Here is a 103,470-nt window from a genome sequence, read left to right as displayed (position 1 = left end):
CGCGGCGGGATCGGACCGAAGAGGCCGCACGCCCGGCGCGCCGGGGCGGGCGGCCGCCCGGCGGCCCGCGCAGCGGGGCGCCCTTGAAGACGTAGAGAAAGTTTTCATCCAGCGGGCGGCGTGGTTGGTGTCCTGCGGTTCTGAATTCGTGCTGGCTGGCCTGTTGCTGGGGTTGGTGGTGGTAGAACGCTCGGTTATGGGTGAGGAGCGGTTGCGGGAGATCGGCCGGGAGTTGCGGCGGCTTCGGATGGCTGCGGGGCTGTCGGGTGTTGGGTTGGCTGCGCGGGCTGGTGTGCCTCAGCCGACGGTGTCTCGTGTGGAGCTTGGGCGGCGGGTTTCTGGGCCTGAGGTGGTGTTGCGGTTGTTTGGGGCGTTGGATTTGGAGGCTGTGGAGGTTGAGCGGCTGGCCGGGGTGGTCCGCGATGCGTATGCGGCGACGGTGCCTCGGCGGGTGGATGCTGGAGTGTCTTACCGGGAGGGGCGGGCGGTCGAGCTTGCCCGGGATGCGGTGGTGGTGCGGGCGTTCGGAGCGTTGGTCATGCCGGTGCCGTTGCGGACGGCGGAGTATGTGGCCGAGTCCGGGGTTTCTTCCGGGGGCGAGGCGGCGGACTGGGCGGCGGTGCTGGGTGGCGAGGGTCGGCGGTTCACCTTCGTGCTGGCTGAGGGGGTGTTGCGGACGTGGCCGGGGTCGGGGGCGTGTATGGCCGGCCAGCTTGCGCATGTGCTGGCGGTGGCGGAGCGGCCGAACGTACGGCTGGGGGTTGTGCCGGGCTCGGCGAGCAGGTGGCCGCGGGTGCCGTTGCACGGGTTCGTGGTGTACGGCGATGCGGCGGTGACGGTCGAGACGTTCACGCGGGAATTGACCTTGACTGATGCCGCTGAGGTCCGTAGGTACGCAGAGCTATTTGACCAGTATGAGCGGACTGCGGTGTTCGGGGCTGATGCACGCGGGTTTGTCGAGCGGGCGGCTCGCGAGGTCCGAGAGATCATCGATTCTTAGTCACTCCGCGGATTGAATAGACCATGCTGTCTGGCGTACGCTGCGTGTTCCGCATGGCGTATAGCCCCCTAGACGCATGGGCGGTGGTCGATGTGAGGCGCCTGTCTCGCCTGTTCGAGGGCCGACCGGAATCAATCAGCGAGGCTCGGGCATTCGCCTGGGCGTTCATGGTCGGCCGGGTCCCTGAGGAGCTGGCCGATCAGGCCGCACTGGTGGTGAGCGAGCTGTGCACCAACGCTGTGGAGCACACGGCCAGTGGGGAGGTGGGCGGCAAGTTCGTCTTGGAGCTGGAGGTGTTCCCCGAACACGTGCGAGTGAGCGTCGTCGACATGGGCGCGCCATCTGAGCCGCGGATGTCCTGCGAGGGAGCCGATCTGGAGGCGGTGAACGGTCGCGGGCTGTTCATCGTCGACGCTGTCTCAAAGGCATGGGGCTCGCAGGTGCTGAGGGTCGGGCGTCGGGTGTGGGCGGACGTCGTCGGGGTGGAGGTTTGAGCGGGCCGCCGATTCCGCGTCGTCGGCGGCGCCTGCGTACTGTGAGCTCCTCGACCGGGCGTGAGCTTTCTGTCACGGTGTCTAGGGTCCTAGACTCGCTGGGAGGCACCGGAGGAGACGTCATGCCAGGCGAGTTGGAGCGGATCGCCCAGATCAAGGACCCTTTTGAACTGCTGCGGGTCGCGACACAACGTCTGGCGGAGGCTCAGCAGGAGGTCACCGAGCTTGCTCGGCTGCGTCGGCGGCTGATTCAGGATCTGCATGCGCAGGGCATGTCGTACGCGCAGATCGCACAGGCCGCCGGGCTGAGCCGGGGGCGTATCCATCAGATCCGGCACACGGGGCCGGCGCCTGAGGGCGCGTTCCTCGGTTCGGGCGAGGTCATCGTTGTCACGCCGCTGCGTCCGGACCCGGCGAGTGATCGGACGTATGTCGCGCTGGACGACCTGACGACGGGTAAGCGACTGGAGGAGCTTGCCCGGACGTTCGATCTGTCGGTCAGTTACGACCATGTGACGCTTGACGGTGAGATCGATCTGAACCGGCCGGGAATGCTGGTGATCTGCGGTCCTCGGATGTCGCCTGCGATGCGGGACGCCTACGGCAAGGACCCTGTGATCGCCTGGGATCGCGACGAGCGGGGTTGGCTGCTGCGCGATACCCGCAGCGGGGCCGAGTACCGGTCGGGTCAGGAGGAGGATCCGCAGCGTCCCTACGACGTGGGGTATCTGGGACGTCTGCCCCGGCCGGATGGCAAGGGTCACTTTCTTGCGATCGCGGGCATCCACCCTGAGGGCTCCTTGGGCGTGGTCCATCTGCTGACGACCGATATCGGCAGTCTGTGGGGACAGGTGGGGGCCGACCGCTTCTCGGTCGTGATCGGTACCGAGTACGACCCGGACACCCATGAGCCCTTGCGAACGGAGTTGCTGACGCCGATCTACCGGCATGACGAGGACAGCTAATAGGAGGCCGTATGCGTGTGCTGCTCGCCAGCGAGCCAGGAAACCCGGAGCGGGACAACGAAGACTTCGCGGCGGCGGCACCGGGCCTCCTGGTCGTCGTGGACGGTGCGGGCGCTCCGGCCGGGATCGCCTCGGGGTGTTCGCACTCGGTGTCGTGGTACGCGCACAACCTCGGCGGCCTGCTGGTGGGCACGGCCGTAGATCCGAGCGTCACCCTGGCTGAGGCGTTGGCGGTGAGCATCGAACGCGTCAACGCGCTGCACGGGGACGCATGCGACCTTCGGCATCCCGGCTCTCCCTCGGCGACGGTCGCTCTCGCTCGGGTGCACGCAGACCGCCTTGAGTATCTGGTGCTGTCAGACTCGGTCCTCGTCCTCGACCAGGCCGCCGGAGAGCCGACCGTTGTTACGGACGATCGGTTGGCCGAGGTGTACCGCAAAGTGAACGACCCGGGCGAGCGGCCGCCGCTGGGGACGCGGGAACACGCGGCCGACCTGTGCAACCGAGTGGAGCGGCTGGCCGCATACCGCAACCAACCCGGCGGCTTCTGGGTCGCCAGCACCAAGCCTGAGGCGGCCGACGAAGCGCTCGTGGGCGCGGTGCCGCTGGATGACCTGGACGCGGTCGCCGTGCTCAGTGACGGCGCGTCTCGCCTCGTTGACCGATTCGGCCTGATGAGCTGGCGTGACCTGCTGGCCGTTCTCCGCAAGGAGGGGCCGACCGACTTGATCGCACGGACCCGTGAGGCGGAAGCCTCGGACCCAAACGGCGCACGCTGGCCGCGAGGTAAGGCGTCCGACGACGCCAGCGCCGTCTACTGGGCGCTTCGGGGATAGCCCGTCATTTTGTAGACCCCCCTAGACAGTCGGGGCAGTGGAGGTTACCTTTGACCGTACACCCCCCTAGACAGTCGATCCGCAAGGCGATCGACGGCACTGTCTAGGGGGATCGACAGGCGGAGGTCTTCATGCGGTACATCCCGGTGGACGTGTCGGCGCTGACGTTCGTGTGCGTGTCGGCGCCGCGTCCGAAGCTGGTCAGTCGGGAGACGGGGGAGGTGAAGGTGGACCGTGACGGCAACACCGTGTTCACGGTGGGGTTGTCGGCGGCCGGCGAGTCGGGGCGGGTGGAGCTGTTGAACGTGGCGGTGTCGGGGGACCCGGGGGTCACGGTGGGGCAGGTGGTCCGGCCGGTCGGGCTGGTCGCCTTCCCGTGGGAGCGGCAGGCCGGCGGGCGGCTGCGGTGGGGCATCGCCTACCGGGCCGCGCAGATCGTCCCCGTGGCTCCGGCCGTCGTCCCTGTGCCCGGTGAGGCGGGCGACGCCCCGGCCGCGGTGGCCTGAGGCAGGCGGCGATGAGCGACACGCTGACCCTGGCGCTCGGGGCCCTGGCCGCTGGTGCGGTCGGGCTGTGGGCGTGGCGGCGGTGGTATCCCGTCTCGTTCTGGTACGGGGTCGGTTTCCCGGCCCGTGCGGCGCTGGTGTACCTGACGTGGCGTCATGTGGCGGCGGGGTGCGGGCTGACGCGGCATCGCAGGCGGTGGCGGTGGACGCTGGACGCCGTGCCCGTCGTCGGCTCGGCCGCCCGTGGTGCCGCAACGGTGGTGGAGCACAAGCGGCGCGTGCGGCGGGTGGATGTGGAGCGGGCGCCCCGGCTGGGTGTGTTGCGGCCGACGGCGTTGGGGTGGCGGTTGCGGGTCCGTCTGCACGATGGGCAGGTTCCGGCGGACTACGAGCGCGCGGCCGAGGGGATCGCGCACGCCTGGCGGGTGCACTCGGTGCGGGTGGTGGACGTGCGGCCGGGGGTGGTGACGCTGTGGGCCACCATGCGCGACCCGCTCACCGACGTGACGGTCGCCTGCGAGACGGGCGAGTTGCTGACGGTGCGGCCGGGGAAGCTGGACAACGGCGCCGACTGGGTGATCGACCTGCGTGTCGTGCCGCATTGGCTGATCGCGGGGGCGACGCAGTCGGGCAAGAGCAACTTGGCGAACGCCGTCATCAAGGGCCTGGCGCCGCAACCGGTCGCGCTGGTCGGGTTCGATCTCAAGGGCGGGGTGGAGTTCACCCCATACGCGCCGCGCCTGTCGGCGCTGGCCACCACCCGTGCCGAATGCGTCGCGCTGCTGGGGGACCTGGTGGCCGAACTGGAGGCACGGATGGCGGTGTGCCGCGAGCACGGGGCGCGGAACGTGTGGACGCTTCCTGAGTGTCTGCGGCCGGTGCCGGTGGTGCTGTTGGTGGATGAGGTGGCCGAACTGTTCCTCATGGCCGACAAGAGCGAGAAAGACCAGGTCGCCAAAACCGCAACCGCCCTGCTGCGGGTGGCGCAGCTCGGCCGGGCCTTCGGCGTCCATCTGATCGTGTGCGGGCAGCGCATCGGCTCCGATCTGGGGCCTGGTGTGACGGCGTTGCGGGCGCAGCTGTCCGGGCGGGTGTGCCATCGGGTCAACGATCCGGAAACGGCGTCCATGACGCTGGGCGACCTGGACCCGGCCGCCCTGGACGCGGCCCGAGCCATCCCCGCCGAGACTCCCGGTGTGTGCGTGCTGGCCGGTCAGGACGGCTCCTGGCACCGTGCCCGGTCGGTGTTCGTGAGCGAGGCAGAGGCCGAACAGGCGGCCCGTGATCACGCTTATCTGACTCCGGTGTGGAGCGAGGTGACCGGCTCGACGGTCGCTGTCCTCCGACCGGACATGCCGGACGCGGCCTAATAGCCCCCTGTCCTTTCTCTCCCTCCCTTTGTGGCTCGGCGTGAGCCCTGATCGCGCCGTGTCCCTACCCGATCCATGCCCGAAACCCTGGAGGCTGCCCGATGACCACTCGCCTGGTCGTCCTTCGTCCCCGCCCGGCCGTCCGGTCCGTCCCGTTCTCCCGGCCGTCCTCGTCCCGCCCGTCCTCGTCCCGCTCGTCCTCGTCCGGGTCGTCCTCGTCCGGGTCGTCCTCGTCCGGGTCGTCCGTGCCGTCGTCCGGGTCGTCGTGGGTGCCGGTGGTGGTGGAGTGGGACGCCGTCCGGGGTCTGCACGTCGCCCGGTGTGCTCGGTGCGCCGACTGCTTCACCTCCTCCCGCGTCGACCAGGTGGAGGACTGGGCCGCGTCGCATCGGTGTGACGCGGAGTTGGCGGCGCTGCTGGCCGAGATCTCCGGGTGGGCGGCGTGAGTCGGCTGCTGGGCGTGGTGGCGGATTCGGGGCCGGTGGTGGTGCTCGCCGGGATAGCGGCGGCCGGGTCGTTCACCCACATCCGCGACACGGCCGTTGAGCACGGGCAAGGCGGGTGGATGGCCTGGGCGGTCGCGGTGTGCATCGATCTGACCTGCGTCATGGCCGCGAGGGAACGTCAGCGGGACAAGCGCACCGGCCGCCGCACGGGGCGTCTGTCGTGGCCGACGCTGGTGCTGGTCGGCGGGATCCTGCTGTCGCTGGCGGCGAATTTGGCGCAGGCCGAACCGTCCGCCTGGGGCTGGATCACGGCGGCCACTCCGGCCGGGGCCTTCCTGGTGGCGGTGTCCATGCTCGAACGCCGCGCCACCGTGGCCGGCGAGCGGGCCCGGTCAGCGGTCCCGGCCGTCCTGACCGCCCCGCCGTCCTTCGGCAACCCGCCCTCGTCCTCGTCCGGCCCGTCCTCGTCCAACGCGTCTTCGTCCGGCGCGTCTTCGTCCGGCGCGTCGTCGGAACCGTCCGCGCCGTCGTCCTCGGCGTCGCCGGTGTCGTCGTCCTCATCCCCGTCCTCGTCCTCGGACTCGACGGGGGACGAACCGGCTCGTTCCGGGCTGGCGCTCGTCGACGCGCCTCGTCCCCATGGCGGCGACCAGGACGGCGACCGGGACGACCGGGACGGCGACGACAGCGGTGGGCAGACGGCGCTTCCGGTGCCCTCCAACGGCCGGCGTGGCCGGTCGTCGTTCCCGGCGGGGCCGCTGTTGGAGTTCGCCCGGCAGGTGGCGGCCGAACACCAGGCCACGCACGGACGCCCGATCACCCGTGACGCGCTGCGCGCCCGGCTGGGCGTGTCCAACCAACTCGCCTCGGACCTACTCCGCCAAATCCGCAACCAGCCCCAGAACGCCGCGTGACACCGACGGAGGACGTCACCATGACCAACCCAACCAACCCCACCAACCCGACCGATCCGACCAATCCGACCGGCCGGGCGGCGTCGCCGTCGGCGCGGGGAAAGATCATCGATGGCCTGCGCGCGCTGGCCGATCTGCTGGAGGCCGATCCGGCCCTGCCGGTGGGCGACGTCGACATGACGGTCTTCCCGCCGTCCGGCACGAGCGACGCGGCGGCGGCCGCCATGGTGGACCGCATCGCCGAACGCCTCGGCGTCACCGTGAGCGACGACCGACCGTGGGGCGGGCACTACGACGCCTGCAAGAGCTTCGGCGACGGGTGGGTCACCTACAGCATCGTGCACATCCCCACCCGAGCGGCGGCCGAACACCGGGCCCGCGCCAGCTACCACGACAACATCATCGTCACCCACCAGGACACCCCGACCGACCACGACAACCAGCGGACGGCCCTGGCGCCGCCGGTGCACCGGTGGCGGTGCTGCCACTGCGGCGGAACCGGTGTCACCTCCGACGGCGACACCTGCCCCCGCTGCGACGGCTTCGGCCACAGCTGACAGGAGACGACCCGTCGTGTTCCTTCGCCGCTGCGCCTTCATCGCCTGCTGGCTGGTGCTGGTGCTGTTCGTCGTGCGCCACCCCGGCCAAGCCGCCGATGCGACCGGCGCCCTCGCTCACGCCCTGGCCGTGCTCGCCGACGCGGTCGCCCTGATCACCACCGCCCTCTAACCCCCGGCCGCCCCCTCGGGCGTGACCGCACCCCCGCCAAGCACACGCTGCCACGCCCGGGGGCCCCGCCCCCGACCGCAAGCGGGAAGGAGACGCGCTCCATCGTGCCCGACACTCCCGGTTCCGCGTGGCTGACTCCGCTCGCCATCCGCGACATGGCCGCCAAGCTCGACCGGCCCGACTTCCACCGGTGGGCCGCCCGCGCCCGAGCAACCGGCGGATGCGCACAACCGATCCACCTACGGGGGTCGGTCGAGTACCGCGACGGCCTGACCGGTGAACTGCTGCATCGCTACAGCACCGCCCGTGAGCCGGGCGGGGTACTGCGGGTGGCCTGCAAGACCCGCCGGGCCTCGCGCTGCCCGGCCTGCGCCGAAACCTACCGCGCCGACACCTACCAACTCGTGCGCGCGGGCCTGGCCGGTGGCAAGGGCGTGCCTGAGACGGTGGCGCAGCATCCGGCGGCGTTCGTGACGCTCACCGCGCCCTCGTTCGGTCCCGTGCACGCGCGGCGGGAGGCACGCGGCGGGGCGGTGTCGCCGTGCCACCCTCGACGCGACGCGGGGCAATGCCCGCACGGGCGGGCGCTGTCGTGCACCGTCCGGCATGCGTCCGATGACCCGCGTCTCGGTGAGCCGCTGTGTCCTGAGTGTTACGACTACTCCGGTTCGGTGCTGTTCAACGCGCTGGCGCCGGAACTGTGGCGGCGGTTCACCATGGCGCTGCGCCGCAGGATCGCCAAAGCCGCAGGCCTGACCCTGCGTGAACTGGCTGAAACGCTCACCGTTTCCTTCGCCAAGGTCGCCGAGTACCAGCGGCGCGGCGTGGTGCACTTCCACGCCGTCATCCGCCTGGACGGTGCGCAGGGGCCGGCGACGCCTCCCCCTGGCTGGGCGTCCTATGACCTGCTCGCCGACGCCGTCCACCAGGCCGCGCATGCCGTCACCGTCACCACTCCGGCCGCTCCCGGTGTGCCGTCCCGGTCGCTGACCTGGGGCGCGCAACTGGACGTCCGCCCGATCACCACAACCGGGGACCTGACGGACACGGCCGTGGCGGGCTACATCGCCAAGTACGCCACCAAAGCCGCCGAATGCACCGGCACCCTCGACCGCCGCATACGCGCCATCGATGACTTGGACGCGCTCCCGGTCTCCGCGCACGCCCGGCGGCTCATCGCCGCATGCCTGGACCTGGGGCGCATGGCGGAGATGGCCGAACTCCGCCTCGCCGAGTGGGCGCACATGCTCGGCTTCCGGGGCCACTTCTCCACCAAATCGCGGCGCTACTCGACCACCCTCGGCGCGCTGCGGCAAGCGCGCATCGACCACAACCGGCACGAACGCGACATCACCACCGGGCGTCTGCCGCTGACCGACGACGACCAGGTGCTCGTCGTCTCCCACTGGCGCTACCTCGGTCAGGGCCTCACACCCGGCGAGGCACTGCTGACCGCTGCCCTGACCGGCACACCTCTACCCCCGCTCAATCCGTTGGCCGCGACGCAAGAGGAGGGCTGATTGTCCGAACTTGTCCTGACCGTTGACGAGGCGGCCGAACGGCTCCGGGTGAGCCGCTGGACGCTCTACAACCTCATCCGCTCCAACCAGCTCCGCACCGTCAAGATCGGCCGCCGTCGCCTCGTCCCGGTCGACGCGCTGACCGAATGCCTGGACCGCCTCACGGAGGTTGCTGCCTGATGAGTACCAAGATCGCGCTTGCCGTGTCGGAGGATCCGGAAGACCGGAAGCGGCGCAGGACACGTAAGCGTGCCAACGGTGAAGGCACGATCGTGCAGCGGAAAGACGGGCGGTACGAGGCGAAAGTCTTCGTCCCCACCACTGCAGGGACGATCAAGCGTGTCAGCGTGTACGGCAGGACGCGCGAGGAATGCCACGCCAAGTACGTCAAGCTCAAGGCGCAGGCGGACGAGGGTACCCCCGTTGCTTCGGAGAGTTGGACCGTTGAACAGTTCCTCGCCTACTGGCTAGAGCAGGTGGTGAAGGTGGAACGGCGCCCCAAGACATACCAGGGGTACGAGGGGATCGTTCGCCGCTACCTCATCCCTGAACTGGGCAAGAAGCGGCTCGGTAAGCTCACGGCTCGTGACGTACGACTCGCGCTGACCCGTATCCGGGAGGCGTGCCAGTGTTGCCGGAACGGTTGGGACAACGCCCGTGAGGTGCCGCGCTGCTGCTCCCTTAAGGGCGGCGAGTGCTGCAACTCCCGGCTGTCGCCTCGCATGGTGCAGTTCATCCACGCCGTCCTTCGGAACGCTCTACAGGCGGCCGTGCGTGAGGAGATCATCCCGCGCAACGTCGCCAAGCTCGTCACGATCACAGCGCCGAAGTACAGAGTGAACCGGGGGCTCACGGTCGACCAGGCGCGCGACGTGCTCAAGGCTGCCAGGGGTGAACGGCTCTACGCGCTGTACGTCCTGGCGCTCTGCCTCGGCCTGCGGCGCGGTGAGCTGCTGGGGCTCCGCTGGGAGGATGTCAAGCTCGTCGCATGCCGGGCCTGCGGCGGTGAGGGCGGCACCCTGGACGGCGACCCGTGCGAGCGGTGCTCAGAAAGCGGGATCGAAAGCGCGACCATGGAAGTGGTCCAGACGCTGCAACGGGTCGGGGGAGAGCTGCGGTTCGTCCCGCCCAAGACCGACGACTCCGAGCGGACGATCCCGCTTCCGGAGTTGTGCATCACGGCTCTGTGTGAGCACAAGGTCCGCCAGGAAGCGGAACGGGCTGAGGCGTGGCCGCACTGGCAGGATCACGGGCTCGTCTTCCCGTCCCGCATCGGTACGCCCATGGAGCCGGACAACCTTCGCCGGAGTTGGGGGCGCATCCGTGAGGCTGCCGGCCTCGGCTCGGTGCGGTTTCACGACATGCGGCACACGTGTGTGTCGCTGCTGCTGGACCTGGGCGTCCCGCCGCATGTGGTGCGTGAGATCGTCGGGCACAGTGACATCGAGGTCACGATGACGATCTACGCTCACGCTGCCCTCGACGAGAAGCGGAACGCGCTACGGAGGTTGGGGGATGCCCTGAGCTAGGGGGCGTTGTCGTCAGCGTTGTCGTCAAAACGCCCGGCTGCGATCATGCGGCCGGGCGTTTGTGCTGGTCATACGGTGTGGGCAGGGGCGGGGTCGAACCGCCGACCTTCCGCTTTTCAGGCGGACGCTCGTACCGACTGAGCTACCTGCCCATGACGCACCGGAGACGGCGGTACGCCTGGCGGTCCTGACGGGATTTGAACCCGCGGCCTCCACCTTGACAGGGTGGCGAGCACTCCTAACTGCTCCACAGGACCTTGCACTCCTGAGCGTAACCGCCCTGGAGGTGTTCCCTGACCGGACCTCGCCGGTGTTCGGCAACGACCGAGAGCATACGCGATGCCCGAGGTGAGCGCCAACTCGTTATCGCGGTCGCCGACCGCCGGGATCAGGTGCGAGTCGAGGGGGGTTGAGGGCGAGACGGCGCTGGCTTCGGGCGAGGTGTGCCGCGTAAAGTGTCGGTGCCGTTGCGTAGGGTGACACTCGATGTCGTTGCGTGATGTTCGCGCTGGACAGGGGGCTATTACAGGTTTGTGCGGTGAGTACCTAGTATGACCCCGGTCACCCACAAGGGGACTGCAGATGCCGTCGTCCCACCGGGCGGCGGAGGAGAGAAAGGCCCAGAGGCGCATGGCTGTAAACACTGCCGACCGCCCCCCTGAGGAGGCGCAACCGGCCGGGGAGGGCTACCACCGGGCGCTCGGCACCCGGCAGATCCAGATGCTGGCGATCGGCGGCACCATCGGCACCGGCCTCTTCCTCGGTGCGGGGACCAACATCGCCAAGGCCGGCCCCAGTCTGATCCTCACCTATGCGGTCGCGGGGCTGGCGCTGTTCTTCGTGATGCGGGCGCTCGGCGAGCTGTTGACCTACCGGCGCGCCCCGGGCGGGTTCGCCGACTACGCCCGGGAGTTCCTCGGGCCGTTCTGGGGCTACGCGACGGCCTGGACGTACTGGATCATCTGGGTGACCACCGGGATGGCCGAGCTGACCGCCGCGGGCCAATACGTGCAGTACTGGTGGCCCGGCTTCGACCAGTGGAAGACCGCCCTGATCGCGCTGGTCGTGCTGTTCGTGGTCAACCTGATCTCGGTGCGGCTGTTCGGCGAGCTGGAGTTCTGGTTCGCCATGATCAAGGTCGCCGCGATCGTGATGATGATCCTGGTCGGGCTGGCGGTGCTGGTCTTCGGGTTCAGCGATGCCGGACGCACCGCCTCGGTCACGAACCTGTGGTCGCACGGCGGGATCTTCCCCAACGGGTTCGGCCACACCATGATGACGCTGCAGATGGTCATGTTCGCCTACCTGGGCGTCGAGCTGGTCGGCGTGACCGCCGGCGAGGCCAAGGACCCCGAGAAGAACATCCCCCGCGCGATCAACGCGCTGCCGATCCGGTTCGCGCTGTTCTACCTGGGGTCCCTGCTGGTGATCCTTTCGGTGGTGAGCTGGACGGAGTTCGAGGAGGGCACGAGCCCCTTCGTGCTGGCCTTCACGAAGATCGGCATCCCGGCCGCGGCGGGCATCGTCAACTTCGTGGTCCTGACCGCCGCGCTGTCGTCCTGCAACGCGGGCGGCCTGTACTCCACCTCGCGGATGCTGCGGACGGCCGGGGCCAACGGCGACGGCCCGCGGATCCTGGCGCGGCTCAGCGGCCGTGGCGTGCCCGTGCTGACCGTGGTGATCTCGGCGGTGGTCATGGGCATCGGCGTGGTGGTGAACGCGGTCGTCCCGGAGAAGGCGTTCGAGTACATCACCTCGGTGTCCACCGGCGGCGCCATCATGGTGTGGACGGTCATCGTCGTCGCCCATATGCGTTACCGCCGCGCGGTCGCCGAGGGCCGGCTGCCCGCCGCCCCGTACCGCATGCCGGGCGCGCCGTTCACGAGCGTGCTGGTGCTGGCGTTCTTCGCGTTCGTCACCGTGCTGATCGCCTGGGAGGCCGACACCCGGGTCGCGCTGTATGTGATGGCGGGCTGGCTGGTGCTCGTCGTCGCGGGATGGCCGTTCGTCCGGCGCGGCTCCCAGCAGGCCCGGATGGCGGCCGTCTCGGCGTCCGCCCCTGGCACGCCCCAGAACACCGGCTGAGCGAGGGGCGCCGCCGTGGGGACACACCGGCCTTACGGCGGCGCCCAGCGTTCGTCCTCGCGGTGGGGAGTTTTCCGCCGCGTCGGCTTCGCGGCCCTTAGGGTGAACGTGTCGCAGGGCGACGGCCGTCATGAACCTCGGGAGACCGGGGAGGGCAGAGGTGACCGGCAGGGCGGTGGTACGCGGGCTCGGAGCCCGCCTTGACCTCCCCGGCATCCCCCGGACCATGCTCGAGCTGCGCGTCCGCTGGGTGCTGCTGGTCGTGGTGAGCCTGGCCAACCTGGGCGGCGCCGCGGTGGTCCTGCTGTTCGCCATCTTCGTGGTGCCCGACCCGCCGCTCGCCGACCCGCAGTACGCGCGCCTGGTCAACACCGTCGCGTTCTTCAGCTATCCGGTGGTGGCCGCGCCCGTGACGCTGCTGGTGGGATTGCGGCTGTGGCGCCCGGTCGTCCGGCTCGTCCGCGACAAGGGCGTCCCCGACGCGGTGCAGCGCCGCGCCGTGCTGCTCGGGCCGCTGCGGCTGACCCTGCTGGTGGGGGTGATGTGGGGCGGCGGCGCCGCGGGTTGGTTCCTGCTCGACCTGATCCTTTTCACCGGCCGGCTGGCCGTCAAGGTGGGGCTGACCTGCCTGCTCGGCGCGATGACGACCTGCACCATCGTCTATCTGCTGTCGGAGCGGCTGCTGCGGCCCGCGGCCGCGCTGGTGCTGGCCAGCGAACCGCCGCGCGGCCTGCGGCTGCCGGGCGTCACCACGCGCGTCATGCTCGCCTGGGCGCTCGGCACCGCCGTCCCGATTTTCGGCCTGGTCTGCGTGGCGATCGCGGCGCTGGTCGCGCCGGGTATCGGCACCGCGCAGCTCGCCGTCACCGTGCTGGGCCTCGGCGGGGCCGCCCTGGTGGTCGGAATGCAGGTCACCTACATCGCGACCCGTGCCGTCGCCGACCCCATCGCGTCGGTGCGGGAGGGCATGGCCCGCGTCGAACGCGGCGACCTCGGCGCGCGGGTCGAGGTGTACGACGCCAGCGAGGTCGGCCAGCTGCAGGCCGGGTTCAACCACATGGTCGCCGGCCTGCGCGAACACCAGCGGCTGCGCGATCTGTTCGGACGGCACGTCGGGGAGGAGGTCGCCGTCCTGGCGTTGGAGAGCGGCGACATCAGGCTGGGCGGGGAGACCCGGGAGGTCGCCGTGCTGTTCGTCGACCTGGCCGGTTCCACCCGCCTTGCCGACAGCCGCTCGCCCGACCAGGTCGTGGCGCTGCTCAACGCGTTCTTCGGCGTGGTGGTGAACGTGGTCGGCCGCCATGGCGGCTGGATCAACAAGTTCGAGGGCGACGCCGCGCTGGCCATCTTCGGCGCGCCCACCCGTCTCCCGGACGCCGCGGGCGCCGCGCTGGGAGCCGCCCGGGAACTGGCCGTCCGGCTGCGCGCGGAGGTCCCGCAGCTGGACGCGGGCGTCGGCGTGTCGGCGGGCCCGGTCGTCGCCGGCTACATCGGCGCCGAGCAGCGCTTCGAGTACACGGTGATCGGCGACCCGGTGAACGAGGCCGCGCGCCTCAGCGACCTCGCCAAGACCTTCCCCGGCCGGGTCCTGGCCTCCGGCGCCCTGCTGCGGGCGGCCCGTCCCGCCGAGGCCGAGGAGTGGGAGCTCGGCGCCTCGGTCATCCTGCGCGGCCGCAGCAGGCCGACCAGGCTCGCGATGCCGCACCCGCCCTTCGTACCCGCCGCCCGGCGTCGCCTTCTGCCGCGTCCTCGTGTCGTCCGCCGCCGTCGGCCTCCTGCGGGCGACACGCCGCCGTGGCCCGGCATCGTTCGGCAGGTGAAGCCGTCCCGCACGAGGATTCCCGGCCGCAAACCTTTCCGGCGATCCGAAGCCGCAGGCGAAGCACCTCGAGACGACCAGACCACCCCTGTGCACCCCATGGCGGGCAACCTCGCAACGCCCCCGCCCAGCGCCGACCCAACACCCTCACCCGACGCAGGGTCGATGCCTCCGTCCGACGCCGAGGCCATGGTGGACGACGACTGAAACGACCGCACGGCCTGGGCGCGGCGGCGCCCCGGCGGCGGCGCGTGCACCGGACGCGACGGCGGTGGCGGACATGGTGACGCGACGCGAGGTGTCGCCGACCAGCGGCCCGGGGGCAACAGCCGCTTCTTCCGTCGGCACCGCGACCGACATCAACGCTCGTTCGCATCGGATGTCGAGCTGCTTGTCGACGCGCCGGATCGCGCATGGCGTCGGTGGCTGGTCCTGATGGGTTTGCTTGTTGCTGCCGGTCGTGCTGCTTGCGCCGGGGCCTTGCATGACGTCGGGGAGTGCGGCATTGCAGGTTACGGTCGGCGGCTTGGTGTTCTGGTCGACGTGGTGCGGAGCATGGTGGTGCCCAAGGCCGCACAAGGTGGGGAGGGCAGGTGCTGGCGACGCTAACGCGACAGCATGGTCGGTGCCGGGCGGTGAGCGGCGGTGAGTGGGGCCCGCGATGGCGGGACGGGTTGCGAATCTTTCTGTTATTTGAGGCCGAGTTGTGCGGCAGACGGCGTGCGGCCGATGGCGTATCCGGATCGATGGCCGCGGACGCGCGTCAAGGGCATGATGCGTCGCCTTGGAGTCGTGGCGAGACGGCGGACGAACGGATTAAGGCGGACCGATAGTGCGGGGGCGGCGTGTCTCGTCTACCCGGATTACACGAGCTGCTATCGAGCTGTTACTTGAGCGTCACCGGACGGCTCAAGGGTTGGACCGACATCGCCTACCTGCAAGGGGTGCCAATGTTCCGACGGCTCGGTCTCACCCTCGCCGCCGCTGTGGCCGCCACGCTGGTCACCGGTACCGCGACGGACGCGGCCGCATCGACGTCGACTCCCGGCAAGGTCACGGTCGTCGCGCACCGTGGTGCCTCCGCGTATGCGCCGGAGAACACCATCGCCGCGTTCAAACTGGCCCGCAAGCAGCGCGCCGACATGTTCGAACTGGACGTGCAGGAGACCAAGGACCACAAGCTGGTCGTCATCCACGACACCACGCTGGCCCGGACCACCAACGTGGAGGAGGTCTACCCCGACCGGGCGCCGTGGCGGGTCGCCGACTTCACCCTCGCGGAGATCCGCAAGCTGGACGCCGGATCCTGGTTCAGCGCCGAGTACACCGGCGAGCGGATTCCGACGCTGGGCGAGTCGCTGCGGGCCATGCGGCACAGCGGCATCGGGCTGCTGCTGGAGGTGAAGTCGCCGGAGCTGTACCCCGGCATCGAGAAGCGGATCGCCGACGAACTCAAGCGCAACCCGTCATGGCTGCTGCCCGACCCGCGTGAGCGCCGACTGGTCGTGCAGTCGTTCAACTGGGAGTCGATGGAGCGCTTCAGCGAAATCATGCCGCGGGTGCCGATCGGCCTGCTCGGCACGCCCGCCGTCGAGCAGCTCCCGGTCCTGGCCGCATACGCCGACCAGATCAACCCGCAGTACACCGCTCTGACCTCGGCATACGTCAAGCGGGTGCACGCGCTGGGCATGGAGGTCTTCACCTGGACGGTGGACGACCCGGCCGCCATGCGCAACGTCATCAAGCTCGGTGTGAACGGCATCATCACCGACAAGCCGGACGTGCTGCGTCAGGTCGTGACCGGCGGTGCGCGGGAGCGGGCCGCCGCCTGACCTTCGCGTTTGGTACACGGCTCGCACGCCGTACGCGCCGCCGACCTCCCCAGCGGAGTCGGCGGCGCGCCCTTTTTCCGGCCCCGCACGCCGCCGGTTTGCACAGCTGTACGGACACCGGCCCCGCGCACCGGTTCGCGTCTGGCCAACGCCCCGATGCCCACCCAGTGCGCCCCGGTGTGTGAAGCCGGTGGGCCGCGCGCCCATCCGGACACTGGGCTGTGCACCGGGTGGACGTGGGGGCATTCACACGGCTGCGTACCGGCCCCCACACCGGTCCGAACACTTGGTCTAGGCGCCACGCCGCACGGTGGCCCACGCCGCACGGTGGCCCACGCCCCGACCCGTGCAGCGGGCGTGCCGGGGGTTGGGAGGGTGCTGTGCCCTCCGGGGGGCTGGGTATGGGTTAGCAGGCGGGGTAGCTTCGGGGTCATGGGCAGGGTGCACGACATGGGCGGGCAAGAGGGGTTCGGGCCCGTGCCGGTCGTCGTGGGGGACGAGCCGCCGTTCCACGCCGACTGGGAGGCCCGCGTGTACGCGCTCAACACGACGCTGGTGAACAACGGGGCGTACCACCTGGACGAGTTCCGCGACGCCATCGAAAGGCTGCCGCCGGAGGTCTATCTGCGCAGCTCGTACTACGAGCGCTGGCTGTTGGCCATAGAGAACCTCCTGGAGGAGAAGCGGCTTGGCTGACGACGCGAGCACGCCGGCGTACGGGCCAGGAGACCGGGTGCGGGTCCGCGCCGTCGACCCTCCGCACCACACCCGTGTGCCGCGCTACGTGCGGGGCCAGGTGGGTGAGGTCGTCGAGGCGCACGGCGCGTGGCCGCTGCCGGACGACCGTGTACGCGGTATCGACCCGCCGCGCGTGGAAACCGTCTACAACGTGCGTTTCGCCGCCCGCGACCTGTGGGGGACGGGCGGGCACACCGTCGCCGTCGACCTGTGGGAGTCCTACCTTGAGCCATGTTGACTTGCCGGTGGCCGCGCGCGTCCGCCGTCTGGAGGAGCGGGCGATCGCGGCCGGGCTCACCAGTGACCGGGAACTTGATGAGACGCTCAGCCGGTTCATGCGGGACGCGGCGCCCACGAACGGCGCCAGGCTGGTCGCACGAGCCTGGACCGACCCCGCCTTCCGCGAGCGCCTGCTGGAAGACGGCAACGCCGCGGCCGCGGAGGTGAGGCTCGGTTCGTCCGGTTCGGTGCCGATGGATTACCGGCTGAAGGTGGTGGAGAACACCGCGCGCGTCCACAACGTGATCGTGTGCACGTTGTGCTCGTGCTATCCGGTGTCGCTGCTGGGGCCGTCCCCGTCCTGGTACAAAAGCCACGCCTACCGCGCCCGGGTGGTGCGGGAGCCGCGCGAGGTGCTCGCCGAGTTCGGCCTACACCTGCCGGACGAGGTCGAGATCGCGGTGTGGGATTCCAGCTCGGAGGTGCGCTACATGGTGCTGCCGCGCCGTCCCGACGGCACCGAGGGGCTGACGGAGGAAGCTTTGGCGGCCCTGGTCACGCGGGAGGGGCTCATCGGCACGGCCGCCGTGTGACATGCGGCCCGGGGCGAAGGCCCGGGAGACGAGGGAAGGGCGCGGGGGCCGGGTGCGGGGTGGACCCGGCGGCGCTCGTGAGCGGTGAGAGGCGGCGGTCAGGCCGCGGGCGGGATGGTGGCGCTGGACAGGTGCATCCAGCCCGTCAGTTCCGCGTCCTTGACCTTGCAGGTGACGCGCTGGTAGCTGGCCGGGTTCACCGGGCCCGGCGCATGCGCGATGACGAACTCGTAGACGTAGGCCGAGGCGATGAAGCCGACGTCGGCCTGGGTGCGGTCTAGCCATTCCCGCAGGACGGGCGCGTCCAGCAGCCGCGCCGTCTGGATGATCGCCAGGCCGGAGACGCCCTGGTCGTCCGGGACGACGGGGCCGACGTGCAGCGCGACCCGCAGCTGGAAGCGGGTGGCCTCGCCGGCGGTGCGGTTGTGGCGGCGCAGCCCGGCGGTGAGCCGCGCGAGCATCGGGTCGACGACCCGGCGGGTGGGGATCTCGGCGGGGACGATCACCAGGGCGCCGTCGCCGCGGTCCTCACGGTGGCACGGCTCCCAGGGCACGTCGGAGTGCTCCAGTGCGCCGCGCAGCAGGTCGTACATGACGCGGCGCACGACGAGCCGGTCCTCGTCGGTGCGGTGCGCTCCGCTGAACCCCACGATGTCGGTGAACAGGATCGTGCAGTTCTGCCCGGCGCGGATGTCGGCCACCGGCGCGGTGACCGGTGCGGACGCACCGGCGTCGCGGGGCACCGCCGCCGGCCACGGGGAGTCGGTCACGTGGGCGGCCGGGGCGGTCTGCTCGGCGAGCCGGTCGTACATCTGCTCCTCGATGACGCGGAGGATGCGCGGGTGCTCGGCCAGTATGGCGGCGAACGCGCCGGTGGACACGCGCAGCGCGTGGACGGTGTCCAGCGCGACCACGGTGGCCGAACGCCGCCGCACCTGCATGGCGGCGCGTTCCCCGATCAGGTCGCCGGGGCCGCGGACGGCGATGATCCGCTCCCAGCCCTTGCGCCGGACGCAGATCTTCACCCAGCCGGATCGGATGATCAGCACATGGTCGGCGGCGTCGCCCTCGCGCCACAGCACGTGACCGACCGGCAACCCCACCGGTTCGCCGTCCCTGGCGAACGCCTCGCGCTCGGCGTGGGTGAGGGAGCCCCAGAATCCGCGGCCGGAGGTGGGCAGGTCGTAGGGCGTCTGCAGGTCCGCCGCCGGCGCGGTCGGCTGGACGCGGGCGGCGGGCCGGCGGTGCGTCCTGTCCAGGGAGCGCAGGGACGGACGGGTGACCATCGCGTCCGGGTCGTGCCGGTGGGGGTGGGAGGTCATCATCGCACCCTCCCGGACCGGCCGCGAGCGCTCTGTGCAGCGCGTGGACGGCCGAATGAGAGGGCGCTGGACGGGGCGGGCGTACGGTGAGGGGTGCGTGGCGGCGTCGTCCGGGAGCTCGACGGCCCGGTCGGGGCCGCGGGACGGCGCACAGAGATGACGTCGGCTTTTCGACGCGTATTCTGCTGTGTACGCATGGTCGAGAATCCCAAGTCTCGAAGGCGGCTTGCGCGGGCGCCCGGATCCGGTCGCGTGGCCTGGGCATACCGGGCGATGGCGCGGTGGGCGGTGCGCAAGTCGCGGTCACCTATAGCCTCTGCCGCTTGATCGCGGTTAGACTGGGTGAGTCCGCTGGAGGTGTTTTGCCTGGTCAAACGGCCGAACTGCGGCGATGACGCAGGGCGGTCACGGCCGGCGAACTCATCTGACGGTTCCGAAGGGTCGCCCTCCGCTTTCCTTCGATTCGCTTGGCTGGCTACCGGTGTGATCGAGGGAGAGCGCAGGGTGGCCCTTGGCTTTTCCAGGTGAACGCTTGGAATGTCGATGCCTGCGGGACCTCCTTCGGGTGGACGGCCCGGCGCGGGCGCCCCGGGCGTGGCGGGGCCGGTGCGGGCCGGCCGAACGGGGCCGACCTCGAATCCTGACCCTGCGTCAAGATCGTTTCTTTACCCTAACATGTCGCGCCGCTGTATGTCAGCGCGTATCCTGTTAATCTGCTACCTAGCACCGTACAACATGGTCTAGTGCCGTGCAGCAGTACGCAAGCTGAATTTCGCGTTACCGGCCACGTGACGGAGGGGTGTTGGGGTACAACGGAACGGCGGCGTCGGGGGCAGCTGTCGAGTTGCAGGTGACCGGCGCGCCAGGTGCCCGACTGCCAGGTGGCACATCGGCATGTGATATCGACCACACTGCGACTACTTAGAGTGAGCGTTTGCAATGGCTAGTGATCAGGGCCCGGTTGTACAGAGCGCGCTGCTGCGTAGTGAGCTCGTCAGGCTCCGAAAAGAGAAGGGAATGACGCAGGAGCAGGTGGCACGGGCTCTGGAATGGTCTCCGTCCAAGGTCATCAGGATCGAGGGCGGGAAGAACGCCATCACCCGGACCGACCTGCAGGCCCTGCTGATGGTCTACGACGTCACGTCCGAGAGCCGGCAGGAGAAGCTGCAGGCCCTGGCCCGCGGCGCCCGCGAACCCGCCTGGTGGAACGCCTACAAGAACGAGCTGGACGACACCTTCCTCAACTTCGTCGGCTACGCCGCGGGGGCGTCCTTCATCCGCAGCTTCCACGGCACGGTGGTGCCCGGCCTGCTGCAGACCCGCGAATACGCCGAGGTGCTCGCCACCGGCATGGTCAACCCCACGAGCCGGGCGCTCGCCGTCAAGCTGCGGATGCAGCGCCAGGAGGAACTGGCCCGGCGCGAGAACCCGCCCCGGCAGTACTACATCGTCGACGAGGCCGTGATCCGCCGGCATTTCGGCGTCGAGAGCGACCCGATGATCATGCCGAACCAGCTGCGGCACATCGCCGACTCCGTCGAGCGCAGCGACCTGCTGACCGTCCGCGTGATCCCCTTCTCGCGCGGTGCCCACCTGGGCATCTACGGGCCGTTCACGCTCCTGGAGTTCGAAGGCGGCCTCGGCGACGTGCTGTATCTGGAGGGCCGGCCGGGCACCAGCGTGATGATCACCGGCGACGAGCCGCGCATCGCCGAGTACCGCGACAACTTCGAGGTGCTGCTGGAGGAGGCGCTGCCGGCGAGCGAGTCCATCGAGCTGATCCGGCAGGCCGCCGAGGACCTCATGAGCTGACCAAGGATGCCGCTTCGGCACCCCCGACCTCGACGAACACGGAGGTGACCGCCGTACCGACACCCCAAGGCCGAGTGGGCGTCATAGCGACATCACGTGATCTTGTGATCCCGGTGTAGGCGGGATAACTGAAACCGTTTACACTCATGTCCGGGAAATTTTCCACAAGGTCGTGGTTTGTCATGCCCTGCTAGGGGCCGGTGGGTGCTCTTGTCCGGATGACTCGTGCGACAGGCCCCGCCGGCGACTTTCACAGAGGGGTGCTGGATGGCCGACCGTCCGTCGACGAGGAGCCGGCTTGCCTGGCGCAAGAGCGGCGCGAGCCGGGAGGGGGACGAGTGCGTCGAGGTGGCGGCGCACGAAGGTCGCGTGTACGTCAGGGATTCGCGTGACGGTTCCGGCGGCATGCTCGTCCTGGAACCGGCGCAGTGGCGTGCCCTCCTCCGCAACATCAAGAACGGCGCCGCCGAACCGCGATGAGCGGCTCGCCCCGGCCCGCTGCATGGTCACGTCCGGGACGGCGCTACGCCCTTCCGGACGTGCTCCGGTCCATGCCGACATGACCACCACACGATTAAGCGCTCACAGCCCTGACGTGGCTGTTTCACAACAGTTCGCCGTCGGATTTCAGCGCCTCGGCCGCCCCTGCCTGCACGGCGATGACCTGCGGAGTCGTGCCGGGTGCGGCGGCGGCCCGGCGTTCTTTGCAGGATGAGCGACGAAGTCGCCGCGTGTGCGCGAGGCGTGGCGGAATGTGTTTTCCGCGACGGGTCCGCGGATTGCCGCGCCGTCCTTTCTAGGGTGGCGCGACATCGCGGAACCGGCGGCGCTTCTACGTAACGTGTTCTTTCCTTCGCGATGGGTTGATTTTTGGTGCGCAGACGCAACCGGCCGGCGGGAACAGGCGCGTTCTGGCCATTCCGCGACTGCTCCGTCCATTAGGATTCTCGCGGCATTGTGCCTGGGCGGGGCGCGGGGACGGTGTTCCCCGGGTGCGGGACGGCGCTCGGTGGCCTTCTTGGTACGACCGGAAGGGACGCCATGGCAGAACGCAGGGCAGGATCGGCGGGGCGCCGCAAAGGGGGAACGCGGCGGCGGCCCAAGGCGGGGTTGCTGGCGAGCGTGCGCGGCTACCGCCCGTCCTGGGTCGCGTGGGCGGCCGGCGGGGTAGGGCTGGTCACCTTCGTCGTCACGATCCTGGTGATGAACATGCTCTTCGGCGGCGACGACGAACGCGTTCCGCAGGCCGCTGCGGAATGCGAGCCGACCGCGTGCGCCGACGAGCCGCCGACCGTCCCGCAGGCGAGCGAAGGGCCGACGGGGCGCGATGACGAGAGCGAGCCGAGCCCGACGCCGTCGCCCTCCGCGTCCGCGTCACCGTCGGCGTCCCCGTCCCGGTCCTCGGTCTCGGCCTCGCCCGCCTCCGCCTCCGCCGCGCCGCGGGCGACGCGGAGCCGGACCGCCTCGCCGTCCCCGTCCCAGCCGTCCCGGACGAACGGGCGCGTCACGATCAGGTACTCGACCGTCAACGACTGGCGGGGCACCTTCCACGGCGCCTACGTCGTCACCAACGGCAGCGGTTCCGACCTGCCGTCGTGGCGGCTGACGTTCAGCTATCCGCCCAGGAAGCTGACGGCGCTGTGGCCGCAGGCGTGGCACCGCCACGGGAGCACGATCATGGTGAGCGGCGGGGTGCTGCCCCGGGGCGGCAGCACGACGATCTACTTCCAGGGCAACGGCGAGCCGCTGGCCCCGTACTCCTGCACCTTCAACGGAGCCGCCTGCACACCGGGCTGAGAATTCCCCGTGTTTGGGATGCGCCCTGCGGGTATTTAAAGCGCCTTCCGGAAAAGGCGGTCGAGCCGAGGGGACGCCCATGGTTCGCATGAGGATGGAAGCCGACGAGACCCAGCTCCGCGAGCAGACCCGCGAGGCGGTGTTCTGCGCCGGGAACATCACCGTCGGCGCCTCGACCGAGCCTTACCGAGCCTCGTCCGGACGCCGTCGCCACGACCGAGGGTGAGCAGGGTGGCCCGCACCTACCAGGATTATCCGCGTTACGAGCCGTCAGGCCCCGACGAGGAGCGGGACCTGCTGGGACAGTACCTGTCGCAGATCGGCGCGACGGAGCTGCTGACCGCCGAGCAGGAGGTTGAGCTGTCCAAGCGGATCGAGGCCGGGCTGTACGCCCGCCACCTGCTCGACGCGGGGCGCGCGCCGCGCACGGTCGACGCCACGCGCGGGGAGCTGGAGGCGCTCGCCCGGGACGGCCGACTGGCCAAAGACCACATGATCAGGGCCAATCTGCGGCTCGTGGTGTCGGCCGCCAAGAAGTACGCCGGCCGCGGGCTGCCGATGCTCGACGTGATCCAAGAGGGCAACCTCGGGCTGATCCACGCCGTCGAGAAGTTCGACTACGCCAAGGGATACAAGTTCTCCACCTACTCGATGTGGTGGATCCGGCAGGCCATTGGCCGCGGGCTGGCCGACAAGGCCCGCACCGTCCGCCTTCCCGCCCACGTCCTGGAGGAGCTGACCCGGCTGGCGCGCATCGAGCGCCACCTGGAGACGGCGGGCCGTGAACCGACCGCCGAGGCGGTGGCCGCCGCCGCAGGCCAGCCCGTCGACCGGGTCGTCGACCTGCGTCAGGCCGCGCGCGAGACCCTCAGCCTCGACACCATGGTCGGCGAGGACGGCGAGACCCGCGTCGGCGACCTGATCCCCGACGCGACCACCGTTCCGGCGTCGGAGATGCTGGAGTTCGAGAACCTCGCGCAGGAGCTGCGCGCCCTGGTGGGCGAGCTGCCGCCGCGCGAGGCCCTGATCCTGACCCTGCGGTACGGGCTGCAGGACGGCCGTCCGCACACCCTTCAGGACATCGCCGACCGGATCGGCCTCACCCGCGAACGCGTCCGCCAGCTGGAGAAGGGGGCGCTGGCGCGCCTGCGCGATCCGTCCCGGTGCGATCCTCTGCTGGCCTGGGTGAGCTGACTCCCGGACGCACCCGGTGCCGTGCGCCGGGAATGCCAAGCGGAGGATCGCCGAGAACCTCCCTGGGTAATGCGATCATCGCGTACAGTAATCAAGTGGTCTCGTCGGGGTGCCGTGTCTCCCGTCGTTCGGTAAGCGGACATCCGATCGGCGGATTCCTATCCCGCGGGGCTTGCCCACCGCATCGCGTCCGGAAGGCCGGCGGTCTTTCCGTCGACCCCCAGGTCGTCGGCGCATGGCCGGTGCGGTGGGCGTTCGTCCTGTTCTCGGCTATGCCGCGGCGTCGGCGCGCCGCCACAGGTCCCGCAGCGCGTCGTTGACGAGCGTCGGCTGCTCGGTGTGCGGATAGAACCCGGGGACGCGCAGGCGTTCGGCCCCGATCCGGTCGGCGATGAAGTCGGCGGCGGCCAGCAGCGGCTCGCCCGCGTACCGGCGATAGGCCTCGGGGGCGCCCTCCCGCGTGCCCGTGATGATCAGAGTGGGCCACGGGGCGTCCGCCAGCGGCTGGAGGGGCACCTCGGCGTCCCAGCAGGGGCGTTTCGCGCATCGCCGCCTTCACGGCCCGCAGCCGCTCGGGGGTCGGCTCGGGCATGGGCAGGCCGAGCCCCTCGGTGGACATGCGCAGATACTCTTCCGGCGACAGGTCCGGGGGGAGTTCCGCGGTGGCCTGGCGGCTGCGGTGTAGCGCCTCCGCCACGACCGGATGGTCGGCCGCCGGGCGCAGGGCCCCGGGCTGGATGAGCGTCAGCGAGCGCACCAGGTCCGGACGGCGGGCCGCGGCGAGCATCACGGCCACCCCGCCGTAGGAGTGCCCCACCAGGTGCGCGCCGCCGGGGACGCCCGTCAGCAGGCCGACGATGTCGTCGGCGTCCACCTCGTAGTCCGTGCGGTCGATGTCCGGGCTGGCGCCGTGCCCGCGCCGGTCGACCATCAGCAGCCGGTAGGCGTCCGCCAGCGGCCGCTGCGCCCCGAACCCGTACCGGTCGTCGGTGCCCCACGTCATCACGCCGTGCGCGAAGATGGCCGCCGCGCGCGCCGAACCGTCGCTGTCGTCCCACACGGTCACATGGATGTCCGTCATCACACCCCTCTCCGTTGAACGGTGTCCGATGCAATTACAACAAACGTTCGATATGAGGCTGGGGCTGTGCGGTGGCCGGGGCTGTGCGGTGGCTGGGGCTGTGTGGTGCCCCGGGCTGTGCAACAGCCCGGGCCGCGCGGTGGCGCGATCTCGTCGAGGCTGACAGGTACGCCGAGCCCGGTGCGCGGGCGGGAGAGCGACTAGCGGGAGCGCGTGGGGACGAGGAGGTCGAGGTCGGCGCGGGTGACGTGGGCGCGTTCGGCCAGTTGGTCGCGGTCGATGCCCGCCTCGCCGGTCAGTTCCACGGCGCGGGTGAGCATGGTGGGGCCTTCCAGTGGGTGGGCGGGGCCGGGTTCCCGGCGGCGCCAGCCCCGTCGGCTCATGGCGCTCATCGCGTTGCGGTACGCGGTCTCGGTCATGATGCCCAGCGTGCGGGCGCGGAACAGCAGGGCGGCCATGCTGACGCCCCAGACGGCCCTGAGGTCGGCCAGGCGGTCCCAGTCGGCGGTGCGCGGAAGCTGGTCGGCGATGTCCTCTTCGGGCATGAGGAACTCGGCGGCGAAGCGGTGCGCCTGGTCCTCGATGACCTTGCTGCCGGGTTCGGCGTCGGCGTGCATGACCAGATGGCCGAGTTCGTGGGCGCCGTCGAAGCGGTTGCGCCAGTAGTCGCCCTTGGCCGGGTTGAACAGCACCATCGGACGCGGGTGGGCGCCGATGCTGAACGCGTCGACCCGCTCGGTGGACGGCGGCAGGATCAGCACGATCACGCCGTGCCGCTCCAGCAGCCGGACGACGTGCGGGACGGGGCCGGGCACGTCCAGCAGCGCCTTGCGGGCCAGGCGCGCCGCCTCCACCGGGCCGGGGCCGGCGATCTCGTCCGGCGGCACCGGGTACTCGGGCAGGTCGGCGGGCGGAAACTCCACCAGTTCCTCGAGGGCGGCGACGATGTCGGCGGCGATCCGCCCGAAGGCCAGGGCCTGGTCGCGCTCGATCTGCGTGGCCGAGCGCAGGGACCGGAAGTGGGCGTGCGCGGTGTCGAGCGTGACGGGGCTGCGTCCGGCGTGGAAGAACTCCACCGGCACGCCGAGCGCGATCGCCAGCCGCGACAGCGTGCCCTCGGACGGCGTGTGCACGCCGCCCTCGTAGCGGCCGATGGCGGCCGGGGTGGTGCCGACTGCCTGGGCGAGCTGGTTCTTGCGCAGCCCGCGCAGCCGGCGCGCCAGGGTCAGCCGTTCGCAGTCGAACAGCCGCCGCGCCTCGGCGAGCCGCCTGGCCGTGCGGTCATCGGTGGTGAGGTCGTTCACTAGGCCGTTTCGGTGCTCGTCCGTCTCCTCGCAGTGCCGTGCCGCCGCCGCTTCGGTTCGCGCAGGCGCACGGGGGCGTCCGCCTCGTCGTCGGTCCACAGCGGCAGGGTGGGCTCGACGAGCTTACGCCGAGGATCGGGGCCGAGGGTGTCGTCGTTGAGCGGCCGCAGCCAGTGCCAGGCCGGGCCGCCGTCGGCGTTCAGCCGGGGACGCCCCAGGTACAGCTCCATCTCCAGCGGCTCCTCGGTGGCGCTGTGCGCGAGGACGAGCGTCACCACCTCGGGCGTGTCGCGTACGGGGGTTATGCCCAGATCGAGAGCGAGCTGCGGGTCGTCGGGGAAGTCCTGCCGCGCCACGGCCTGCTTGGTGGGGCTGTCGCGGTCCCAGCGGATGGCCCGTACGGCGCCGAACTCGTGCCGTTTGAGCAGCACGCGGTACCGCCCGTACCGCCACCCGGGCGAGTTGTTGAGGTTGTCGCGCACCACCGCCGGACGGTCGCCTTCCGGGCGGCGGCCGATGCGGAACACCCGGTCGAGCCAGCTCTCCAACACGTCGAAGGACGCGTAGCCGAACGAGCGCTCCTTGAACCCCGCCGAACGGCTCAGCGAGCCGAAGACGGCCAGCGTCGCCTCCCGGTGCGCCTCACGCGCCGCATGCAGGAAGCCCGCCGCGTGCAGCTCGTCCCACGCCTGCTGTTCCTCGCCCATGCCGCGACTATAGACACGCCCACCGACGGTTTTACTCGGCCGCGGCGCGCGGGTCAGGCCGCGAGGAAGTCGGCGATGGCGGTGCCGAGGTCGCGCTTGGTGACAGCGCTCATGTGGTCGCCGGGAATCTCGGCGTACTCGCCGTACAGGAGGGAGTCGGCGAGGGCCTCGGCGGAGCCGTTGTCGTCGTCCTTGGCGCCCGCCAGCACGAGCATCGGGACGGTGATGCGGGCCAGCTCCTCGGGGGAGGTGTCGACGAAGGAGTCCAGGAGGCGCAGCAGCGCCTCGGGGTCGCCGCCGACCGTCTTAAGGAACGCCTCGGCCTTCCACGCGGCCGAGCCGCGTTCGTGCTTGCCCAGATTGGTCAGGACGTGCCGGAAGTGGGCGCTGCGTCCGCCGGCGTTGACGATGCCGTTCAGGCCCATCCCCGCGACGATCGCGCGGCGGGGGGTCGCGCCGCGCGCCAGCATGCGCACGACGGTGCGCGCGCCCAGCGAGTAGCCGCCGAGGTCGTAGTCGGTGAGGCCGAGGGCGTCCAGCAGCGCGAACCCGTCGTCGGCCAGCACGTCGGGCGGGTAGGCGGAGGGGTCGTGCGGCTTGCCGCTGTCGCCGTGCGCGCGCAGGTCCGGCATGATCACGCGGTGGCCGCGCGATGCCAGCTCGGCGGCGTGGCCGTAGCGGATCCAGTTGACCGTGGCGGTGGAGAAGTAGCCGTGGATCAGCACCAGCGGCCGCCCCTCGCCCACCTCGCGGTACACCAGGTCGACGCCGTCGCGGCCCTGGAAGTGACGGACGGGAAGATCAGTCATGCGCGGCTTCCTTGTCGGATCGACCCACGGTGCGACCCCATGGTTCGCATGGTGCCGACCCGCCAGCATAGATGCCTCTGCACCGCCGGTACGTTGGCGGGGTGGCGCGGGGACTCGGCGGTGCACCCCGGCCGGCAGCAGGGCCTCGGCGCGTCCTCCGCTGTACCTCGACGTGGACGGTGTGCTCAACCCCGAGAACCCGTGCGAGGCCCACAGGTTCGCCGAACACGCCGTTGGGAGACTGACGGTCCGGGTGTCGGAGCAGCACGCCGCATGGCTCGCCCGGCTCGGCGAGACCTACGACCTGGTGTGGGCGACGACATGGGAAGGTCACCCCAACGAGTACATCGCGCCGTTGCTGGGACCCCGAGCTACCGTACGTGGACTTCCCCAGCTACCGGGCCCGGCCGGACGATCCCAGGTGCCCGCCGCTGCTGATCCCCCGCATGCGCAAGTGGGCGCCGATCCTGCGGCATGCGGACGGACGCAGGTTCGCCTGGGTCGATGACGTCATGCCCATGCGGGTCAGGAGGCAGGCGCTCCTCCACAGGGGCATGTTGCTGGTGAAGGTGCGACCGGGGGACGGCCTGCGGTGGCGCCATGTGCGCAGACTCCTGCACTGAGGGCCGACCGGTCGTGAGGCCGACCCGGTCCGCCCGGGCCTACTCGTCGTGCGGGGACGGCGCGGCGGCCTGGAGTTCGGCGGCGGTCGGCGGGTCGGCGCCGACACGCGTGCAGGTGATGGCGGCGGCCGTGACGCAGCGGGTGAGCACGTCCGTCAGTTCCTCGGCCGATGGCGGCACGAGCCGGTCGCCGGTCGCGGCGCCGGAGGCCAGAGCGTCCAGCAGGGCGGCCTGGAAGGCGTCGCCGGCGCCGACGGTGTCCCTGACCTCGACGGACGGCGCCGGGACGCGCACCTGCGCGTCGGCCGTGAGCGCGAACGCGCCGTCCGCGCCGAGCGTGACGACGACCAGCCGGGCGCCGCGGGCCAGCAGGTCGCGGGCGGCCTGCTCGGCGGGTGTGCCCGGGTAAAGCCAGGCCAGGTCCTCGGCGCTGGCCTTGACGACGTCGGCGGCCTCGGCGAACCGGTCGCAGACGGCGCGGTAGGCGGCGCGGTCGCGCTGGACGGCGGGCCGCACGTTGAGGTCGACGGCGACCGCCGTGCCCGGCCGCTCGCGCACCCGGCGGCAGGCGTCCAGCACCTTGGCCGCGCCGGGCTCGACCACCAGCGCCAGCGAGCCGGTGTGCAGGACGGCGGTGTCGGCGGGCACGCCCAGCTCCTGCGGATCCCAGGCGGCCAGGAACTCGTAGCTCGCCGAGCCGTCCTCGCCGAGGTAGGCGAGGGCCACCGTGCTGCGCTCGGCGGTGCTCGGCGCGCGCCGCACCTCGACGCCGATGCCGTCCAGATGGGCGCCGATCAGCGCGCCGGGCGGGTCGTCGCCCCAGGTCGTCACGAGGGTGACGGGCCGTTCGAGGCGGTGCAGCCCGACCGCGACGTTCGCCGGGCTGCCGCCGGGCACCGGCAGCACCTGCGCGGCGCCCGCCTTCCAGAGCAGGTCGACGAGCACCTCGCCGACCACGGTCACGCGTCTGCGCATGGTCGTCCTCCGTTCGATTGCGGCCGCCAGTCGGCAGGCTAGTCCGTCCCGCATCCTCTCGCCATCCGAGAAGGTTGACATCAACTAATCGACTGCACATAGTTGTAAGCAACTATTCGCGCAAAGGGGGATGCGACATGACGACGGTGCGGACCGCGCTGGTCATCGGAGGCGGCATCGCCGGTCCGGCGGCGGCGATGGCGCTGCGGCGGGCCGGAATCGAGGCGGTCGTGTACGAGGCGTACGCCGAGTCGGCGGCAGACGGGGTGGGCGCCATGCTCGGCATCGCCCCGAACGGCATCGAGGCGCTGCGCATCATCGGCGCCGACGAGGCGGTGCGCGCCGTGGGCCAGCCCACCCGCAACATGCTCATGATGGACGGCCGGGGCAGGCGGCTCGGCGCGTTCAACGCCCCGCAGGGCCTGCCGCCGGGCGTCGCGCTGTGGCGCGCCGACCTGCATCGCGCCCTGCGTGACACCGCCCTCGCCCAGGGCATCGCGTTCCGGTACGGCAAGCGCCTGGTCGGTGTCGAGGAGAGGCCCGACGGCATCACCGCGCGGTTCGGCGACGGCACGACCGCCACCGCGGACGTGTTGATCGGTGCCGACGGCATCCGCTCGACCGTCCGCGCCCTCATCGACCCGGACAACCCCGGGCCCGAGCACGTCCCGCTGCTGAACTTCGGCGCCGTGGCCGGCGCGACCGTCCCCGGCGACACGGAGAACATGTACTTCGTGTTCGGCAGGCGCGCCTTCCTCGGCTACTGGCCGCAGCTCGACGGCACCAGCGCCTGGTTCGTCAACCTCCCCCATCGGGAGCGGGTGACGACCGCCGAGGCCCGGCGCACGCCTTCGGAGGAGTGGCTGCGCCGACTGCGCGAGGCCGTCGGCGACGAGACGCCCGGCCGCGCCCTCCTCGCCCGCACCGACCCGAAGGATCTGATCGTGCTCGGCACCATGGGCATCATGCCGAGCGTGCCGCGCTGGTACCGGGGCCGGATGGTGCTGGTGGGCGACTCGGTCCACGCGCCGTCCCCCAGCTCGGGGCAGGGCGCGTCACTGGCCGTGGAGAGCGCCGTCCAGCTCGCCCGCTGCCTGCGCGACCTGCCGGACGTGCCGTCGGCGTTCGCCGCCTACGAGCGGCTGCGCCGTCCCCGGGTGGAGAAGATCGCCGCCCGCGCCGCCAAGACCAACGGCACCAAGGCGCTCGGCCCGGTCGGCGCCGCGTTCATGCGGCTGTTCATGCCGATCGCGACCCGCACGTTCCTCAGCGGCGAGAAGACGCTCGGCCCCGAGCAGCGCTACCGCATCGACTGGGACGCCCCCGCCTCCGCGTTGGTGAACTCCGCCTGAATTTTGATCAAGCCACTCCGCGCTGGGATGTTCGCCGCGTATCGTCCTATTTGATCGACTTTCGTAGGGGATGGGCTGTTCGGTGGGCCCGCCCCGGGAAGCGAGGAAAAATGAAGACGGTGCTCCGGGGCCCGGCCCTCCCCTCGGCGGCGATCCTGTTCGCGGGGACGGCCCTCGTCGGCGTGACGGCCGCTCCGGCGCGGGCGGTGGACGACCCGGCGAAGTCCGCCACCCCCGTCCATACCGCCACGGTGCTGTTCAAGGGCGGCCACAAGGAGTCGCTGAACGGGATCACCTACCACTCCTTCCGGATCCCGTCGATCGTGCGCACCAAGGCCGGCACGCTGCTGGCGTTCGCCGAGGGGCGCGCGTCCAGCAACAAGGACTGGGGCAACATCAACCTCGTCTACAAGCGCAGCACCGACAACGGCGCGACATGGTCGGGCCTGAAGGAGGTCGTCGGCGCGGGGCAGGGCACCTGGGGCAACCCCACCCCGGTCATCGACATGCAGACCGGCACCATCTGGATGTTCATGTCGTGGAACCCCGCGGGCTACAGCCAGCGGGGCGGCTACGACCCCGACACCGGCACCACCACCACGCCCATCACCAAGTGGGGCGACCGCCGCACCTACCTGATGCGCAGCACCGACGACGGCCTGACGTTCAAGGGGCTGGACGGCACCTCCACCCCCACCGATATGACCGAGGCGCTCACCCCCAAGAAGAAGGCCAACGGCGCCGAATGGGCGTGGGACGCGATGGGGCCCGGCAACGGCATCTACACCCGCGAGGGCCACCTGGTCGTCCCCGCCCAACACCGCAACATCATCAGCCTCGACCACGGCCAGACCTGGCAGGTGCAGAAACTCGGCGAACAGACAGGCGAGGCCACCATCACCCAGCTCACCGACGGCACCCTCTACCGCAACGACCGCCCCACCACGTCATCGTGGGAGACCGCCAAACGTCGCTGGGTCTCACGCGGTAGCGCCACCGGTACGTTCTCCGCCTTCGCCCCCGACACGACCCTGCTCGACCCCCAGTGCGAGGCGTCGGTGCTGCAGTACAACAACGACGCTCCGGCCCGCACCATCTTCCTCAACCCGGCCAGCACCGTGCAGCGCGCGAACAAGATGCGCGTGCGCATCAGCTATGACGGCGCCCGCACCTGGCCCGTCAGCCGCCCCCTCAGCGACGGCCCGCTGCCCGCGGGGGCCGGCACGGAGGGCGGCTACTCCAGCATGGCCAAGACCTCCGACTACCGCATCGCCGCCCTGGTCGAGAGCAACCTCGACACCTCCAACAACGGCACGTCCTACCGCTCGATCATCTTCCGCAAGTTCAACCTCTCCTGGATCCTCAACGGCTGACACGCCCGCCGACGTCGAAGCGTGGGAACGAGACCGGAAACCTCCCCGGTCTCGTGGTCCCGGCATGACGCCCTGCGGACGCAACTGGTCCGCGACGCGGACGGCGAACCCCGCTACGAGGTTGCGCGGTCGGGCCGGTGAGGATCGCGCCCTGGGGTCAGAGGCGGCCGTTGCGGCGCAGGACATCCAGGGCGCGAACGGTGGCGTGGCCCCGCCAGTCCAGGGCGCCCGCGGGCGAGATCTTGGCGTAGTCGACGGTCCAGCCGCCGTCCTCCTGCTGGAGCGAGGCGAGCCGGTCCAGGTCGGCCGCGATGACGTCCGGGGCGAACAGCGCGCGTGCCGGACGGTCGGGCAGCGGCGCGAAATCCAGCGGGTGCAGGGTCTCCTCCTCGGTTCCGCCTTCCACGCGCATCCGCCCGTCCGCGGGGATGTACCGCCGCACACGCTCGAGGAGTTCGGCGGCCTGCTGCGGGTGCGTGTCGTGCGCCGCGTCCAGGAAGCGGACGACGAACGCCAGCACGTACGCGTGGGGCGTCTCCTCAAGGGACCCGACCGCGTCCAGACAGTAGCGGGTGGCGCGCTCCAGCCACGGGTGCCCGGCCACGGCCGGATCGTGGGCGGCGACGCGGTGGGCGGCGGCCGCGGTCACCGACGTGATCTGCAACGAGGACACCGTGGGGTCGCCGCCCGCCCACCACGGCGCAGTACCGGCGGTGGTGGACAGCGGCAGGACGAACGGCAGGCCCCCGTCCGGCAGCGTGACCGCCTGCAGCCAGTCGCACAACGCCCCCGCCTGAGGGGCCGTGGCCGGGGCGATGTCCTCGAACACCTCGAAGGCATGCAGTGCCGCCCCGGGCTGACTCTCGGGCGCGCGCAGGTCCGGCTCCAGGCCCCACCCGTAGCCGCCGTCGGCGTTGCGATACCCGTCGAGGGCGGCGAGCACGGGCGCCGGATCGCCGTTTCCGGACGTCAGCAACTCGAAACGGCGGCGGTCCAGGACACGCGCATGCGTGGCCATGAACTCGCCGGCTGCGGAAACATCGATGGTCATGCCCACAGCATGCGCTGGCACAGCCCCAGGGGTCTTGTAGGAAACGGTCACCGCCGATTCAGCCCACGCCGGCCGGTCAAGGCTTGCGGGCGACGCCGCCGAACGAGTCGATCGGCTGGAGCTCCTCGATGTCGGGGAACTCGGGACGCCACAACGGCGTGGACACGACACCCGGCTCCACCAGCTCCAGGCCCTCGAACAGTGACTCGATGAACTCGGGAGTCCGCGCGTGGTACGGCACCGTCCCGGCCTCGGCGCACAGCCGCAGCGCCTCGCCGCGGGCGGTGGCCTCGGCGGGCGTCCACTCGTTGACGCCCAGCACGTTGGTGCCGTCGTTGACGGCCACGTAGCTGCCGGACGGCAACGCGTCGACCAGGCGCCGCACGACGCCCCGGGGATCGTCCTCGTCGGACACGTTGCCGACGATGCCGAGCAGCAGCAACCCGATCGGCCGGGTGAAGTCCAGCACCGCCCCCGCCTGCTCGATGATCGCCTCGGGTTCCCGTATGTCGGCCTCCAGGTAGGCGCACTCGCCCTCCGGAACGCTCTTCAGCAGCGCCCGGGCGTGCGCCACGACGAGCGGGTCGTTGTCGACGTACACGACCCGGCTCTCGGGGGCGTCCCGCTGAGCCACCTCGTGGGTGTTGTCGACCGCCGGAAGCCCGGTGCCGATGTCGAGGAACTGCCGGATGCCCTGGCCGGTCATGAAGTGCACCACCCGGACCAGGAAGGCGCGCGACTGCCGGGCGACGTCGGCGATCTCCGGATACACCTCCATGATCCTCTTGCCGACCTCGCGGTCGATCGGGTAGTTGTCCTTCCCGCCGAGCCAGTAGTTCCACAGCCGGGCCTGGTGGGGCCGCGTGCTGTCGATGGGCGCGGCGGACCTGGGCGACGACGTGCTGCTGTCGGTCATGACGACCTTCCGGACTCTGTGACAACCCTCGACGGCCACCGTAATTCGGAGCCAAAGGGACAGAGAAGGGCAAGTCAGGAATCGTCCGCCGTCGGTCGCGCCACCTGCCGAGGCTGCCCGCCGTGGTCACAGCCGCGGACCAGCGCAGAATCCACAGCCCTTTTCTTGCCGGAGATGCAGACGAGGCCACGGCGGTCCACGACGACGTCCTCGATCCGCACGACCAGGTCGCCCTCCGGCATGGGACCGTATCTGCGCGTCGGCTCCGGCGGGATGAAGTAGCCGACCTCACGCGGCAGCCGCACGTCCGACACGTCGTACACGCGCGGCCCCGCGTTGAAGTGCGCGATGTAGAACAGGTTCCCCTGCCGCTGCACGTCGGGATGGTGCCGGTGGTGGTTGATGTTGTGCGGACCGCTCCAGCCGCCCCGGGAGGCGAAGTCGTCGTAGGGAGCGTCGACCCGCGGCACCGGCGAAGGGAACGTCGACAGCAGCCACGGCTCGGCCGGGTCGGGATGGACGCGTGCGGGGCGGGCCCCCTGCTGTACGACACGTCCTCGGAGTCGGCAAACGCGATCCCGCGCCCCGGCAACGGAAGGACGCCGTGCACACCGAACCGCGAATGGAACGGCGGACTGAAACCGCGAGAATCCGCTTTGCACAGGGCAGCCCGACGACGTCACCGACTCCGGCGACCCGATCTTGGAGGTCGACCACATCGACGACCGCGCTGGTTGGGGTCGTGATCACTCGAGCAGATGGTCGCCCTCTGCCCCGACCGCCACGCCACCAAGACAAGAGGCCGCCTCCGCGACCTTCTCCGCGCCGAAGCCAATGCTCGACATAAGGTGTGGACGTCCCCTATGAGAGATCTGGAAAAGTCTCCTTGGTGATCTGTAGCAGCTCTGCGGCCGCCGCGTGATCTAGCTGTAGCGTTTGGCTTGTTTTCTTTTCTGATTGACGGGAGTCTGACCCATAGGTGCTGAGCTGCAGAAGGTCGCCAGTGGAGGTTGATACCTTCTGGTAGCCACACTCAACTTCAGTGGGATGGGGTCTTGATGAGTTAGAGGTGCGAAAAAATTCTCTGATACGTGCCATAGCTAATATTATGCCAGTCCCGTTCCCCAGTGTCGAGAATCTCGTGCGGACGATGTCGGTCCGACCGTGTGATCACTGAGACTGTTCTGCGGAGGTGAACTTCCCCGTGCTTAGGCAGTCTCGGGGTAAGTGCGCACTGCCGTACTTCGGCCGGACATTCACCCAGTGGTTCGGGCTCGCGTTCCAACAGTGCGGACTCGACGCTACGCCCCAAGTTGTTGAGGTCCAAAAGATTGTGTCAGGATGCCTGGCCTCCAACAAATCCACCACGCGCGCGTGCTGGGCGAGCACCTCATCGGCGGCAGGCTGGTCGAAGATCGTGGCACCAGCGTCGCCACCCACGGCTGAGCCGACTTGGGGACCTTGGTCACATGGTTGCGCAGATAGTGGGTGCGGCACCGCTGCCAGGCCGCCCCCCAGCAGCCCCCGGCAGCGTCGCCCTCACCGCCTCCACCAGCCCGGCGTGGGCGTCGGAGATCACCAGCTGGACGCCGGCCAGGCCGCGGCGACATCGACGCTTCTAGCGGGCGCGACATCCGCCCAGGTGACTGGTATCAGCTTCCAAGCCCGCGAGCGACACAGCCGACCTATCGGAAGAAAATGTCCCAACTCTAACATAGTATCGCCCGTACGAGACTGTCGGCGATCACCCGTGAGGCCGTCCTGGACGCCATCGCCGAATGTGACCGCCTGGGTTGGGAGCGTTTTCTTGAGCGGTACGGCTATGAGCCCGCCCGTAGCTACTGGCTGCACCACAACGGCACGTACTACGACTCCAAGGCCATCGTCGAGGTGGCGTACCGCCACGTCTCCGGTGAGCCTCTTGCGGCCGCTGACTCCTCCGGCGGCCAGCAAACGGTCGGCCGCCTCCTCGCCAAGCTCGGATTCGAAGTCACTGTGGCAAACCCTCGACACCCCACCAACGACTACTCACAGCTGTGAAAAGACTACGCGTCGCTGGCACTCCGGACGGCCCCGCCCGACACCAGCCACTTACCCTTCTCTGGGCCTTGGGGCGCGCCGCTCACCGCCGCCCCCGCTTGGTGGCCTGGGAGGACAGTCACACAGAACTGCGTGGCCTGCTCCGTGAATACGGTCGGCCTAGCTCAAGACCAAGACCGGATTTTCCTTGGCTGGCTTTGGCGCGCACTGACCTTTGGGAGCTCCACGGCCACACCGGCGAGATCCCACCTGCGAGCGGTGAGCCGATCAAGTGGATGGAAGCACACAATCCCCACGGCGGCCTCACCACCTGGGCCTACGAACTGGCCGCCAGCTCCGAGACGGCTCGCGCCGCCGTCATCGACGAAATCGGCAACCGCTTCTTCGATGGCACCTGCCCCGAGTCGCTGCTCAAGGACGTAGGTCTTCTGCCATCCCGCTCTGCCTGTCCACCAGTACAGCCACCGAGCCTCGCCGAGGAGTATCTACGCCTCTGCCGCAAGGTCGAAGCCGCCGAAGCCCACGGCGACCACGACCGCACGACAACCGACATCCGCACCCAACCCGTCCGATCCGACGACTCGAGAAGGGCAGTTCTCCTCCGCAGCAACGGTCGCTGTGAGAACCCCCTCTGCGCAGGCCAACCCGACGACGTCACCGACTCCGGCGCCCCGATCCTAGAGGTGGACCACGTCGACGACCGCGCCGCCTGGGGCCGCGACCACCCCGAGCAGATGATCGCCCTCTGCCCCAACTGCCACGCCACCAAGACCAGGGGCCGCACCCGCGAAACCCTCCGCAACCTCCTCCGCCACGAAGCCCAGTCCCGCCACCGCACTTGGATTGCGCAGGTTGCCAGTACCTGACCAGCCCTTCTGCCCTGCCAACGTGCTGCGACACGTCCTCGGCAGCGCTCTATGCGCCCCGGTCTGGCCGGGCGGGAGGGCATGAGGCTTCTGTGCTCGATGTCCATTATGGTCTAAAGTTCGGGACATGGGTGATGTGCAGATTGTGCTCGGAAAAGTCCAGACTCGGGCAGAAATCGTCGAGCAGTTGGGAGGGAGTCCTCAGGGAGGGATTTGTCCGTCGGGCAAGACGCTGAACGTGTTGATTTACACGGATCCTGACGTCGGGGAGGCGCGGGGGTACCACGACGGGTGGCTAGCGGAGGAAGACGAGTACGGACCGGTGTTTGAGTACACCGGCCACGGCCAGGGCGATCAAACCTTCGAAGGGCCGCTTGGTAGAGGCAACCTGGCGATCCTGCAGCACGTTGACAAGGGGCGAGCGCTGCGGTTGTTCAAGGCAGTCGGCAAGGTTCCCGGCACCGAAACCAAACTTCAGCGTTACCTTGGACGCTTTGAACTAGACAGCATCCAGCCGTATGTGGTGCGTGCAGCACCCAACGATAAGGGCGAAATGCGGCGGGTAATTGTGTTCCGCTTGCGGCCCGTTGGGGAGGAATTCGAACGGCGGGATGAGGACGCGATCCCACCGGCGGCGGAAACCGAGGCGATCGCTGTTGCGGCTGATGTGACCACCAGCGCGATCGTTGAGCCGGAGAGAAACAAGAAGACCAAAAGCTCTCGGTCCGCGGCCCCCAAAACGGTGGCAGAGCGACGAGAAGCCGAACTGGCGGACAGGTTCCAGGCGTTCATGGGCGCCAAAGGGCGCAAGCTGAAGCGCTTCCAAATTAAAGTGCAAGGCCTGACAGGTACCCTGCTGACCGATCTGTATGACGAGCAGGCGCACGTGCTTTATGAACTGAAGGGCGCCAGCACGCGCGAGGCAGTGCGAATGGCGATTGGCCAGTTGCTGGACTACAGGAGGCATGTTAAGCCCGCTGCGCCCCAACTAGCGGTGCTTTTGCCGGAGGAACCCCATGCCGACTTGCGCGCTCTGCTGGAGTCGCTAGGGATTGCTCTCGCCTACTGGGATGGCAAAACCTTTGTCGGCGTTCCCGGCCTCGATGCTTCCGCCTGATCACGTACAGGCCGTGGCGTGTCGTACGGGGTGGTGCAGGACGGACTTGGGTGGGTGGCTCCAGTTGCAGGAGGAGCGGTGCATGCGGGATGTGTAGTAAGGAGGTACCTCTAACGTCCTGGTAGTCAGGGGATGGCTCGGGCGAAACCGTGAGTTGGAAGCAACAGGTAGCGGCCGAGGTGCTGCGGGGCAGTGGTGGGCTGAGGGCTGCGCTGCCGGAAACCCCTTGGGCGGCTGGTGGACTGCCATCCGGCTGATATCGCGACCGGGGCGCCCCGCAGGTTTGAACTGGAAGAGGCGGTGTAACCGCGTGGGCGTGTTGTGGCTACATCTCGGGTGGTAGGGGCGCAGGGGAAGGTTGCGGTCTCTATGGGGTGAGCCGAAGGGGCCCGGTCGGGTGAGAGCGCGACCGGGCACCCCTCGGTAGTGGGCTGGTTGTGCGGTGCTGTCGGCGGGAGGCGTGGACGGTCGGTGAGGTCAGTGCGGGTCTGAGTCCGCGGCGTGTTGTTCGTGGTGGTGCAGGACGGACTCGGTGACCGACTCCAGGTCGAAGAACGGGGGGCGGGCGCGGTCGGCGTTGCCTGGCTTGAAGGCGAAGGCGCGGGGCTCTATCCACACGTTGAGGTCCGGTGGGACGCGGAGCAGGTAGACGCCGTTGAGGCCGCCGCGCAGTTCGATGGGGACGCCGCGAACCGTGAGCATGTCGGCCAGTCGGCGGGCCGCCTGGGCTGGTGTGACGTCGGCGGCGTAGGGCCTGAGCCAGTTGCGCGGGAGAGGGAGCGCGCAGCGGACGGCCTTGCCAGGTGTCGGGGATGCGGCGAGGCGTGCACGGGTGAGGTGCACGTCCCAGCCCGCCGTCACCGCGGAGACGATCGTGAGGCCATTTCCGTGTTCCTCGAAGGCGTCGCCGTCTCTGCGGCCGTTCTTCCACTGCCGACAGGTGTCGAAGACGGATACGACCAGTTGCGGCTTCGGGCACAGGCGTGCGTACGTCCACAACTCCACGGTCCTGGGCGACTGACGTGGCCCATCGCAGGTGGCGTGGACGAAGGCGTTGGTGGCCAGTTCGCTGACGGCGAGAGCCGCGGCGTCGATCAGGCCGCCGTGCAGGCCGGACGAGACGAGCGTGGAGGTGAGTAGTGACCTCGCCATCCCCGCACAACTCGCTTCGACGGGCAACTGCCAGGCGTACGCGCCCCCATCCTGAAGTTGGTAGAGGCGATGGGTCATCGCAGGCGCCCCTTCCTTGTGGACGCGACGGCGGAGCCCGCCGACTTTGGCCTGGGAGCGCTGTGCGGTGACAGCAGGCAACGCAGGAAGGCGCCGAGCGTCTTGCGGCGGCGTGGCTTCTCGTGGCGTCCGCAGGTCGGCGCCATTGGGTTCCTGTGCCTGTGTGGCTGGGAGGGAGCGCTTCGATACTGGACTCGGGGCGCGGACCTGGGGATCCGCCGTTGAGGGAACGGCATCCGGGCGGCCTGGCGAGTTGTGGCTTCGAGTCGGCGGCTCAGCTGGGCGGGGTCTGTCGCGCTGATCAGGTGGTGCCGTCCGCCTCGATCCAGCGTCAGTGCCCAGTACTCACCCGTGAAGTCGCCGTACCAGATGGGGACTGCCGGGAAGCGTGCCTGGAGCTGGGCCACTTCATGGTCGGGGTCCAGGCCGGTCACGGCCCATGGCGACGCAGTCGTTACGACATCCATGAGACGCCTCGCCGCGCGTTCGCCGAGTGCTGCCGGAATCGGCAGATGGCCACGGGGTTCGGCCTGGACTTCGTAGGATTGCTCATTGATTGAACCTCCACAGTTCGATCAAGGCCCCGGCCGGTGATGCCGCACCGCGTCCGGGGCCGCCTCATACCGGCGGTGCCCCTCGCCGACGTGCTCGAGCACGATCAGTCGGCGATCCATGTCGGTGTCAGTGTGTGATCATCCGAATCCTCTCCGTGTTCGTACTCATCATGGCGTGCGTTGGCTCACCCGTCCATGAACTTGTTCATTTTCCTCTGACGTTCTTCCGGGGATCGCTGTAGTTGATCACTTGGCATGGGACACTCGGCGCCATGGCCACCGAACAGAGTCCGACAGTGCGGCATCGCCGCCTTGCTCGACAGTTGCGCCAGTGTCGCGAGCGTTCTGGTCTCAGCATGGAGAGCGCTGCCGCGGCGCTCGGTTGGAGTCGTCCCAAATTGGTCCGTTTTGAGACCGCTAAGACCCGCCCGAAGCTCAGCGATGTCGCTGCGATGCTTGAGCTTTACGGATGCGATGAAGCGATCAAGCTCGCCCTCATGCAACTGGCCAGGGACATCAGGAAGCGCGGCTGGTGGTCTGCGTTCGGCGATGTACTCGCTGGCTCATTCGCGGAGCTTGAGGACGACGCCGTCCAAATCCGTGCTTGGGAGGTCCAGTTCGTGCCGGGGCTGCTTCAGACGAGCGACTACGCGTTGGCGGTCATTCGGGCGGGGAACCCAGATGAGCCTGAAGAAGTCAACCTTCGCCGCCTACAGGCGCGTATGGCGCGACGAGCGATCCTGGAACGGCAGAGTGCTCCGGCGCTGGTTTGCGTCCTGGATGAGGCAGTGCTCAGGCGTCCGGTCGGCGGTCCCGAGGTGATGGCGCGGCAACTTGACGCGTTGGTGGACGTCGGCAAGAAGCCCAACGTCAGCATCCGGGTCATGCCGACGGGGATTGGTGAGCATGCTGGGATGGACGGGCCCTTCGTCATCCTTGGCTTTGACAGCCCTCTTGATCCTGACGTCGTCTACCTCGAGGGTATGGGCGGAGAGATCTACCTGGAGGATGTAGAGCAGGTCAGTCGCTGTAGTGTGAGGTTTGACCGCATATGCGATCAGGCGCTCTCTGAGCAAGAATCGGCAGCACTGATCAAAGACATCGCCAAGGAGTACCGCAAATCCCATGGGTCCTCAGCTTCACCCATCGCATCTCCACTGGCGTAAGGCCAGCCCTAGCAGCGCCTCAGGCAGCAACTGTGTCGAGGTCGCCGACATGCGGGGCTTGATCGCGATCCGTGACTCCAAGGATCCGGACGGTCCGCATCTTGTCCTTACGCAGAGTGCCCTGCAGGGTCTGATACGCCAAGCCCGCAGCGGTGAACTCGACTTGTGACGGGGACTCAGAATGACGACACCTACGGTCTCCACGGCGCGGCGTAAGAGCACGCGCAGTCGGCAGCAAGGAGCCTGCGTGGAAGTCGCGTGGCGCAAAAGCGTGCGTAGTAACGCTGGGCAGGGCTGCGTTGAGGTGGCGCGGCTTCCCGATGCGATCGGTGTACGAGACTCCAAGGACCCGAACGGCCCCAGGCTCTTCGTCAACTTGATGGCCTGGCAGGAGCTGCTTCGCCGGATGCGTTGCGGCGAGCTTGATCTTTGACGAGGGATACGCCGCACCTGACGCCTCCTGTGCAAGGCCGTCGTTCGGGCGCCGAGGGTGGTCGTCTATGCGACTCGATCCCTCCTGAGCAGAGCCGCGGGGGCGCCCGGCGGGCGGCGGGCCCGGTACGGACGGTGGCGGTGCCCGGCGACCGCAACGATCTTGTGCTGCTGGACGGTTCCGAGCTCGTCGCCGCCGTCGTCGAGCTCGCCGAGAACGCAAGCTGACGGCCAGGACCGTGCGGACGCGGCGAGCGATGACACACGCCGACTGGAGGGCCGAGGGCGGATTTCGATGCGCATTTGCGGAGTACATGGCGGCGGAGACGGGGCTTTACGGCGGTGCAGCCCATGCCCTTGGTGTTTCCGGCAGAGGAAGGAATGGCGGCGTGGTGACTGTTGAGGATGGGCGGCGAGTGGCTTCGGCGCTGCTCGGACTACCGAGCACCTGATACGGAATCGGGTGAGTTCAGGGTGGGGCGGATCGTGTATGTCGCGCTCTCGCGGGACGAGACCGTTATGGGGTTCGCGTTTCCTTGGAGCGGGCGGCGCTCGCGGCGTCCGACCCGGAGAAGTTGCCTGAGCCTTCGGACGAGCGTTTCGACTGGGAGCGGGCGCGGCTCGCCGAATTGGACACCGGAGAACGCGCGAAGATCGTCACGGAGGCGTGGCGGATGGTCGTGCCGAAGCGGGTGGCCGCCGCGCACTTGGGAGAGTGACGCCGCGCACGCGGCGGGTCCTCCAACGAGCAGGAGGCGGGGGAGTTTCGGTAAGCGATTGGTAAGGGCCGGTTGGCAGGATGAGGGGTGTCGGAGGTGGTCGAGTGCTACGGGGACGTACTCGATCACCTGGGGAACGTAACGAGTGTGCGCGGGCCAGGCCCGGGGCGGGGGCGGACGGTGGACGCCGAAGCGGGGCGGCGTTCATCGTTCGTTGAGCAGGGCGGCTGTTTCTTTGGCCGCCGCTGTGTCCCCAAGGCGTTCGTAGACGCTGAGGGCCTCGCTCCAGGCCTTCCGGGCCGCCTCCTCGTCGCCGTTCTCGCGGTGGGCCTGCCCTAGGAGGCGAAGCGTGGACGCCAGGAAGGAGTGCCAGCCGCGGGCGCGCCAGAGGCGCACGGACTCCTCCAGGTTGGTGACGGCGTCGGCGTACCGGCCTGCGGCGAGGTCCAGTTGGCCCAGGACGGTCATGGCGTCGGCGAGATGATGCTCCAGGTTGTGGCGGCGGCTGAGGTAGACGACCGAGTTGGCGGTCGGGAGGGCGCGCTCGTCGCCGAGGGCGGTGTACAGCTTGGCGAGGTAGAGCAGCGAGAACGCCTCGGCGTAGTGGTCCTTGAGCTGGTGGGTGATGCGCAGGGACCCGACGAGGAGGGCGTGGCCGCTCTCGATGCGGCCCGTCAGGCAGTAGGCGGCGCCGAGGAACTGCATGGCCGTCGCTTCCAGACGCGGGTTGCCGTGGAGGCGGGCGAGTTCCAGGCAGCGTTCGAGATGTTCGGCGGCCTGTTCGGGGCGGGCCTCCCCGTAGGCGACGCCCATGACGTGGTGGGCGCGGGCCTCCCCGCCGAGGTGGTCGGTCTCCTGGGCCAGGCGGAGGGCGCGGCGGGCCGTTTCGAGGGCCAGTTCGGAGTCGCCGCGGGCGGTCAGGCCCCAGCATTGGGCCACCAGGGCGTCGGCCATTCCGCGTCGTTCGCCCACCTCGGCGAACAGGCGGTACAGGCGGGTGGACTCGTCGTAGGAGGTGCCCATGGCGTCGCCGGGACGGTCCATGGACAGCCACGTCGTCATGTCGTTGAGGCCGCGGAGCAGGACGGCCTCGCCGAGGCGGTTGCCCTTGGCTGCGCACAGCGCCATGGCCTTCTCGTGCAGGGGTATCCAGTCCTGCGCCAGGCTCCGGACGTCGAGGTACTTCTCCATCGACGCGGCCAGGTCGAAGGCGTAGTCGTCCAGGCCGAGGGCGCAGGCGTGTTCGACGGCTGCGGCCATCGCGGCGCGTTCGGCGTCGAACCAGGCCATGGGGTCGGCGAGCAGCCGGTCGGTCACGTCGGCCGGGAGTTCGTGGCGGGGTGCGTCGCCGTGGATGGGGGCGTAGCAGGGGCCGGGGACGCGTTCCGCGGCGCGTTCGGCCAGGGCCAGCCAGGCGCCGAGCGCGCGTTGCACGGCCGCCAGCCGGGCGTCCTCGCTCTCCTCCTCGATGGCGCGTTCGCGGGCGTAGATGCGGACGAGGTCGTGGTAGCGGAGCCGGGTCCAACCGTTGGCGTCGGTGCCGGACACGACGAGCAGCTGGGCGTCGACCAAGGTCTCCAGGTGCGTCTGGGCGTCCCGGTAGGAGCCGCCGAGCAGCGCCGCCGCGACCCATTCGGCGAAGTCGGGGGCCTCGAGCAGGCCGAGCAGGCGGAACAGGCGGCGCGTCTCGTCGGGCAGCCGCAGGTAGCTGAGCCGGAAGGAGGCGCGGACCGCCAGGTCGCCCGCGGTCAGCTCGTCGAGGCGGTGGCGGGCGTCGCCGAGGCGGTCGGCCAGCCAGGCCAGCGTGCGGTGCCGCCGGCGGGCCAGGCGCGTCCCGGCGATGCGGACGGCCAGCGGCATGTGCGCGCACAGGCGGACGACGTCGGCGGCGGCCCGCGGTTCGGCGGCGACCCGCTCGGGTCCGATGATGCGGGCCAGCAGCGCGACGGCCTGCCGCTGGTCGAAGACGTCCAGGTCGATCCGGTCCGCGCCCTCCAGGCCGGCGAGCGGGACGCGGCTGGTGACCACGACCGCGCAGCCGGGGGCGCCGGGCAGCAGCGGGCGCACCTCGCCCTCGTCGGTCGCGTCGTCCAGCAGGATCAGCACCCGGCGGCCGTTGAGGACCGTCCGCAGCAGCGCGGACCGGTCGTCCAGGGACGCCGGGACGTCCTGCCCGCTGACGCCGAACGCCCGCAGAAAGCCGCCGAGGACCTCCGCCGGGTCGACCGGGGCGCCGTCCGGGCGGCGCAGCCTGGCGTACAGCTGTCCGTCGGGGAACCGCGCGGCCAGTCGGTGTGCGACGTGCAGGGCCAGCGTGGTCTTGCCGACTCCGCCCAGTCCGGTGATCACCGTGACCGGCGAGTACTCCCGGGCGGTCAGCAGGTCGGTCAGCGTCCGCACCTGGTCGTCGCGGCCGGTGAAGTCGGGGACGGGCGGCGGAAGTTGCGCCGGCACGGGCGGCGGGGCGCGGGAGACGCCGAGGGCCTCGGGGGTGCGGCCGTCCTGGGCGAGTGCGGCCAGGTAGGCGGCCTGCATGCGTTCTCCCGGGTCCACGCCCAGCTCTTCGGCGACGCTCTCCCGGTACGTCTGGTAGCGGCGGAGCGCCTCGGCGGTGCGCCCGTCGGCCGCCAGCAGTTCGACCATGCCCGCTTCGAGCCGTTCGTCCAGCGGGTGCGCCTCGGCGAGGGCGGCGAGGCGGTCGAGCGCGGCGCCGGCGCGGCCCGCCGCCGCGGCCGCCGTGGCCAGGTCCGCGGCCGCCGTGGTGACCTCCTCCACCACCGACCGCAGCAGCGGGTCATGCGCGTCCAGCGTCGGCAGGTCGGCCAGCAGCGGCCCGCGCCACAGGGCGAGCGCCGCCTCCAGCAGCTCGGAGCGTTCCCGGGCGTCGTCGGCGTCCTTGGCCTGGGCTGTCAGGGCGCGGAATCCGCCGAGGTCGACGGCCTGGCCGAAGCGTCCGTCGGGGAACGTGAGGCGGTAGCCGGAGCCGTAGTGGTCGAGGCTCCAGGACGGGGCGGGCGTCGGGTCGATCCGGCGCAGCCACTGCCGCAGCCGGGAGACCGCCACCTGGACCGAGCCCGGGTTCACCTCGTCGGGACGCTCCCGCCAGACCAGTTCGACGAGCCGGTCGGCGGGCACGGCGCGGCCGGCGGCGACCAGCAGGACGCCGAGCAGGCCCCGCAGGATGGGTGAGCGGGGCGGCCGCACCGGGGCGCCGTCCGCCTCGATGAGCAGCGGACCGAGCACGCCGAACCGCAGCCTGGCACTGTTCACCCGCCGCCTCCGTCGTTGAGCCGGCCCGGACCGTTCGGCCGGTGAGCGACCACGGCACTCCTCGCCTATACCGCTACCAGGTATAACATGACTCGGATTCCACTCACGAGTCAGGAGCGGGACGGACGCATGCGCGGCGCGGTCGGCTCAACCTCGGCGGAGGACGATTTCCCAGCTACGGTGCAGGAACACGCGCTCGTGGGCGCGCCGCCGATCCGGCGGGTGCGGGGCGCGATCTATCTCTGTTACGCGGGCGAGGCGCTGGCGTTCTCCGCCGTGATGGCGCGGATCCCGCACATCCAGCGTTCGCACGGGTTGAGCGACCAGGCCATCAACGTGCTGGTGGCGCTGGTGCCGGTGCTGGCGGTCGCCGGGGGGCTGTTCGCGGCCAGGCTGAACGGGCGGGCGGGCTCCGGCCTGGTGCTGCGGTGCGCCCAGCCGGTCTTCTTCGCCGCGGTCGTCCTGCTGGGCGCGGTCCCCGGGACGGGTGCGCTGGTCGCCTCCGTCGCGCTGTACGGCGTGGCGATGGGGGTCGTGGAGGCGGCGATGAACGCCCAGGCCGTGGCGATCGAACGGCACGCCGGACGGTCGCTGGTCAACGGGTTCTTCGCGGTGTGGAGCGGTGCGAGCATCGCCGGCTCCCTGTGGATCTCCTTCGCCAACGGCGCCGGGCTGTCGCTGCCGGTCGGCTTCGCGGTGCCGGCGGCGATCGGCCTGCTGATCGCGGTGGCGACCGTCCGGCTGCCGCTGCGCAAGGACGCCGAGCGCTCGATCGCGCAAGCGGCCGAGCAGCGCGCGGCGCGGCGCCTCCTTGAGGCGGGCGAGCGCGGCGGCGTGCCCGCGGTCGGCGTGCCGTGGCGGCCGCTGCTCGTCCTCGGCGCGGCGCTGGCATGCGCGTACGTCGCCGAGGGGGCGATCTCGGGATTCGCCGTCAAGTACGTGCGCGACGAACTGGGCGGCGCGGACACCGTCGCCCCCCTGGCCATCACCGCGTTCGCGGCCGCGACCGTCACGGGACGGGCGGTCGCCGACCTGGTGGTGCGCCGCCGGGGCCCGGCCTGGCTCATCCGTGGCGGCGCCTTGCTGGCCGCGGTCGGCCTGGCCGCCGCCGTCCTCGCACCGGCCCCATGGGTCGCCATCGCAGGGTTCGCGGGCGCCGGACTCGGGCTGTGCTCGGTCGCTCCCGGCGCGTACGCCGCCGCGGCCCGCCACGACCCGATCGGGCAGGGCGTCGCGGTCGCGCGGGTCGGCGTCTTCAACTACCTCGGTGCCGTGGCTGGGACGGGGTTGGTCGCCGTGCTGGCTCCGGTGTCCGGGTACTGGGCGTGTTATCTGGTGGCGGCTGTTCTCGTCCTGGTGATCATTCCTTTGGCGGGGCGCTTCGCCCCGCGTCCGTCCTGACCCCGCCCGCGTGGGACGTGCCGGAGCGTTAGATTCGCGTCGCCTTCCGTGAAAGGGGCACGTCATCCGGCCCCTCCGGGGATGATGGCGGCGGGAGGTTCGGATGCCCACGGACTATCGCGCCCCGAACATCAACGCCCGGCGTCTCGGGCTGTACCTGCGGCGGACCAGGGAACTGCTCCAACTGTCGTATGACGAGGCCGCGGCGTGCGCCGGATGCCACTCCGACTGGCTCGTCCGTGTGGAGACCGGGTTCTGCGAACCGTCGCCCCGCGAGGTGGAGCTGCTGTTGGAGCGCTACGGGGTCCGGGAGGCCGAGGTCGCCGACCTGATGATCGACCTGGCGTCGCGGCCGCGGGGACCCGGGTGGCTGGCGGCGCATCTGGACGGGATGAAGGCGGAGGAACGCGACGCGCTCATCTCCGAGTCCGAGGCGTCGGTCATCCGCACCTACGGCGTCCAGCAGGTCCCCGAACTGGCGCAGGCGGAGCCGTACGCCCGGTTCATGGCGTCGGTGTCGTTGCGCGAGCCCGACCCGGACGTGCACTGGGACATGCTGCGCAACCGGCAGACCTACCGGCCGGGCGGACGGCGCCGCTTCCTCGACGTGATCGTGGACGAGATGGCGCTGACACCGCGGCTCGCCGACGACGTGATGATCCCGCAGTTGCGCCACCTGCTGGAACTCGGCACCGACCCGGATGTCAGCGTCCGGGTCGTCCCGTCCGCGGCGCCGTTCTACGAGGACCGGGCCCACCCGTTCGACGTGCTGGAGTTCCCCGGTGTCAGCGACCGGATCAGCCTGTGCCACTCCATGCTCGGCATCGGTTTCGCCTACGCCGATCTCACCGACGTATGGACCTGCATCGAGCAGAACTCGGCCCTCTGCCCGGAGGAGAGCCGCGAGTTCATCAAGAACTTGCTCGCCGCCCGGACCGTGCACTGACACCGGACCGCACGGCGAGCGCGGTGCCCCGATCGGGGCGGGGAGCGCACGGCTGGTGGAGCCGCACGTTCAGGTGTCGGCGGGCCGGCGCTGGTGTCTGCCGGGGGACGTCGGCCGTGTCGCCTGGCGCATGCTCCGGGTGGACCGGGTGTGGGCGAGCCTCGCGCGGGCGGTCCACCGCCCCGGTGGTCGATCCGCGCCGCGGCGGCGTCGAGGCGCCAGTCTGAGGAGCCGCTGCGGCGCGGATCGGGCATGGTGCGGCCGCTGAGACAGGGCGGCCGGAATCGCCCCCGGTGCCGGCCGCTGCGCGCCGGGGGCGGTGCTGCGTTACGTGGGCGGGGTGGCGTTCGAGCACGACCCGGTCGGCGGCACCGGCCGGATCGTCTGCGGGACCAGACGGTGACCTCGACGCCGCGGATCAGGGGCGGTCGGCATGGCGATCCGGCTGGAGCTGTGCTACCGAGGGCTGCGCGCCCCGGCCCGCCCCGCCGCGCGGCCCCCGGACCGCAGACCCGGGCCTGGCCCGGCAGGGAGCCAGGCCCGGGGGCACGCGGCCTACCTGGCGGTGGCGCCGGTGGGGAGCGGCGGCTCGGCCTCCAGCGCTTCCGCCTCCTCGTCGGTGAACAGGCGGGAGCGGATGAGGAAGCGGACCCCCTCCGGAGCCTCTAGCGAGAACCCGCTGCCCCGGCCGGGCACGACGTCCACGGTCAGGTGGGTGTGCTTCCAGTACTCGTACTGGGCGGCGCTCATCCAGAAGGGCGTGCCGTCGCCGACGTACCCCAGGAGGACGTCGGAGGCGCCGACCATGAACTCGTCCCGCGGATAGCACATCGGGGAGCTGCCGTCGCAGCAGCCGCCCGACTGGTGGAACATCACCGGGCCGTGCCGGGCGACGAGACCGGCGAGCACCCGCGCGGCGGCCTCGGTGAGCCGGACCCGCTCCACCATCAGAAGAAGCCCAGGCGCTTCGGCGAGTAGCTGACCAGCAGGTTCTTGGTCTGCTGGTAGTGGTCGAGCATGGCCCGGTGGTTCTCGCGTCCGATGCCGGACTGCTTGTAGCCGCCGAACGCCGCGTGGGCCGGGTAGGCGTGGTAGCAGTTGGTCCACACGCGGCCGGCCTTGATGGCGCGGCCCATCCGGTAGGCGGTGGAGCCGTCGCGGGTCCAGACGCCGGCGCCGAGCCCGTACAGCGTCTCGTTGGCGATCTTCAGGGCCTCGTCCACGGAGTCGAAGGTGGTCACCGACACCACCGGACCGAAGATCTCCTCCTGGAAGATCCGCATGTCGTTGGTGCCCTTGAAGACGGTCGGCTCGATGTAGTAGCCGCCCTCCAGGCCCGGAACGGTGCGGGGGCCGCCGCCGGTCAGCACCTCGGCGCCCTCCTTCCGGCCGATGTCGATGTAGGAAAGGATCTTCTCGTACTGGTCGTTGGACGCCTGCGCGCCGATCATGGTCTCCGGGTCCAGCGGGTTCCCGGTCTTGATGGCCTCGGTGCGGGCCAGCGCGCGGGACATGAACTCGTCGTAGATGGACGAGGCGATCAGCGCCCGGGACGGGCAGGTGCACACCTCGCCCTGGTTGAGCGCGAACATCACGAAGCCCTCGACGGCCTTGTCGAGGAACTCGTCGTCGGCGGCCAGCACATCGGGCAGGAAGATGTTGGGGCTCTTGCCGCCCAGCTCCAGCGTCACCGGGATGATGTTCTGCGACGCGTACTGCATGATCAGCCGGCCGGTGGTGGTCTCCCCGGTGAAGGCGACCTTGGCGATGCGGGGGCTGGAGGCCAGCGGCTTGCCCGCCTCGACGCCGAACCCGTTCACCACGTTGACCACGCCGGGCGGCAGCAGGTCGGCGATCAGCTCGATGAGCAGCATGATGCTGGCGGGCGTCTGCTCGGCCGGCTTGATCACCACGCAGTTCCCGGCGGCCAGCGCGGGGGCCAGCTTCCAGGTGGCCATCAGCAGCGGGAAGTTCCACGGGATGATCTGGCCGACGACGCCGAGCGGCTCGTGGAAGTGGTAGGCGACGGTGTCCTCGTCGATCTGGCTGATGCCGCCCTCCTGGGCGCGGATCACCCCGGCGAAGTAGCGGAAGTGGTCCACCGCCAGCGGCAGGTCGGCGGCCAAAGTCTCCCGGACGGGCTTGCCGTTCTCCCAGGTCTCCGCGACGGCCAGCTTCTCCAGGTTCTCCTCGATGCGGTCGGCGATCCGGTTCAGGATCAGCGACCGCTCGGCCACCGACGTCGCGCCCCACTTGTCGGCGGCGGCGTGCGCGGCGTCCAGCGCCTTGTCGATGTCGGCCGCCTGGGACCGCGCGACCCGCGTGAACACCTGCCCGTCCACGGGCGACGGGTTGTCGAAGTACTCGCCTTCGACGGGCGGTACCCACTCGCCGCCGATGAAGTTGTCGTAGTGGTCGGCGAACGAGACGACGCTGCCCTCGGCGCCCGGCTTGGCGTAGACCATGGAATGTCCTCCTCGCACACGGCATGAACCGATGTGATGCAGGACACGATGCGACGCGAAGGTTGTCGGAAGGTTGCCGCGGCCCCCCGGGGCGGGCGTCAGTCGCTGAGGGCGGCGTTGATGCGGGCTGCGGTGATGCCGCGGCGGCCGTCGGACGGGTCCAGCAGCATGTGCGCGTGCTGGTGCACCTCCAGGTCGTAGCGGTGGCGTTCGCCGTAGAGGAGGGCGTGCTCGGGGACGGGCGAGGCCAGCACCGCCTTGCGGACCGCCACTTCCAGGTAGTCGCGCCAGCGCACGATGCCCGGCGCCTCGGACTCCGGCAGCAGCGGGCCGGTGTAACGCTGGACGGCGGCGGCGGTGTCGCCGGAGGCCAACGCGTCCAGCACGGCGGACGCGTCGCAGGCGATCGGCTCGGTCAGCACGTAGTGGCGCTGGGCGACGGCACCGCCGAGCGCGGCCCGCAGGTGCGACACCTGCGCCTTCAAAGACGTCATGGCGACCGGGCGGTCCCCGTACAGGGCCTCGCGCAGCCGTTCGGGGGTGAAGCCGTCCGGCTCCAGCGCCAGCAGGGTGAGGATCTCCAACTGCCGGGGGCGCAGGGAAAGGGGGACGCCGTCCCGCAGCGCCCGGGCGCCGTCGCCCAGGCAGTCCAGCCTGACGCGCGGCGCGGTGACGGGCGGCAGCGCGGCGGCGGGCAGGCGGGCCAGCCGGTCCTCGATGGCGGCGGCGAGGGTGCGGACGGTCGGCATGACCATCGGATGCGAACGGTCCCAGGTGCTGGACAGGTCGAGGACGCCCAGCAGCCGCCCGCCGGGGGCGCGCAGCGGCGCGGCGTAGCACACCCAGCCGTGCAGCGCCTCGACCAGGTGCTCGGCGGAGAAGACGGTGGCGGGGCGGCGCTCGCGCAGGGCGAGCGCGGGGGCGTTGGTTCCCATCGCCGACTCGTCCCAGCGGCCGCCGGGGGCGAAGTTGACGCGTTCGGCACGGTGCCGCATGACGCGTCCGCCGTAGGTCCACAGAATGGTGCCGTCGGCGTCGGTGACGGCGGCGACGAACCCCGCCTCGTCGGCGATCGACCGCAGCTCGCCGGCGATCTCGGCGACCGGCCCGGCCAGCGGCGACGTGCGCCAGCGGTCCGCCACGTCCGGGACGGCCGGTGCGCTGTCGCGGTGCGGGTCCACCGCGGCGCGCGAACGGTGCCACGACGCCGCGATCTCCTCGCGCAGGGCGGGGTCATGGGAGGAGGCGTTCGGCGCGCGCTGGGCCACCAGCCGTGACCACTCCCGGACGAGCCGCGTCCGCCGGTCCCGCAGAGCACCGTGTGCCGCCATCTGGAATCCTCCTGGCCGGACAAGCCCGACAGGCCCGATTGTTACACCGTGTGGTCCGCCCAGTCCATGACCGTCACGGCGGTGCGGTGCGGGCGAGAAGCGCGCGGATCCCGGGCGTGGTGGACTCCCGGACGAACCGGCACGCCGCCGGGTCCTGCCGGAGAGTCATCCGCACCCCGCCCGCCAGCCGGTACGGGCGGGACTCCACGAACGCGCCGAGCGAACGCCGCAGCCGCGACACCTCCGCCCTAACGGTGACGACGTGCTCGGCGTCGCCGAACAGCGCCCGGCTCAACGCCGGCGCCGACAGCCCGTCCGGCCCGGCGGCGTGCAACAGCAGCAGGATCTCGGCGTGCCGGGTGGTCAGCGCGCACCGCCAGCGCGCGTCACCCGACCGCACCTCCAGGACGGGCGCCTCCGCCAGGTCGAGTACGAGCGTCATGGGCCTGACCGGAGACGTGGGACGGATCAGCCAGCCGTCCGGCAGCCGCTCCGGCAGGCACAGCCCCAACCCCGGGACGGCCAGCGCCCGGCCCTCCGCCGGCGCGGCGACGCGTTCGGTGGCGGCCACCCCCGAGCTGTGCGCGACCCACCCGTCGTCGTCCACCAGCAGCAGCGGACCGCCGGACGTGCCCACCAGCGGCGCCGCCGACCGCCGCAGCCGCTCCAGCCGCCGCAGGTGACGCTGCCACAGCCGCGATTCGGCCAGCCGCGTCCCGGTCTCCACCAGCGCGCCGATGGCCGGATGCAACGTCAGCGCGGGGCCGCTCACGTCCACGACGCCCAGCAGTTCCCCGGTGCGCGGATCGTGTACGGGCGACGCGGTGCAGAACCACGGATGCTGCGCCTGCTCGAAATGCTCGGCCGAGAACAGCTCCACCGGCGCCGCCTCGGCGAGCGCGGTGCCGATCGCGTTGGTGCCGACCTTGGCCTCGGTCCACGTCGCGCCCTCGCAGAAGCCCAGGTCGTCGGCGCGGCGGCGGATCGCCGGGGCGCCCTGCCGCCACAGGATCACCCCGTCGGCGTCGGTGACCACCAGCAGGAACTGCGCCGAATCGGCCAGCGAACCGATCAGCTGCCCCAGCTCGTCGATCACCGCGCCGAGCGGCGAGTCGAGCCGCCGCCGGGCGACCTCGTCGGCGCCGAGCGGATCGCGGCCGTTGTCGCCGTCCGGGGCGAGGCCGAGCCGCATCACCCGCGACCACGACCGCGCGACCAGCGCCCGCGGCCGCAGCGGCGCCGCCGCCCGCTCACCGCCGATCACGGCGTGGTGGACGCGGACCAGCTCCCGCGCGTAGTCGGGCAGGCTGGTTCCCGGACGGACCGCCGCATGCACGCGCACGACCTCACCTCCCCAGGCCGGCGACGTCCCGCGATGCCCACGAAGCATAGATCCGTGTTGTGATCCCCGCCACAGGCCGTGCAATCCGATGCAACCCTTGCCGCCCGCCGCCGCCCCCGAATGTGATCGGCGTTACACCGTCGATCCGGAGAGGCACCCGGCCCCACCCCCGGAGAAGACCCGGAGAACCTTCGGAGAAGGGAAGGCGCATATGAGCGACGCCACGGCCGCCGCCGAGTTGCGGACGCGCGTGCAGTCCTGGCTGGCCGACTTCGAGTCCGCCCTCGCCGCCCGCGACCCGGCCCGGGCCGCCGCGATGTTCGCGCCCGAGAGCTACTGGCGCGATCTGGTGGCCTTCACCTGGAACATCAAGACCGTGGAGGGCCGCGACGGCGTCGCCGACATGCTCGCCGCCTGCCTCGACGGCACCGACCCGTCCGGCTTCCGGCTCACCGAGGACCCGGTGGAGACCGACGGCGTCGTGGAGGCGTGGCTGGCGTTCGAGACCGCCACCGGACGCGGCATCGGCCACCTGCGGCTGACCGGCGAGGGCGCCTGGACACTGCTCACCAGCCTGCGCGAACTCAAAGGCCACGAGGAGCCCATGCGGGAGCGGCGGCCCAAGGGCGTCCGGCACGGAGTGGTCAAGGGACGCAGGTCATGGCGCGAGGAACGGGAGTTGGAGGCGGCGCGGCTCGGCGTGGAGGAGCAGCCGTACGTCGCGGTCATCGGAGGCGGGCAGGGCGGCATCGCGCTCGGCGCGCGGCTGCGGCAACTCGGCGTGCCCGCGCTCGTCCTGGAACGCAACGACCGTCCCGGCGACTCCTGGCGCAAGCGGTACAAGAGCCTGTGCCTGCACGACCCGGTCTGGTACGACCACCTGCCCTACCTGCCGTTCCCCGACAACTGGCCGGTGTTCGCGCCCAAAGACAAGATCGCCGACTGGCTGGAGATGTACGTACGGGTCATGGAGGTGCCGTACTGGACCCGGGCGAACGTCACCTCCGCGTCCTGGGACGGCGACGCCAAGCGGTGGACCGTGCACGTCGACCGCGACGGCGAACCGGTCGTCCTCACGCCGCGGCACCTGGTGTTCGCCACCGGCATGTCCGGCAAGCCCAACATCCCGTCGTTCCCGGGCATGGACGTGTTCGAGGGGGAGCAGCACCACTCGTCCCGGCACCCCGGACCGGACGCCTACGCGGGCAAACGCGCCGTGGTGATCGGCTCCAACAACTCGGCCCACGACATCTGCGCGGCACTGTGGGAGCACGGCGCCGACGTCACCATGGTGCAGCGCTCCTCGACCCACGTCGTCAAGTCCGACTCGCTCATGGAGATCGGCCTGGGCGCCCTGTACTCGGAGGAGGCCGTCCGCAACGGCATCACCACCGACAAGGCCGACATGATCTTCGCGTCCATGCCCTACCGGATCATGCACCGGTGGCAGATCCCGCTCTACGAGAAGATCAAGGAACGCGACGCCGACTTCTACGCGCGCCTGGAGAAGGCCGGCTTCGCCCTCGACTTCGGCGACGACGGCTCCGGCCTGTTCATGAAGTACCTGCGCCGCGGCTCCGGCTACTACATCGACGTCGGCGCGTGCGACCTGGTCATCAACGGCGACATCAAGCTCGCCCGCGGCCAGGTCTCCCACCTGACGCGCGACGCCGTCGTCCTGGAGGACGGCACCGAACTGCCCGCCGACCTGGTCGTCTACGCCACCGGCTACGGCTCCATGAACGGCTGGGTCGCCGACCTCGTCGGGCAGGAGATGGCCGACAAGGTCGGCAAATGCTGGGGCCTCGGCTCGGACACCACCAAGGACCCGGGACCGTGGGAGGGGGAGCAGCGCAACATGTGGAAGCCCACCCAGCAGGAGGGCCTGTGGTTCCACGGCGGCAACCTGCACCAGTCCCGGCACTACTCCCTGTACCTGGCGCTGCAGCTCAAGGCCAGGTACGAGGGCATCCCCACCCCGGTGTACAGCCTGCAGGAGGTCCACCACCTGTCCTGACCCTGTGAAGGGGTGGGGTTCACCGCAAGACGAACCCCACCCCTTACGGGCCCCGTTCAGCTGAGAACGGCGCCGTCACTCATCACCGGCGGCGGGAATGGGGGCTTCACCAACCGCCGCGAGCAACTGAATGGGAAACTCCGGATCGGCCTGGCCGACGGCGAGCGCAAGCCACCGTCCCGCATCCGGCCGCTGCCAGACGAGCATCTTGCCGCTGAGCCCGCAGAGCGTCTGGATCGGCTCCGGCGCCGGGCTCTCGGCCCACAGATAAGGCTCCAGATCGATCGACTCCGGCTCGCCCCACCGCGCCGTCAACGCGGCCACCAACTCCCGGAGAGCAGCGTCAATCTCCTCCTCGGCCGCCTCGACGATCTCCTCGCTGCGGTCGTCCCAAAAGTCCCGACTGGCCAGCAGCACCCGAAGCCCATAACGCGCCCCGCCGGAGGCATCACCCTCCTCCGAAAACGGAAGAGCGACCATCTCCTCAACGATCGCGACCCGATCAGCCGTAGTCATCCCCCGAGCCTAGCGACCCGCTAAAGCCCCCAAGAAAACAGCACCGGACGCCAACAGACAGAGCAGAAGCCCCCAGGTGGCCAGCCACCGCCGCCAAGGAGCAACCAGAACAAGAACCCCCCAGGCCCCCGCAGCCGTCCCGCCCCCGCTACAAGGTCTCCTGCCACCCTTGCAAATCTGGTGGAACCGAACCGTCCGGCCGCCTCACCGTAGGCAGCCAGCCGCAGGTGCCTCTGACCTGGGCATCTCCGGCCTCCAACTTTTCCGGGGCGGTCCAGTGTCGCAACCTGCTGGAGTGAGCCGTCAGCGGCTCATGGTGGAGGTCATTCACCCACCTGGAGGTATCGCGACCGGGTGCGCGGCCAGTTTCGCGTGACCAATTACTTTCCGGTCATCCGCCCATTTGGCGTTAGTTGTGACGTGTCATGCCTTTTGATTCTCGGCGGGCAGCTCAGGGCAGAGGTGGCGGTGGGGTCAGGTGAAGCTGCTGAGGCGGTAGAGGTGGCTTACCAGCGGATTGCAATCTCTTGAGTACCAAGTGTGATCAAGGGTGGAGGTGGGCAGCACGGCTGTCGGTGGTGATCGATTGTCCGCGGCGGGAGGACGGCGCATGGGTGACGGGCGGAGGCGGTCCGAGCGGGCGGTGGCCGTGGTGGGGGTCGGGTGCCGGCTGCCGGGCGGCATCACCGACCTGGACGGGCTGTGGGCGGCCCTGGAGCGGGAGGCGGACCTGGTGGGGGAGCTGCCGCCGGACCGCTTCCAGGCCGAACGGTTCGTCGACGAGAGCAGGCCGCGGACCGACCGCAGCTACACCCGGGCGGGCGGCTTCCTCGAAGACATCGGCGGTTTCGACGCCGCCTACTTCGGCATCTCCGCGAAGGAGGCGGCGGCGATGGACCCGCAGCAGCGGTTGCTGCTGGAGATGGCGGTGGAGGCGCTGGACGACGCGGGCATCGATCCCCAGCGGCTGGCCGGGACGGACACGGGGGTGTTCGTCGGCGTCTCCGATCCCGCGTACGGCGTACTGCAGGCGCTGGAGCCGCGCGGCATGGGGCCGTACTCGGTCAGCGGAGGCGCGCTGTCCATCGCGGCGAACCGGCTGTCGCACGTCTTCGACCTGCGCGGCCCCAGCATGAGCGTGGACACGGCGTGCTCCTCGTCGCTGGTGGCGGTCGAGCGGGCCTGGCGGGCGCTTCTGGACGGCACCGGCCGGGTGATGTTGGCCGGCGGCGTGAACGTGTTGCTGAGCCCGGGGGGCTATGTGGGGTACAGCCAGGCGTCGATGCTGTCGCCGACCGGGCGCTGCCGGGCCTTCTCCGCCGACGGCGACGGGTATGTGCGGGCCGAGGGCGGCGGGGTGGTTGTGCTCAAGCGGCTGGCCGACGCCCTGGCCGACGGGGACCGGATCCACGCGATGATCGTCGGGGCGGGCACCAACTGCGACGGCCGCACCGCGGGGCTGACGACGCCCAGCGCGCAAGCCCAGGAAGAATTGCTGCGGCGGGTGTACGACGAGGCCGGCGTCGATCCCGATGACGTGGTGTACGTGGAGGCGCACGGCACGGGCACCCCCGTCGGCGACCCGGTCGAATGCCGGGCGATCGGTCGGGCGCTGGGGCGGCGGCGCACGGGCGAGCCGTTGCCGATCGGGTCGGTGAAGTCCAACCTGGGGCACCTGGAGCCCGCGTCGGGCATGGCAGGCCTGTGCAAGGCGCTGCTGGTTCTGCGGCACCGGGCGGTCCCGGCCTCGCTGCACGCCGAGCGCCCCAATCCCGACATCGACTTCGACGGCCTGAACCTGCAGGTCGCCTCGCGGGCGATACGGCTGCCCATGGTGGACGAACGTTCGGTGGTCGGCGTCAACTCGTTCGGGTTCGGCGGCGCCAACGCGCACGTGGTGCTCGCGCCTCCGCCCGCCCCGGACGAGCGTCCGCAGCAGCCTGCCCAACCCCCGCGGGACGTCCCGTTCGTGGTGTCCGCCCGCACCCGTGAGGCGTTGCGTAAGGCGCTCGACCGGGCCGCCGCCCATCTGGACACGGTTGACGAACGCGACTTCTACGACGTCGCCTACACCGCGACCCGCCGCCGCGGCCTGCACCGCCATCGCGCCGTCGTGCTCGCCTCCTCACCCGCGACGGCGGCCGGCGGGCTGCGCGCCCTGGCCGAGCCGCAGGGCGATCCCGGCGCAGTCCCCGCGGCCGTGGGGACGGCGGTGGAGACGGGGCGTATGGCGTTCGTGTTCACCGGCAACGGGTCGCAGTGGGCGGGGATGGGCGCCGACCTGCTGGACGACGAGGTGTTCAGGGCGGCGATCCAAGTGGTGGATGTCGAGCTGACCCCGCTGCTGGGCTGGTCCGTGCTGGAGGAGATGCAACGGCCGCCGGAGCAGTGGCGGTTGCCGCAGACGGAGGTCGCCCAGCCGCTGCTGTTCGCCGTGCAGGTCGGGGTGGTGAAGATGCTGCAGGCGGCGGGTGTCCGTCCGGGCGTGGTGCTCGGGCACAGCGTGGGAGAGGTCGCCGCCGCCTACACCGCGGGCGCCCTGACGCTGGGGCAGGCGGCGCAGGTGGTCGCCGCGCGGGGGCGGGCGCAGTCGGCGACGCGGGGCATGGGGCGGTTGGCGTCGGTCGGGCTGCCGGAGCAGCGGATCCGGGCGATGCTGCCGCTGTTCCCCGGGGTGGAGGTCGCGGCGGTCAACACCGACGGACACGTCACGGTGGCGGGCACGTCCGACGCCCTCCGCCGCCTGGGGGAGCACCTGGGCGAGCAGGACGTCTTCTTCTGGGAACTGGACCTCGACTACCCGTTCCACAGCTCCGCGATGGAGAAGATCCGGGAGCCGTTGCGCGAGGGGCTGGACGGCATCGCACCCGGTCATGCGCGCATCCCGATGGTGTCCACCGTGACGGGTGAGCCGCTGGACGGCCCGCAACTGGACGTGGAGTACTGGTGGCGCAACGTCCGGCACCCGGTCCGGTTCGCCGCCGCCGTCCAACGGGTGCTGGACGACGGGTTCGACGTGCTGGTGGAAGTGGGGCCGCACCCCGTGCTCTGCACTTACCTGCACCGACTCGCAGACGCGGCGCCGCGGGCACGCGCGGCCGTGGTGGGCACACTGCGGCGGCACGAGCCGGGGCCGGCCCGGCTGCGCCACGTCACGGCGGAACTGGTCGCGGCGGGGGCGCACCTGGAGTGGGACCGCCATTTCCCCGTGCGCGGCACGGTGCGCGACCTGCCCGCCTACCCCTGGCAGCGGGAACGCCACTGGATCGGGCGGCCGCAGACGTGGGAACGCCGGATCGGCGACGGGATCGTCCGGCACCCGCTGCTCGGCGAACGGCAACCGGTGCTGGAACCCACCTGGCACGGGTGGGTCGAGACGTCGGTCATGCCGTGGGTGCCCGACCACCGCCTCGGCGGGACGGTCGTCATGCCCGCCGCCGCGTACGTGGAGATGGCGATCGCCGCCGGACGGTCGGTGATGCCGCAGGCGGCCGAGGCGGTGGAGGTCGACCGAATCGACATCGGCCGGTCCATGGCGGTGCCGATGGCGGCCGACGCCGAACCGCCGTGCCTCCAGACGTCGCTGTCCACGGACACCGGCGTGCTCACCGTGGCCGGCGCCGACCGGCAGGGGGCGCAACCCCGCGAGACCTTCCGCGCCCGCGTGCGGCACCTGCTGCGGCCCGCGCCGCCGCGGTTGGACGTCGCCGCGATCCGCGAACGCACGGGCGTCCGCGTCGACGTGGCCGACTACTACGCGAAGGCCGCCGAAGGGCATATGGAGTGGGGCCCCCACTTCCAGGTCCTGACAGAGCTGTGGAGCGGGGACGGCGGCGAGATCCTGGGCGCCTACTCCTGCCCGGCGCAGCGGGACGACACCTACCAGGTGCACCCGGTGCTGTTCGACAGCGCGTTGCAAGCCGGAGGATGGTGGCTGGTGGAGGGCATGCGCGCGGGGACGGCCTACCTGCCCGCGGCCATGGGCGCGGTGCGCGTGTGGGGGAGGCCCGCGCCCGAGGGCCTGGTATACGTGCGCGAGCGGTCCAAGGGTGCCGACGAGGTGTGCTGGGACTTCACCATCACCGACACCGAAGGCAACGTCGCCGTGGAGGTCGAACGCTGCCGATTGCGCCGCGTGCCCGTCTCCCAGGACTCCGCGGTGGCGCGCTACCGGCTGGAGTTGCGGGCCGCACCGCGAACCGGTGCCGCCCCGTGGCCGCTGCCCGGCCCCCGTGAACTCGTCGAGGAGGCGGCCGCCGATATCGCCGCCCTGCGCACGGCCTGGCACGAGGTGAACTACCCCTCCTACACGTCCAAGCTGGAGGAGACGTTCGCCCACTCTCTCGCCGACGCGCTGACCACGTTGAGCGGCGGCCGCACCGGACCCTTCGGCATGGACGACCTGCTGCAGACCTGCCGGGAGCCGCACCACCGCGACATGCTGCGCATGGCCGTGCCGCTGCTGGAACGCCATGGCCTGCTGCAGCACGACGACGACGGCGTGCACCTGCCCCCGCCACGCCGCGACGTCGCGGACCTGCACCGCGAGCTGATCGCCGAAAGCGGCCCCTTCGCCGCCCAGACCGCCCTGACCGTCCGCGCGGGACGGCGCCTCGCCGAACTGCTCGGCGGCCGCCGCACCGCCGCCGACGTGCTCACCTCGGGCGGCGGACGGGAACTGCTCGACCAGGTCCACGACAGCGGCCCGATCAGCTCGTTCACCAACCGGATCATCCGCGCGCTGGTCGGGCGGATCGTCCGGCGGTGGCCCGCCGACCGCCCGCTGCGCGTCCTGGAGGTCGGCGCCGGGACGGGTGGCACCACGGCCACGCTGCTGCCGGTGCTGCCCGCCGACCGCACCCGCTACCTGGTCACCGATGTCGCCGACGGGGCCCTGGCCCGGCTGCGGCAGCGCACCGCCGGGCACGACTTCGCGGACGTCCGCGGCCTCGACCTCAACCGCGACCTGGTCGAGCAGGGCTGCGACCCCGGCGGCTTCGACCTGGTCGTGGCCGCCGGCGTGCTGCACCTGGCCGAGGACCTTACCGCCGCGCTGCGCCGCCTGGCCCGCGTCCTGTCCCCGGGCGGGCTGCTGCTGGCCGCCGAGCCGCACCGCCCCGCCACGCTGCTGCCCTTCCTCGGCCTGCTCCCCGAGTTCTGGGCGGCCACCGACCGCGACGTCCGGCCCCGCTCGCCGCTGGTGCCCCGCGAGCGGTGGCCGAAGCTGCTGTCCGACGCCGGGTTCTCCGGGACCGTCCTGACCGGCGACGACCGCGAACCCGCCCGCGGCGACTTCTCCGTCCTCCTCGCCGCCGCACCGCTGGCCCCGGTGCGCACCACTTGCGGGGACGCGGAGGACTCTCGCGGCGGCCCCACCGACGTGGAGACGCAGCCGCACGCCCCGGACACGACCTGGCTCGTCGCGGCGGAGGAAGACGGGCAGGCCCTCACCGAGGCGCTCGGCGCGGTGCTGGACGAACGCGGCGCGCAGGTCCGCCGGGTCGCGCTGCGGGACGATCCGCAGCACTGGCTCGCCCACGTACCGGCCGACGCCTCGTCCATCGGCTTCACACTCGTCTTGGGCGGCCCCGCGGACTTGCGCCCGGATGCCGCCGTGGACCTGGTCACACGCCGCGCCGCCGCGCTGCGCGCCATTGCGCTGGCCGCCGAGCAACTGCCGGGCGACCGGGACGTGCAGCTGTGGCTGGTGACACGTCCCTGCGGAGCGCTACCGGAGCCGGACCTGCCGGACGCGTCCGCCCACCCGGAGGACGCGGCGACCTGGGGCACGGCGCGCACCCTCGGCAACGAACACCCGCGCCTGACCGTACGGCGGCTCTGCCTGCACCTCACGGGCGACCCGGCCCGCGACGCCGCCCGGCTGGCCGCCGAACTGCAGGCCCCCGGCGAGGACGATGAGGTCGTCCTGGCCCCCAACGGGCGGTTCGTGCCGCGGCTGGTGAAGATCGGCGAGCGGCTGCCCGTCCCCCGTGCCGACGGTGCGTACCGGCTGAAAGTTCGCGAACCAGGCCCGTCGTCCACCCTCGTGTGGGAGCGGACGCCGGTGCCCGAGCCCGGGCAGGGGCAGGTGCTGATCGAGACGCGGGCGCTGGGGCTGAACTATTGCGATGTGATGCGCGCGGCCGACCTGCTGCCCGGCGAGGCCATCGAAGCCGTCTACGGCGGCCACGAACTGGGCCTGGAATGCGCGGGCATCGTCACCGCCGTCGGACCGGACGTCTCGGAGTTCGCCCCCGGTGACCGGGTCATGGCGTCGGGCGCGATCGGAATGGCCAGCCACGCGGTGGCCGAGACGTGGGCGACCCGCCTCATCCCGCAGCGGATGCCGTTCACCGAGGCGGCCGCCCTGCCGCTGGCCTTCGGCACCGTCTACCACGCGCTGGAGCGGCTGGCCCGCCTCCAACCGGGCGAGACCGTGCTCGTCCACGGCGGCGCCGGCGGCGTCGGGTTCGCCGCGCTGCACTACGCCCGCCTGCGCGGCGCCCACGTGATCGCCACCGCCGGGACGCCGGCCAAACGCGACCTCCTGCGCGCCATGGGCGTCGAGCACGTCCTGGACTCGCGCAGCCTCCGCTTCGCCGAGCAGATCGGCGACCTGACCGGGGGCCGCGGCGTCGACGTCGTCCTCAACTCCCTGGCGGGGGAGGCCATCACACGTGGCCTGGAGTGCCTGCGGCACGGCGGCAGGTTCGTCGAACTGGGCAAACGCGACATCTTCGAGGACAAGCCGCTGCTGCTTCGCGCCCTGGCCGACAACATCTCCCTGTTCGTCCTGGACGTCGGCACGCTGATGCGGAAGGACCCCGACCTGGCGGCCGTGGACTCCGGCTTCATGGACCTGCTGCTCGGCGGGGGCGGGGCGATGCCGCACACCGTGTACCCGGCCTCGCGGATCGCGGACGCGTTCACCCTGACGCGCCACTCCCGGCACATCGGCAAGATCACCATCTCCTGTGATCCGGCGGACGCCCCCGCCGCCGTCGAACTGCCGCGCCGCCCGCCCCGCCTCGACCCGGACGGCACCTACCTGGTCACCGGCGGCCTGAGCGGCTTCGGCGCCGAGATCGCCCGCTGGCTCGCCCGGCACGGCGCCCGTCATTTGGCCCTCGTCGGGCGCCGCGGTGCCGCCACCCCCGGAGCGCCCGCCCTGCTGACCGAGCTGGAACGCCTGGGAGCCACCGCCCACGCGCATGCCGCCGACGCCGCCGACCTCGACGCCATGCGCGCGGTTCTGGACACGCTGGACGCCGCCGGCCACTCGCTCCGCGGCGTCGTGCACGCGGCGATGCACCTGGACGACGCACCGCTCGCCGACCTCGACGACACCCGCTTCGCCGCCGTCCTGCATCCCAAGGTCGCCGGAGCGATGGTGTTGGACGAACTGACCCGCGACCGGCCTCTGGACCTGTTCGTGCTGTGCTCGTCCATCACCACCGTGGGCAACATCCGCCAGGCCCCCTACGTCGCCGCCAACCTGTTCCTGGAGGCCCTGGCCCGGCGCCGCCGCCGCGACGGCCGCCCAGCCCTGGCGATCAGCCTGGGGGCGCTGGCCGACACCGGCGCCCAGGAGCGGGCGCTGGGCAAGCTCGGCATCGCGCCCATGCCGCCCGGCCAAGCCCTCCTCGCCCTGGAGGACATGCTCGCCGAGGGCAGCGACGTCACCATGGTCGGCCGCTGCGACTGGGGACGGCTCCGCCGCATGCTGCCGGGCCTGGAGGGGTCGCTGCTGTCGCCGGTGCTGGCGGCGGGCGGCGAACAGCAGGCTGCCGGCGACCTTGGGACCTCGGCGGAGATGACCCCCTGAGAAGGCCCACGCCGTCGTGGCGGAAACAGGTCACCCGGTAGCTCGCGGACGTCCTGGCGCTGCCCGCCGACCAAATCTCCGCCGACACGCAGCTCGACGGGTACGGCATGGACTCCCTCATGCGGGACACCGGAAAATGAGCTGCCCCACGTCACAGCAATCGAAAGCGCGGTGTCCTGTGCTGGTCGGCGCTTTGTCTGGCGGCCGGCAGCCGGAGGCGACGAGGCCGGGCTACCGGCGAAGGAAATACGGGCCGCCTGGCCCCGGTTCAATGCGGCCGCAGCACCATGGTCGGGAGTTGCTGCGCGGCCGCGCGCACCAGCGTTTCGGCTGCCGCTTGGTGTGAGGATAGGCGGTCAGAAATCGGCGGGCGTTGGGGGCGGGATCGTTCCCACTCCAGGTTGCGTCCGTCGTGGACCACGCTCGGCGACATGGTGTACACCAGGTCGGCGCTGGTCCGGATGCAGCAGCTCAGCACGTTGCGGGTGCCGTGCACGTTGATCTGTTCGTGCTCCCGGTGTCGGTTGTTTATGCCCGCGTTGGTGGTGTCGCGCTCGTCCGTGGTGGCTTGGACTGGGGCGGGGTGTGAGTGGCGTTAGGTGTGGAAGGAGGTTTCGGTCGGCTGGGTGTGGGTGGGTGGTGTCGTTGTGTTCGGCTGGTCGTTGGCAGATGGTCTGTTCGAGCCGGCCGCCTCCGGGCACCGGCGCCTTCACCAGGCCACGCGGTCGCCGGACTTGAGGCGGTGGGCGGCCCAAGCGGCCAGGACGTGCCTGCGAATCTTGCTGTGGTGGCGGACGTCCATCGGGAAGCGGCGGTGGAACAGCACGTCGGCGAGCCCGGCGGTGTGTGGTTGCTGCTGGGCCAGGTCCAACAGGTCGGTGCGGATGCGGGCGCGCTCGCGGCGGGATGTGCCGGGCTCGGGCTCGACCACGAGTACGGGACGCTGCGCGGGGGCCGCTCCGACGCCGACGAGAGCCGTGCGGTGCACACCGCGCACCGTGTTGAAGATCGGCTCGACGTGGTCGGTGTACCAGTCGCCGTGCTCGGTGCGGACGCGTTCGCACTTGCGGCCAGCGAACCACAACCGTCCGTGCGCGTCGATGGTCCCGAGGTCGCCCATGCGGTGCACGACCTGGTCACCGTCGGCGATGCGGGCCAGTGCGGTGGCCTCGGGACGGTGCAGGTAGGGGTCGCTGACCGCGGGCGATGTCACGGTGATCTCGCCGACGGTGCCCGGCGCGACGAGCAGGTCGTCGCTCCACCGGACGATCGGCTCGTCGGAGACGGCGATGACACGGACCTGGGCGTCCTCCAAGGGGGTGCCCAGGCAGGTCCCGGCGCCGCCGTTGGTGGCGGCGGCGGTGGCCGCGAGCTCGCCGCAGGCGATGGCGCTGACCGGCATGCACTCCGTCGCCCCGTACACCGAGTAGGTGACCGCCTGCGGTTTCAGGAAGCCGCGCACGCGGCCGAGCACGGTCGGTGACAGGGGCGCTCCCGCCGTCAGCACCACGTTGAGCGAGTCCAGGACGAGCCCCCTGTCCAGGCAGTAACGCGCCAGCCGGTCGAGCAGCGCCGGCGCGGCGAACAACGCCGCCACCCCGTACCGGCGGATGTCGTCCACCAGGGCGGCCGGGCTGGCCCGGTCAAGCCGCCGCGGATCAATGTCGGGGCATACGACCGTCGCGCCCAGCAGGGGTGCCGCCATTGCGAACGACGGAAACGTGGAAAGCATCCGAGTGCCCGGCCCGACCGCCGCGTTGTCCCTGAGCATCCGCAGCAGCGGCAGCAGGTGCCGACGGCGCAGCGGCACCCCTTTTGGCGGGCCGGTGGAGCCCGAGGTGTAGGCGAGCAGCGCCAGGTCGTCGCCCCGCCCGGCCTCGTACGCGGGGGCGCGGCACGGCGGGCGCGGACGGTGCGGCCTGGTGCCCAGCCACAGCCGCCTCGGCCCGACGGTGATGCTGGTGTGCACGCTGCCGCGCCCCCAGCCGAACACCAGCCGGGCGACCTGGGCGCGGGGGATGCCGATGAACACCTCGGGCGCCGCCTCGGCCAGGCACGAGCGCAGCTGCCCCGGCGGCAGCCCCGGATCGACCACGACGGGCACCGCGCGCAACCGCAGCAGGGCGAACACCACGGCGAGCAGGTCGGGGCCGGGCGGTACGAGCACGACCGTGCGCGTGCCGACCCGCACCCCGGTTCGTCTCAGGGCCGCCGCCGTGTCGTCCACCAACCGCGCCAGTTCCGCATAGGTCACCGCAACCGCCGTTCGGCAGGCCACCGCCTCCGGTCGGCGACGCAGATGCCCGTCAAGCAGTCCCGCCAGATCCGCAGTGATCACCGCAGACCCCCTAACCGACGCACCCCGCACTCGGAAGGTCACTTATCGTAATGACTTGCTCACGCAAAATCATCGCCAAAACCCTTTTCTAACCCTGTGGTCACATGCGGGGTGCCGCCTCGATCCGATGCGCGATTTTGGCTGTCGGATCCGTCCGGTGTTTTCGTGTGCTCACTGCGCCCTCCTGCCGTCCTGGCGTGCGCAGCCTTCGACTTGGACGCCTCCGTTGCGCGAATGCCGTTCCTAACCCGGCGCCCGCAGTGCGATCGGTTGGGCAGCTGCCATCGGGGGGCGGCTGCGCCGCGCCGACAGTTCGTCGGGGGTGGGAGCCGCCACCGATTTCGATGTCCTTGTAGGGGCAAGACCCCTCAGAGAGGGCGCCACCGTGCGGCGATGTCCGGACCGGCCGGATGCCGGCTTTCCAAGGGCCCCTCCAGAAAGCGTTCGCCAGGTGGCGAGCACCGACTGCGGGCGCTGACCCGGCGTCTATCGAGGAGGACGACCATGCCGGACGCGACGTCAGGCAATCCCGAACTGATCATTCGCATCCATCCGGTGGGAGGCGACGACGTCTCCTTCGTCACCGGCGACTTCGCAGGATTGGGGCAAGCGGTCGAGGTCATCACCCGCGCTCTCAACGAGCGCCGCAGCCTCGTCCTGACCCAGGCGCGCTCCAGCCGCGAGCCCGACACCAGCGCGATCGTCATCAACCTGGCCAACGTGATCTCGGCCCGCGTCTCCGAGAAGAACGACACTGCCGATCGGCGGATCCTGTGACACTCGGCGTCCGGCACATGCCGTGCGCACGGCGGACCGAACGGCTCGCCCACCCCGACCACGCCGAGGAGCGCATCGGACGCCCGCTGCTCGACCGCCCAAGCGATTCCCGGCGATCTACCGTCCCGAAGCGGGCAGGGGGATCCGCAGAGCCAGCAGGGCGATGTCGTCGGTGTTGCTGACGGGGACGCGGTTCAAAATCTGGTCGCAGAAGTCCTCCAGGGGGTGGCGGGCGAGGGCGGCTGCGTGGCGGCGCAGGTCTTCCAGGCCGGCGTCCAGATCGATACCGGGCACTTCGATCAGGCCGTCGGTGTAGAGCAGGAGCGTGGAACCGGGCGACAGCGGGGCGGTGGCGTCGGGACGGGCGTCGCTGCTGAGACCGGTGCCCAGGAGCAGGCCTCGCCCCTGGTCGAGGTACTCGGCGTGTCCGTCTCGGTCGACCAGAAGAGGCGGGGGATGGCCCGCGTTGGTCCAGTGCAAGCGCCAGGGGCCGTTCTCAGGGCCTTCGACGCGGGCGAGGATCGCGGTGGCCATGGGGACGTCGGTGATGCAAGGAATGGCCTCGTCGAGACGCTCGATGATGGCGCTCGGCGGGCCGGTGCGGTCCCAGGCCAGCGAGCGCAGCGTCCCATGCAGTTGCGCCATGCCGGCGGCGGCGTTCAGGTCGTGGCCGACGACGTCGCCGATGACCAGCGCGGCGGCGCCGTCGCGCAGCAGGAAGGCGTCGTACCAGTCGCCGCCGACCTGGGAACCGGCGGGGGCGGGCTGGTAGCGGGCGCACAGGCGCAACGGACCGGGTTGCGGCGGACGCGCGAGCAGGTTGCGCTGCATGGCCTCGGCGATCTCGCGTTGCCGGCCGAAGGCGCGGGCGTTGTCGATGGCGAGGCCGACCTGGCGGCCGATGTCGCGGGCCAGCGCCAGTTCCGCGGTGTCGAAGTGCCGGGCCGGATCGGTACGGGCCAGGGTGAGGGCTCCGGTGATCTGCCGGGCGGTGCCCAGGGGCGCGACGACGGCGGAGACGGCGCCCGTCGCCTGTAGGAACGCGGCCTGCACGGCGGCCAGGGAGCAGTCGGGCGGGGCGGCGATCTCCCGCGGCCCCAGCAAGGCGGGCTCGCCGCCGTGCAGAACCCGCACCAAGGACGAACGGGAATGCGCGGCAGGCGGCGGCAAGGGACCCCGCCACGCCTCCTGGTCGAAGTTCCGGCCTTCGGGGCCGACGACCGCCACCCTGTGGACCCGCCCTGATTCGACGCACAGGTCCACGGCGGCCCAGTCGGCCAGGCGGGGAACCAGCAGGCGGGCCAGTCGGCTCAGCGCCACCTCGGTGTCCAGGGGCTGGGCCAGCACCGAATTGATCTCCGCGACCAGGGTCAGTCGGCCGGTGCGGTTCTCCAGGGCGACCACATGCGCCGCCCGGTCGGCGTGCGCCGCCTCGCTGGCGGTGATGTCGGCGAACAGGACGGTCATGCCCACCACGCCGCCATCCTTGATCACGGGAGTGCCGGACCAGGTCACCCGGACCGGCCGCCCGTCACCGCGCGTGAAGCCGTCCGTCTCGGCGTGGGCGGCGGTGCCGTGGGTCAGAGCCGTCAGGAGCGGGCAGGGCGCCCGGTGCGGCGTCGCTCCGTCGGCGTCGCGATGCAGCAGGTCGTGGAAGTTCCTTCCCAGCATCGCCGCCGCGGTGCGGCCCAGCAGGTCCTCCGCGGCGGGATTGATCGCCGCGATCAGGCCCGCCGAGTCCACCACCGCCAGCCCGGCGCCCAGATGGTCGAACACGTCGCGCCAGAACCCGGGTTCCGCCGCCCACCGCAGCCCCTCACCGTGTCCGCCGGCCGGACGCTCCGCCATGCCGTTCCCCCAGTCAGCTGACCGCGCCGGCTGACACCGGCCCGCACCAGCAGCGATCAGCGCCGGCGCAGATCCACCTACCCCTCCGACATTACGCCTGGAAACACACAGCGGACCTGCAGAGACGCAACGACACCCCACCGACGCCAGCCGGACCGAAGGCAGACCTCCCAGGCTTACCGCCCCCTCAACGGGCCAGGCGAACAGGTGGCGGAGGACGCGTTCGCTTGCTGATGTCGTGCGACGTAGGGTTGAAATGCCAAGGGTTCTTCGAGCGCTGGTGTCGATGCCGGCGTCGCCCGGGGTGATTGGCTACCCGGCTTTTGAAGCCGAGGACGGGGCAGACGGCATGGCCCACGACACCAACGATTTCACTACGGGTCCTCGGGCCGACCCCCGCGGGGCGAGGTTGTGTCTGGCGGCGGGCACCGCGCACCGTGGAGCTTTGGACGGCGGCTGGTGGCCGCGTTCACATGACGCCAGTACCGAACTACCGGAACTGGTCGCCGGGCTGGCCGGGCACCTTGGCAGGGTGACGCATCTCGCCATCGACACCGACTACTGGGAGCACGTGCCGGGCGACATCACCGTCGCCGGGCGGAAGGTGAAGGTGGGCGGTCTTCCGGGGCTCGGCCATGTGGTCGTCGTGATTCGGGGCCGGATGGACACCTTCCTGCTGCTGGTGGTTCCGCCCGAGGCGGCGCAGACGCACGCATATGCCGCGCTGAACGGATCGGCCGCCGGGGCGGCCAGTGCCTGGCCGGAGGAAATTCTGGCGACCTGTGACATCTCCACCGCGTGAGGTCGCCGCATTTCCGGCACTCAGCGCGACGGCACCCACGCTTCTGCGGCAAGTGGCCGGGTGGGAGGAGGCAATCAACTGGTCCTGGCGCTGAACATGCGCGACGTGCGGATCACCTCGACTGAACGCGGTGAACTGCGGCCCCTGCACATGGACACCGACCGCGTCGCGGCCACTCGCCACCGCGACTCCCGGTGCCGGGCGCCGCGCGGTCGGCGCGCACCCTCTGCCACAGGGCGGCCACGGCCACGCGGTGGCGGTGCGGGTCGGCCACTGAATAGCGCGGTCGCCGTGTGCGGCTGCGCGGTCGGCGGGCCGCGCACGTATGGCGGCGGCCGGTTGGGGTGGCTACCGGCGGCGGGCGGCGACTGTTCGGCCCGGCACGCCGCCGAGTGGTGCTGGCCGCCACGACACGCCGCCCTGTCGATGACCAGGGGCCAACCCGGTGGTCTCCTCCCTCTCCGCCGGGCGTGGCGTTGGCATCGCTGCGGGTGCGTGACCTGGTGCATTGCGGTTCCTGAACCTGGGAGATGACGGTCATGAGTGCAACGGCGGCCGACGTATGGATCGCGGCCCATGATGGTGGCGACCTGGTCCGCGCTGATGCGATCGTCTTGATTCGCTTCGACGGCACCGGTCGGCTGACTGCGCAGCTCCGGGACGAGGCGAGGGTCACGGTGGCTCTGCTGGAGGGGTCGGCTTCCGGCCGACCGCCCGGTGATTTCCATTGCCAGCTGATTCGGATGATCTCCGAACTCGCGGCTTCCAGCGGCGCCCACCTCGTCTACGCCCACAAGGACGACCGCGGCTGGCGCTGGGTGAGCGAGACGCTGTAGGACGCGTATGACACCACGGCCTCAGTGGTGGAGACCTCCGATACAAAGGTGAACCGGGAACCTATATGTGTTTGTGCAGGCCCAATGGTCGAAACGCTCATCATGAACGGTGCAGTGCGTTGTTGAATACGCTGACGGGCCAGTGCGTGATGATGTGTCGGCCTCGCCTAATCACCCAGGACCACGGCCCAACAGGGCGCGGGTAACCGTACCCGCGCCCTGTTGGGCCGTCCTCGGCGACTGGTCGCGCCGGAACGCCTCGCCGCTCGCGTCGACAGTCAGGGCCGCCGCGGCCTGCCTTCAGCGCTGCGATGTGATCTGCGCCTTTTTTGCTCAGATGTCTGCAAAATTCCAAGACGCGTCAGCTCCCCGCGATGAAGGGTCTCGCGCGTCGGTTTCCGCTGGTCAGGAGTGACCTGGGAGCCCTACGGCGCCCTCGGTCGCAACTGTGCGCCGCCGTGAAATCTCGCCCTCGCCGCCGGGCTGGATGTGATGTTTGGCACTGCATGTGGTCTAGACAGCATGGGCGTGCCACCGCCTCACGCAAAGGCGCAGGTCAAAATTGATGGTCACTGCCACAGCGGCCAGATGGAGTCAGTGACCACTGACCGCATCCGGCCTTCTCTCTTGTCTGCCGTCTCGCCGTGTTCCTCTCTTGAAAGCCTGTCTTGATCACGTCGCGGCCCGCTTCCCGCGGCGTTTCGGCTAAGGGGGCGGGGTGCGGAGAAGTAGCTCGCGTATTGTTTCCGCAGTTCTCACAATCGTGCTCGGGGTGGCGCTCGCCGTCGTATCGACGTCATCATCCGGTGCGGCGCAGACGCGCTGGAACGCCAAAGGTGAATTCGGGGCCAGCGCGGTTCCCGCCAGTCCGCCCGAGGCGGGGCAGTGGTACAAGGTGCGCGGGGCGGTTGCCGACGCCCTGAAGATCGCCGCTGATTCGACCGCCACGGTGCAGATCTCCGGCAAGGCCGGCATTCCGTCCTCCGGTGTGGCGTCGGTGGCCCTGAACATAGCGGTGAGTGGCGCCGACGGCACGGGCCAACTGATCGTCTATCCGTCGGGGGTCGCCAAGCCCGACACCACGGCGATCCGGTACCGCAAGGGCTTCTACACGCAGAACCTGGTGTTCACGAAGGTCGGCTCCGACGGCAGAGTTGTCATCAGCAATGAGGATGCCAGCGCCGTCACCGTCTACGCCGACGTGCACGGCTACACCCTCAACGCCGCCGGGGGCGCGGCCGGCCCGACGCTCGTCCCGCTCACCCCGACCCGTTTCGGCCAGGTGAGCGTTCCGGCCAACGGCACCGTCCAGGTGGCGCCGTTGGGCAAGGCGGGGCTGCCCAGCACCGGAGTCTCGGACGTGCTGTTCACCATGTCCGCCAAGAGCTCGACCAGCGGCAAGCTCGTCGTCTACCCCTCGGACGGGACGAAACCCGGTGACACCAATCTGGACTACGGGCTCAACCTGACCTTCCAGAACCAGGTGATCGCGAGGGTGGGCGCCGACGGCAAGGTCAACATCAACAACGCCGGTTCCCAGGCGGTCACCGTCACCCTGGACGTGACGGGCTACTGGGCCAGGCCGAACGCCCCCGTGCGCGGCTCGACGACCCACGCCCTCACCCCGGCGCGTCTCGCCACTGACGTGACGATCGCCGCGAACGGCACGTACACGCTCGCGCCGCTGGGCGCCGGCGTCGGGGGTGACCGGCGTCTACCTCAACGCCACGACGTACGGGTCCGGCAACGGCACCGTCCGGGTCTTCCCGGCGGGCATGGCGGCCCCGTCGATCCACACGGTGACCTACCAGGCCGGCACCGCCTACAGCGGCGCTCTGCCCGCCAAGCTCGGCACCGACGGCAAGATCACGATTCAGAACGCCAGCTCCACGAGCGTCCGCGTCTGGGTGGACGTGTTCGCCTACTTCAAGGAGCCGGTGAGCGGATGCACCGCGGCGGCGGCCGCCACGGCGGGCACCGCCAAGGCCGGTGCGGCCGCGGACAGCGTGCCGATCGAGTCGTTCTCCCGGACGACGGTGGTTCAGGCATCGCCGGTCGGCGGCGCCTCGGTCGGCATGATCGAGCTCGCCTACGCCGACAACATCGGGCGGCTGCTGCACGGCCGCGCGGATCCGTCGGCGATCTCCTCGGTGCAGTGGACGGCCGTGCACGGGAACGAGGCGTTCACGGGTCAGCCGGCCCTCGCCGAGCAGGCCGACGGGCGGCTGCAGATGCTGGCGCACAACGTCAACGGGCCGGTGTGGACGATGACCCAGGCCACCAAGTCGCCTGCGGCCTGGGGCGCGTGGGCCGACACCACCCGGCCGATGGCCTCGCATGTCTCCGTGGCCAGGCATGACGACACTTTGGTGGCGTTCGCGGTGGACGCGGCCGGGGTGCTGTGGGCGCTGCCGCAGTACGGCGCGAACGACCCCCACAAGGACTGGATCAACCTCGGGATGACCGGGTTGGCCGCGACCACCGCTCCGGTGGTGGTCCCGGTGGCCAACGGGGTGCGGATCTTCGTGCTGGACGCCTCCGGCACCTGGCGGACCGCGCTGTACGCCCGCGGCGTCGTGTCGGGATGCGCGGCGATCAGCGGACCGGGCTTCTCGGGAACGGCGTCGGTGGTCGTCTACCCGGGCAGCAGGCTGCGGATCTTCGTGCGGGCCGCGGACGGCCGGATCCTGACCAAGATGCAGGACGCCTCCGGCGGCTTCCCGCAGGACTGGACGCCGGTCGGGGACTTCGTGGCCGCCGGTGCCCCGTCCGCGCTGATCAGCCCCGGCAGCGGCAAGACCGAGGTGGTCGCCCGCGGTCAGGACGGCAAGATCTACAGCACCGGCGAGACGATCCAGGGGTCGGGCGAGTGGCGCCCGTGGACGAACGCCCACCCTGAGGACAGTTACGTGGCCGCCACGGACCCGACCGCCTTCGAGTACTTCGGGACGAACGGCGCCACGTGGGCGTTCACCTTCCGCACCAGCGGCCAGACGTCGCTGTTCTACGCGCCCAGGGATGAGGTGGCGCGGCTGTCGAAGAGCGCCCCGGGCTTCACCGGCCGGGCCTTGACGGCGCCGCCGTCCGGGCGTTGACGCTGTGCGCCGCGCCGTCCGCGCACCGCGCGGGCGGCGCGGCCGGAACCGCTTCTTCGGCCGACTTTCGGGGACTGCGCGGCGATCAGGAGTGACCGATGCTTGGGTGGGTCCGGTTGGTGCCCGGCACGGGGGCGCGGTTGAGCGGGCGCTTCTCCGCAGCGTTCAAGACTCTCGCGGCGGTGATGGTGCTGTGCCTGATCGCCTCCATGGACAGCGGGACGGGAGCGCTGTCGAGCTGGCGCGACCTGCCCGACGCGCACGGCCCCCGGCAGAGATGGGGTTCGGCCAAGAGCGGCGGTTCCCACATCAAGGACGGCCCGCGCAACCGGCACGTGCCTTCGACGCTGCGTTCCCGCTATCCGCTGACGCAGGCCAAGCCGGCCGCGGCCGCGCGGCCGCCGCGGAACACCGCGCGGGTGGCGAGCGCCCCGGCGGCGGAGCCGAAGGTGTCGGGTTACGACGCCGAGACCAGCCGGGAGCTGCCGGAACGGCGTGACGCCCACGCGCGTACGTTCGCCAACGCCGACGGCACCGAGTCGACGGAGTTCTCGGCCCGTCCGATCAACTACCGGCGTCCGGACGGGACGTGGGCGCCGGTGGACACCCGACTGGTGCCGGTCGGCGCGCATGGCCGGCAGGGGTGGCGCAACGCGGCCGACGCCGTCGACATCCGGTTGGCGCCGCGGACGGGCGCGGGCGTGACGGTGCGGATGTCGTTGGGTGCCGGGCAGGAGGTCGGTTACGGGCTGCAAGGCGCCGACGCCGCGCAGGGCTGGGCGCACGAACGCGGCGTCACCTATCCGGACGTGTGGCGCGACACCGATCTGAAGGTCGATGTCGGGTCGGGGTCGGTGAAGGAGACGATCGTGCTGCGGTCGGCGAAGGCGCCGCGCACGTTCGTGTTCCCGCTGTCGCTGCGGGGCCTGTCGGCGAAGGTCGCGGGCGGGCAGGTGGTGTTCACCGACGCCGCCGGCCGGACGCGGGCGGTGGTCCCGGCCGGGTTCATGACCGACTCGGCGGAGACTCCGGCGTCGTCGAACGGGGTCTCCTACAGCATCGTCGCGGCCGGGGGCGTCCCGGCGCTGCGGGTCGACGTGGACGGCGCGTGGCTGTCGGATCCGGCGCGCGCGTTCCCGGTGATGGTGGACCCCAGCGTGGAGATCACCGCGGCGGGGACGAGCCTGACGGTGAATGACGGCGGGTCGGCCGGCGGGGCCGAGTCGCTGACGATCGGGTCGCGTTCGGCGGCGTACATCGCCTTCCCCCAGGTCAGCGAGAAGCTGAGGTATCACAAGATTTTCGGCGCGTCGCTGTGGATGGTGAACTACGACTCGGCGACGTGCCGGGCGCGGCCGGTGACGGTGCATCCGGTGACCGAGGCGTGGGTGGGCCGGTCCGGCCTGTCGTATCCGGGGCCGAAGGTGGGCGGGCGGCTGGCGCGCTCGTCGTTCTGCCACGGCTACATCGCGTTCGGCGCGACGAAGTCCAGGTGCCCGACCAAGGCGGTGTCGTTCAATCTCGGCAAGGGCGGGCGCGACCTGGTGCAGCGGTGGGTGAACGGCCAGCAGTCCAACTACGGGCTGTCGGTGCGCGACGACTCCTCCGACGGGCTGGGCTACAAGAAGTTCACCGGGCACGACACCGCCAACCCGCCGCGGCTGATCGTGACGCACAGCCCGTACAACGCCTCCTACTCCACGCCGAACCCGGTGCCGGACCCGCCGGTCACGCAGGCGCAGAACGGCCGGGTGAAGATCACCGCGACCAACACCGGGGCGCAGCCGTGGACGGCGGGCCAGTACTACCTGGCATACCGGGCGTACGACGGCAAGGGGAAGCTGGTCACCCAGCAGCGCGCGGCCGACCTGACCACCACCGTGGCGCGGGGCGGGAAGGTGACGTTCGACGCGGTGATCAGGGCCTTGCCGCCGGGGACGTACTCGCTCGACTTCACGATGGCGCGCAAGGGCGGGCCGGTGTTCATCGACGAGCAGGTCCCGCCGCTGCGGATCATCATCAAGAACATCGATATCGCGCCGGTGCTGCGGGAGCTGTACCCGCCCAACGGCTACCAGTCGCCGACGCTGTCGCCGCAGCTGTGGGCGACGGCGGTGGACCTGGAGCCCCGGCGGGATCGTCGCTGAGCTACAAGTACGAGGTCTGCGAGAAGAATGCCGCGGACGGTTCGGCGGTCAACTGCTTCGACTCCGGCTACGTGCGCACCCATGCCTGGACGGTTCCGGCCGGGAAGCTGTCGTGGAGCAAGACCTACCTGTGGCGGGTGTTCGTCAAGGACACCGGCAACGAGGTCCCGTCCGAGCGGGTGATGTTCCAGACGGCGGTGCCGCAACCGGAGATCACCTCGCGGCTGGCCGGGGCGCAGGAGCGGGAGTTCGACCCGCACACCGGCAACTTCTCCACCTCGGCGGTGGACGCGTCGGTCGCCAACGTCGGGCCGGAGCTGAGCCTGGAGCGCACCTACAACAGCTTGGACCCGCGCCGCGACTCCCCGTTCGGCGCCGGATGGACGACGCAGTTCGACATGCGGCTGACCGAGGACAAGGACGGCTCGGGCAACGTGGTGATCGGCTACCCGGACGGGCAGCAGGTGCGCTACGGCCGCAACCCCGACGGCACGTTCTCTCCGCCGCCGGGCCGGCACGCCACGCTGACCGTGAACGGCTCCACCTGGAAGCTGACCGACAAGACCGGCCGCACCTTCGAGTTCGTCAACACCCGGCTCACCAAGATCACCGATCCGGGGGCGCAGTCGGTCACGCTGACCTACGACCCGCTGACCGGGAGGCTGTCGCGGGCGACGGCGGCCGGCGGACGCTACCTGTCGTTCACCTGGTCGGGTGACCGGGTCGCCGCCGTGTCCACCAACCCGGTCGACGGCAAGGCGCTGACCTGGACCTACACCTACACCGGCGACCTGCTCACCAAGGTCTGCGCGCCCGGTGACCGGTGCACCGCCTACGAGTACGCCCCCGGCTCGCACTACCGCAGCGTGGTCATGGACACGCGGCCGGAGTCGTACTGGCGGCTGGGCGAGGCCGAGGGCACCAGCGCGGCCAGCCAGGTCGCGATCAACCTCGGCGAGGACGCGGCCGCCTACAAGAACGTCACGCTCCAGGCCCCCGGGGCGCTGACCGGCACCGACAACACCGCCGCCGCGTTCAACGGCACCACCTCCCAGGTGACGCTGCCGGGCGGGGCGCTGAAGAAGAGCCGCGACCTGGCCGTGGAGGTGTGGTTCAAGAACAATCCGACAGCGTCCGGCGGCCCCCTGGTCGGCTACCAGGACAAGCCGCTGGACAGCACCTCCGCGGTCGGCGTGCCGGTCCTGTACACGGGCCTGGACGGCAGGCTGCGCGGCCAGTTCTACAGCGGTGGCACCATCTCCCCGATCACCTCGGCCGTGGCGGTGAACGACGGCAAGTGGCATCATGCCGTGCTGTCGGCGATGGGGTCCACGCAAACCCTCTACCTGGACGGCAAGGTGGTCGGCACGCTCACCGGCCAGACCCCCGACCATCTCGATCTGACCTACAACCAGCTCGGCGCCGCCTACGCCTCGACGCCTGCCTCCTGGCCCCAGTGGGGTACGGCCGCACGCCGCTTCTACACCGGCACCCTCGACGAGGTCGCCGTCTACCACCACCCCCTCGGCCCGGCACAGGTGGCGGCGCACTACACCGAGGCGCTGCGTACCGCCGACCAGTTGACCAAGGTCACGCTGCCGAGCGGCAAGGTCGCCGCCGAGGCGTCCTACGACACCGCCGCGGACCGCGTCGCCGAGTACACCGACCGCGACGGCGGCACGTGGAAGATCAAGCCGCCCACGGTGTACGGCGGCGACGCCGACCTGCGGCGCGCGGTCGAGGTCCGCGACCCGGCCGACCGGCCGTACCTGTACGAGAGCGACGCGATCACCGGCAACCTGATCAGGGTCGGCATCCCCCTGGGACTGGAGACGCGCGAGGAGGACCGCCCGGAGCCGAGCCCGTCGCCGTCGCCCACCTGCAACCACCCCGACCCGGGCGACCCGGCGTTCTGCACCGACCCGCCCGGCAACCCCGGCGACATCCCGGACTTCGTCGGCATCCCGTTGACCGGGATGGGAATGCGCACGTTCCAGTACGACGACCGCGGCTTCCCCACCGTCGTCACCAACGAGAACGGCGACAGCGCCAAGTTCACCCATGACGCCCGCGGCAACGTGACCTCCCGTACGACCTGCCGGTCCAAGGACGTCTGCCACACCGCCTACTTCACCTACCCGTCCCTCACCGACCCGGCCGACCCGCGCAACGACAAGCCGATCGAGTTCCGCGACGGGCGTTCCACCAGTGCCACCGACAACCGGTACCGGACCGGCTACACCTACACCACCTCCGGCAAGCTGCTCACCCAGACCAACCCCGAGGGCGGCGGCCAGATCGGCTACACCTACACCACCGGCGCCGAAGCGGCGGTCGGCGGCGGCACCATGCCGCCCGGCCTGGTGCTGACCGCCCACCCCGACGCGGCCGACCGCACCTGGACCACCGGCTACGACGCGGCCGGCAACCCCGTCAGGCTCGTCGCGCCCGGCGGCGTCACCCGCGAACGCAGCTTCGACCCGGGCAACCGCCTCCTGCGCGAAACCGGCACCGGCCCCTCGGCCCCGTCCGCCGAACGCGTCTTCGGCTACGACTCCGCAGGGCGGCTCATCAAGGTCAACGCCGGTTCGGACACCAACGTCTACACCTGGAACGACCGCGGCGAGCTGCTGACGGCCGAAGGCCCCTCCGGCCAGGCCACCATGACCTACGACGCCGACGGCCGGCTCACCGGCCGCACCGACGCCGCCGGGACCGCGGCGTTCGGTTACAGCCGAGGCCGCCTGCAGACGCTCCAGGACGGCATCACCGGCGTCACCCAGACCTTCGGCTACAACACCGCCGGACAGCTCAACAAGATCGACTACGGTTCCGGGCGGATCCGCACCTTCGACTACGACGATCTCGGCCGCGTCACCGCGGACACGCTCAAGAACGGCTCCGGCGCGACCGTCGCGTCCATCACCTACGGCTACGACGACAACGACCGGACCACCCGCAAGACCACTGCGGGCACCGCCGGTGCAGGCGAGAACACCTACGCGTACGACCGCGCCGGCCGCCTGAAAGCGTGGACCCGCGACGGCGCCACGACCGAATACGACTGGGACGCCTCCGGCAACCGCGTCCGGGCCGGAAGCGTCACGGCCACCTACGACGAACGCAACCGCCGACTCACCGAAGGCCAGACCACCTTCGCCTACACGCCGCGCGGCACCCTGGCCGCCGCATCCGCACCCGGCGGCGGCGAGAACTACACCTTCGACGCCTTCGACCGGCTCACCGCCGCGGGCCCGACCACCTACACCTACGACGGCCTGGACCGCATCGCCACACGGAACGGCGCGCCGTTCGGCTACGCGGGGCCGGCGGACGACCCGGTGACGGACGGTGCGCACCGGTACTCCCGCGGCCTGGCCGACGACGTCGTCGCCGTGGACGGCGGCGCCGGCGGCCGCGTCGCCCTCGCCGACAAGCACGGAGACGTGGTCGGCGCCTTCGACCCGGCCGCACCCCTCGCGGCCGTGGCCGACTCCAGCGCCTACGACCCGTTCGGCCGGCGGATCGCGCACAGTGGCGCCTGGACGAACGTCGGCTACCAGGGCGACTGGACGGATCCGGATTCCGGACAGGTCAAGATGGGTGCGCGCTGGTACTCGCCCGAGTCGGGGGCGTTCAACAGCCGCGACTCCCTGACCCTCGACCCGACGCCGTACTCCGTCAACGCCAATCGCTACACCTACGGCAACGCCGATCCGCTCGACAACGCGGACCCCACCGGCCACTATGCCGTCGGCCCCATCGCCGGGGGACTCCTGGCCGCCAGGCTCGCATGGCTGGCCTGGCGTGCATGGCGCGCCTACCGAGTCGCACAGCTTATCAAGATCACCCTGTCCGCCTCCCCACCGCCGGCACGGCCCTGGTCCACGGGATGGGACAGCTGGTACGACAGATTCACAGCGTGCCCGGGCGTACCGTGCCAACCCGGTGGCAAAGGCGACTACCACAGGTCCGGGCCGAGCAGGGGAGGATACGCGCCCGGCCGCAGCGGCTACTACGGGGGCAATGTGGGCCTCTCGGCCGCGCAGCGGGCGGCGATCGCGCGTGCCTTGGCGATCGCCAGGGCACGCGCGAGGACGGCGGCGGCCAAGCGCCGCGCGGAGAAAGACGCACGGAACAAGGCCAGAAAGATCAGCCCGTCACTGCGCAAGCCCTCCTATGCCGACCCCGCCTCCCGTATTTCGACCGGCCCCGCCCGGAAGGCCACGAGAGCCAGGTCGTACGACGTGGTCAAGGACACGGTGCGGTCTCTGCAGGCCATCCGCCAGAGGGCGGTCGATGAGGCCGGCTCCGTCGTGTCCCAGGTGACCTTGCCCGTGGTCGTGCCGTTGGAGGTCCCGGTCGGCCAACCGGCCGCGTCCGTCACCGGCCCTCCGCCCCCGACCAGCACCGCGCTCGCCCCGTCACCGCCCAACCCGTCGCCCGCACCGGCCTCCGTCATGCAGACGGCGGGGCTGCCCGCCGCGGGTTCCGCGGTGCAGGACGATGACGAGGAATGCGTCCCCAGAAAGAACTATGGCGGATTTGACAAAAATGGATACCACTCCGGCGCCTATGCCAGATTCTGCACCGCCCAAGACCTGGCCGGCGGATCGGCGGCGTCCAAGGACATCGATCCGCCGGGCTGGCCGAAACGTGATCCGCAGACCGGAAAGTCGACGAATCGGTGGCTCACCCAGACCCGGCAGTACGAGTTCGCTCGCTGTCATTTGATCGGGAATCAGCTCGGCGGCGACGGCTATGACGCGAACAACCTCATCACCTGCTACCAGTCTCCGGTCAACACTCCCGTGATGAGAGGTCTGGAGAATCGGGTTGCGGAGGCCGTGCGTGACGGCCAGGTGGTCGACTACTGGGTCAAGCCCGTTTATGAGTCCGGAGACGTGATTCCGGACAAGATACGCCTCACCGCGCGAGGACGTTACCCTGATGGAAGGCCGGGTATCGACCTGGACAGATGTCTCATCAACCAGATGCTTCCCAAAAACAGGATCGAGCGCAGTGGCAGTGTTTGCGGACCTTGAGCGCCTTGCCGGACCGCCGTTGTACCCGTCGCCTTCGGTGGACTGGGACGAGTTGGAGCGGGCCGTCGCCTTCCGCTTCCCCGACGCCTACAAGCGACTCTTCGACAAGTACCCGCATCTGCAGCTCGACGGCTTCCTCGGAGTGTTCCACCCGGGGGACGACATCGCGTTGTTGCTGGAGGGGACGCGTACAGCGCTGGAGTCCCTCCGGGAGCTCGCCGCCTACGGCGGTTCCGTGACCTTGGTCGACGACTCCGGCGCGAAAAGCGAGATACCTCCGTATCCGCTGTGGCCGGAGGCTGGCGGGCTCTTCCACTGGGGGGCGACCGAGAACGGCGACTTCTGCCTGTGGTTGACGAGCGGGCCGAACGCGCCGGATTGGCCGATCGTCGTCACCGACGGCATCGAGTACTGGCGTTACGACGGGGGCTTCGTGAACTTCCTGGTCGGTGTGCTGAACCGCACGGTGCGCTGCCCGATCTTTCCGGACAACTTCCCGTCGAGCCTTCGCGTCGACCAGTTCGACGTACGGCAGTGGGATTCCTGACGGAATCATCGCCGCGGGAATGTCTCCGGGTTGGAACGGCGGCGGGCGGCGTGCCGGGAGGTCGCCTGCCGCCGTCACACCCGGGGCACGGCCCTTTCAGGGCGGGTGCGTTGTGGGCGCGGCGGCCGTACAGCGGTGACATGCCCAGGTGCGTGAAGAAGTGCTTGCGCAGGGCGACGGGGTCGCCGAAGCCGCAGGCGGTGGCGATCCCGTCGAGGAGGCCGCTCGTCCCTGACACCGACCGGGGCGGCGGCCCGGTGCCGCATCGCACGCGCTGTGCATAGTCCGCCGGGCCGCCTCTGCCTCACTGCTGAGAGGTGCGCCACCGCGGTTGTCCGGCAGCCGCGGTGACGAGACGCGCTCAGCCGGGATGCCGCGGGGTGTCGGGGGGGTCCGGCTCCGTGGCGATCAGGGTGTCGCCGGGCAGCGGCTCCAGGTCGGCGGGCCGGGCGGCCGCGTCGACGATCACGGTGTGCGGGCGGTCGAGCGGAGCCCAGTACGCGAACGGCTCCGCGCCGATCTTGCTGTGGTCGGCGAGCACATAGGTGGCGCGTCCGGCGTGCAGCATCAGATGCTTGATCCGGGCCTGCTCGGGCGACGGGCAGCACAGGCCGCGGGCGGTCACGCCGTCCGCGCCCAGGAAGACCTTGTCGGGACCCAGCCAGCGCAGCTGCTCCTCGGCGAACGGGCCGACCACCCCCTCGCCGGGGTGGCGGACCCGCCCGCCGAGCAGGATCAGTTCGACGCCGGGGGCCTCGGCCAGCAGGGCGATGGCGTTGAGCCCGGCGGCGATCACGGTGATGCCTGTGCGGTCGCGCAGCCGCCGGGCCAGCCGCGCGGTGGTGGAACCGGCGTCCAGCAGCACCACGTCGCCGGTCTCCACGAGGTCGGCGGCGACGGCGGCGATGGCCTCCTTCTCCCGCCGGTGGCCGTGCTCCTTCTCGCGCAGCGGCAGTTCGTGCGGGTGCGGACCGCCCACCGCGCCGCCGTAGGTGCGGGTGATCTCGCCGGACAGCTCCAGTTCGCGCAGGTCGCGGCGGACGGTGGAGGTGGACACCCCGAACCGGCGGGCCAGTTCGTGGATGTTGCCGTTGCCCGCCTGGACCTCCCGCACCAGCATGGCCCGGCGTTCGGCGGTCTGGGCCCTCGGCCCGCGTCGTACGGTCAACACTCCCCCATCAGGCGGTCCGTTGTGCGGCAACCGCATGATCCCCGACGGCGGGCACCGGGCGCAGGCCGAACCAGGAGACCGCCGCCCCGGCGGCCAGGAATCCGGCCAGCGCGACGAACCCGGCGTTCTGCGAGCCGGTCAGGTCGGTCAGCCAGCCGACCAGGTACGGCCCCATGAAGCCGCCCAGGTTGCCCAGCGCGTTGATCAGCCCCATGGCCACGGCGATGACCTCGAACCGCAGCACCTGCGCGGGCATCGCCCAGAACGGCCCGTAGGGCGCGTAGACGCCCGCGGCGACCACGCACAGCAGCACCATCTGCGCGACGCCGCCGTGCACGAGCTGCCCGGCCAGCAGCCCGGCGATCGCCACGACCTGGGGGATCGCGACGGCGGCGCGCCGGTTGCCGGTGCGGTCCGAGCGGGTCGCGTTGTAGATCATGGCCGCCAGCGCGACGGTGTAGGGGATCGCGGTCAGCCACCCGACGGCGGTGGCGGACGCGTCCCCGGTCATCGTCTTGATCACGGTGGGCAGCCACAGGCTGAAGCCGTAGAACCCGGTGATCCAGCAGAAGTACACCAGCACCAGCAGCTGGACGCGGCGGTCGCGCAGCGTCTGCCCGTACCCGGCCTGCCCCGTCGACGGCTTGGCCGCCTCATCCTCGGCCAGCGCCCGCTCGACGTACGCACGCTCCTCGGGCGAGACCCACCGTGCCTGCGACGGCCGGTCGGCGATGGCGAACCACCACACCGCGGCCCACACCAGCGGCGGCAGCCCCTGCGCGACGAACACCGTGCGCCAGTCCATGTGGTCGAGCATCCAGCCGGACAGGGGCGCCATGATGATGGACGAGATCGGCAGGCAGGCCATCCACAGCGCGTTGGCCCGCGCCCGTTCCCGCAGCGGGAACCAGGACGCCAGTAGGATGAGCACCGCCGGCCACACCCCGCCCTCGAACAGGCCGAGGACGAGCCGGGCCACGTACAGCTGCGTCTCGCTGTGCACGAGGCCGCAGGTCATGGCGGCCAGACCCCACGCGATCATGAGGATGAGCACCGTCTTGCGGGCGCTCCACCGCGCCGCCAGGACGGCGGCGGGGATCTGCAGGACCATGTAGCCGACGAAGAAGATCCCGCTGGCCATGCCCTTGGCGCTGCCGGACAGCGGGAAGTCGTCGTCCATGTACGGCAGGATGATCGCGACGTTGTTGCGGTCCAGATAGGCCAGCATGTACATGATCGCGGCGACCGGGATCACGTACGTCCAGCGGCGGGCGGGTGCGGTGGCGGCGGTGGTCATCGGGGGTGGGTTCCTTCCGCTCGCGGGGTCGGACTGTCAGCGGGTGGCGTATTCGGCGCGGATGCGGTCGGCGTAGGGGGCGAACTCGACGGCGGTGCGGAACGCGGCGGCCATGGTGCCGGGGGAGGCCGTGCCGGTGCCGGCGATGTCGAAGGCGGTGCCGTGGTCCACGGAGGTGCGCAGGATCGGCAGGCCGACGGTGACCGAGACGGTGCCGTGGAAGTCGACGGTCTTGGCGGGGATGTGGCCCTGGTCGTGGAAGTGCGACAGGACGCCGTCGTAGCGTCCCTCCAGGCCCTGATGGAAGACCGAGTCGGCGGGGACGGGGCCGGTGACGTCCAGGCCCGCGGCGCGGGCGGCCTCCACCGCGGGGGCGATCGACACGATCTCCTCGTCGCCGAAGTTGCCGTTCTCGCCGCCGTGCGGGTTGACGGCCGCGACCGCCAGCCGCGGGGTCCGGCCGTCCGCGCCGAACACGCGCAGCGCGGCGTAGGCCTCGCGGATCGCCTCCTCGACGACCTGCTTGCTCAGCTTGTCCAGCGCGTTGCGCAGGGACATGTGCCGGGTGGTGAAGAAGATCTTCAGGCCGCGGACGACGAACATCGTGTTGTGCCGGGTGGAGCCGGTCAGCTCCCCGAGCATCTCGGTGTGGCCGAGGTGCTTGGACCCGGCGGCCCAGATCGCCTCCTTGTTGATGGGGGCGGTGACGACCGCGTCGGCGACGCCGTCGAGGGCCAGCCGGGCGGCCGTCTCGATCGCGGCGACCGCCGCGCGCCCCGCGACCGGGTCGACCTTGCCCCATTCCAGGTCCGCGCCGGCGATGCCGAGGTCGAGCACGTCGATCACGCCTTCGGTGAAGCGCGCCTGGCCGGGGTCGGAGACCGCGTTGATCTCCACGTCCAGGCCGCAGATGCGGGCGGCGCGCTCCAGCACGGCGGCGTCGCCGACGGCCAGCCCCCGGGCGGCGCGCGCCGACGCGGGGTCGGCCAGGGTGCGCGCGGTGATCTCGGGGCCGATGCCCGCCGGGTCGCCGAGGGTGACGGCGAGCAGCGGTCGGGTGTCCGCACTCATCTATGCATCTTCCTTTCGTCGCGAATCGTGATCATGCGGAGGTGTTCCACGCAGTCGACGGCGGCCTGCCGGTCGCCGATGAGACCGCCCTTGGCGGCGAACGGGAACCCGTCGTGCGGGCCGCCGACCAGCCGTCCGGCGACGGCCAGGGGCTGCACCTCGGCGTCCACCTCGAAGCCCTCGGCGCCCAGGGCGTCGACCACGGCGACCGACACGTCGCCGCCGGTCGCGTACACCCCGCCCACGCGCCCGGACTCCACCACGTTGCGGGCGACCGCGGCCAGCACGTGCGGGATGCGTCCGGCCAGCGCCGGGTCGAACTCGGCGGGGACCATGCGCAGCCCGGCCACGGTGGCGCCGTCGTCCAGCAGCCCGATGACGTCGGCGGTCAGGGCGTCCTCGTCGAGCGCGGTCACCTCGCACAGGCGTGCGCCGAGGATGTGACCGGCCTCCCGCAGCTGTTCGGTGGTGCGGGCGGTGACGCTGCCCGCGACCACCAGGATCGGCTTGGGCGTGCCGCCGATGCCCAGTTCGGCGGCGAGCGCGGCGCCGAACGGCCCGGAGTCGACCGACAGCCAGGTCTCGCCGGTGGCCGCCGCCGCCCGCGCCAGCACGGACACGTGCCCGGGGGTGACCGCGTCGCACACCAGGACGTCGGACCGGTCGGCCCGCATCGCACGCACCAGGGTCTCCTGCCCGGCCTGGACGACATCGAGGACGATCTCCCCCACGCTCAGCTCGGTCTGGGCGCGCAGCAGCGTGGCGACACGGGACGCGGTGATCGGGCTGAGCGGGTCGCGGGCGGCGTCGGTCTCGGTGAGCGGAACGCCGTCGACCAGGTGGACGCCGCCGACCGTGGTGCGGCCCGCGCTGGGGAAGGCGGGAACGCACAGCGCCCGCGCGTGCGGCACCCTAGCCCGCAGCCCTTCCAGCATCCCGGTCAGCTCGGCGCCGACATTGCCGCGCAGGGTGGTGTCGACCCGTTTGACCAGGAGCCGCATGTCACTGCCGAGCGCCTCGGCGACCTCGGCGACCAGGGCGCGGGCGCGCGCGGCCGGGCAGTGCCTGCTTCCGGTGTTGACCACCACCACGTCGGCCGCATCCCTGTGCCGCCGCGCATGGCGGATGTCGCTGACCGTGACGGCGCGCATGCCCTGCCGCGCGAACAGCGCGCCCGTCGCATTGCTTCCGGTGAGGTCGTCGGCGACGACCAGGACCTCCGCCACCAATGCCACCTAGTTGCGTGAACCGAGCAAGATTAACCTGCTCGAAACTTTCGACTAACGTCCTGTCAGCATCCGATGTACCGGTGGCCGCTGTCAATACCCCGCCCTAGTTGCTCAAACTGAGCAACTAGCGTCGTCCAGCGGTCTCGCGCTCGCCGGCGTCGCCCGGGAGCTCGCGAGGGCGGGTCGCGGGGGTGACCCGGTCCGGGTGTCGAGCACAGGCGGCCGTCGGCGGTCCGACGCCCGTGCGGCGGGGCTGCCCGCCGCGGGTTCCGCGGTGGAGGACGATGACTGCATCCGGGCCGGAAACGGCGACGGCGGACGGCGTGCCGGGAGGCCGCCTGCCGCCGTCACGTCCGGGTCACCGCCTTTTCAGGTCCGGTGCGTGGTGGGCGCGGCGGTAGGCCAGCGGTGACATGCCCAGGTACGTGGCGAAGTGCTTGCGCAGGGCGACGGGGTCGCCGAAGCCGCAGGCGGCGGCGATCCGGGAGACGGGCAGGTCGGTGGTCTCCAGCAGCAGTCGCGCGTGCTCCAAACGCCGCTGCGCCAGCCATTTCAGCGGGCTGGTGCCCACCTCGCTGCGGAACCGCCGGGTGAAGGTGCGCACGCTCATGTTCGCGTGCCGGGCCAGGTCCTCCAGCGTGAGCGGCTCGGCCAGCCGGTCCAGCGCCCACTGACGGGTCGCCGACGTGGAGCGGTCGGTGTCCGGCGGAACGGGGTGTTCGATGAACTGCGCCTGCCCGCCCTCGCGCCACGGCGCCACCACGCAGCGCCGCGCGGCGGCCGAGGCCACCGCCGCCCCGTGGTCCCGCCGGACCAGGTGCAGGCACAGGTCGATCCCGGCGGCCCCGCCGGCCGACGTCAGGATGCGCCCGTTGTCGACGAACAGCACGTTCGGATCCACCTCGACCTTGGGAAACAGCCGCGCCATCGCGTCGCACAGCGCCCAGTGCGTGGTGGCGCGGCGGCCGTCCAGCAGACCGGCCGCCGCGAGGAGGAACGCCGAGGTGCACAGGCTGACGATGCGGGTCTGCGGCCCGATGCGGTGCAGCGCCGCGGCGACGTCGTCGGGCAGCTCCCCGGTCGCGAGCAGTTCCCGGCTGGGCTCCTGGGTGGCGATCACGACGGTGTCCGCCGTCTCCAGCGCCGACTCGTCGTGGTCGACGACGATGCGGAAGTCCTCGTGGGTGCGCACGGAGCGGCCGCCGAGGGAGCAGGTGGTGACGGAGTACAGGCGCGTCCCGTCCGGTTCGCAGGCCTCGTTGAACACCCTGGCGGGAATGCCCAGGTCCAGCGGCAGGACTCCGTCGAGGGCCAGGACGGCGACACGATGCGGCATGGCCCGAATAGTACGACAGATGGCCATCCGGCCACTCACCCGTCTCCCTCGGCAAGCGCCACTCTTTCTTTCACCGGGGACGGGAGCCCGGCTGGCGAAAGGAGTGAGACGAATGAGCGAGAACACCATGCGGGCCGTGACCATCAAGGAGTTCGGCGGACCGGACGTGCTGAAGGTCGAGGAGGTCGCGCGTCCCGAGCCGCTGCCGACGGAGGTGCTGGTGCGCGTGCACGCCGCCGGCGTCAACCCGGTGGACTGGAAGACCCGTGAGGGCCAGGGCATGGCGGGCCTGCAAACGTTCCCGCTGATCCTGGGCTGGGACGTCTCCGGTGTCGTGGAGGAGGTCGGCTTCGGCGTCACCACCCTCGCGCCCGGCGACGAGGTGTACGGCATGCCCTGGTTCCCGCGCGCCGCCGGGGGCTACGCCGAGTACGTGACCGCGCCGGCCCGCCAGTGGGCCCGCAAGCCGGCCACCCTCGACCACGTCCACGCGGCCGCCGTGCCGCTGGCGGCGCTGACCGCCTGGCAGATCGTGGTCGACACCGCCGGCGTACAGGCCGGACAGCGCGTCCTGATCACGGCCGCCGCCGGCGGGGTGGGCCACTTCGCGGTGCAGTTCGCCCGGCATCGGGGCGCCCACGTGATCGCCACCGCCCGCACGGCCCGCCACCCCTGGCTCAAGGAGCTCGGCGCCGAGGACACCATCGACTACACCGCCGCCCGTTTCGAGGACGTCGTCAAGGACGTCGATGTCGTCATCGACCTGGTGGGCGACGCGCACGACCAGACCTCCACGCGCGCGCTCGGGGTCCTGCGCCCCGGCGGCCTGCTGGTGGCCGTCCCGGGCGGTGTCTCCCCGGACCTGGCCAAGGCCGCGAAGGAGCGCGGCGTGCGGGTCACCCCGTTCCTGGTCGAGCCGGACGGTGCCGCGCTGACCACGATCGCGGGCCTGATCGACGCCGGTGACGTCGCTGTCGAGGTGGAGGAGACCTTCGCGCTCGACCAGGTCCGCGAGGCTCACGCCCGCGGCGAGACCGGCCGCACCCGCGGCAAGCTCGTCCTCACCGTGACCGACTGATCGCGCCTGCGCGGCCAGGGAAGCCGCCGAGCATGGCCCCGGTGGGCGGCCCGCTCGCGCAGACGCCGGATGCGTGGGCAAGGCCGAACGAGGGACACACCGAGAGCCACCGGGGTCGCGAGGACCAACTCATGGACGGGCTCGCCGATGGGGATGGCAGGTGCAAATGGTTGTGATCGGTCCGCCGATACCAACGCCTGCTTGCTCCTGTGTGGACGCGGTCATTCGGCAGCCCTCTTGGGCCCAGGTCGGGCGGTCCCGGTGGGACGAGGATCCGAGTGTGTCCGCGGGCCGCCTTCCCTCGTCGAGGCCATCTGGCGGTATGGCCGTGACGGACATCGAGGGTGGATCACCTGCGCCGGTCTGCGGTGCTCCGCAGGGCGAACGTGCGGGTGATCGTGTATTGGCCGTCCCCGGGTGCACGGTTGGCCGTGCACCCATGCTGCTGGTACCCCCTACCGGATTCGAACCGGCGCTACCGCCTTGAAAGGGCGGCGTCCTAGGCCGCTAGACGAAGGGGGCTCCGTGGCCGTGCCACTGGACTGCTCCAGCATAGGGGACAACCTCCCGGCACGCATAAAGGGTTATCCCCCTTGGCGGGACGGACGCGGGGACAGGGGCGTCGTGGTGGGCCACTCGGAGGGAGGGAGGGACGGGAAGGACGGCGAGACGGTCGTCGTGGCTGGGGGAGAAGGGGAGATGGTGCGGCCGGGGCGGGGTTCCAGGTGGCGTTCGATCTGGGCGGAGGACAGGCCCAGGCCGCCCAGGCGGATGTCGTCCCAGCCCTGGAGGCGGTGGTCGGTGCGGCTGAAGTAGAGGATGGACAGCTCGATGGGGGTGGGCTGCTCCTTCTCGAGGCCGCGCAGGCCGGCGCCTCCGGTGGAGCCCTGGACGAACAGGCGGGTGCCGGTGGGCAGGAGGGTGGTGGAACGCGCGTGGTTGTGGCCGGACAGGACGAGGGGGGCCGCCCCGGAGAAGCCCTCGCCCTCGTGCGGGTCGTGGACGACCACCAGGTCGGGGACGGTGCCGGAGGCGCGGAGCTTCGCGGCGAGCTGGGAGCCGCGGGCGCGCAGCTGTTCGGCGCCCACGTTGTCGTCGCGGGTGGTCTTGTCGGGGGTGAAGCGGGGGTCGCCGACGCCGTAGATGCGCAGGCCCTCGATCTGCTTGACGGAGTCGTCCAGGACGACGGCGTTCTTCTGCCGGTCGGCGGCGCGCTGGGTGCCGCGCGAGTCGTGGTTGCCGCGGACGAACACGTACGGCACCTTGAGCGAATCGATCTCCTCGGCGAAGCGGTCCTCGGGGCGGCTGCCGTGGTCGGTCAGGTCGCCGCTGTCGATGACCATGTTGACCTTGAACTGGGTGCTGACCGACCGGATCACCGACCAGGCCGCCGGGTTGAGGTGGATGTCGGAGACGTGCAGGACGCGGATCGTCGATGGGTCGGGCTCGTAGGTGGGCAGCGTCGAGGTGACGCTGTAGAGCTTGGAGACGTTGCCGACCAGGCGGGCGAGCTGGGCGCGGTAGGCCGAGAAGCGTTCGACGATGCTGCGGGCGTCGCCGACGACCTGGGGGGCGTTGGCCAGCAGGCCGGTGTAGCGGGGTTCGGCGATGGCCTGCGGGTTGAACGTCGTCCAGAACAGCAGGGCGAGGGAGACCAGCCCGGCGGCGGCCGCCGCGGTGCCGAGCAGGGCGCGCCGCCACGAGCGGAAGACCAGCAGGCCCGCCAGCAGGGCGACGACCACGGCGAGGGCGGCGGCGCGCAGCAGCAGGACGGTGACGCCGTGCCGGAGCTGGTCGGTGATCTGGTCGGTGAGGTCGGACAGGTCGCCCTTCCCCTCGATCAGCGAGCGGGCCGATTCGGGGCGCAGGGCGGTGACGCGGGCCTCCAGCGCGATCGGGCCCGAGTGGGTGTCCAGGTGCAGCGCGCCCAGCGGCGGGATCCGGACGATCGTGCCGCCGTTCCAGGCGGGGCGCAGGGCCAGCGACACGTCGGTCGGGCCGACGGCGGTCTGGATGCGGCCGCCGAGCAGCAGGCCGACGAGGCCGCCGGCCAGCCCGACGAGCAGCACCGCGATGACGCGGGGCCAGCGGGACGCGGCGACCGCCGCCGGCAGGCGGGACGAGCGGATGCGGGACCAGACGGAACGCGGTATCGAAGCGGCGGCGCGGAGGCGGTCCGGCACCGGGGGCTCCCTTCCGTCGAGCACAATGGGGGCTGTGATCGAGATGTCGCGGGAGGCGTTCGAGGACCTGGTGGGGGAGGCCCTCGACAGCATCCCGGCCGAGCTCACCGAGGTCATGCGCAACGTCGTCATCGTCGTCGAGGACGACGCGCCCGAACCCGGCCTGCTCGGCCTGTATCAGGGGGTACCCCTGACGGAGCGGGGCGACTGGTACGCCGGCGTGCTGCCTGATCACATTTCGATCTACCGCAACGAGATCCTGGCGATCTGCGAGACCCCCGACGAGGTGGTCGACGAGGTGCGCATCACGGTGGTGCATGAGATCGCCCACCATTTCGGGATCGACGACGAGCGGCTGCACGAGCTCGGCTACTGAGGCGGCCGGAGGGGCCTTGCGGGGTGAAGTCTTCCCCCAATCGGGCACGGAAGGTCACCCGACTGCCACGCAGCGTGAGTTAATAGGGGGGTTCTCCGAACCTTGCTGGAGCGTGTGTGGCGGAAAGGCAGAGCGGCCGGCATCGGCGTCCGCCGGAAGTGCAGGCCACCTATCGTGAGGTCTTCGCGGTGGGCGAGTTCCGTGCCCTGTGGCTCGCGCAGGCGTTGTCGTTCATCGGCGACCAGCTGGCGCAGGTCGCGTTGGCGGTGCTCGTGTACGACCGCACCGGCTCGGCGTTGCTGACGGCGGTCGCCTACGCGTTGACGTACCTGCCGCCCATCGTGGGCGGGCCGGTCCTGTCGGGGCTGGCCGACCTGTTCCCGCGCCGCACCGTCATGGTGGTGTGCGACCTGCTGCGCGCCGGGCTGGTGGCGCTGATGGCGCTGCAGTCGATGCCGTTCTGGTCGCTGTGCGCGCTGGTGTGCCTGGTGGTGCTGCTGGGCGCGCCGTTCACCGCGGCGCGGGCGGCGCTGCTGCCGGACGTGCTGTCGGGCGACCGGTACGTCGCCGGGTCGGCGATCAACAATATGACCCACCAGGCCGCGCAGATGCTGGGGTTCCTGGCGGGCGGCGCGATCGTCGCGGCGGTGGGGACGTACCAGGCGCTGATGATCAACGCGGTGACGTTCGGGGCGTCCGCGGTGATCCTGGTGGCGGGGATGCGCAGGCGTCCGGCGCCGCGCCGCCGCGAGAGCGAGTCGCTGGCGCTGTGGCGCGGCACGCGGGAGGGGGCGCGGCTGGTGTTCGGCGACACGACGCTGCGTTCGCTGGTGTCGTTCGCGTGGCTGTGCGCGTTCTACGTCGTGCCCGAGGGGCTGGCCGCCCCGTACGCGGCGACGTTCGGCGGCGGCGCGGTGACGGTGGGGCTGCTGATGTCGGCCATGCCGACGGGGATGGTCGCGGGGGCGTTCGTGTTCAGCCGGTGCGTGCGGCCGTCCAACCGCATCCGCGCCATGGGCTGGATGTCGATGCTGGCGTGCGCGCCTCTCATCGGGGCGGCCGTGCATCCGCCGCTGTGGGCGGTGGTGGCGCTGTGGGTGCTGGCGGGGGCGGGCAGCGCCTACCAGTTGGCGGCCAACGCGGCGTTCGTGGCGGCGGTGCCGCCGTCGGGGCGGGGCCAGGCGTTCGGGCTGGCGCAGTCGGGCATTCTGGCCGGGCAGGGCCTGGCGATTCTGATCGGCGGTGCGGCCGCGCAGTTCCTGGGCCCGCAGACGGTGGTTTCGCTGGCGGGCGCGCTGGGCTTGTCGGCGGCGACGATGCTGACGCTGGTGTGGAACCAGGTGCGGCACGAGGTGATCGCGTCGATGCAGGGGTCCGCCGCCGAACCGTCCGCCGGTGACGGCGCCGGTTCACGGGACGGCGCGAGTCGTCCGCTGCCGGTGCGCGCGGCGTCCAACGGCCGCGCGCGGGCAGGCGGCCGCGCGGCGTCGGGCCCGGACGCCGCCGAGGGCGGCCGCGCCGCCACCGTCCGCCCGGCTCCCTGACCGCCGTCCGCGGGGCGGCGGGGCGTCAGGGGCGGGTGCGGGTCTTGTTGAGGGAGTCCTTGGCCTTCTGCACGGCGTCCTGGACGACGGGTGACTCCTGGCCCTTCTTGATGAGGTCCTCGGCGAGGGAGGTGGGCGTGCCCTCCTCGGGGATGAGCAGCCAGGCGATCGCATACAGCAGGACCCCGGCGCCGCCGAAGACGGTGAACACCGCCAGCCCCAGGCGGAGGATGTTGGGGTCGACGCCCAGGTAGCGGCCGGCGCCGGAGCAGACTCCGGCGATCATCCGGCTGTCGCGGGTGCGCTGCAGCCGCTTCTTGTCCATGTCCATGCCTCGATCATGCCCAGCACACCGCGACCCTTACATAGGGATTTGCCCTGATTGGTCCCTGAACCTTCCCTGGGGCGTCAGCGGTGGTTGTGGCGCCACCGCTCGGTGGCGACCCCGGACATGACGACCGCCACGACGTCCTCGGCGAGCCGCGGCGTGATCGGCAGGTGGCCGAACAGCGCCCGGTAGTACGCGGTGGAGGCCAGCATGTCGAGCAGCAGGTCGATGTCGGCGTCGGGGCGGATGTCGCCGCGTTCGACGCCGCGCCGCAGGGCGGCGGCCGTGGTGGCGCGGCGCGGATGGAACAGCCGGGCGAAGAACGACTCGGCCAGTTCGGGGTCGTCCCCGAGGTCGGCGATCAGGCCGGGCAGGGTGCGGCGGACCACGGGGTCGCCGGTGAAGGCCTCGGTCAACGTGCCGATGCCCGCGACCAGGTCGCAGTGCGTGCATCCGGTGTCGGGGGTGGGCGCGGTGCCCATCGTCGTGGCGAGGGCGTCCACGATCAGGTGCCGCCGGGTGGGCCAGCGGCGCCGGATGGCGGGCTTGGTGGTCCCGGCGCGGGCGGCGACGCCTTCGAGGGTGAGCCCGCTGTAACCCGTCTCGCGCAGCGTGTCCAGGGTGGCCCGGCGGACGGCGTCGTCGATGCGGGTATCGCGCGGCCGTCCCGCGCGCCGCGCGCGCTCCCCGCCTGCCGCGCCCGCCGCCGCGACCGCGGTGGTGCGTTCCGAGCCCTTGACCATGCCGCCAGTCTAGGGGGATATTTCGTTCCGATTCGAAACGGAATGTATTTTGGAGGTGGTCGCGATGGCCCGGCAGGCCGACGGCGGCGTCTTCTCGCCGCAATATCGGGTGCTGACCTCGGGCGTCGGGCTCTCGGTGGGGCTTGTGGCGTTCGAGTCCCTGGGCGTGGCGACGGTGCTGCCCGAGATCGCGCGCAGGCTCGACGGGCTCGACGCCTACGGATGGGGGCTGTCGGCGTCGATGCTCGCGCAGATCCTCGGCGCGGTCGCCGCGGGGCAGGACGCCGACCGGCGCGGCCCCGCACGGCCCCTGGCGCTCGGACTGCTGGTGTTCGCGGCCGGGTGCGCGCTGGCCGGGGCCGCCGGTTCGTGGCCGGTGTTCCTGCTGGGCCGGTTCGCCCAGGGGTTGGGCGTGGGCGCCGTCATGGGCATGGCCTACGCGATGATCGGCCTGGCGTACCCCGAGCGGCTGCGCGCCCGCATGTTCGCCCTCCTCTCCTCGGCCTGGACCGTCCCGTCGCTCATCGGCCCGACGATCGCCGCGGCGGTGGCGGACGGCGTCGGCTGGCGCGGCGTGTTCGGGCTGCTGCCGCCGCTGGTCGCCGCCGCCGCCGTGCTGACGCTGCCGGGCGTCCGCGCGCTGCGGCCCGCCGCCGCGTCCCCGGCGGACGAGACCCCGATGAGGGCCGCCCGGCCGTGGTGGAAGGGGCCCGCCGCCGCCAGCGTCCTGCTCACCGCCGGGACGGGCCTGTTCATCCAGGCGCTTTTGCTCGACCGGCTCGCGCCGCTCGTCGTGCTGGCCGTCCTCGGCCTGGGCGTCGCCGTGGCGGCGCTGGGCCGGGTCACCCCGGAGGGGACGCTCACCGCCCGGCGCGGCGTCGGCGCGGGCGTCGCGCTGCGGTTCCTGCTGTGCGGGGTGTACTTCGGCAGCGAGGCGTTCCTGCCGCTCGGCCTCACCGAGCTGCGCGGCGTCGGCGCCGCCGAAGCCGGGCTCGGGCTGTCGGCGGGGGCGCTCACGTGGGTGGCGGGTTCGGCGCTCCAGGCGGGACGCGACGGCGCCCGGCGCGGTGACCGCACGGCGAGCATGGTTCTGGGCTCGCTGGTGCTGCTGGCCGGGCTGGTCGTCATGGCGTTCGGCGTGCTCGTCGAGGCCGTCCCGCCGCTGACGGCCGTGGCAGGCTGGGCCATCGGCGGGCTCGGCATGGGCGTGGCGTTCAATGCGGCCACCACCGAAACGACCGAGCGCGCGCCCGCCGCCCGGCAAGGCGAGGTCGGCGCCGCCCTGCAGCTCGCGCAAACCCTCGCCACCGCCGTGGTCAGCGGCATCGGCGGCGCGACGATAGCGATCGCGCACGCGCACGGCGGGCGGACGCACACCGCGCTGGTCGTCACGTTCGCCCTCACCGGGTGCCTCGCGGTGCTCGCGGCCCTGCTGTCGTTCCGGCTCCACCCGGCCCGCGCGGCGCGGGCCGCCTCCCTCGAAGCGGCCGCGGAGTGAGCCTCGGGAAGGAGGCACGCGGCCGAGGGCGTTAAGGTCGTTGGTGCCCCCGCCGCCGACACCGGGGTCGGTGAAGCCCTGCTGAAGGGAACCGCGAAGGGTTATTCACTGGACGTTGGACGACCTCGTCGGCAGACTCGTTGCCGCAGGTCAAGCGATTAATCACGAGGGAGCGGCATGAGAATCGGGATCGTCGGTGCCACCGGGCAGGTCGGGGGCGTCATGCTCAAGATCCTGGCCGAGCGCGCCTTCCCGGTGGACGGGCTGCGGCTGTTCGCCTCCGCCCGTTCGGCCGGGCGCACGATCACCTGGCAGGGCACCGAGGTGACGGTCGAGGACGCCGCCGCGGCCGACTACTCCGGGCTCGACATCGTCCTGTTCTCCGCCGGGAAGCACACCTCCAAGGAGCTGGCGCCGCGCGTGGCGGTGGCCGGCGCGGTCGTCGTCGACAACTCCTCGGCCTGGCGGATGGACCCGGACGTGCCGCTCGTCGTCTCCGAGGTCAACCCGCACGCGGCGAAGAACCGCCCCAAGGGGATCATTGCCAACCCCAACTGCACGACCATGGCGGCGATGCCGGTGCTGCGGCCCCTGCACGAGGAGGCCGGGCTGACCGCGCTGGTCGTCTCCACCTACCAGGCGGTGTCCGGCAGCGGCCTGGCGGGCGTCGCCGAGCTGCACGAGCAGGCCCGCAAGGTGGTCGAGGGCGCCGACCGGCTCACCCACGACGGGGCGGCGGTCGAGTTCCCCGAGCCGCGGGTGTACGCGCGGCCGATCGCGTTCAACGTGCTGCCCATGGCCGGTTCGATCGTGGACGACGGCCTGGCGGAGACCGACGAAGAGCAGAAGCTCCGCAACGAAAGCCGCAAGATCCTTGAAATCCCGGATCTGAAGGTGTCGGGGACCTGCGTGCGCGTCCCGGTGTTCACCGGCCACTCCCTGCAGATCAACGCCCGGTTCGCGCGTCCGATCACGCCCGAGCGGGCCCGCGAGCTGCTGGACGGCGCGCCCGGCGTGGCGCTGTCGGACATCCCGACGCCGCTGCAGGCCGCCGGCCAGGACCCGACGTACGTGGGCCGCATCCGCCGCGACGAGACGGCCGACAACGGCCTGGCGCTGTTCTGCTCCGGCGACAACCTGCGCAAGGGCGCCGCGCTCAACGCCGTCCAGATCGCCGAACTGGTCGCCGCCGAGTGACCCCGGCGCCCGTCGCCGCCGTCAGGCGGAGCGGCGGGCGCCGCGTACCTCCAGGGACGCCAGCAGGGCGGCCGTGCTCTGGGCGATCTCCTCGACGGCGCGGTCGAACGCCTCGGCGTTGTGCGGCGCGGGCGCGCGGAACCCGGAGATCTTGCGCACGTACTGGAGTGCGGCCGCCCGGATGTCGTCGTCGGTGACCTCGTCGGCGTACGGCGGACGGAGCGTCTTGATGCTGCGGCACATGAACCCATTGTCACGCCGGGCTACGACAGGGCGCGGCCCGGTAGCGGTCAGGGGGCGATGCGCCGGCACAACCAGGCCAGCGCCAGCGGGTATCGGTAGTCGATGCCGCCGTGGCCCGCGCCGAACAGCTCGAAGCGCACCACGTCCCGGGGGACGCCGATGTCGTCGAGGGCCTGCCGGAACGCCTGCGCCCCGATGTCCAGGAACCACTCGTCACGGGTGCCGCCGTCGATCCAGACCGCCCGCTGCGACCGCAGTGCGTCGGCGTGCCGGGGCGCCATCCGCACCGGGTCGAGCGCCAGCCACCGCTCCCACGTCTCGGCGCGCAGCACCCCGGTGACCGGATCGAACGGCAATTCGGGCGTGCCGTCCTCACGCGCCGAATAGCAGGCCGCCATGCCCAGCACGTTCAGCAACTCCATGTCCTCGGGCTCGGTGAACGGCACCCGGGAGCGGAAGGACTCCCACCAGCGCATGATGTCGCCGTCGTACTTGCGCAGATGCCGCACGCACTTGGGGAACTCGGGCAGGTAGCAGTACTCGAACAGCGCGTCGCCGGCGTGCGTGGCCAGCGCGCCGAACACGTCCGGCCGCAGCATCGGGGTGATCATCGCGCCGTAGCCGCCGCTGGACTTGCCGGTGATCGCCCGGTGGTCGCGGTCGGGGAGCGTCCGGTACCGCGCGTCCACCCACGGGACGATCTCGTCGCACAGATACGAGTGGTAGCGGCCGGTGCCCGGCGAGTCCAGGTACTGGCTGCCGCCGTAGCTGGTCCAGGCGTCCACGTACACGACGATCGCGGGCGGCGCCTCGCCCCGCGCGAACACCGCGTCGGCGGTCTCGGGGAACGGCTGCCGGAACGGCGTGCGGTTGCGCCACATCCCGACGTGGCCGGTGAACCCCATGATCACGTAGACGGTGGGGTAGCGCCGGCCGCCGTCCGCGTCGTAGCCCGGCGGCACGTACACCCACAGGGGCCGCTCGTGCGGGTCGCCCAGCGGGTTGCCGCGCAGCAGCTCGCTGGTGACGACATGCTCGTCGATCCGCCCGGCCAGGTCCGCCGACCACGGCAGCATGACCACCTCCCTGTGATCGCACCGAGCCTAACCGATCCGGCGGCCGGGCGCGCCGCCTCAGGCGGGGCGGCCGGGCAGGGCCGGGTTCTCGGCGGCGGTGACGACGCCCCGGCACATGCCGCCGAAGACGATCTCGTGGAACGGGCGGAACGCCCACCAGTAGGCGTGACCGGCCAGGCCGCGCGGGTGGAACAGCGCCCGCTGCGTGTAGACGGTGTGCCCGTCCCGCTCGTCCACGCCCAGCTCCAGCCAGGCCAGGCCGGGCAGCCGCATCTCCGCGCGCAGCCGCAGCAGCCGCCCCGGCTCGATCTCCTCGACGCGCCAGAAGTCCAGGCTCTCGCCGACCCGCAGCCGGCGCGGGTCGCGGCGGCCCCGGCGCAGGCCCACGCCGCCGACCAGCCGGTCGATGACGCCCCGGGCCCGCCAGGCCAGCGGGAAGGAGTACCAGCCGTGCTCCCCGCCGATGCCTTCGACGACCGCCCACAGCCGTTCGGCGGACGCGTGCGTGCGGCAGGCGCGTTCGTCCACGTACAGGCTGCCGCCCGCCCAGTCCGGGTCGGTGGGCAGCGGGTCGCTGGGCGCGCCCGGGACGGACGCCGACGACCAGCGGGTGGCGACGTCGGCGTCGCGGATGCGGCGCAGCGCCAGCCGCACCGCCCGGTCGAACCCGGTCGGCCCGTCCGGCGGCGGCGGGACGTGCCGCGCGATCTCCTGCTCGCGGCACACCACCTCGTTGCGCAGCGACTCGACCAGGGGCCGCGCCAGCCTCCCCGGAACCGGCGTGATCGCCCCCACCCACAGGCTCGACAGCTGCGGGCTCAGCACCGGCACCGGAATGATCAGGCGTGGCCGCAGCCCCGCCGCGACGGCGTAGCGGCGCATCATGTCCCGGTAGGTGAGCACGTCCGGGCCGCCGATGTCGAAGGCCCCCGACACCTCGGGCGGCAGGTCGGCGCAGGCGACCAGGTAGTGCAGGACGTCGCGGACCGCGATCGGCTGGATGCGGGTGCGCACCCAGCGCGGCGTCACCATCACCGGGAGCCGCTCGGTCAGGTACCGCAGCATCTCGAACGACGCCGACCCCGACCCGATGATCACGGCGGCGCGCAGCCAGATCGTCGGGACGCCGCTGTCCAGCAGGATCCGCCCGACCTCGGCCCGCGACTCCAGGTGCGGCGACAGCCGGTCGGCGGGGGTCATGCCGCCCAGGTAGACCAGCCGTCCGACGCCCTTGTCGCGGGCGGCGTCGGCGAACACGCTCGCGGCCCGCCGGTCGGCCCCGGCGAACCCGCCCCCGCTGCCGATCGCGTGGATCAGGAAGTAGGCGACGTCCACCCCGTCCAGGGCCCGCGCCGTCGACTCCGGGTCGGTGGCGTCGGCCTCGGCGATCTCGACGCGTCCCGCCCACGGATGGTCGCGCAGCCGCCGCGCCGAGCGCACCATGCACCGCACCCGGTGCCCGGAGTTCAGCAGCTCCGGCACCAGCCGCCCCCCGATGTAACCGCTGGCCCCCGTGACCAGGCACAACCGGTCGCCCAACGCAGCCCCTCCGATCCGGCCGCGTCCTACCCGCCGTGACGCCCGGCACGCCCGCCACCGCCCCGTCTTTGCCGGACCTAAAGGCCCGGGACAGCACGCCTTGCCGTGTTTCGGAGTCAGGCGGCCAGCACCTTGCGGAGCATGCCGCCGAACTCGGCGGGATGCGTGGTGAGACCGGTGTGTCCGCCGGGGAAGTGGACGAGCCCGGTGCCGAACCGTTCCGCCAGGTGGGCGGCGGGACGGTAGGGGAGTTCGCCGTGTGAGTCCGTCCCGGCGGCGAGCACGAGCCGATCCGACAAGGCGTTTAGGCGGTCCAGGTCCGGGGTGTAGGCCATGAAGCTCGGCACGATGCTGCCGAGGAAGTACGGCATGTCCGCCATCGTGCGCTCCGCTCGCGCCCGCGCCTGGGGCGGCAGTTCGACGGGCGCCGAGGCCGGGTCGCCGGGACGTCGCAGGGCCGCCGCGAACTCGGCCGCCGCGGGCATCAGGCCGTCCAGGCGGAACGTCTCCTGGACGCGGGCGAGCATGGCGCGGTGCTCGGCGGCGTCCGGCAGCACCTCCACCACCGGCGGCTCGTGCGCCACGACCCGTGCGATCCGCTCGGGACGTTCGGTGAGCATGTGCAGCGCGACGATCGCCCCCGAACTGCAGCCGACCACGCGGGCGGGCGCGTCGGCAGACAGCAGATCCAGCAGCCGGAACGCGTCCTCGGCATGCTGGGCGACCCGCTGCCGCGCCTGCGGGTCGTCCAACGGGCTGCGCGACAGGCCGCGCGGGTCGTAGGACGCGACCGTGTAGTCGGCGGCCAGCATGTCGGCGACACCGTCGAAGGAGGCCGCGCCGCCCGTGCCGCCGGGGATCAACAGCAGCAGCGGCCCCTCCCCGCGCACCTCGTAGTGCAGGGTCGCGCCGTCCACGCGCAGACGGCCGGTGGTCGGGGTGGTCATGACGGGGCTCCTTCACGGCGCGAGGGCCAATGCTGTAGCGAGGCGTGCAGGGCTTCCAGGCAGCTCGTCCAGGACTCCTCCACCGGGCGCGCGTGCGCGAACCCGCCCGCGGCCTCCAGGGTGACGAAGCCGTGCAGCGTGGCGCGCACCAGCCGCACCGCGTCGGTCAAATCGGGCTCGTCCAGCTTGTAGGCGCGCAGCATGCCGTAGGTCAGCTCGACCGCACGCCGCGGCCCGGGGGCGGCGGCCGCCAGTTCGGGATCGATGCGCATCGGGATCTGCGTCGCCGTGTACCGGCCCGGGTGCTCGTGGGCGTAGGAGCGGTAGGCGTTCGCGTACGCCATCAGCGCGTCTTTGCCCGCCCGCCCGGCGATGGCCTCGGCGATGCGGATGGTCTTCTCGTCCGCCGCCAGCAGCGCGATGCGGCCGCGCAGGTCCTCCAGGCTGCGCACGTGCGCGTACAGGCTCGCGTCCTTCACCCCGAGGCGCCGCGCCACCGCCGACATGGTCACGTGTTCGAGCCCGACCTCGTCCGCCAGCTCGGCCCCGGCGAGCGTCACCCGCTCCGCCGTCAACCCGGCCCGCCCCATGCCCGCGCACTCCTTACCTAGGAATCTTAGGTCAAACCTAGGGCTCCTAGGTTAAGCCTTCTGGTGACAAGATTGGCACCCCTTTTCACAAGCGCACACCCTGGCGACCGGGCGCGGTTATCGTGAGTGACGATGATTTGACGGATGGTGAGCATGAGGTGCTTGCCGTACGGCATCCGTGGAGGCCGACATGGACGACCGGCTCGAACACGTCGTAACGATGATCAGCAAGCGGCTATACACACGCCTGTTCTTGCATCTCGCAGGCGACCGTCCGAACAAAGCGATCGCTCGCGCCACCGGCTGCACCGAGGCGTACATCAGCATGATCAAAAGTGGCGAGCGCCTGCCCTCTCTGGACATGTCCTACGCGCTCGACAAGACGATCAACGCCGAGGGCTGCCTGTTCGAGGTCCGCCGCCAGATCGAATCGCTCCGGCAGGAAATCTCGGCCCACAGGCGTACCTTGAAAGCAGGTCCCCCAGCCTCCGGTAAGGAGCAAGATCCAGTGAAACGACGTGATCTCCTGCAGGACGGCGCAAAGGTAACCGCCGGTGCCACGGTCGCTCCCGTACTGGCGGCCCTCACTCAGGCATGGCAGTCATCCGAGCCCAAACTCCCCGGCGCGAGTGTCTCCAAGGCGATGATCGACGACTGGGGCTCCGCTTACGACATCCACGCGCTCAGCTACCGCATCGACCTGCCAGAGGTTGTGCTGGCCGCTTTGGCGGACGACTGGTCGGAGATGTCCGAGCATCTGGAGCGGTGGCAGCCGGATGGTGTTCGGCGTGATCTGTCGTATGTCGCCGCTCGTCACGCCTATCTGATCGCCGGGACGTGGCTGCAGGTCGGTAACCGCCGTCAGGCGAACCGGTGGTGGCTCACTGCCCGCGAACTCGCCGACCGGTCGGGCAGCGATCTTCTCTCTGGCCTCACCCGTGAGTGGGAAGCGAACATGCGCACGACGGACAAGCGGGAGGACCTTCGGGAGCTCCTGGCGCTGACCGAGGAGGCACTTCGCCTGGTCGGCGGTCAGCCCAGCGTGGAACGTATGCAGGCTCTCGGTACGAAGGCCGATTTGCTCGCCTTGATGGGGCGACACGACGAGGCGCTGGCCGCGATCCGCCAGGCCGAGGACGTCTTCGAGCGCATCCCCGCCACCGCGGTGTCCCGCGAACACCTCCTGCGTTACGAGCAGAGCTTCGTTTACTCGCTCATCGGTGACGAGAAGAACGCCACCAAGGCCCAGGAAGCGGCGCGGAACTTCTACCGCGCTGATGAGTACGCGACGTTCCAGTTGCGTTTCCACGCCGTGATGCTGCGTGCTCCGAGCGATCCCACGGAGGCGGCGAGCCAGGCCGTTCGCATCCTCAACGAGCTACCTCCCGAGCGACGGGTACTCCGTATCCGCGTCGCCGGACGTCGCGTTCTGGACGCGATTCCCGCCAAGGCCCAAAACCTCCCCCCGGTACAAGAACTGCGAAACCTGACGTCTGACGCCTGACAAGCACCGAGCCACCCGGCGGCCTCGCCAGCCAGTCGGAAGGGAGCCAGCACCAGTGAAGCGACGTGATCTCCTGCAGGATGGCGCAAAGGTAACCGCCGGTGCCACGGTCGCTCCCGTACTGGCGGCTCTCACTCAGGCATGGCAGAGCTCCTCCCCGAAACTCCCTGGCGCGAGCGTTTCCAAGGCGATGATCGACGACTGGGGCTCCGCCTACGACGTTCACGCGCTCAGCTACCGGGTCGATCCGCCCGAAGTCGTGCTGGCCGCTTTGGCGGACGACTGGTCGGAGATGTCCGAGCATCTGGAGCGGTGGCAGCCGGATGGTGTTCGGCGTGATCTGTCGTATGTCGCCGCCCGCCACGCCTACCTGATCGCCGGGACGTGGCATCAGGTCGGTAACCGCCGTCAGGCGAACCGGTGGTGGCTCACTGCCCGCGAACTCGCTGACCAGTCGGGCAGCGATCTGCTCTCCGGTCGCACCCGTGAGTGGGAGGCGAACCAGCGCGTCATGGACAGGCAGGAGAACCCGGCGGAACTTCTGGCGCTGAACGAGAAGGCGCTCCAGCTCCTGGGCAACCAGCCCACCGGGGACCTCATGGCTGCTTTTGGCACGAAGGCCGATTTGCTCGCCTTGATGGGGCGACACGACGAGGCGCTGGTCGCGATCCGCCAGGCCGAGGACGTCTTCGAGCGCATTCCCGCCACCGCGCCGTCCCGCGAACACAGTCTGCTTTACGAGCAGAGCTTCGTTTACGCGGTCCTCGGTGACGAGAAGAACGCTACCGAGGCTCAACATGCCCTTAGGCGCATCCGCCGCCCCGAGGAGTACGTGTCGTTCCAGGTCCGCCTGTACGGCGCCTTGCTGCGTGCCCCGAGTGACCCCCAGGAGGCGGCGAGTCAGGCCGTTCGCATCCTCAACGAGGTGCCTGCCGAGCGGCGGGTACTCCGTGTCCGTGTCGCCGGACGTCGCGTTCTGGACGCGATTCCCGCCAAGGCCCAAAACCTCCCCCCGGTGCAAGAACTGCGAAACCTGACGTCCGCCGCCTGACACGCACCGAGTCACCCGGCGGCCTCGCCGGCCAGTCGGAAGGGAGTCGGCACCAGTGAAGCGACGTGATCTTCCGCGCGACACTGCTTTGGAGCAGCGAGCCGGGCCGCCTGTGTTTTTCGCAAGGTGCTGGCGCTCCGGCTCCGTGTCGCAGGGCTTGGCGTTCTGGATGCGATTCCCGCCAAGGCGCAAAACCTGCCCCCGGTGCAAGAACTGCGGAGTCTGACGGGCTCCGCCTGACACGCCCCCAAGCCCCTGCGAGTAAGGCCGTTGTGGTCCGCAAGGCGTCCCCTGCTGGTGGGCAGGGCGGCGAGGCGGCCCGTGCCAGGCTGAGCGCTCTACGGGAGCCGGGGCGGGGCTGGTCAGATGGCGTTGTCGGGGGTGTCGAGCCACACCGTGTGCGCCTCAGGGGTGACGGTCAGTCCGAAGCGGGTGATGTCGGGGCGTCCCCATGTCAGCCATTGCACGTAGGCGTGTTCGACCTCGTCCCATAGGTTTCGGTCCCCGGCCTGCTGGACCTCGAAGTCCGGTGCGCCCGGCTCGTAGTCCACCGAGGCCCACGGGCCGGCGTGGTCGTCGCGGTCCAGCACCCACAGCGTGGCGTCGTCATCGCCCTCGTAATACCGGGTGACCACCCCGGGCACGAGCGCGGCGACGGTCACATCGATGCTGACCGGCCCGAACTGCAGGACGCGCGGGTCGATGCGGGTGCGGCTGGTGCGCACCGGTCGTTCGGCGGCCCGCCTCCATTCCCGGGCAGGCCCTCCGGCCGGGCGCTGCGAGCGCAGCACCATGAAGTCGGCCGACCCGGCGAACCGGCCCATGGCCGTCCCGTCCGGCAGCACGTCCAGCCGCACCAGGGCACCGCACCCGAAACCGGGCGAGT

General features: G+C 71.1%; 85 protein-coding genes, 3 tRNA genes and 3 pseudogenes. 54 read left to right on the top strand and 37 right to left on the bottom strand.

Annotated elements, in window-relative coordinates:
- From QSK22_RS26140 to QSK22_RS26080, 13 genes are all read left to right on the top strand, one after another.
- A partial coding sequence (locus QSK22_RS26140) for a Scr1 family TA system antitoxin-like transcriptional regulator (RefSeq protein WP_285497030.1) occupies positions 1–1,000 on the top strand: 1,000 nt, incomplete at its 5' end.
- A 92-nt stretch (positions 1,001–1,092) separates the two neighbouring features.
- Entirely contained in the window at positions 1,093–1,494 is a 402-nt protein-coding gene (locus QSK22_RS26135) for an ATP-binding protein (RefSeq protein ID WP_285497029.1), read from the top strand.
- A 122-nt stretch (positions 1,495–1,616) separates the two neighbouring features.
- Entirely contained in the window at positions 1,617–2,459 is an 843-nt protein-coding gene (locus QSK22_RS26130) for a sigma-70 RNA polymerase sigma factor region 4 domain-containing protein (RefSeq protein WP_285497028.1), read from the top strand.
- A gap of 11 nt (positions 2,460–2,470) precedes the next feature.
- The gene (locus QSK22_RS26125; protein ID WP_285497027.1) at positions 2,471–3,295 is read left to right on the top strand and encodes a protein phosphatase 2C domain-containing protein; all 825 of its coding nucleotides are present in this window, start codon (positions 2,471–2,473) and stop codon (positions 3,293–3,295) included.
- A 131-nt stretch (positions 3,296–3,426) separates the two neighbouring features.
- The gene (locus QSK22_RS26120; protein ID WP_285497026.1) at positions 3,427–3,801 is read left to right on the top strand and encodes an SCO3933 family regulatory protein; all 375 of its coding nucleotides are present in this window, start codon (positions 3,427–3,429) and stop codon (positions 3,799–3,801) included.
- An 11-nt stretch (positions 3,802–3,812) separates the two neighbouring features.
- Positions 3,813–5,171: an FtsK/SpoIIIE domain-containing protein gene (locus tag QSK22_RS26115; RefSeq protein ID WP_285497025.1), complete on the top strand. Its 1,359-nt coding sequence runs from the start codon at positions 3,813–3,815 to the stop codon at positions 5,169–5,171.
- A gap of 101 nt (positions 5,172–5,272) precedes the next feature.
- Positions 5,273–5,617, top strand: coding sequence for a hypothetical protein (locus tag QSK22_RS26110; protein ID WP_285497024.1), 345 nt, complete (start codon positions 5,273–5,275; stop codon positions 5,615–5,617).
- The gene (locus tag QSK22_RS26105) at positions 5,614–6,531 is read left to right on the top strand and encodes a DUF2637 domain-containing protein (protein WP_285497023.1); all 918 of its coding nucleotides are present in this window, start codon (positions 5,614–5,616) and stop codon (positions 6,529–6,531) included. Before QSK22_RS26110 ends, QSK22_RS26105 begins: the two co-directional genes overlap by 4 nt.
- 20 nt (positions 6,532–6,551) lie before the next feature.
- Positions 6,552–7,088 (top strand): hypothetical protein, encoded by a 537-nt coding sequence (locus tag QSK22_RS26100; protein ID WP_285497022.1) that lies wholly within the window; start codon positions 6,552–6,554, stop codon positions 7,086–7,088.
- Between the two features lie 16 nt (positions 7,089–7,104).
- Complete coding sequence (locus tag QSK22_RS26095; protein ID WP_285497021.1) at positions 7,105–7,260, top strand: hypothetical protein; 156 nt, start codon at positions 7,105–7,107, stop codon at positions 7,258–7,260.
- Between the two features lie 155 nt (positions 7,261–7,415).
- Complete coding sequence (locus QSK22_RS26090) at positions 7,416–8,780, top strand: replication initiator (RefSeq protein WP_502872366.1); 1,365 nt, start codon at positions 7,416–7,418, stop codon at positions 8,778–8,780.
- Positions 8,781–8,960, top strand: a complete 180-nt coding sequence (locus tag QSK22_RS26085) for a helix-turn-helix domain-containing protein (RefSeq protein ID WP_285497019.1) — start codon at positions 8,781–8,783, stop codon at positions 8,958–8,960.
- On the top strand, positions 8,960–10,309 hold the full coding sequence (locus tag QSK22_RS26080) for a tyrosine-type recombinase/integrase (RefSeq protein ID WP_285497017.1): 1,350 nt from the start codon (positions 8,960–8,962) through the stop codon (positions 10,307–10,309). The genes QSK22_RS26085 and QSK22_RS26080 overlap by 1 nt, the downstream gene beginning before the upstream one ends.
- Positions 10,310–10,387: 78 nt before the next feature.
- Here QSK22_RS26080 and QSK22_RS26075 read toward each other — a convergent pair.
- Together QSK22_RS26075 and QSK22_RS26070 are read right to left on the bottom strand one after the other, a co-directional pair.
- Positions 10,388–10,461: transfer RNA gene (locus QSK22_RS26075), tRNA-Phe, on the bottom strand.
- A gap of 27 nt (positions 10,462–10,488) precedes the next feature.
- Positions 10,489–10,566: transfer RNA gene (locus tag QSK22_RS26070), tRNA-Asp, on the bottom strand.
- Between the two features lie 373 nt (positions 10,567–10,939).
- Here QSK22_RS26070 and QSK22_RS26065 point away from each other — a divergent pair.
- The 6 genes from QSK22_RS26065 to QSK22_RS26040 all read left to right on the top strand — a co-directional run bounded on the left by QSK22_RS26065 (position 10,940) and on the right by QSK22_RS26040 (position 17,595).
- The gene (locus tag QSK22_RS26065) at positions 10,940–12,394 is read left to right on the top strand and encodes an amino acid permease (RefSeq protein ID WP_285497016.1); all 1,455 of its coding nucleotides are present in this window, start codon (positions 10,940–10,942) and stop codon (positions 12,392–12,394) included.
- Between the two features lie 226 nt (positions 12,395–12,620).
- Positions 12,621–14,420, top strand: coding sequence for an adenylate/guanylate cyclase domain-containing protein (locus QSK22_RS26060; protein ID WP_285497015.1), 1,800 nt, complete (start codon positions 12,621–12,623; stop codon positions 14,418–14,420).
- A gap of 743 nt (positions 14,421–15,163) precedes the next feature.
- A complete protein-coding gene (locus tag QSK22_RS26055; RefSeq protein ID WP_285497013.1) occupies positions 15,164–16,045 on the top strand; it encodes a glycerophosphodiester phosphodiesterase in 882 nt (293 codons plus the stop codon).
- A 432-nt stretch (positions 16,046–16,477) separates the two neighbouring features.
- Positions 16,478–16,741, top strand: a complete 264-nt coding sequence (locus QSK22_RS26050; protein WP_285497012.1) for an SH3-like domain-containing protein — start codon at positions 16,478–16,480, stop codon at positions 16,739–16,741.
- Positions 16,734–17,021 (top strand): SH3-like domain-containing protein, encoded by a 288-nt coding sequence (locus QSK22_RS26045; protein WP_285497011.1) that lies wholly within the window; start codon positions 16,734–16,736, stop codon positions 17,019–17,021. The genes QSK22_RS26050 and QSK22_RS26045 overlap by 8 nt, the downstream gene beginning before the upstream one ends.
- Positions 17,008–17,595 carry a nitrile hydratase subunit alpha gene (locus QSK22_RS26040; protein WP_285497010.1) on the top strand — a complete coding sequence of 196 codons (588 nt, stop codon included), beginning with the start codon at positions 17,008–17,010 and terminating at the stop codon, positions 17,593–17,595. Before QSK22_RS26045 ends, QSK22_RS26040 begins: the two co-directional genes overlap by 14 nt.
- A 98-nt stretch (positions 17,596–17,693) precedes the next feature.
- Here QSK22_RS26040 and QSK22_RS26035 read toward each other — a convergent pair whose 3' ends face one another.
- On the bottom strand, positions 17,694–18,917 hold the full coding sequence (locus QSK22_RS26035; RefSeq protein WP_285497009.1) for a cyclic nucleotide-binding domain-containing protein: 1,224 nt from the start codon (positions 18,915–18,917) through the stop codon (positions 17,694–17,696).
- 939 nt (positions 18,918–19,856) lie between these two features.
- Here QSK22_RS26035 and QSK22_RS26030 point away from each other — a divergent pair.
- The 5 genes from QSK22_RS26030 to QSK22_RS26010 all read left to right on the top strand — a co-directional run bounded on the left by QSK22_RS26030 (position 19,857) and on the right by QSK22_RS26010 (position 23,720).
- Positions 19,857–20,729, top strand: coding sequence for a helix-turn-helix domain-containing protein (locus tag QSK22_RS26030; protein ID WP_285497008.1), 873 nt, complete (start codon positions 19,857–19,859; stop codon positions 20,727–20,729).
- A 267-nt stretch (positions 20,730–20,996) separates the two neighbouring features.
- A complete protein-coding gene (locus tag QSK22_RS26025; protein WP_285497007.1) occupies positions 20,997–21,209 on the top strand; it encodes a DUF397 domain-containing protein in 213 nt (70 codons plus the stop codon).
- Between the two features lie 561 nt (positions 21,210–21,770).
- The gene (locus QSK22_RS26020; protein WP_285497006.1) at positions 21,771–22,526 is read left to right on the top strand and encodes a cellulose binding domain-containing protein; all 756 of its coding nucleotides are present in this window, start codon (positions 21,771–21,773) and stop codon (positions 22,524–22,526) included.
- A gap of 88 nt (positions 22,527–22,614) precedes the next feature.
- A complete protein-coding gene (locus QSK22_RS26015) occupies positions 22,615–22,752 on the top strand; it encodes a hypothetical protein (RefSeq protein WP_285497005.1) in 138 nt (45 codons plus the stop codon).
- 5 nt (positions 22,753–22,757) lie between these two features.
- Positions 22,758–23,720 carry a sigma-70 family RNA polymerase sigma factor gene (locus QSK22_RS26010; RefSeq protein WP_285497004.1) on the top strand — a complete coding sequence of 321 codons (963 nt, stop codon included), beginning with the start codon at positions 22,758–22,760 and terminating at the stop codon, positions 23,718–23,720.
- A 91-nt stretch (positions 23,721–23,811) separates the two neighbouring features.
- Here QSK22_RS26010 and QSK22_RS33855 read toward each other — a convergent pair whose 3' ends face one another.
- From QSK22_RS33855 to QSK22_RS25990, 4 genes are all read right to left on the bottom strand, one after another.
- Positions 23,812–24,723, bottom strand: coding sequence for an alpha/beta fold hydrolase (locus QSK22_RS33855; protein ID WP_352231486.1), 912 nt, complete (start codon positions 24,721–24,723; stop codon positions 23,812–23,814).
- 278 nt (positions 24,724–25,001) lie between these two features.
- Positions 25,002–26,105 (bottom strand): XRE family transcriptional regulator, encoded by a 1,104-nt coding sequence (locus tag QSK22_RS26000; protein WP_285497002.1) that lies wholly within the window; start codon positions 26,103–26,105, stop codon positions 25,002–25,004.
- Complete coding sequence (locus QSK22_RS25995) at positions 26,105–26,812, bottom strand: hypothetical protein (RefSeq protein ID WP_285497001.1); 708 nt, start codon at positions 26,810–26,812, stop codon at positions 26,105–26,107. The genes QSK22_RS26000 and QSK22_RS25995 overlap by 1 nt, the downstream gene beginning before the upstream one ends.
- A gap of 53 nt (positions 26,813–26,865) precedes the next feature.
- On the bottom strand, positions 26,866–27,621 hold the full coding sequence (locus tag QSK22_RS25990; protein WP_285497000.1) for an alpha/beta fold hydrolase: 756 nt from the start codon (positions 27,619–27,621) through the stop codon (positions 26,866–26,868).
- Here QSK22_RS25990 and QSK22_RS33850 point away from each other — a divergent pair.
- Positions 27,620–27,985 (top strand): annotated as a pseudogene (locus tag QSK22_RS33850) (HAD domain-containing protein); the annotation flags it as partial. The gene QSK22_RS25990 and the pseudogene QSK22_RS33850 overlap by 2 nt on opposite strands.
- A gap of 16 nt (positions 27,986–28,001) precedes the next feature.
- Positions 28,002–28,244 (top strand): hypothetical protein, encoded by a 243-nt coding sequence (locus QSK22_RS25985; protein ID WP_285496999.1) that lies wholly within the window; start codon positions 28,002–28,004, stop codon positions 28,242–28,244.
- A gap of 39 nt (positions 28,245–28,283) precedes the next feature.
- Here the strand turns inward: QSK22_RS25985 and QSK22_RS25980 are convergent, their stop codons facing one another.
- On the bottom strand, positions 28,284–29,219 hold the full coding sequence (locus QSK22_RS25980; protein ID WP_285496998.1) for a carbohydrate kinase family protein: 936 nt from the start codon (positions 29,217–29,219) through the stop codon (positions 28,284–28,286).
- 137 nt (positions 29,220–29,356) lie between these two features.
- Between QSK22_RS25980 and QSK22_RS25975 the strand changes: the two genes are divergently transcribed.
- Positions 29,357–30,571 (top strand): FAD-dependent oxidoreductase, encoded by a 1,215-nt coding sequence (locus tag QSK22_RS25975; RefSeq protein WP_285496997.1) that lies wholly within the window; start codon positions 29,357–29,359, stop codon positions 30,569–30,571.
- A 110-nt stretch (positions 30,572–30,681) separates the two neighbouring features.
- Positions 30,682–31,944, top strand: coding sequence for a sialidase family protein (locus QSK22_RS25970; RefSeq protein WP_285496995.1), 1,263 nt, complete (start codon positions 30,682–30,684; stop codon positions 31,942–31,944).
- A 157-nt stretch (positions 31,945–32,101) separates the two neighbouring features.
- Here the strand turns inward: QSK22_RS25970 and QSK22_RS25965 are convergent, their stop codons facing one another.
- The 4 genes and pseudogenes from QSK22_RS25965 to QSK22_RS25950 all read right to left on the bottom strand — a co-directional run.
- Complete coding sequence (locus QSK22_RS25965) at positions 32,102–32,995, bottom strand: hypothetical protein (protein WP_285496994.1); 894 nt, start codon at positions 32,993–32,995, stop codon at positions 32,102–32,104.
- A 76-nt stretch (positions 32,996–33,071) separates the two neighbouring features.
- Entirely contained in the window at positions 33,072–33,911 is an 840-nt protein-coding gene (locus tag QSK22_RS25960; protein WP_285496993.1) for an SAM-dependent methyltransferase, read from the bottom strand.
- 74 nt (positions 33,912–33,985) lie between these two features.
- On the bottom strand, positions 33,986–34,381 hold the full coding sequence (locus tag QSK22_RS25955; RefSeq protein WP_285496991.1) for an LVIVD repeat-containing protein: 396 nt from the start codon (positions 34,379–34,381) through the stop codon (positions 33,986–33,988).
- 868 nt (positions 34,382–35,249) lie between these two features.
- Positions 35,250–35,514 (bottom strand): annotated as a pseudogene (locus QSK22_RS25950) (transposase); the annotation flags it as partial.
- Positions 35,515–35,630: 116 nt separating this feature from the next.
- On the opposite strand from QSK22_RS25950, the gene QSK22_RS34075 reads away from it, so the two are divergent.
- The 3 genes from QSK22_RS34075 (at position 35,631) to QSK22_RS25940 (ending at position 37,934) form a co-directional block, all read left to right on the top strand.
- Positions 35,631–35,951 (top strand): ScoMcrA-related endonuclease, encoded by a 321-nt coding sequence (locus QSK22_RS34075; protein WP_502872365.1) that lies wholly within the window; start codon positions 35,631–35,633, stop codon positions 35,949–35,951.
- A complete protein-coding gene (locus QSK22_RS34070) occupies positions 35,894–36,817 on the top strand; it encodes an HNH endonuclease (RefSeq protein ID WP_502872364.1) in 924 nt (307 codons plus the stop codon). Before QSK22_RS34075 ends, QSK22_RS34070 begins: the two co-directional genes overlap by 58 nt.
- Positions 36,818–36,944: 127 nt before the next feature.
- Positions 36,945–37,934 carry an SRA domain-containing endonuclease gene (locus QSK22_RS25940; RefSeq protein ID WP_285496989.1) on the top strand — a complete coding sequence of 330 codons (990 nt, stop codon included), beginning with the start codon at positions 36,945–36,947 and terminating at the stop codon, positions 37,932–37,934.
- Positions 37,935–38,411: 477 nt separating this feature from the next.
- On the opposite strand, the gene QSK22_RS25935 is transcribed toward QSK22_RS25940, so the two are convergent.
- The gene (locus QSK22_RS25935) at positions 38,412–39,086 is read right to left on the bottom strand and encodes an ATP-binding protein (RefSeq protein WP_285496988.1); all 675 of its coding nucleotides are present in this window, start codon (positions 39,084–39,086) and stop codon (positions 38,412–38,414) included.
- Positions 39,087–39,990: 904 nt separating this feature from the next.
- Here QSK22_RS25935 and QSK22_RS25930 point away from each other — a divergent pair.
- The 4 genes from QSK22_RS25930 (at position 39,991) to QSK22_RS25915 (ending at position 42,035) form a co-directional block, all read left to right on the top strand.
- Complete coding sequence (locus tag QSK22_RS25930) at positions 39,991–40,884, top strand: helix-turn-helix domain-containing protein (protein ID WP_285496987.1); 894 nt, start codon at positions 39,991–39,993, stop codon at positions 40,882–40,884.
- Entirely contained in the window at positions 40,844–41,053 is a 210-nt protein-coding gene (locus QSK22_RS33845) for a DUF397 domain-containing protein (RefSeq protein WP_352231483.1), read from the top strand. The genes QSK22_RS25930 and QSK22_RS33845 overlap by 41 nt, the downstream gene beginning before the upstream one ends.
- Before the next feature lie 78 nt (positions 41,054–41,131).
- Entirely contained in the window at positions 41,132–41,317 is a 186-nt protein-coding gene (locus QSK22_RS25920) for a DUF397 domain-containing protein (RefSeq protein WP_285496985.1), read from the top strand.
- A gap of 535 nt (positions 41,318–41,852) precedes the next feature.
- Positions 41,853–42,035 (top strand): hypothetical protein, encoded by a 183-nt coding sequence (locus QSK22_RS25915; RefSeq protein WP_285496984.1) that lies wholly within the window; start codon positions 41,853–41,855, stop codon positions 42,033–42,035.
- Positions 42,036–42,239: 204 nt separating this feature from the next.
- On the opposite strand, the gene QSK22_RS25910 is transcribed toward QSK22_RS25915, so the two are convergent.
- Positions 42,240–45,305: an AfsR/SARP family transcriptional regulator gene (locus QSK22_RS25910; protein WP_285496983.1), complete on the bottom strand. Its 3,066-nt coding sequence runs from the start codon at positions 45,303–45,305 to the stop codon at positions 42,240–42,242.
- 180 nt (positions 45,306–45,485) lie between these two features.
- Between QSK22_RS25910 and QSK22_RS25905 the strand changes: the two genes are divergently transcribed.
- Both QSK22_RS25905 and QSK22_RS25900 read left to right on the top strand, forming a co-directional pair.
- Entirely contained in the window at positions 45,486–46,706 is a 1,221-nt protein-coding gene (locus QSK22_RS25905) for an MFS transporter (RefSeq protein WP_285496982.1), read from the top strand.
- 103 nt (positions 46,707–46,809) lie between these two features.
- Positions 46,810–47,652 (top strand): helix-turn-helix domain-containing protein, encoded by an 843-nt coding sequence (locus tag QSK22_RS25900; RefSeq protein WP_285496981.1) that lies wholly within the window; start codon positions 46,810–46,812, stop codon positions 47,650–47,652.
- Between the two features lie 555 nt (positions 47,653–48,207).
- On the opposite strand, the gene QSK22_RS25895 is transcribed toward QSK22_RS25900, so the two are convergent.
- The 4 genes from QSK22_RS25895 to QSK22_RS25880 all read right to left on the bottom strand — a co-directional run bounded on the left by QSK22_RS25895 (position 48,208) and on the right by QSK22_RS25880 (position 52,790).
- On the bottom strand, positions 48,208–48,600 hold the full coding sequence (locus tag QSK22_RS25895) for a DUF779 domain-containing protein (protein ID WP_285496980.1): 393 nt from the start codon (positions 48,598–48,600) through the stop codon (positions 48,208–48,210).
- Positions 48,600–50,117 (bottom strand): aldehyde dehydrogenase, encoded by a 1,518-nt coding sequence (gene adh / locus QSK22_RS25890; protein WP_285496979.1) that lies wholly within the window; start codon positions 50,115–50,117, stop codon positions 48,600–48,602. Before adh ends, QSK22_RS25895 begins: the two co-directional genes overlap by 1 nt.
- Before the next feature lie 98 nt (positions 50,118–50,215).
- The gene (locus QSK22_RS25885; protein WP_285496978.1) at positions 50,216–51,448 is read right to left on the bottom strand and encodes a GAF domain-containing protein; all 1,233 of its coding nucleotides are present in this window, start codon (positions 51,446–51,448) and stop codon (positions 50,216–50,218) included.
- A 73-nt stretch (positions 51,449–51,521) separates the two neighbouring features.
- Positions 51,522–52,790, bottom strand: coding sequence for a sigma-54-dependent transcriptional regulator family protein (locus tag QSK22_RS25880; protein ID WP_285496977.1), 1,269 nt, complete (start codon positions 52,788–52,790; stop codon positions 51,522–51,524).
- A gap of 211 nt (positions 52,791–53,001) precedes the next feature.
- On the opposite strand from QSK22_RS25880, the gene QSK22_RS25875 reads away from it, so the two are divergent.
- Positions 53,002–54,807: a flavin-containing monooxygenase gene (locus QSK22_RS25875; RefSeq protein ID WP_285496976.1), complete on the top strand. Its 1,806-nt coding sequence runs from the start codon at positions 53,002–53,004 to the stop codon at positions 54,805–54,807.
- Positions 54,808–54,882: 75 nt separating this feature from the next.
- Here the strand turns inward: QSK22_RS25875 and QSK22_RS25870 are convergent, their stop codons facing one another.
- Positions 54,883–55,323 (bottom strand): hypothetical protein, encoded by a 441-nt coding sequence (locus QSK22_RS25870; protein ID WP_285496975.1) that lies wholly within the window; start codon positions 55,321–55,323, stop codon positions 54,883–54,885.
- A 610-nt stretch (positions 55,324–55,933) separates the two neighbouring features.
- Between QSK22_RS25870 and QSK22_RS25865 the strand changes: the two genes are divergently transcribed.
- Complete coding sequence (locus QSK22_RS25865; RefSeq protein WP_285496974.1) at positions 55,934–63,148, top strand: type I polyketide synthase; 7,215 nt, start codon at positions 55,934–55,936, stop codon at positions 63,146–63,148.
- Between the two features lie 53 nt (positions 63,149–63,201).
- Entirely contained in the window at positions 63,202–63,288 is an 87-nt protein-coding gene (locus QSK22_RS33840; protein ID WP_352231485.1) for a hypothetical protein, read from the top strand.
- A gap of 128 nt (positions 63,289–63,416) precedes the next feature.
- On the opposite strand, the gene QSK22_RS33835 is transcribed toward QSK22_RS33840, so the two are convergent.
- Both QSK22_RS33835 and QSK22_RS25860 read right to left on the bottom strand, forming a co-directional pair.
- Positions 63,417–63,680 carry an SDR family oxidoreductase gene (locus tag QSK22_RS33835; protein ID WP_352231484.1) on the bottom strand — a complete coding sequence of 88 codons (264 nt, stop codon included), beginning with the start codon at positions 63,678–63,680 and terminating at the stop codon, positions 63,417–63,419.
- Between the two features lie 177 nt (positions 63,681–63,857).
- On the bottom strand, positions 63,858–65,486 hold the full coding sequence (locus tag QSK22_RS25860; RefSeq protein WP_285496973.1) for a fatty acid CoA ligase family protein: 1,629 nt from the start codon (positions 65,484–65,486) through the stop codon (positions 63,858–63,860).
- A 504-nt stretch (positions 65,487–65,990) separates the two neighbouring features.
- Between QSK22_RS25860 and QSK22_RS25855 the strand changes: the two genes are divergently transcribed.
- Positions 65,991–66,263: a hypothetical protein gene (locus QSK22_RS25855; RefSeq protein WP_285496972.1), complete on the top strand. Its 273-nt coding sequence runs from the start codon at positions 65,991–65,993 to the stop codon at positions 66,261–66,263.
- Between the two features lie 117 nt (positions 66,264–66,380).
- Here QSK22_RS25855 and QSK22_RS25850 read toward each other — a convergent pair whose 3' ends face one another.
- Positions 66,381–68,111 carry a SpoIIE family protein phosphatase gene (locus QSK22_RS25850; RefSeq protein ID WP_285496971.1) on the bottom strand — a complete coding sequence of 577 codons (1,731 nt, stop codon included), beginning with the start codon at positions 68,109–68,111 and terminating at the stop codon, positions 66,381–66,383.
- Between the two features lie 256 nt (positions 68,112–68,367).
- On the opposite strand from QSK22_RS25850, the gene QSK22_RS25845 reads away from it, so the two are divergent.
- The 6 genes from QSK22_RS25845 to QSK22_RS25820 all read left to right on the top strand — a co-directional run bounded on the left by QSK22_RS25845 (position 68,368) and on the right by QSK22_RS25820 (position 80,583).
- Positions 68,368–68,913: a DUF5994 family protein gene (locus QSK22_RS25845; protein ID WP_352231482.1), complete on the top strand. Its 546-nt coding sequence runs from the start codon at positions 68,368–68,370 to the stop codon at positions 68,911–68,913.
- A 539-nt stretch (positions 68,914–69,452) separates the two neighbouring features.
- Positions 69,453–69,749 (top strand): hypothetical protein, encoded by a 297-nt coding sequence (locus tag QSK22_RS25840; protein ID WP_285496970.1) that lies wholly within the window; start codon positions 69,453–69,455, stop codon positions 69,747–69,749.
- A 1,703-nt stretch (positions 69,750–71,452) separates the two neighbouring features.
- Positions 71,453–72,844, top strand: coding sequence for a DUF8189 domain-containing protein (locus QSK22_RS25835; protein WP_285496969.1), 1,392 nt, complete (start codon positions 71,453–71,455; stop codon positions 72,842–72,844).
- Positions 72,845–72,942: 98 nt separating this feature from the next.
- Positions 72,943–74,991, top strand: coding sequence for a DNRLRE domain-containing protein (locus QSK22_RS25830; RefSeq protein WP_285496968.1), 2,049 nt, complete (start codon positions 72,943–72,945; stop codon positions 74,989–74,991).
- The gene (locus QSK22_RS25825) at positions 74,946–80,036 is read left to right on the top strand and encodes a LamG-like jellyroll fold domain-containing protein (protein WP_285496967.1); all 5,091 of its coding nucleotides are present in this window, start codon (positions 74,946–74,948) and stop codon (positions 80,034–80,036) included. The genes QSK22_RS25830 and QSK22_RS25825 overlap by 46 nt, the downstream gene beginning before the upstream one ends.
- On the top strand, positions 80,014–80,583 hold the full coding sequence (locus QSK22_RS25820; protein ID WP_285496966.1) for a hypothetical protein: 570 nt from the start codon (positions 80,014–80,016) through the stop codon (positions 80,581–80,583). Before QSK22_RS25825 ends, QSK22_RS25820 begins: the two co-directional genes overlap by 23 nt.
- Positions 80,584–80,944: 361 nt before the next feature.
- On the opposite strand, the gene QSK22_RS25815 is transcribed toward QSK22_RS25820, so the two are convergent.
- From QSK22_RS25815 to QSK22_RS25795, 5 genes are all read right to left on the bottom strand, one after another.
- Positions 80,945–81,751, bottom strand: coding sequence for a DeoR/GlpR family DNA-binding transcription regulator (locus QSK22_RS25815; protein ID WP_285496965.1), 807 nt, complete (start codon positions 81,749–81,751; stop codon positions 80,945–80,947).
- 10 nt (positions 81,752–81,761) lie between these two features.
- A complete protein-coding gene (locus tag QSK22_RS25810) occupies positions 81,762–83,051 on the bottom strand; it encodes an MFS transporter (protein ID WP_285496964.1) in 1,290 nt (429 codons plus the stop codon).
- A gap of 36 nt (positions 83,052–83,087) precedes the next feature.
- The gene (pdxA, locus tag QSK22_RS25805; RefSeq protein ID WP_285496963.1) at positions 83,088–84,122 is read right to left on the bottom strand and encodes a 4-hydroxythreonine-4-phosphate dehydrogenase PdxA; all 1,035 of its coding nucleotides are present in this window, start codon (positions 84,120–84,122) and stop codon (positions 83,088–83,090) included.
- Positions 84,119–85,348: a four-carbon acid sugar kinase family protein gene (locus QSK22_RS25800; protein WP_285496962.1), complete on the bottom strand. Its 1,230-nt coding sequence runs from the start codon at positions 85,346–85,348 to the stop codon at positions 84,119–84,121. Before QSK22_RS25800 ends, pdxA begins: the two co-directional genes overlap by 4 nt.
- Positions 85,349–85,709: 361 nt before the next feature.
- Positions 85,710–86,687: a GlxA family transcriptional regulator gene (locus QSK22_RS25795; RefSeq protein WP_285496961.1), complete on the bottom strand. Its 978-nt coding sequence runs from the start codon at positions 86,685–86,687 to the stop codon at positions 85,710–85,712.
- 112 nt (positions 86,688–86,799) lie between these two features.
- Between QSK22_RS25795 and QSK22_RS25790 the strand changes: the two genes are divergently transcribed.
- Positions 86,800–87,765 (top strand): NADP-dependent oxidoreductase, encoded by a 966-nt coding sequence (locus QSK22_RS25790; RefSeq protein ID WP_285496960.1) that lies wholly within the window; start codon positions 86,800–86,802, stop codon positions 87,763–87,765.
- A gap of 446 nt (positions 87,766–88,211) precedes the next feature.
- On the opposite strand, the gene QSK22_RS25785 is transcribed toward QSK22_RS25790, so the two are convergent.
- Together QSK22_RS25785 and QSK22_RS25780 are read right to left on the bottom strand one after the other, a co-directional pair.
- Positions 88,212–88,287: transfer RNA gene (locus QSK22_RS25785), tRNA-Glu, on the bottom strand.
- Between the two features lie 62 nt (positions 88,288–88,349).
- Entirely contained in the window at positions 88,350–89,948 is a 1,599-nt protein-coding gene (locus QSK22_RS25780; RefSeq protein WP_285496959.1) for a metallophosphoesterase family protein, read from the bottom strand.
- Positions 89,949–89,982: 34 nt separating this feature from the next.
- On the opposite strand from QSK22_RS25780, the gene QSK22_RS25775 reads away from it, so the two are divergent.
- Positions 89,983–90,324, top strand: coding sequence for a metallopeptidase family protein (locus QSK22_RS25775; RefSeq protein ID WP_285496958.1), 342 nt, complete (start codon positions 89,983–89,985; stop codon positions 90,322–90,324).
- A 188-nt stretch (positions 90,325–90,512) separates the two neighbouring features.
- Entirely contained in the window at positions 90,513–91,868 is a 1,356-nt protein-coding gene (locus QSK22_RS25770; protein ID WP_285496957.1) for an MFS transporter, read from the top strand.
- A gap of 25 nt (positions 91,869–91,893) precedes the next feature.
- Here the strand turns inward: QSK22_RS25770 and QSK22_RS25765 are convergent, their stop codons facing one another.
- On the bottom strand, positions 91,894–92,199 hold the full coding sequence (locus QSK22_RS25765) for a PspC domain-containing protein (protein WP_285496956.1): 306 nt from the start codon (positions 92,197–92,199) through the stop codon (positions 91,894–91,896).
- Positions 92,200–92,276: 77 nt separating this feature from the next.
- A complete protein-coding gene (locus QSK22_RS25760) occupies positions 92,277–92,939 on the bottom strand; it encodes a TetR/AcrR family transcriptional regulator (protein ID WP_285496955.1) in 663 nt (220 codons plus the stop codon).
- Between the two features lie 64 nt (positions 92,940–93,003).
- Between QSK22_RS25760 and QSK22_RS25755 the strand changes: the two genes are divergently transcribed.
- Complete coding sequence (locus tag QSK22_RS25755; RefSeq protein ID WP_285496954.1) at positions 93,004–94,437, top strand: MFS transporter; 1,434 nt, start codon at positions 93,004–93,006, stop codon at positions 94,435–94,437.
- Between the two features lie 177 nt (positions 94,438–94,614).
- On the top strand, positions 94,615–95,634 hold the full coding sequence (locus QSK22_RS25750; protein ID WP_285496953.1) for an aspartate-semialdehyde dehydrogenase: 1,020 nt from the start codon (positions 94,615–94,617) through the stop codon (positions 95,632–95,634).
- A gap of 21 nt (positions 95,635–95,655) precedes the next feature.
- Here QSK22_RS25750 and QSK22_RS25745 read toward each other — a convergent pair whose 3' ends face one another.
- The 5 genes from QSK22_RS25745 to QSK22_RS25725 form a co-directional block, all read right to left on the bottom strand.
- Positions 95,656–95,877 carry a DUF2277 domain-containing protein gene (locus tag QSK22_RS25745; RefSeq protein ID WP_285496952.1) on the bottom strand — a complete coding sequence of 74 codons (222 nt, stop codon included), beginning with the start codon at positions 95,875–95,877 and terminating at the stop codon, positions 95,656–95,658.
- Between the two features lie 47 nt (positions 95,878–95,924).
- Entirely contained in the window at positions 95,925–96,953 is a 1,029-nt protein-coding gene (locus tag QSK22_RS25740; protein WP_285496951.1) for an alpha/beta hydrolase, read from the bottom strand.
- A gap of 57 nt (positions 96,954–97,010) precedes the next feature.
- Positions 97,011–98,492, bottom strand: coding sequence for an SDR family oxidoreductase (locus tag QSK22_RS25735; RefSeq protein WP_285496950.1), 1,482 nt, complete (start codon positions 98,490–98,492; stop codon positions 97,011–97,013).
- A gap of 116 nt (positions 98,493–98,608) precedes the next feature.
- The gene (locus tag QSK22_RS25730) at positions 98,609–99,439 is read right to left on the bottom strand and encodes an alpha/beta fold hydrolase (protein ID WP_285496949.1); all 831 of its coding nucleotides are present in this window, start codon (positions 99,437–99,439) and stop codon (positions 98,609–98,611) included.
- Positions 99,436–100,029 (bottom strand): TetR/AcrR family transcriptional regulator, encoded by a 594-nt coding sequence (locus tag QSK22_RS25725; RefSeq protein ID WP_285496948.1) that lies wholly within the window; start codon positions 100,027–100,029, stop codon positions 99,436–99,438. Before QSK22_RS25725 ends, QSK22_RS25730 begins: the two co-directional genes overlap by 4 nt.
- Positions 100,030–100,219: 190 nt before the next feature.
- Here QSK22_RS25725 and QSK22_RS25720 point away from each other — a divergent pair, with 190 nt between their 5' ends.
- Together QSK22_RS25720 and QSK22_RS25715 are read left to right on the top strand one after the other, a co-directional pair.
- Positions 100,220–101,533 (top strand): helix-turn-helix transcriptional regulator, encoded by a 1,314-nt coding sequence (locus QSK22_RS25720; protein ID WP_285496947.1) that lies wholly within the window; start codon positions 100,220–100,222, stop codon positions 101,531–101,533.
- Positions 101,534–101,723: 190 nt separating this feature from the next.
- Positions 101,724–102,584, top strand: coding sequence for a hypothetical protein (locus QSK22_RS25715; RefSeq protein WP_285496946.1), 861 nt, complete (start codon positions 101,724–101,726; stop codon positions 102,582–102,584).
- A gap of 362 nt (positions 102,585–102,946) precedes the next feature.
- On the opposite strand, the pseudogene QSK22_RS25710 reads toward QSK22_RS25715, so the two are convergent.
- Positions 102,947–103,470, bottom strand: a pseudogene (locus QSK22_RS25710) (methyltransferase domain-containing protein); the annotation flags it as partial.

The organism is Actinomadura sp. NBRC 104425 (genome assembly GCF_030269545.1).
GTDB lineage: Bacteria > Actinomycetota > Actinomycetes > Streptosporangiales > Streptosporangiaceae > Spirillospora > Spirillospora keratinilytica.
Note: the sequence above shows the minus strand (reverse complement) of the source record. Positions and strands in the feature narration are given on the sequence as shown.

What these genes read in the sequence shown, in the direction of transcription:
- QSK22_RS26020 (WP_285497006.1), top strand. Translation starts at nt 21,771, where the DNA reads ATGGCAGAACGCAGGGCAGGATCGGCGGGGCGCCGCAAAGGGGGAACG.
- QSK22_RS25810 (WP_285496964.1), bottom strand. Translation starts at nt 83,051, where the DNA reads ATGACCACCGCCGCCACCGCACCCGCCCGCCGCTGGACGTACGTGATC.
- QSK22_RS26110 (WP_285497024.1), top strand. Translation starts at nt 5,273, where the DNA reads ATGACCACTCGCCTGGTCGTCCTTCGTCCCCGCCCGGCCGTCCGGTCC.
- QSK22_RS25790 (WP_285496960.1), top strand. Translation starts at nt 86,800, where the DNA reads ATGAGCGAGAACACCATGCGGGCCGTGACCATCAAGGAGTTCGGCGGA.
- QSK22_RS25750 (WP_285496953.1), top strand. Translation starts at nt 94,615, where the DNA reads ATGAGAATCGGGATCGTCGGTGCCACCGGGCAGGTCGGGGGCGTCATG.
- QSK22_RS25865 (WP_285496974.1), top strand. Translation starts at nt 55,934, where the DNA reads ATGGGTGACGGGCGGAGGCGGTCCGAGCGGGCGGTGGCCGTGGTGGGG.
- QSK22_RS25885 (WP_285496978.1), bottom strand. Translation starts at nt 51,448, where the DNA reads ATGGCGGCACACGGTGCTCTGCGGGACCGGCGGACGCGGCTCGTCCGG.
- QSK22_RS25970 (WP_285496995.1), top strand. Translation starts at nt 30,682, where the DNA reads ATGAAGACGGTGCTCCGGGGCCCGGCCCTCCCCTCGGCGGCGATCCTG.
- QSK22_RS26035 (WP_285497009.1), bottom strand. Translation starts at nt 18,917, where the DNA reads ATGACCTCCCACCCCCACCGGCACGACCCGGACGCGATGGTCACCCGT.
- QSK22_RS25720 (WP_285496947.1), top strand. Translation starts at nt 100,220, where the DNA reads ATGGACGACCGGCTCGAACACGTCGTAACGATGATCAGCAAGCGGCTA.
- QSK22_RS25745 (WP_285496952.1), bottom strand. Translation starts at nt 95,877, where the DNA reads ATGTGCCGCAGCATCAAGACGCTCCGTCCGCCGTACGCCGACGAGGTC.
- QSK22_RS25895 (WP_285496980.1), bottom strand. Translation starts at nt 48,600, where the DNA reads ATGGTGGAGCGGGTCCGGCTCACCGAGGCCGCCGCGCGGGTGCTCGCC.
- QSK22_RS25875 (WP_285496976.1), top strand. Translation starts at nt 53,002, where the DNA reads ATGAGCGACGCCACGGCCGCCGCCGAGTTGCGGACGCGCGTGCAGTCC.
- QSK22_RS33855 (WP_352231486.1), bottom strand. Translation starts at nt 24,723, where the DNA reads ATGACGTGGGGCACCGACGACCGGTACGGGTTCGGGGCGCAGCGGCCG.
- QSK22_RS25960 (WP_285496993.1), bottom strand. Translation starts at nt 33,911, where the DNA reads ATGACCGACAGCAGCACGTCGTCGCCCAGGTCCGCCGCGCCCATCGAC.
- QSK22_RS26030 (WP_285497008.1), top strand. Translation starts at nt 19,857, where the DNA reads ATGGCTAGTGATCAGGGCCCGGTTGTACAGAGCGCGCTGCTGCGTAGT.
- QSK22_RS25990 (WP_285497000.1), bottom strand. Translation starts at nt 27,621, where the DNA reads ATGACTGATCTTCCCGTCCGTCACTTCCAGGGCCGCGACGGCGTCGAC.
- QSK22_RS26090 (WP_502872366.1), top strand. Translation starts at nt 7,416, where the DNA reads ATGGCCGCCAAGCTCGACCGGCCCGACTTCCACCGGTGGGCCGCCCGC.
- pdxA (WP_285496963.1), bottom strand. Translation starts at nt 84,122, where the DNA reads ATGAGTGCGGACACCCGACCGCTGCTCGCCGTCACCCTCGGCGACCCG.
- QSK22_RS25855 (WP_285496972.1), top strand. Translation starts at nt 65,991, where the DNA reads ATGCCGGACGCGACGTCAGGCAATCCCGAACTGATCATTCGCATCCAT.
- QSK22_RS25755 (WP_285496954.1), top strand. Translation starts at nt 93,004, where the DNA reads ATGGCCCGGCAGGCCGACGGCGGCGTCTTCTCGCCGCAATATCGGGTG.
- QSK22_RS25765 (WP_285496956.1), bottom strand. Translation starts at nt 92,199, where the DNA reads ATGGACATGGACAAGAAGCGGCTGCAGCGCACCCGCGACAGCCGGATG.
- QSK22_RS26065 (WP_285497016.1), top strand. Translation starts at nt 10,940, where the DNA reads ATGGCTGTAAACACTGCCGACCGCCCCCCTGAGGAGGCGCAACCGGCC.
- QSK22_RS26025 (WP_285497007.1), top strand. Translation starts at nt 20,997, where the DNA reads ATGGCCGACCGTCCGTCGACGAGGAGCCGGCTTGCCTGGCGCAAGAGC.
- QSK22_RS25850 (WP_285496971.1), bottom strand. Translation starts at nt 68,111, where the DNA reads ATGGCGGAGCGTCCGGCCGGCGGACACGGTGAGGGGCTGCGGTGGGCG.
- QSK22_RS25980 (WP_285496998.1), bottom strand. Translation starts at nt 29,219, where the DNA reads ATGCGCAGACGCGTGACCGTGGTCGGCGAGGTGCTCGTCGACCTGCTC.
- QSK22_RS26120 (WP_285497026.1), top strand. Translation starts at nt 3,427, where the DNA reads ATGCGGTACATCCCGGTGGACGTGTCGGCGCTGACGTTCGTGTGCGTG.
- QSK22_RS26060 (WP_285497015.1), top strand. Translation starts at nt 12,621, where the DNA reads ATGCTCGAGCTGCGCGTCCGCTGGGTGCTGCTGGTCGTGGTGAGCCTG.
- QSK22_RS25725 (WP_285496948.1), bottom strand. Translation starts at nt 100,029, where the DNA reads ATGGGGCGGGCCGGGTTGACGGCGGAGCGGGTGACGCTCGCCGGGGCC.
- QSK22_RS25975 (WP_285496997.1), top strand. Translation starts at nt 29,357, where the DNA reads ATGACGACGGTGCGGACCGCGCTGGTCATCGGAGGCGGCATCGCCGGT.
- QSK22_RS25995 (WP_285497001.1), bottom strand. Translation starts at nt 26,812, where the DNA reads ATGGGCGAGGAACAGCAGGCGTGGGACGAGCTGCACGCGGCGGGCTTC.
- QSK22_RS26055 (WP_285497013.1), top strand. Translation starts at nt 15,164, where the DNA reads ATGTTCCGACGGCTCGGTCTCACCCTCGCCGCCGCTGTGGCCGCCACG.
- QSK22_RS25935 (WP_285496988.1), bottom strand. Translation starts at nt 39,086, where the DNA reads ATGGCGAGGTCACTACTCACCTCCACGCTCGTCTCGTCCGGCCTGCAC.
- QSK22_RS26100 (WP_285497022.1), top strand. Translation starts at nt 6,552, where the DNA reads ATGACCAACCCAACCAACCCCACCAACCCGACCGATCCGACCAATCCG.
- QSK22_RS26080 (WP_285497017.1), top strand. Translation starts at nt 8,960, where the DNA reads ATGAGTACCAAGATCGCGCTTGCCGTGTCGGAGGATCCGGAAGACCGG.
- QSK22_RS25760 (WP_285496955.1), bottom strand. Translation starts at nt 92,939, where the DNA reads ATGGTCAAGGGCTCGGAACGCACCACCGCGGTCGCGGCGGCGGGCGCG.
- QSK22_RS25840 (WP_285496970.1), top strand. Translation starts at nt 69,453, where the DNA reads ATGAGTGCAACGGCGGCCGACGTATGGATCGCGGCCCATGATGGTGGC.
- QSK22_RS25795 (WP_285496961.1), bottom strand. Translation starts at nt 86,687, where the DNA reads ATGCCGCATCGTGTCGCCGTCCTGGCCCTCGACGGAGTCCTGCCGCTG.
- QSK22_RS26015 (WP_285497005.1), top strand. Translation starts at nt 22,615, where the DNA reads ATGAGGATGGAAGCCGACGAGACCCAGCTCCGCGAGCAGACCCGCGAG.
- QSK22_RS26125 (WP_285497027.1), top strand. Translation starts at nt 2,471, where the DNA reads ATGCGTGTGCTGCTCGCCAGCGAGCCAGGAAACCCGGAGCGGGACAAC.
- QSK22_RS26050 (WP_285497012.1), top strand. Translation starts at nt 16,478, where the DNA reads ATGGGCAGGGTGCACGACATGGGCGGGCAAGAGGGGTTCGGGCCCGTG.
- QSK22_RS26115 (WP_285497025.1), top strand. Translation starts at nt 3,813, where the DNA reads ATGAGCGACACGCTGACCCTGGCGCTCGGGGCCCTGGCCGCTGGTGCG.
- QSK22_RS25830 (WP_285496968.1), top strand. Translation starts at nt 72,943, where the DNA reads ATGCTTGGGTGGGTCCGGTTGGTGCCCGGCACGGGGGCGCGGTTGAGC.
- QSK22_RS26130 (WP_285497028.1), top strand. Translation starts at nt 1,617, where the DNA reads ATGCCAGGCGAGTTGGAGCGGATCGCCCAGATCAAGGACCCTTTTGAA.
- QSK22_RS25845 (WP_352231482.1), top strand. Translation starts at nt 68,368, where the DNA reads ATGCCAAGGGTTCTTCGAGCGCTGGTGTCGATGCCGGCGTCGCCCGGG.
- QSK22_RS33845 (WP_352231483.1), top strand. Translation starts at nt 40,844, where the DNA reads ATGGGTCCTCAGCTTCACCCATCGCATCTCCACTGGCGTAAGGCCAGC.
- QSK22_RS25870 (WP_285496975.1), bottom strand. Translation starts at nt 55,323, where the DNA reads ATGACTACGGCTGATCGGGTCGCGATCGTTGAGGAGATGGTCGCTCTT.
- QSK22_RS25715 (WP_285496946.1), top strand. Translation starts at nt 101,724, where the DNA reads ATGATCGACGACTGGGGCTCCGCCTACGACGTTCACGCGCTCAGCTAC.
- QSK22_RS25940 (WP_285496989.1), top strand. Translation starts at nt 36,945, where the DNA reads ATGGGTGATGTGCAGATTGTGCTCGGAAAAGTCCAGACTCGGGCAGAA.
- adh (WP_285496979.1), bottom strand. Translation starts at nt 50,117, where the DNA reads ATGGTCTACGCCAAGCCGGGCGCCGAGGGCAGCGTCGTCTCGTTCGCC.
- QSK22_RS25930 (WP_285496987.1), top strand. Translation starts at nt 39,991, where the DNA reads ATGGCCACCGAACAGAGTCCGACAGTGCGGCATCGCCGCCTTGCTCGA.
- QSK22_RS25730 (WP_285496949.1), bottom strand. Translation starts at nt 99,439, where the DNA reads ATGACCACCCCGACCACCGGCCGTCTGCGCGTGGACGGCGCGACCCTG.
- QSK22_RS25900 (WP_285496981.1), top strand. Translation starts at nt 46,810, where the DNA reads ATGCCCACGGACTATCGCGCCCCGAACATCAACGCCCGGCGTCTCGGG.
- QSK22_RS25965 (WP_285496994.1), bottom strand. Translation starts at nt 32,995, where the DNA reads ATGACCATCGATGTTTCCGCAGCCGGCGAGTTCATGGCCACGCATGCG.
- QSK22_RS25740 (WP_285496951.1), bottom strand. Translation starts at nt 96,953, where the DNA reads ATGCTGCCGTGGTCGGCGGACCTGGCCGGGCGGATCGACGAGCATGTC.